Genomic DNA, 113,035 nt, shown 5'->3' with positions numbered 1-113,035 from the left:
GCCCGGGTCTACACAAGTCCCGGGACATCGCCGCCCGCACGACCATGGGCGAAGAAGAAGTCCGCCGACGACTCCTGCAGCGCTTCAAGGCCAAGGTGTGCTGGCGGCCGCGCTACAGGTACTGGGAAATCCGCCCCCTCACGGACGCCCCCGACCGACACCCCGGGACTCGTGCATCCGAGCACCACTCCCCTGCTGGACGCAGCCCTCCTCCTCGAAGGCCTCCACAACCGCACGCAGAAAGCCGCGTTGCTGCACACCTACTCCCCTGTCACGGAGAGCGCCTGTGCATTGCCGCGGCCGGGGTCCGCGATGAGAGCCTTCGCCGTGAACTCGCCTTCACTTCGGGAGCCGTTGACCGACTCCGCCGGGCCCCGCTCGACTCCGACGCCCCAGGCCTGGTTATGCCCGCCAACCTCGCCGGCCAGGACACCCCGCTACGCGAGGACCTGCGTCGGATCCGGTCCACCCAGGTCGCGCTCACCGAGTCTCCACTGCCCGGCTGGATCCTGATCTCCGTCCCGCTCCGCCGCCTGCCTGGCGCCCCGGCTACTCCCGGGGCCGAACCGCGCGTGGTCGCCGCCGCCAGCATCCTGACCCCCGACAACACGCAAGGCGACCCCCTGGTCGCCTACGGACGCCTGATGCGCAACGCCGTGCAGGCGGCCATCAAGACCAGCGTGGTCATCGCCCACCCGCGCTTCGCGGCCGCCCAAGCAGCGTGACCAGCCCCCGGGTCGCCTGCCCGCCAGCCAGGCAGCGGCTTCTCCAACGCCCGCACGGCGATCACCGCTGCCGGGCGCATACCCATGCTGGCCTCGGCACAGGCCACACCCAGCCAAGGAGGACAACGTGCCGGTCAGGAACAGCAGAGAACTGCGCAGGGAGCATCAGGTGACCTAGCTCCCCGCGGCCCCGGTGCTATCTGTCAATGCGCACGGGGCCCGGCCTCGCACTCGATGCGGTGTGCCACCACCCCATCAACCGCTGGCCCTTCGCCATCGCCCGACCTGCCAGTCGAGCGAGTCCCGGCTTCTCCTCACCGAAGGAGCCGGGCGAAATCACTCCCACTCCGGAGCTCGCGCCCCTGCCAGGGGGCCTCGACGTTCCACAACACCCGGAACGGATCGCGTTCATGATGCAGCAGACGGCTGCCACTTGCCACCTACCCCTGCCCCAATTATCCCGTTCCGCCCTCCACTCGAACCTCCTTTTCGACCCTTCACAGGAGCGCGCCCAGGCCCAAGCAGGGTCGCCGCCGACGCCTCCGCGGGTGCTCTCCACCGTCCTTTCGCGGATCTCTGCGGAGGCACTGTGACTAGGGTCAGTGCGATAGTCGCCCACCCAGCGAGCGGAGAACGGCTGGTCCCCCCGCCCCACCACTCCCTCGCCCGCTCCCCCGCTGCTCACACGCCGCAGGCTGCGCACCTAGCGCCCCGGCTTGCGCAGCCTGCCCCAGACCTCAGCGGTCGCTCCAAGGCACCGCAGAGAACGGGGCTCCTTGCCGCGCTGCCGCCCCTGTCCTCGCGCATGAACAAACTCCTTCTCCTCGGCGACCAGGACGCCGCGTACGCGACAGGCAATCTCCAACGCGGCGGAAAGAACACGGCCGCATCCGACCACGCCTGGGCGACGACCCGAGCAGTCGCCGCCGACGCAGTCCGCGCGGGTTGGGACCGCTCCTCCTTCGTCCACGTCATGCTCGCCGGCCCCTACAAGGCCGGACAGCACGCCCGCACCCTGCAGCACCGCCGCGGCTACGACAAAGCCGCAGCCTGGCTCCAACGGGCCTGGGACGGCGCACAACACTATGTCCGGTCAACCGACCCCATCACCACCCGTCAGGGCTTCCACGCCGCCCTGGCCGCGTTCCGCTCCCGCATCGAGTGCACCCCCTGGAATGGCATCGCCGGCAAGACCGACCTGCGGAACCTCATCGCCCGCATGGACATCTGTTCCCAGGCCGGAAGCTGGGACCACACCGTTTCCGAACGCGACCTCGCCGAGAGGATGGGAAGCAGCCGGACCACCGCCCACAACTCCAACCAGCGCCTCCTTGCCGCCAAATTGCTGCGCCAACTCGACAACGGCTCCCCCACCGAAGGCGCCCGCTGGATGCTCATTTCCCGCCTGCCTTCCACGACGTCTCACCACTGGTGCACCCCCAAAGGGCCGAAGGCTGGGGGGGCCATGAGTGGCCCAGACGTGAGACAGCCTGACACCGGCGCCGACATCGACACCCGGATAGCCGGACAGCTGATGCACCTCGACGCCTTCGCCCACCACGGCCTAGGAGGCAGCGGACTCACGGTCCTGGCCGCCCTGGCGGAGCGCGACGGTCAGAGCCTGACCGAACTTCAGCAGAGCGCCTCCGTCTCCCGCCCCACCGCCTACCGACAGCTCGGGAAACTCAAGACCCTCGGCCTCATCCGCCACGACGGGGAGCTCTACCACCTCTCCCTCACTGCCCTGCAAGGAATCGGGACGCAGACCCCGGACTGCGACACCCCTGTCACCGGATGGCCCGACACCGCAGAGAGGCTAGGCACCGCCGGCGCGGGAGAACGGCGACGCCGACACCACGAGGCCCAGCGGGTTCACTGGCATCACGAGCAAGTACGCCTCGCCGAGCGCCGCCGGGCCGCCCATCAGGCTCCCCTCCCCCACCCGGCCGTAGCCCAGCGGCAGTACGTCCGCGCCGACGGCTGCGCCATCGACCCGACCACAGGCGACGTCATCGAGGGACTGTACATGGCCTCGGACGGCTGTTGGGTTTGGGGTGCAGCGTGAGAGGCCGCGAGGGTGTCGTGCCGCTCAGGGGCTGGCACAGCGCTAACCTCGGTCTTTCATCAAGCCTCTGAGCATTGCGGTTGAGTCTGGGTTCTGAGTGGGCTGGGTCGTGACGGTGTATGCGGGCATGCGGCAGGCCCGGCGCGGTGGCCGGGTGCTCCAGGAGTCCTCGGGGTCGTGGTCGGGCGGCATCGCGAAGCGGCTGGTCAGCAGATGGCCGGATGGGGCAGCGCGGCCAGGCGGGCGAAGGCGGTGACGAGGTCCCGGGCCCAGGGCCAGTGTTCGGCGATCCCCAGCCAGGTCCGTCTGCCGCCGCGGGTGATGCGAGCGGCGGTGTGCAACAGTCGGTAGCGCAGTCGCTTGGGCTCGGCCTTGGCCAGTTCGCCGTCAAGGAGCAGGATCTGGGTCCAGGCGATGAGGTCGATGCCGGCCAGGGCGAGTTCCAGCCAGGCGGCGTTAATGTTCGCCTGGCGCGACGGGAAGCGGCCGAACCCGGTGTCCTTGCCGCACCGGGTGCGGTCCGCGACGCGGGCGTGGCGCGGTGGCGGGCGTCGATGAAGGCCAGAGGTCCGGTGACGGGAGGGCTGTCGGTGGCGATGAGCTGGTGTCGGAAGCCTTCGACGGTGTCGAACAGATCCAGGGCAGCGCCGGGGTGCGGGCGTTCTCGCCGCACGATGAACCGGGTGCCTTCGGGAAACCCGGCGGCGTCGAGCAGACCGGTCAGCTCGGCGACCTGCGCGCCGTCACGGGGTTCGTCGTCGGCGTCAATCGCGGCCGCCCACGCGGAGGCCGGCAGTGCGTTGATGGCGTCACGGACCTCGGCGTCGATGGGGGCGCCGACGGAGAACCGGGCGTCCACCCCGTCGGCGCGCAGTGCCCTGATGTGTGCCAGGAACGCTTTGGTGCAGCCGGCGGGGTCGGTGCGGACCAGGATCGGGACCCCACACCGCCGGTCGTCGGGGATCTGGGCAAGCGCGTGGTCCAGGACGGTCATGTGGTCGGCTGCGGTGTTGGACCCAGCCCGCCCGGGGCGCAGGATCCCGGCCAACCCCTCGCCGGTGTTGTCCAGGAAGGCCAGGATCGGGTGATAGCCGAAGGTCTTCTTCCAAGTCGGTGTCGCCTGCTCCTTCTCCGAGTGACAGATCACGATAGTGGCGTCGATGTCCACCACCAGCCCTGGTATCACCCGCCCAGCGGCTTTGGCCTGCGGGAACTTCTCACGGGTGTCGGCATGCTGCGCCCAGGCGATCTCGCGGGCCGCAGCTCTGGCCGCCCGCATCCGGCCCAGGGCCGCCTCGTCGATTCGGTTCAGCACCCGCCATGCCGTGGCCGGGGAGGCCACCGGCCCGAACAGCTCGGCCTGGTCCCGCAGCGCGGCGAGATCCGAGATGGTCGCGCCACCATCGGCGAGCATCACCGCCATGTCCGTGATCACCTGGCCCGGATCGTGGCCGCCGGTGCGCTGTCGTCCTCCGGCGAGCGCGTCACCGAAGGCACTGGTCAGCGCGGTCACCTCCGCCAGATCGGCCAGCAGCCGGGCCCCGGCATGCGAAACGACACCTCGCCCGTCGGACGTTACGGACAGCCTCGAACGAGACGTTGCAGAGCTCACGTGAAACTGCTCCCGGCTGCGGCGCTTTGATCCTCGACAAGTCGGATCATCGCAGCTCAGGGTGCACTTCTGCGTTCCGGTATCAAGATCCGGACTTACTCGGTGAGACTGGTCGAGATCGAGCAGGCCCACGCCTGACCCGCGCCGCTGATCCGCCCGGCCCTGCTGCGCGATCGGCAAGGTGTTGAAATCCGGATGATGCGAAAGGAACAGGGGCGCTAGCGTGTACGTATGGATCTTGAACCTGGAAAGACCGTGCCCGCCGTTCCCGTTCCTCTCGATGCCGAACTCCAGGTCGCTTATGACGCCTACCTGGCGGAGGAACCGGACTTGGCGCCGATGAGCCTCGAGAAGCTGTCGGTGATCCGCGCGGAGGTCGACGCCGCAGTGGCGGCGCTCGAGGACCTCAGCCATGGCGGGCGCTTCACCGTCTTCCAGCCTTCGGTGCCCGGCCTGGACGGCGCCCCCGAGATCCCGCTGCTGGTGTGCACACCCTCCGGCGCGCCCGCATCGCGGCCGGCGCTCTACTTCATACACGGCGGCGGCTTCTACTGTAGCGATCACCGCACCGGGCTCGACCAGATACTCGAGACGGCCGAGCGGTTCGGGGCCACGCTGATCTCGGTCGGCTACCGGCTCGCGCCCGAGCACCCCTACCCCGCCCAGATCAACGACGCTTACGCCGGTCTGCTGTGGGTCGCCGACCACGCGGACGAGCTCGGCATCGACTCGGAACGCATCGTCGTCACGGGCTTCAGCGCCGGCGGCGCCCTCAGCGCCGCGCTCGCTTTGACCGTGCGCGACAAGGGCGGTCCCCGCCTGCTCGGCCAGCTGCTGATTGCCCCGCTGCTCGACGACCGCAACGACAGCGCCTCGGCCCTGCAGATGGACGACGTCGAACTCTTCGACCGCAGCCGCAACGGGTTCGCCTGGAGCTCGCTGCTCGGCGACGCCCAGGGCGAAGCTGACGTGCCGCAGTACGCTGCGCCCGCCCGCGCCACCGACCTGGCCGGCCTGCCGCCCACATTCCTCGACGTCGGCTCCGCCGAGTGCCTGCGCAATGAGATCCTCGCCTACGCCGACCGGATCTGGCAGGCCGGCGGCGAAGCCGAGCTGCACGTGTGGCCCGGCGGAATCCACGGTTTCGACCGGAAAGCCCCCGAGGCGCGGATCAGCAAGGCCGCTGTCGCGGCACGCCGCAACTGGCTGGAGCACCTTCTCGCCACCAACTGACGGTCTCCCCTCCGGCGGTAGTCGGTCGCGGGATGGACAACGTGCCGGCCAGGCGTCCCGTAGCAAGGGGGGCGGGGGTCCGGCGGCGTCCGGACCCTGACGGGGCCGGGGACGGCGGCGGCACGCGGGTGGGCGCGGGGGCGCGGCAGGGCGGGACGGGACACGGTGTGTCCGGCGCGACGGGGCGGTGTCGGGACACGGTGTACGGGCCCGCGCCTCGGGGGCCGGGGAAAGAGGCAAAGGGGCCGGTGATGCCACGGGTCAGGTGATCCCCGGCCGGTGGCAGGCGGTTCGTCGAGTACCTCTGGCACTTTTGTGCGTGAGGGCGGTGTGCGCGGCGAGCCGGTGGTGAGTGCGGTGCCGGGACGCGGTGTACCAGGCCCGCGCGGGCTCGTCATCGACCGGGGAGCCATCTTCGTCTCCGCCGCGTTCCGAAACCCTCACCCTCGCCGCAGCCCTCGACCGCCTGCCCCCGCACCCCCTCAACCGCACCCAGCAGACCGCCTTCCTCCACCACCTGGCCAGCCGCCTCCAACTGCCCCGCCTCGCACCCGCCGACCACGACCTGCTCTGGCAACGCCTGCACACCCACTGAAACTCAAAGCTCCGACGCGGCCCTGACCCCAACGTCACCCGACAACTCCCGTGCGCACCGTACCTACAGGCGCGCCAACCACACCCCGCAAAAACCGGCCCCACACCCAACCCGCTGCGCAGCACAAATAGCCCAGCTCAACCCACCCGGCAACCACCGCCCGCCCTCACGGCCCACAGCAAGCCCCCGCAGCGGAACGAACGCACCACCCAGTACAACTGAGCAACAGCACGCCACCACCAAGATCAATAAGCACACGAGTCAGCTACGCCACAGTAGGCCGTCTGATAGGCCGCCGGGACGATGCCGGTGAGCACGGCGGTGAGTCATTGTCAAGATCTGTGGATCAGGCCAGGCTGAGGCGGCTTGGTGGTCATCCTGATCTTGATGTCGTTCTCGCCGTGACGAGTGACTGCGTGCAGGCCCAGTCGCCGGTAGAGGGCCCGGGCCCGTTGGTTGACGACGAGGACGTCCAAGGTGAGGTCCCGGCCCTGCAGACGGGCCTGGTGCAAGAGGCTGCGGATGAGCTGGCTGCCGATGCCGCGTTCCTGGTAGTCGGGGTGGAGCTCGATCCGCGCCAGGTAGATCGCCGTCGGTCGGTGCTCGACGTGGAGCATGCCGGCGTCTGCGCCGTCGGCGGTGATGATCTGCCATCGTTCCGGGGTGAACGCGCGGGCGTGGAAATCGCGTTGGATCTGTTCGTCCCAACCCCAGATGGCCGTGACGTAAGCGCCCATGGCGGCTTGGTGCAGCTGGAAGCAGTACTCGCTGTCAGCGGAGGTGGCCGGCCGCAGGTCGATGGCCGTCATGCCGCTCGCTCCGTGGGCCGCTCGATCAGCCGGCCGCCTTCGAAGCGTGCTCCGGCGCGGACGAGGGCGACGAGGTGGGGTGCGTTCACCGCTCGCCACCGCTGCTGGGCGGACTCGACGAGCTTGAAGACCATCACCAGGGCGGCAGTGCGGGAGCCGGCCCCGCGGGTGACCTTGGTCCGCAGCCGGACCGTGGAGAACGTGGACTCGATCGGGTTTGTGGTGCGCAGGTGGATCCAGTGCTCGGCCGGGAAGTTGTAGAACGCCAGAAGCTGGTCCTGGTCGTCGACGATCTTCTTGACGGCCTTGGGGAACTTCGCGCCGTAGAGCTTGGCGAACGTCTTGATCGCTGCCTCGGCGTGGTCGCGGTCCTCGGCGTTGTAGATGCCCTGGATGGCCTTCTTCGCGCCGGGCTGCGCGGACTTTGGCAGGGAGTCGAGGACATTGGCCGTTTTGTGGACCCAGCACCTTTGCTCGCGGGTGTCGGGGAACACCTCGGTCAGGGCTTTCCAGAAGCCCAGGGCGCCATCACCGACCGCCAGGATCGGAGCGCGCATGCCCCGGCGGGCGCAGTCGCGCATCAGGTCAGCCCACGACTCGGCGGACTCGCGGTAGCCGTCCTTGAGTGCGACCAGGTCCTTGGAGCCGTCGGCGCGGACCCCGATGAGCACCAGGACGCAGGCTTTGGCCTCCTCCAGGCGGACGTTGAGGTGGATGCCGTCGGCCCACACGTACACGTAGTCGACCTCTGCGAGGTCGCGGTCCATGAACGCTATGTGGTCGACCTGCCACTGCTGGGTGAGGCGGTTGACGGTGGCCGCCGACAGCCCGGCCGCGCTGCCGAGGAACTGCTCCAGTGCCGGGACGAAATCGCCCGAGGACAGGCCGTGCAGGTAGAGCAGCGGTAGCACCTCGCTGATCTTCGGGGACTTGCGGCACCACGGCGGCAGGATCGCGGAGGAGAACCGCTCACGCTCGCCCGTGGCCTCGTCAACGCGCTTGTCGTTCACCCGCGGGGCCTTCACCTCGATCACCCCGGCCGCGGTGGTGACCTTCCTGGGCTGGTGGTAGCCGTTACGGACCACGAGCCTCCGACCGTTCTCGTCGCGCTGGTCGGCCAACTCAGCTATATAGGCGTTGACTTCGGCCTCCAAGGCGGCGGCGAGCATCCGCCGCGCGCCGTCCCGGACGATCTCGTCGATCAAGGAGGAGCCGTCGGCGGTGGTGCCGTCGTCGTTGACTTGGCTGAGCACGGGCGCGTGCCTTCCCGACCGGTGCTGCGAACACCGGCCTACTCGATGACCATCAGTCGATCACTCGGGAAGGTACGCCCTTCGCGTGCTCCCCGAGTTCGATCCACAGGTCTTGAGCATGGCTCCACGGCGGTGCGACCGTGACTCTGTGAATCCCCGCCTCAGCGAATCCGGTAACCGCCAGAGTCCGTACTCAGATCCGTGTGTGCGCACACCCGGCCCGCACCCCCAGGTCTCCGCTAGCGATGCGTGGGCTTTCGAGGGAGAATAAGAGCAGGTCGGCCTCTTTGTGACGCAGCAGGATGGTTGAACGGGACAACGGGGAGTTGTCATGTTGCGGATCACTCCTAAGCGGAACACGACTCAGCCGCAGTACAACCCCCTCAAGACGTGCCCCATGGCGGAGTGAGCCCCGAGCAGTCGTTGAGAACGGCAACGGGCTGCGCCATCGGACGCTGTCGGTGAACTCCGCCCAGCCGGCGACCGTGGCGCACCAAGGTTCCTCCGCTAGTCCGCGAGTCCAAGACTCGGAGTCTGATCCGCTGCCGCTCAGGGAGACAGTTTCAGCTGGGGCGGTTAGATCCAACTCCGAGCGGGCGACGCCAGGCTCGCGGCACCACGAGTTTTTCGCCAAACCCCGCACCCTGCTCGGGAAGGAATAGCGTCATGCCCAACCAACAAGTCGCAGAAAACGGCCTGAGCGGCTTCTCGTTGCATGCCTTCGACGAGTCGTCGTCCCGCATTATCGCGCAACTGCAGGAGGAGCAAGCTGCACGTCCCGGCGTCAGGCCGGAGGGGCTTGAAAGTGAGCGCGACCTCGATCCCGAGTCGGCGGCGCGTCGCTACCTCGATCAGGCCCTGGAAAGCGCGAGGATGCCGTCCTTCAATGCTCCGATGGCGAACGGAGTCACCAGCCGGTTCAAGACGATCGGCACGGAAACAATCCCGCTCACCGACACCCGCACGGTGAAGTTCCGTCAGACACTGAACGACATCCCCGTCTACGGCTCACTGGTGACCGTAGAGCTCGACAAGGCCAACGATCTGATCGGCATCGACTCAGCCCTCGGCGAGCCCCAGGAGGTTGACCCGGTCGCCACCATCTCGGCGGGCGACGCCCTGGCAGCGGCCGCCACCGCGCCGCATGGTTATGTACCCGTCCTGGCCGGTGTGGTTCCTCGCCTGAACCACTACTTCGACGCTACCGCGTCTCGCTGGCGGCTCGTGTACATCCTCGAAGACGTGCCGGTGACCCTGGACCACACGGTTGAGCCTCAGTTGGGCCAGGAAAGCACATTCGAGCCACCCCGGTTCGTCGACTACGTGGTGGACGCTCACGACGGGCAAGTCGTATCCATCCTGCCGCGCACACCCAGCATCACCACTGGTGAAGAGCAAACGGCGACCGACAGCTTCGACGTCAAGCGCACCTTCCTCGCCTCACGGCAAGGCGCAAGCCTGGTGATGAACGACCCCATCCACAACGTGCAAACCTTCGGCTTCAACTTCGGTGACCCCTCCGTCGACAGTGATCGGCTGCCGGGTGACCTCATCACCAATCCGCCCACCTGGACACCAGACGCCGTCAGCGCCCACGCCAACGCCATCGCGGTATCCGAGTTTCTGCGCAATGTGCTGAGACGGGACAACATTGACGGACGAGGTGGTCCCATGTGGTCGACCATCAACTGTGTCGTCGCCGACAGCAGTCCCGGCCCCAAGCAATGGGTCAATGCTTTCTGGGATGGCCAGCAGATGCAGATGGTCTACGGCCAAGTCCTGCGTGGAGACCAACTACGCTCTCTGTCCGCCAATATTGACGTGGTGGCGCACGAGATGTTCCACGGTGTCACGGACCACACCTCACGTCTGGAGTACGTATTCCAGTCGGGGGCCCTTAACGAGTCCTACTCCGACATCTTCGGAACGATCGTCGCCAACTCGGAGAAGGAGGATCCCCGCACCTGGGACTGGCTGCTGGGTGAGAACCTCCTGCCCGGGGACAAGCCGCTCCGTGACCTGTCGGACCCGCCTCGATTCGGGCAGCCGGCACACATGGATCAGTTCCGCGTGCTGCCCAATACCCGGGCTGGTGATTGGGGCGGGGTGCACGTCAACAGCGGGATCCACAACAAGGCGGCCTTCCACTTGTTCACCGCACAGGCCGATGATGGCTCGCTCAAACTGAGCCCAGCTGAGGTGGCGGCCATTTTCTATCTGGCCCTCACGCAGCGGCTATCGCGGACCTCGCAGTTCACAGACAGCCGACGCGCGGTCGTGGCCAGCGCGCGGACTCTGTTCCGAGCACTGCCCGCAGACCAGCTGACCTTCAAGGTCACCGCAGTCGAAGCGGCCTTCACTGCGGTCGGGATCCTTTGAACTTCGCGGCACGTTCTGATCGGAAAAAGGGCGAATTCACGCCGCTCGGGGTGTTCCCGTCTGACGGTCGAACGCTGTTGACGGACAAGAGCTACCCGTGGAGATGCACCGGGCTCGTCACGACCAGCGATGGGCAAGGCGGCTCAGGCGTTCTCGTGGGCGACCGGCTAATGCTGACCGCGCATCACCTGCGGCCCTCAGTCAGTACCGGCAGTGGCTCCTGGTGGATGCTCTTCATCCCGGAGTACGACAGCGGCAATTGGTCGTTCGGAGCGAGCTACGTCAGCGGTCTGCGTCGCTGAGCCCTTTCCAACCTCACTTGCCAGGCGGGCGGTTGGGCTGACAGGCAGATGAAGCCCCTGGTAGATGGGTTTTCGACCAAGAGAACCGTCTCCACCAGAGGCTTCGCGTGCTTGTCTACCCGTCCGGCGTCGCCGTGTCCAACCCGGCCCTGCGCTTCCTCGCCGCCCGCCTGAGGGAACACCGCCGCGCTCGCGGAACCCGATGGCGGCGCCTGAACGCAGGCCGGCAGGCTCTGCTCACCCTCGCCCACCTGCGCAACGGCCAGCCCTACGCCCAGCTCGCGGCTGGATTCGGGATCGGCACCACCACCGCCTACCGATACATCACCGAGGCCGTCAACCTCCTCGCCGCCCTCGCCCCCACCCTCGCCGAAGCCGTACGAGCGGCGTCGACGAAGGCGTACGTGATCCTGGACGGGACGCTCCTGCCCATCGACCGAATCGCCGCCGATCGCCCGTTCTACTCGGGCAAAAACAAGAAGCACGGCATGAACGTGCAGGTCATAGCCGATCCGAAGGGGCGTCTGATGTGGGCTTCACCAGCCGGTGTCTTCGACCACCTCAACGGTCTCCTGTGACGCCTGGCCCGTCAGGCCGAAGGCCGCGACGGCGAGCCAACCGCCTGCGTGCTGGACGCGCAGAGGGTGAAGACCTCCAGCAATGTGCCGGCGGCCGACCAGGGCATCGACGCCGGCAAGAAAATCGTAGGTCGCAAGCGCCACATCGGGGTGGACACCCTCGGCCTACTCCTGGCCGTCTGGGTCACCGCGGCGAGCGTTTCCGACAACGTCGGCGGCATGCACCTGATGTCCCACATCGCCGCCACCCACCCTCGCGTGACCAAAGCCTGGGCCGACACCGGCTACCGCACCAAAGCCATCGAACACGGCGCCCGCCTCGGCATCTACGTGGAAGTCGTCCAACGCGAACCCGGCATCACAGGCTTCAAGGTGATCCCGCGACGCTGGGTGGTCGAGCGGACCTTCGGCTGGCTCATGCATCACCGCCGCCTCGCCCGCGACTACGAAACCCACCCCCATCGCTCCGAAGCCGTGATCCACATCGCCATGATCGACCTCATAAGCCACGCTCTTTCAGTGATGCGCCGCCTCCCCGCGGAAGCCACGTCCCGTCCAGGACGTCCGAAGGCGGTTCTCCGCGAGGCCATGGCCGACCTGCTCCCACCCGGCGTCAGGGCCCGAACGGACAAGGTCCCCTTCAACACGCTGTAGGCCCGCGGACTGCGCACGCACGGCGACGAACTCATGGACCTGTGTCGCTCGGCCCGGCCTCCTTGGTGGAGGAGATGTTCGACATCGACACACTGTGCCGGGCACTGAGGGAGGCTCAGCTGGGAATGGGGGACTCGTACGCCTGGGACCGGATGCGGCACGAGTACACCCCTGGCGAGCTGGCCGCGAACGCGCTGGACTTCCCCGGTCGCATTACCGGTGCCGCGGTAGTCGGCGCCGATGATCGCCAACTGCCTGCGCCCGTCACCACCTCCTCTTCTCTTCCCGACGACTTGAGTACCTGGCTGGCCGAGGCGGGACCGGACGCGTATGCCCTGATGCAGGTGACCGCGGGCGGACCGGATGAACAGCTCGCTGGCGTTGGTGATGTGGTTGGAGGTTGGTCAATGCCGGTTCTTGATGTCCCACAGGGTTTGTTCGATCGGGCCTGATCCGGCATCGACGATGCCGTACCGGCCCACGACTTTCCGTGGATTGACTTGGCGGTCTTCCTCTCCCAAGCGCGCGACGGTGTACGTCACGTCTGCGCCATGCGTGCCGAACCGCCAATAGACGTTCAAGTAGCGGGGGTCCCGCGTGTGTTCGTCGAGGGCGTTGTTTTCGTGCACTCTGCCTCGGTAGATGACGGAGTCGATGTCATTCTTCTTCGCCCATTGGGGAACCTTGCCGCCATGCCATGAGTAGGTGAGACTTTCGAAGTGATCCAGACCGAGACGGTCCTTACGGCCGAAGCTCGCGGTGGCGTAGAAGGCCAAATGGTCGTACGGCGTCTTGACGGGAAGTTGTACAACGGTCCGAGTGACAAGGCTGTCGCTTGCCTCGATCCAGTCTCCGGGATCCATCCACGGCTGTGCCATCACCATTTCGCCGGGCTCGTGGACCTCCCTGCGCGTCAGAGGACTTCTCTCCCGGAATTCACGCTGTTGCTGCGCGTCAGCGCGCCACTGCAGGCGGAGGCGGTCCTTCGTGGCCGGCGGCACCCGCACGCCCATGGCGTGGAATTCGGCGCCGACCACGTAGAAGCCCATCGCGCTGTGGTTCTCGAGTCTGATGGCGACCGGCACGGCGAACCACTTGCGGTCCTGACTCAGCATGGCCTGACCCACGCTCATCGTGATGAGCGGTCTGCCTCCGTGTTGGTACGGCTGGTAGAGGTGCTGATAGCCAAAATTGGTCACCGCGAGGACCGAGGAGACGACCACTGCCGCGGCCACGCGCTTGGGAGCGGGGATGTCGACCCGTGTCCGCCACACCAAGAAGGCGGCCAACGCGGAGGCCACGGTGAGCAGGCCCCACAAAGCCTGGTACGGCGTGGAATCGCCGTCCCTGAACACCTCCAGGGTGAGCATGGCGTTGGTCACAAATGCGGCGACCGTGCCGATCAGCGCAACCAGCCCGGCGTGCGGGAAGCAGCCCCGGAATGCGTAGTCCAGAACTGCGATGGCGCCCACGAAGGTGACGACCGAGGCCACGAACAGGACGGCACCGGTAATGCGACCGGGGAAGTCCAGCGCGTGCATCAGGTCTTGGATGCCGAACCAACCAAGGTATGCCGTCGTCACCATGAGGACCAGCACGATGAATGCCACGATCATCCACGGCCGCACAGTCGCCCAGAGACGCGAGACGGCCCATGGTCTGGGGGAAAGCTTCGCATGATCACCTCCTGAGGCGGTTCGAGCCCCATCGTTCGCGGTGATCCATCGCATGACCATTCGAACACCCCCGCCAGCGGCATATGCCACCCGAATGCCGAGCAATCTCCCACCCGGCATCCTGCACGCAGAGAGGCCGTACACGAGGCGATGCCGGCGCCGGCAAGCGAGGAAGTCACTCTCGCACTCGCCGACGCCTGCCGCGATCCGACCAGATGCTCCTCGCCGGTGAGGGATGCCGGCGCTGGCGGTCGCAACCGGCCACGTCCTGTGAATGCCCGTACGCGGGCGAATGGCACGGCCAGGCCCTCGACGAAGCGGCCGCCGAGCTGGGCGTCGACCTGCGCGCCGTCTGGGTCCGGGCCCGCACCGACACCCGCCTCGCCGTCGCGCTCGCCGGCCGCGACCCGGACGCCCTCGACGAACGCGGCCACGCCCTGCGCGCCGACTACCTCCGCCTCCTGGCCCTCGGCCTGCCCCCGTCCCGCGCCGAGCTGATCCTGGGCACCGGAGACCCGGGAGCATGGCGCGGTGACGACCCGGCGTTCGCGGCCGCCTGCGACGCCGTCAGCGCCGCCTCAGCCCTCATCGGGCAATACGACAGCCCCGTCACCGCGAGCGGCGACATCACCGGCTACGCTGCCGCGCGCAGAAGATGCGATCTCCCCCGTGCATCGTGACGGTAGCGGGATTCGGACAGGCCCAGACACGTAAGACGCCTACGGCTGGGCTCTCGCACACTCGCTTCCGGCGGCGAGGGCCAAGCTCGAGCGGGCGGAGCTTCTTGACTGAGCATCAGGACAAGGAAACCGAAGACGCCGCCCGCGCCACGCACGGTAGTTGAAACCGAACGAGAAGGCCGTGAAGGTCAAGGCCACACGACGCATCCTGCCAAGGCAGGCTCTAGCAGAGGACTACTGATAGACCATGGTGATCGGAGTTGAGACGCTGGCGCCGCTGTTGGGGGCGGAGTAGGAGATGGTCCACACCGCTCCTGTCTTGTTCGGGGAGCCGTACAGGTAGCCGCCGTTGTCGCAGCCGTAGTTCTGGCGTTGCCCCGCCAGCACGGACGTCCCGCCGCCCATGAACGAGCAGCGGGCGCCGTTGGCCAGGACGATGGTGATCGGTTCGATGTCGGGTCCGCCGGGCATGTGATCGTTGTTGCCGGGAAAGCCCTGCGGGACCGACAGTTTGACCATGCGGTTGGGGGCTCCGTCCAGGCACAGGGCACTGGTGTCCTCGGGATTTGAGTCCGGGGAGAAGCAGGGGTCGAGGATCCGGTCGCCGGCGGTGCAGCGCCAGGCGTCCGTGCGCATGGTGGATTCGGCGGTCCCGAAGCAGGAGCCGCTGGCCCGGTCGGTGATGGTGAGGCCGCTCGCAGGGGTGCCGTCCAGGGACCAAGGGCTGAGGGTGACCACCTGGGTCTGCGTCGTCTGCATGGATGAGGTCGCGGCGGCAGGGGTTTGTGGCGGGGCGGAGGTGGCGGGGCGGGCGATGGGTGAGCGGGAGGCCGCCGGTTCGGTGGCAGGGGTGGTGCGGACTGCGGTCGCGTGCGGCGGGTGGTTGCCGCGCGCTTGGGCATGGCCAGGCGTCAGCGCGAACCAGGTGCCCGTTGCTGTCGCGGCGAACACTGCGGCCGCGAGAACGGTGAGCCAGACGCGCCTGCCCCAACGGTATGTCGCGGGAGTGGGCCAGGCGGGGTCTTCGGCGGTTGGGGGGTGCCACTGCTCGGCGATGAGATTCGGGATCTCAGTGGGCTGCTCGTGGAGCGCGCCGAGGACCTGGGTCGCCTGTTCGCCGAGCAGTTCGGCGGTCTTCTCCGCGATGACGGCGGAGGAGGGCCGGTGGGCCGGGTCTTTGGCCAGGCAGGACTTCACCACGTCGGCCAACTCGTCGGGGATGCCCGCGAGGTCCGGCTCGCCGTTGAGTACGCGGAAAGCGACCGCCTCAGCGTTGCCGGTGCCGAAGGGGTGGCGCCCGGTGGCCGCGAAGGCGAGCAGCGCTCCCCATGCGAAAACGTCCGCGGGTGGCCCGGCGGTCCCGTCCCGGTAGTGCTCGGGACTGAGCCAGCCCGGGGTCCCGGTCAGCATGCCGGTACGGGTGACCGCGGTGCCGTCGGCGACATGGGCGATGCCGAAGTCCAGTACCCGCGGCCCGTCCGGAGCGAGAATCACGTTCCCGGGTTTCAGGTCGCGGTGGACCACCCCGGCGGCGTGCACGGCCGCCAGCGCGCCGGCGGTGCCAGTGGCGAACAGGTGCAGCTGGATGCCGGCCAGCGGCCCCTGCGTCGCAACATGCTGGGAGAGAGTTGTCCCGGGCACGTGGGCGGTGGCAAGCCACGGGGTCTCGGCCTCGGGATCGGCCTCCAGCAGCGGCACGAGGCACGGGCCTGAAACCCGCCGCAGCACCTGCACCTCTCGGCGGAACCGGGCCCGGAACTGTTCATCCGTCGCCTGCCCGGCGTGCACGACCTTCACTGCTACCCGTTCGCCCCGCTCCCCCACCGCGGCGTACACCGTGCCCATCCCGCCCACACCGAGCACCCCGACCACCTGGTAACGCCCGATCCGCACCGGATCCGATGCACGACGAGCAGCAATCAGCGACACGAACAACAACCCCCGCCGAGCGTGAATGTGCGCAGGATGTGAACCTTAGCGGCCCTCACGGGCGTTGGAGGCCAGTTGGTGCCGGCTCCGGCAGCTCACTCAGAGGTGTCAGCGTCCTCGGGAGTCGGCGCTCGCGACCCGGGCGGCTTCCGCGCCTCCTCTCGCGCATGCCGGGCCGCCGGCCACCGGATCGAGAGGATCGAGCTGGCTATCCTGAGGGGGTGTTGAGCCTGTTGGGCGCCGTGGCCCTGTAGCTGCTTGTCTCACGTCGCCGCCCCTATATCCGCCGTTCTGACGACCGTGCGTGGCGGGACTGATGGTCAGGGGGTGAGGTCGAGAACGCGGACCGGCTGGCCGTGCCACCGCTCGGGGGCTGTGGTGGCGATGATCGCCCCGTCGGGGCGGTCTGGGGTGGGCTGAGTGGCGTGCTGGGCGTGCGCGGTGGCCCAGGTGTCTTGCGCGGCGATGGCGAGGGCGGCAGGCAGGTCCAGGTCCAAGACGGTGACGCCAGGTAGCGCGGCGAGATGCTCTGCTGTGCCGGGTCGGGCGCGGTCGGCTTCGACCAGTGCGCAGGTCGGGGCGTAGAGGTACCAGCCGGTTTCCACGTGGGCGCGGTGGATCAATCGGGAGGCAAGGATGTTGCCGAGGCCGGCTGCGGCCATGGCGGTGTCGTCGAGGACGATGTGCATCGCGTCGCTCACTGCGCGCCCGCTTGCGCCAGTCGGCGGTCGAGTTCGCTGTCGAGGTCCCGCTCCTGTGTCGGGGTCGGCGCGTAGCCGGTCCATTCTTTCAGTGCGGCGCGGGCCTGCTCAGCTCGCTCGGCCCGCTCTGCGGGAGTGAGGAGGGTTTCAGCGAGCCGTGCCAGGTAGGCGCGCAGCGACATGCCCTCGGCTGCCGCTATGGCCGCCAGCCGGTCTCGGGCTTCCTCGGGGATGCGGACATTGGCGTCGGACATCATCGTGCTCCCTTCCACCCACGCAGGGTACGGGTACGTACCCATACCCGTAAAGGTCCAGACGCTGCTCCCGGACATCCGAACCACTGCTCCCGGGGTATGTCAGCGCTAGCTAGCTAGGGCCTGTCTGACAAATGATCACCGAGCGGGTGCGGCTCGGTCCAACTGCCTTGCCGTCCTGACGGCAGCCAGTGATTCTGGGCAGGTGCCAGGACAGGGGAAGAGAAGGCGGCGGCAAGAGGACACGCGGCAGCGGCTTGCTGCTCGCAATGCGCCGGATGCGGGACAGTGGGAAGTGGTCGTTGAGACTCAGCACCAGGCGGAGATGCGTACGCGGTTGCGCCGTCTTCGGGAGGCAGGAGTCGATGGGGAGATGATCCGGATCGACACGCTGTGCGGTCGCCTTGCGCTGCCGACCACCTACCGGCTGAGCCGTTTCGTGACGGATCCCGCGCGGGAGTCCGAGCACGAGCACTCTGATCATTGATCTTGTGGCAGGTCGAGGTGACTGACGGATGCGGCGTGGGAGCGAATAGAGCCCCTGTCGCCGCGGGTAGATGGGAGTGGTCGACCGTGGCGTGATCACCGGCAGGTGGTCAACGGAGTGCTGTGGCGGCTGCGGACCGGGGCTCCGTGGCGTGATCTGCCCGAGCGGTACGGGCCCTGGCAGACCGTCTACGAGCGGTTCGCCCGCTGGGAAGCGGACGGGACCTGGGCGAAGTTGCTGGAACACGTCCAGGTCCGCGACGACGCGGTGGACCGTCTCCGCGACGCACCGACCATCGCCAGCCGCCGGCACCGAGTGCCCTTCTCCGTGAGCGCTCCACATCTGGACTGCGTACGAGCCACGTCTCCCACCCCCCGGTCTCGACCGTCGTGCGGACCAGTGCAGGATTGCCGGGCACATGTCCTCTGCGGAAGGCGCACCGCTCCGCGCAGCGGGGCACGGCGGCCCAAGGAGGTTGCTCGGGGGTGCACGCTTTCCAAGTCTGTTGGCGGCCAGCCAGAGGCCGTGTCCGGGCATTCACCTGCGTTCATGCTCGTCCGGACGCTCATCACGAGCCTGGGGCCGGACTCGCCTGAACGGTGGTGTCCGTCGCTGAATGAGACGGACACTGAAACGGACTAGCCGCGACAGGTCCGCTGGCCATCGGCCCCAGTGAGCGTCAGTCCTGGTGCTTCGCGGCGTCGATCTCGGCGATCAGGGCCTCGATGCGGGTCTTGATCTCGTCGCGGATCGGGCGGACAGCTTCGACGCCCTTGCCGGAATAGGGAACTGTCCGGTCCTGGCCTCGGTCCGGCCCCTGCCTCGGCCCATGATCCGCCGGACGAGCCCAAGACCGGAATGCCGGCGACGGTCCACTGCCAGGCGGTCTGGGGGTGGCTGGATGCTAGGCCGTCCCACGCGCCGACCAACTCCAGTAGGTGGGCACGTGATTGATTGTGAGCCGCGCAGTGCTTATCCGTTGTGGTCTGCGTGCATCTTGGCAGGAGGTACTGACAGGCCGAGTGACGGTCTTTCTCACCTGAGCCGTGCCCCGGGCGAGGACCGGGGCACGGCTGGCTGCGTCAAGGTCGTACGTCCGTTGACGTACAGGGCAGGTGCGTGGGTACCGGGCCGCGGTTGCTGGTTTTGCTCAGTCCCACTGGATGTCTGCGAGGCTGTCGAGAGGTGCTCGATCGGCTGCTGCTTCGGGAACGCTCAGGGTGTCACCCTTGTGGAGGGCAGCGGGGAAGCGCAGGTGCGTGCGGTCTTCGAGTTCACCGAGGGTGACTTGAAAGACGCGGAACTCGTCGAGTTCGAGGGCCTCGAGTTGGTTGAGGTTCTGGGTGAGCAGGAACGCCTTGGTCCTCAGTTCGCCGCGCTCGGTGAAGGTGATGACTTTGTAGAACTCACGTGGAAGCTGCTGGTTGCGGAAGGCGCGGTCGTCGTCGTGGAAGACGGGGCCACCGAACACGCTGACCTTGAGGTCGTCGACATCGGCGTCGGCGAAGACGGCGTCCTCGAGCCGGCCCCACAGGCCGTTCTTGGCGCTCTGGTTGAAGTCGTCGATCTGCGGGGTGATGTTGCTGTAGAAGAAGGAGTCCGTGTTGGCCTTCTTGGCTTCCGGAAGGCTGCCCCACAGCAGGTCTGCACGGCGGGCGATGTGGCCGCGGTCCAGCCGGTTGTTCTCGTAAAGTTCGTTGCCCACCTGGGCGGTTGCAGGAAGGCGGGGGTCTTTGACGAAGGGGATGTTGTTGCGGCTGAGCTTCTTCAGGGAGCCGCCGTCGATGTTCCAGGCCACCCAGAACGGGAAGCGTCGCTTCTTGCTGAGCGTGAGCGAGAAGTGGGTGTAAGGGATGACTTCACTGCCGTCGAGAAGGACGGCCTCGCGGGCGAGGGCGGCGTCCAGCTGCGGGGCCTCGATGCGCTCGCCGAGGAAGTCGGAGTCGTATCCCTCGACGGTTTGGATGTCTTCCGGGCGCGGCGGCGTCAGAGTGATCTCGAGTTTTTCGAAGACCGAAGCGGGCAGGCAGGCCAGGGCGTGCTCGTCGGGGTCGCCTTGTGCCTCGCCACCGAAATGCAGTCCAGCCATGACCGTGCTCGGACGGCCACCTTGTTGTTTGAACAACCACAGGGCGCCGGAGTCTCCGCCCATGCTGATCTCGTTGTTGTCCGCCGGCCGGTCAGGGTCTGGGCCGATCTCGAAGCAGCCGATGGACTTGGTTCCGACGTGACCGCCGTAATCGATCTTGACCATGGTGTCGATGCGGCGAACGATGCCGTGAGTGACCCCGGTGGTCCGCCCGCTCTTGATGACCTTGTCGTCAAGCTCCGGCTCCCCCAGCTCCTTAGGCGCTACCTCGAGTTCGAAGATCTCCTGGAGGAAGGAGCGGTCCTCGATGGTGGCGATCGCGCAGTCGCCGGCCACCCCGAGGTGGGAGCGCTTGAGCACACCGAGGTGGTTGCGGTCGACGCGGTTGTCGTCGTGCGGACCGGGCTGGACGATCTCAGCCCCCAATTCTCCATCCGGACCGTGCAGGACGTGCCAGTTACTCAGTACATACGGAGTGCCGTCGGCCTTGTCGAAGACGATGCAGCCGATCGTGCCCGCCGTCACCGTGACCGCGCCGACGCTCACGCCGGGCTCGATCGGGTCCTGGCGAACCTTACGGGCCGGGGACTCCACCTCGGCCACCCGGCGGAAGTGCGCCTTGTAAGTGCGCTCGATGACATCGGTCGGCACCTGTGTTCCGTCCACCGTGATGGTCGGGGGAATCATGGTGGTGCCCAGCCTCTCCAGCTGCTCGGGCTCGGCCTTGCTCTCGACGGTGAACTGCAGCACGATCTGCTTGCCGCGCTTGCCGCCGGTGACCTTGCGGCCGATGCCGACGGAGGTGACGTTCGGATCTTTCAGCATCTCCGCTCCACGGGCACGGACGTACTGCCGGAGCGAGGCGATCAGCTTGTCCTCGGCGGCAGCGCCGTTCTTCTGTGATGCCGGAGGCTTCTTCTTGCTGTTGGTGGCCATGACAGGGATGTCCCTTCGCCCAGAGGAGACGGCACGCGGGCATGCCCAGGCGACCCCGAGAAGGGTGCGACGGGTGCCTGACAACCGCCCAGTGTCGTCACGTATAGTAGTTAATTGTGACGGAATGTAAACAGAGGTGGCGTAGCCCAAAAGGTGGGCGGTTGTGCACCGGCTTCCCCCGCTGAGGACGCTTCGCTGCTTCCACCGGCCTCGAGCGGTCCTGGTGCGGGGAGTTCAAATCTGACCTCGCTGGTGCCACGAGGCGGGTTGAGGGTGCATGGGGCGGCAGCGGACGGGCGTCAGGTCGCCACTGAATCCGCACCACGTGACCGTTGGTTCACATCAATGGCGAGGCGTCCGAACAGGCACCCGCGCAGTGGCGCCTTCGCGATCATGAGGCGTCGCAGTGCCGTGCGCGAGTGTGGTCGTTGCCCACCGAGAACGGGAACGACGCGCAGGTAGCTCTGTGGCTGCGGCTGTCCGACACCGAGGTGTCGTGTGACGATCCCGAGTGCGCGGCGCGCGAGATGTACCTGACGAGTGACGGCAGCGCCAGTGTGCCGGCGTCCGGTCGGCTGCCCGCGTTCGCCCGGCGCGACGGCTTCGGCTACTTCGAGTACTGGACGCATCCGCACCACGACTGGACGACCCGTTCACCTGCGGGGCCGTACCGGTCACAGGTCGAGCGGGAGAGCAGTGAGCTCGGCGCGTGAGCTGACGCCCAACTTGGAGTAGCAGTTCCGCAAGTGGAACTCGACGGTGCGTGAACTGACGAACAGCTGCGCGGCCACGTCCCTGTTTGACAGGCCCTGCCGGACCAGGGCGGCGACCTGGCACTCCTGCGGGGTCAGCTCGGTGGCGGTGGTGGCGTCGCGGCGACGGGCGGTCTCCCCGGAGGCGCGCAGTTGCTGCGCGGCCCGCTCGGCCCAGGGGGTGGCGCCGAGGTCCTCGAAGAGCGCCAGCGCGGTGCGCAGGTGCTCGCGGGCGTCGACCCGGCGGCGGGAGCGCCGCAGGTGCTCGCCGAAGGCCAGGTGGGTGCGGGCCCGGTCGGGCAGCCGACGCGAATCGGCGTGCGCGGCGAGTGCCCGCTGGAAGTGCGTCTCGGCGTCGCCGTCGTCGGCGAGCAGGGCGCGGCCGTGCTCGACGACCGCGGTCGCGGCCGGCAGACCGGTGCCCGCGGCGAACCGCTCCAGCTCGGTCAGCCAGGCGTAGGCGAGGTCGGGGCGGTCTCCGCGCACGGCGGCGCCGAACAGGTCGAGGGCGGCCAGGCGGCGCCACGCCGGCCCTTTGATCTGTTCGAGGTGGTGCAGCGCGGTCGTCGGCTGCGCGGCCGCGCGCAGCCCGCGGCCCCAGAGCGCCAGGTCGGCGACGAGGCTGTCGCTGATGCCGACCGGGTGGTTCTTGCGAATCTCGGTGACCCTCTCCAAGTGCCGGTCGGCGGCGTCGTCTCCGCGCAGCGCCGCGATCAGGGCGAGCTGCGCGGTGGGCAGCGCGGTCAACCCCGGGTGGCCGGTGCCGGCGGCCAGCGGCAGTGCCTCGGCGGCGGCACCGGCGGCCTTCGACCAGGCCCCGGTCGCGATCTGGAAGTGGAAGCCTCGGGTGAGGGCGTGCTCCACCATGTTCAGCGCCCCGGCACGGCGGGCGGTGGTCAACTGCTGCTCGTGCAGCCGCAGTCCGCGCTCGTCGTCGTCGATCAGCATCGCGGCTATGCCCAGGTTGGGTTGCAGCAGGTGGTCGCCGACCGGGTCGGCGTCCGTGAGGACGAACGCGCTCCGGAAGTCTTCCGCGGCAGCCGTCCAGTCGCTGCGTACGACAGCTTGGAACCCGTGCAGCAGGTACCAGGCGGCCCGCACGCGGGACGGCGCGTCCGGTGTGGGCCTGGCCACCAGCGCCGTCGGGTTCACCGCGCGCGGGGATCGGGCGCCGAACGCCGCCAGCGACGCGGCGAGCATCGCCAGTTGAGCCGTCAGTGCCGTGTCCACGCCGGAGGCGACCTCGGCGGCCTGCAGAATGAGGTCGTAGCCGTCGTTCAGCGAGTGGGTGTTCCACTCGATCTGCCCTTGCAGCGCGAGCAGTTGAGCCCGTGGCAATGGATCGGTCACGTCCGCCCTGGCGGCGTTGGCCAGTGCCGAGGCACGCGAGGGGTGCGCGCCCAGCCAGGCCGAGGACGCGGCCAGGTACAGCCGCCGACCTCGCGCGCCACCGTCGGCGGTGAGCTCGGCGGCGCGGGCCCACGCGGCGGCCGCCGCCTCGTGGCCACCGCGGGCCGCGGCTCGCTCGGCCACCCCGTCGAGGGCGGCGACGACGTTCTCGTCGGGCCGGTCGGTGGCGGCGGCCAGGTGCCAGGCCCGCCGCTCGGGGTCGCCGGTCAGCACCTCGGCGAGCACACGGTGCGCGGCGCGGCGCTGTGCGCTGGTGGCCGCCCGGTAGACCGTCGAGCGCACCAGCGGGTGGTAGAGGGCGACGGTAGCGCCGTCCACGCGCAGCAACCCGGACCGCTCCACCGCGTCCAGGGCGGTATCGGCGGCGTCGAGGCGCTCGGCGGCGTCGCGGACCACGGTCAGCCGGGCGGTGTCGTCGGCCGCGGCGACCAGCAGGAGCCGCTGCTCGGGTTCGTCCAGGCGGCGGTATCGGTCGAGGAAGGCGCGCTCCACGCCGTCGGTCAGCGGCAGCGGGGCGGCTAGCGGCGCCCGGCCGGTCAGTTGGTCGGTGGTGAGCACTCCGGCCAGCTCGACCAGCGCGAGCGGGTTGCCGCCGGTACCCGTGACCAGTTGGTCGCGCACCGCCGGGTCGATACCGGTCCCGGCATGGGCGGACAGCAGCGTGTCGGCATCGGCGCCGCTCACGCCGCCCAGCGTGACGGTGGGCAAGTCTCTGGCGTCGAAGCGGCGGGCGTCGCCGTCGCGTGCGGCGAACAGCAACGCCACGCGCTCGGCTTGCATCCGGCGTGCGGCGAACAGCAGCGCCGCGGCCGACGCGTCGTCGAGCCAGTGGGCGTCGTCGACGATGACCAGCAGCGGCGCCTGTTCGGCGGCGTCGGCGAGCAGGCTCAGCGTGCCGAGGAACGCGAGGAAGCGGTCGCCCTCGTTCTCGGCCTCGCCCATCGCCGCGCGCAGTGCCGCGGCCTGCGGCGCCGGCAGGTTGTCGATACAGGTGCGCAGCGGCCACAGCAGCCGTTGCAGCGCGGCGAAGGCCAGCGGCGATTCGGACTCCACGCCGGAGGTGCGTAGCACTCGCAGGTCCGAGGCGGTTACCAGGGCGTCGGCCAGCAGCGTCGACTTGCCGACCCCGGCGACGCCGCGCACCACCAGCGAGCCGCCGCTGCCGGCACGGGCGGCGTCGAGCAGGGCGGCGATGGCCGCGCGTTCGGGTTCCCGTCCGACCAGCACGGCTCCGATGCTATCGAACACCGCGTGTGTGCACGCACGCGGCGAGCGTGGCAGCCGACCACCGCCCCGACCACGGCCCCGGCCTCCAGCCAGGGGCCATGTCGGCCCACCCCGCCGCCGAACCGGCGGCTTCCACCGACGGGCATCGGTTTCCGCGCACAACCCCGTCGCCCCGGCGCCCGCACCCTGATCCAGGGGCGGCCCCGTCGTCGTGGTCGCGGCGTGCTGCTGCCCTGGCCGATCCCGGCGGAAAACCCGGCGATTTCCCCAGTGAGACGCACTGACCCCGGCGCCCACTCTTGCTTCTGACGGCGTCGGCACCGCCGCCGTCGACGACGCGGGCTGTGCCCTCGTCCCGTAACACCGTCCATTCCGCACGCCACCCGGAGGTCTGCCGTGTCCCGTACATCGCCCGCCCTCAGCACCACCCCCGCCTCCGAGCACACCGAACCCCTGGCCCTTCGTACGTCGCTGCGCCTGTCCGCCACTCTGCTGCTCTCGGGACAGCTCCTCTACATCGGCGTCACCCAGTTCCACGCCGGCGGGGACGCGAACAACCACCGCGCCGTGTTCGGCGAGTACGCCGGCAGCGGGAGCTGGACGGTCGTGCACCTCGGCCAGTTCGCAGGTATGGCGGTCTTCCTCGCGGGCCTGTTCGCCCTGTTCTCCGCCCTGGACCTTCGGGCGGCAACGGCGAGATGGGCGGGCCGATTCGGTGCCGCTTCGGCGGTGGCGGCGCTGGCGCTGTACGGCGTCCTCCAGGCGGTGGACGGGGTCGCCCTCAAGCAGGCCGTGAACGCGTGGGTGAGCGCCCCGAGTGCCGAGAAGACGGCACGCTTCGCGAGCGCCGAGGCAATCCGCTGGCTCGAGTGGGGAGTGAGGAGCTACCACGACTTCGCTCTCGGTCTCGCATTGCTCCTGTTCGCGGTCGCGGCCGCGCGGACGGCCTGGGTCCCGCGGCCGATACCCCACCTGATGGGGCTTTCCGGCCTCGCCTACCTTGTGCAGGGCTGGGTGGTCGGCACCGGGGGTTTCTCGCAAACGGAGACCATCGCCATCGTGCTGGCGTTCGTCCTGGACGTGGCATGGACGATCTGGCTCGTCGTGACCGCGTGGCGGATGCCGGATTCGGAGGCCCCGTCTCCCAGTTGATGAACGCAGGGGCCCCGCGGCGCCGCTCCCCTTCGACATCGCCGGCGACAGCGCCGAATCGTGAACGACGTGTCGAATCGCCGACGACCGCGCAGACGCGGAGGCGAAGACCGGCGGCCACCCATCCTCACCCCGTTCGCCGTACCTGGTGGCAGGCCCGGCAGTGACGCCACCCGGCGCGGTCCCGACGCACAGGACCACTGACCGGGCCAGACCCGGCGAAGAACCCGGCGATTTCCCCGGTAAGACGGACCCGCCCCCGGACCGACTCTGCTGTCCGACCGCACCACCACCGACTACACATCGAGGAGTTCCCCTTGCTCTCCGGTACACCCCGCACCTTCATCGGCTCGACCACCTTCGAAGTCACCGGCGTGACCTGCGCACATTGCGTCCGCTCTGTCACCGAGGAGGTCTCGAGGGTCGCCGGCGTCGAGTCCGTCACCGTCGACCACGCCACCGGCAGCGTCACCGTCACCGCCTCCCAGCCAGTCGACCGCGCCGACATCGCCGCCGCGGTCGACGAGGCCGGCTACGCCCTCGTCCCGTGACCCGCGCCCTGCCCCGGAGACATGCCATGCACAGCGAATCCGCCACCCCGAGCACAGCCCCCGCGCCCGCCGACACCATGGCGCAGGGCGGCTACCGCCCGAGCGCCAAGAAGTTCGCCCTGCACTATGCCGAGATGGTCGCGGCCATGGCCGTCGGCATGGTGGTCCTGCACCCGGTGTGGATGTTCGTCCTCGACGTTCTCGGCGCCGCCGGACTGATGCGCAACCCGTACTCCGGCGCGCTGATCATGGCGACAAACATGACGGTGGCCATGTCCGCGTGGATGAGGTTCCGTGGCCACCGTTGGCGGCCCATCGCCGAGATGGGCGCGGCCATGTACGTGCCCTTCCTGGTGCTGTTCGTGCCACTGGCGCTCGACCTCATCGACACCGGCGCCCTGATGCTCTGGGGCCACCTGCTCATGGTCCCGGCGATGGCCGTAGCCATGCTGCTGCGCCCGCGCGAGTACGCCCACTGCTGAGGCTCCCACCCCGGCGACGCAGTGGTACCCGCGGCCTCACCGAACCCGACACGGGCGGCGGGAGCCGCCCCCGGCTCCCGCCGCCACGTCCGTCCCGTCCGACCACCCCGCGACAGGACACCCGCGATGACCGAGATCACCATCCGCCGGGCCACGCCCGAGGACGCCGCTGACGTGGCCGCGATGGTCCGCGAGATCGCCGTCCACGAGGACAGGGCGGCGCACGTACACGTCGCCGACGAGCAGTGGTGCGCCCTGCTCGGACGCCCCGAGGTGATCGTCCTGCTGGGGCCGCGCACGGCCCCTCGCCTTCACTGTCACCGCAGGCCAGGCCGGTGATGCACCCGCCTTCGAGACGGTGATGTCCCGCATCCGCGTGCCCCGCACCGGCCCCGGCAGGCCAGGACCCGGCCACTGGCCATTTTGGCCGACCGCGCGTATTCCTCACGCGCCATCCGCAGCCACCTGCGGCGCCGGGGCATCCGAGAGGTCATCGGGTCTCCTTCGTGGATACCCCGGCCTTCAGGCCGGGGAGGAAACGAGGCTCTCGCGTAGCGGGGCAGGGAGAGGCGAATCGCCGCCAGGGCGATTCGGCGTCTATGGCCACCGGCCGAACCCGCCGCTCACACGGGAACTGATAGAATGTGAGGCGTGACGCAGCAGGTTAAGCGGGCGTTCAAGTACCGCTTTTACCCCACGAATGAGCAGGCAGCAGAGCTGTCCCGCACGTTCGGCTGCGTCCGCCTCGTGTACAACAAGGCGTTGGAGGAGCGCACTCGCGCGTGGTACGGCGAGCAGCGCCGCCTCTCCTACGTGCAGTCCTCCGCGGCGCTGACGCAGTGGAAGAAGACCGAGGAACTGGCCTTCCTGGCGGAGGTGTCCTCCGTCCCTCTTCAGCAGGCGCTGCGCCACCTTCAGACCGCGTTCGGGAACTTCTTCGCCAAGCGAGCGAAGTACCCGCGCTACAAGAGCCGGAAGAAGTCCCGAGCGTCGGCCGAGTACACCCGCAGCGCGTTCACGTGGCGTGACGGGAAGCTGACGCTGGCGAAGATGGCCCAGCCACTGGACATCCGCTGGTCGCGTCCCCTGCCCGAAGGCGTGGAGCCGACGACCGTGACAGTGTCCCGCGACGCGGCCGGGCGTTGGTTCGTGTCCCTGCTGTGCGAGGACACCATCACCCCGGCCCCCGCAACCACGCAGGCCGTCGGCATCGACGCCGGGATCACGTCCCTGGTGACGCTGTCCACCGGGGAGAAGATCGCCAACCCGAAGCACGAACGCCGCGACCGCGCCCGCCTCGCCCGCGCACAGCGCGAGCTGTCGCGGAAGACGAAGGGCTCGGCCAACCGCGAGAAGGCCCGGGTTAAGGTCGCTCGCATCCACGCCCGGATCGCCGACCGGCGCCGCGACTACCTGCACAAGCTGTCCACTCGGCTCGTCCGTGAGAACCAAACGGTCGTGATCGAGGACCTCACCGTCCGCAACCTGCTGAAGAACCACTCGCTCGCGCGAGCCATCTCCGACGCGTCGTGGACGGAAATTCGCTCCATGCTGGAGTACAAGTGCGCCTGGTACGGGCGCGAACTCGTCGCGATCGACCGCTTCTTCCCCAGCTCGAAGCTGTGCGGGGTCTGCGGCACGGTCCGCGAGAAGCTGCCGCTAAACGTCCGCGAGTGGACGTGCGACTGTGGCGCCGTGCATGACCGCGACGTGAACGCGGCACGCAACATCCTGGCCGCCGGGCTGGCGGCGTCTGCCTGTGGAGACGGTGTAAGACCTCAACGGGAGTCCTCCCGGACGGGGCGGTCGTCGATGAAGCAGGAACCCCAGCGGGCGACCGCTGGAATCCCCCGCCTTTAGGCGGGGGAGGAAGTCAACTGCGGCTTCTCCAGCCAGTGCGACAGCACCAGCGCCTGATCGCTCGTGAGTTTGATCGTGACCTGGCCATCACCCAGCACGCACACCCCTACGGCTCGACCCTCACTGTCGAGCACACGAATCTGCTCCGGCCTTGAGCCGACAGGTCGGGTCCCCTCCCCCGGCAGCCGGGCTGGTGCGGAGTGGGCGGCCGCCGACTGCCGTGCGGCGCTCCCGCGTTGAGGATCCGGGGCTGCACGGGGGCAGGCCGGCAGTGGGAGGCGTGGTCAGCCTGTTTCGTGGTGGTCGGGGTTCGCGGCGGCGGGGGTGAGGGGCCCGTTGGCCACCACGATGGAGGTGAGCGGGTAGGGCGGGCCGCTGGTTCCGCCCAGGGTGAGAAGGGGGGTGTCGTCCTCCTGGCGCAGGCCGTCGTAGAGCCAGGTCTGGCCGAGGCGGTCGGTGTGGCCGAGGGCGAGGTCGTAGACGCGGCCCCCCAGCAGGAAGGGTTCGGCGGCCTGCTGGGCCGCCTCCTGAAGGAGACGGGGCACGGCCTCCGCGGTGAGATGGACCTCCACACCGTCGAGGTGCCCGGTGGCGGTCTGGACCCATCCGCTGCGGTGGGTCGGCGCGTTCAGGGGCGCACCGATCGCGGTCAGCCAGTACTCCCAGTCGCTCAGCGACACAGCGTGGATGTGGACGTCGACGCGGTCATGGTCCGCGGTGATCCCTGTGACCTCGAGCCGGGCCGCGTTCTCGGCCCGCAGCCTGGCCGCCGTGACCGCGGCCGAGGGCTGCGCCTGACTCTCGCCGGCCGTGCGCGGCTCCTGGGCACCGGTGCTCCGGGTCGGGGCGGGTTCGAGTGCGGTCGGCTGCTGGACGAGGGCCGGTTCGAGCGTCGCGGCCTGCTGGGCAGGGGGCGGGGGCTGGGCCTGGCCCCCGCCGTCCGTGCGCTGCCCCTGGGCGCCGCTGTTCTGTCCGGTGACCGATCCGAGCGCGAACGGCTGCCGGGCGGCAGCCAGGGCGAGCGCGGCGGTCTGCTGGGCGCAGGCCGGGGCAGCCGCGGCGGCCTGCTGAGCCGGGGGCTGGGTCTGGCCCCCGTCGGCCGTGCGCGGCTCCTGGGCGCAGGCGCTCGGGGCGGGTGCCGGGGCGCGCACGGCGGCCTGCTGGGCGGGAACCGGTTCGAGCGCGGCCGGCTGCCGGCCGACAGCCGGGGCCGCCGTGATGGACGGGGCGTCGCAGGAATCGAGTACGTTCGCGCCCGCGGGGCACGGCTCGGACGCGCCCAGGATGCGCAGCGGGCGGGGCGTTGTGGGTGGGCCGGGGGTGTCCTCGCCAAAGCGGGGCGCTGTGACCGCCTCCCACAGGGTGGGCGCGCCCGGTGCGGGGTGCGCCTCGATCCCGGTGACCTCGCATCCGGCGTCGGCGGGTTCCGCCTCAAGGTCAGGGGGCGGCGTCCGGTGCTGTTGTCTGAGCCGTCTGAGGGTGTCGGCGCCGCCCGTTTCCACCAGGCGGCCCTGTGCGTTGAGATCGGCGATGAAGGCGTGGGCGAGTTCGCTGAGCCGGGCGGTGAGTTCCCGCTCGAGGTCGGTGTCCTTGTTGTAGGCGATGGTCATGCCACAGCTCCCGGGTAGGCCTTGCGGAGGGAGTCGAGCGCGCGCCACTGGAGGGTTTTGACGGCGCCGTCGGTGGTGCCCATGGTGCGGGCGGTCTCGCGGACGGACATCTCGCCCAGGAACCGCAGCCGGATGACGATTTGCTGACGGGGGGTGATCTCGGAGAGGGCGTGGTGCAGGTCGTCCATTGCGAGGGAGAACAGAACGGTTTCTTCTGGGTCGCTCACCAGCGGGGCCCAGGTATCTGTCACCTGGGTGATGTGGTCGACGAAGGTGAGGTTGCGGGTCGTGGCGGTCTTGAAGTGGTCGGCGACCGCATGACGTGCGATGGTGCACAGCCAGGCACGGATCGACGTCCCGTTCCAGGTAAAGGTGTTGATCTTGATCCATGCCTTCATGAAGACGTCCGCGGTGAGGTCCTCGGCCAGGGCGGTATGCGATCTGACGCGCTGGCCGATGAGTGTGGCGATGACACCGTGGTGCATCCGGTACAGCTCGGCGAACGCCTCGCGATCGCCTTGCTGGGCGCGGGTGATGAGGGCCAATTCCCCCGAGGCGCCGCCGTCGAGGGCAGCGTCATGAACCTGAGTGGTCAAGGATTGCTCCCGGTCGTTGGGAAGGAAAGTAGTGAGGTGGGCTGCCGGCAGAACGTGAGGCGGGGCTCGCGAGCACCGCCCTGCGGGCCGTAAGCCCCGGGGACGAAGGAACCGGGCCGACTCTCAGCCGGCCGCATACCGGCCGAGGCCCCCTGCCCGGTGAGGATCGGGTCGGTTCTCGTTCTCGGACGGCCGCATACCGGCCGAGGCCCCCTGCCCGGTGAGGATCGGGCCGGTTCTCGTTCTCGGACGGCCGCATGCCGGCCGAGGCCCCCGTGCCCGGTGAGGATCGGGCCGGTTCTCAGTCGGCCGCGTGCCGGCCGGCGTCCCCGTGCCGCAGGCGGTGCCGCTCCCGGGCGGGCACACGCCGGCGCTGCGGAAGGCTGCGCTGCATCGTCTGCGGGTCGTCGTAGACGAGCGCGTCGAGCCGGACGCTGTAGGCGTCGCGCAGCGTCCAGAGTGTGGCCAGGCTCGGCTGTTTCGTTCCCCTCGCGAGCCGGTGGAGCGTCGACCTGCTGATACCGGTGCGCTGCGCCATGTCGGCGACGCTTTCGTCACCCAGCTCCCTGGCCTTGAGCAGGAGCGTGGCCATATGGAGGCGAAGCATGGTCAATAGACCCCCTCAGCAACGTGCAGCCGTGCGGCTGACCCACACGCGCGCAACATATGCAAGTTGCCGGAAATGAGTGACGCAAGGGTATTTTGATTCGCACACCAATACGAGATTCGGGATGTGGCCTGCACAAATGCCGATCTAGGTTGTGACCTGCAAAGGTGCACGCGTGCAACCAGTATGTGACAACATGCCTGCGCGCTACCCTCCGACCATGCGGAGTGCGAAGGATTCCCCCCACGAGAGCCGGGCCAAACGGCAGGCTCAGGCGCAGCGGATCGGCGCGTATCTCACCCAGGCCGCGACGGCGGCCGGATACGACGTCCGCCGGCGCCACGGCGGCCGGGCGCAACTGGCGGCCGCGACCGGTCTGAGCCTGACCACGATCAGCCGGACGCTGGACGGCAAAACATTACCGCTGTCCTCGCAATTGACGACGTGGGCGACCGTCCTCAACCTCGATCACCGCAGAGTTCTGGTGGAGAGCGGTCTCATTCCCGAGCAGCGAGGACCTGAATCACCACGACGGGGACCGGACGCGGCAACGCTCTCGCCGGACGAGGCCATGACCGCGTGGAGAATCACCGATCCCATCATCCGCAGGACACTGAACGGGAGCATCGTCCACGCGATCGAACTCCAGGCGGAAATCGACGCGGCCGCGGGATCCCGGGCCATGCACGAAGACAACGGCACGTGGCGCACCCGCAGATGACACCACTCCCGCCCAGATCCCCCTCCCCCGGATCACCGCGTGCCGGCCGTCGCGGCATGAACCGACCGCCCGAGCAGGGAGCGTGACGCACACCGGCCGGCCCATCATCGCGGGACGAGCGGGCCGGTATCGCAAAGCGCGCGGGCCCGTATCGCCAGGCGAGCGCGGCCCGGTATCGCGCGACGAAGGGGCCCCTATCGCCAGGAGCGCGGGCCGGGGTGCGTCATCTGCCGCACCACTGGGCCGGTGGTCCGGCGCTGCAGGGGTCGGCGGCGCGGCCCGGCTGGACCGGGGCCGGGCCGCCGCGTACCGCGATCACCGGCAGCCCCGTGCCTGCGGCCGCGCCGAAATCGAGCACATGCGCGCCCGCCGGGTCCACCCCCCTCGGCAATGGCTCTCCCGCTAAGCTCGGCGGAATCTTCCCGGAATCCAGTGCCCGCACCACGGCTCACGATCACCGGAAGAGCGGGGAATATCCTCCTGCCGTGCCACATCCAGCGGGTCGAAAAGGGCCACGCCGAGAGGGGTATCAGGTGCTTGTCGTACACGGAGCCCCCATGACCGCTGTCGTGCGCAGCCACACCGGCGAGGCGGTGGTCCTGCTTTCCGGCGACGCGCTGCGGCAGGTACCGGAGACGACGTTCACCGACATGATCAAAGCTGCTGCCGCCGTCCTCAGCGCCGAAGAACTCAAGACCGTCCACAACGCCGTTCCCGCACTCGGCACAGGCCCGCCGGATTTCCATGTCCATGTCGACGGAAACGAGTTGACGGTCTACCGACTGATCGTCAGCTGAGTTGCGTCTGCGGCCGATGAACCCGATTCGTCTTTCCCTTTACGGTGGGGCAACCGGTCCTCCCGGCGAAGCCCGCCCTGGGCGACTTAAGGTTTTTCCCGGCGAAATGATCTCGCGAGACGACTCGGCCCCTGGGGGATGTCGCGAGCCGTGATGAGTTCTGCGGCGTCAGGCGGTCGTACTGTCGAACCCGTCACCCGAGGAGGACTTTGGATGCGCAGCGTGACCTATTCGATGAACGTCTCACTGGACGGCTACATCGTCGGGCCGGACGGCGGATTCGGCTGGACGGCGCCCGACGAGGAGGTCTTCCGCTTCTGGATCGAGGAGATCCGCCAGGTCGGCGTCCACCTGCTGGGACGACGGCTGTACGAGACGATGCTGTACTGGGAGAGCGCCGACCAGGACCCCACGCTCGACGCCTCCGAGCTCGAGTGGACCGCGCTGTGGAAGCCGCTTCCCAAGGTGGTGTTCTCCACCACGCTGCCGGCGGTGCAGGGCCATGCCCGCCTGGCCTCCGGCACCCTGGCGGAAGAGATCGAGCGGCTGCGAGCCGAGCCGGGCCAGGGCGACATCGCGATCGGCGGCGCGACACTCGCCGCCGAAGCCGCCGCATCGGGCCTGATCGACGAATACCGGACCGTGGTCTACCCGGTACTGGTCGGCGGCGGCACCCCGTTCTTCCCCCGACACGAGCGCCGGGTGGATCTCGAACTCGTCGAGACCCGCACCTTCCACTCCAACGTCGTCTACCTCCGCTACCGCGTGGCACGGTAGGACCTGCTGGGGGCATCACCGGCCGGCATCCCCGTGGCCGTACACCAACGGCCACGGCGCCACGGCCACAACCGCAGCCGCAGCCGCAGCCGCGGGGAGTCTCTCTGTCTCCTTACTGCGGTCGCATGAGGTCCAGGTCCTCGCCCCATGCATCCCGTACCTCGCCGTGTCCGGCCCCTCGGGCCGCCGCCTCGACACGGGTGAACAGGTACCGCTGCAGGGATACGTCGCCTGTCGCCGAGATGCGGTCCACGGCACGGAGCAACACGCCGCTGTGCCGGCCCGCAAGCGGGTGCCGGGCGAGCCCCCCTGACGGTACTTGGGGCAGGGGCGGGGACGCCGGTCGAGAGCGAAGAGCAGCTCCAGCAGGAACCGGACGCTGTCGGCGGCATCGAGGCGAGCGACGAGCACCTGGCCGTCCCGGTGGTTGTTCACGCAGCGGTGGAGCGAGTTGGCGCAGGTGTCGAGCCAACAGCAGAGGTTCACCACTTCGAAAGGCACCGCCGTCCGGCGCTGCCCGATTGCGACGGCGGCACTCGGGCTTCAACGTCCGTGGGCGCCGCGCCTGCCAAGGCCGCCCCTCCGGGCCATCGAACACGTCAGGCGGGAGCCAGGTGTGATCCTGCAGGGATGAACCTTCTCGGCGACGCGCACCTGCGTACCTGGACGCTGCGATTTATGGCTCTCCTCGCAGCCGACATCCAGGCTCAGCTTGCCTGGCTGGGTGAGCGGGAGACGGAGACGGAGTTGGTCGTTGAAGAGGTGGAACTCCTCTGCCGCATCAGCGAGGGACTCGCGGAACGCGGAGCCTTCGAACCCGGGAATCTGCGCGATCTTCAGGCCATCGGCCGTTGCCTCGCCGAGACCGATGCCGCCTGCCGCGCCCGCCTCTGGGCCAACGCCCTGGCCACAGATCCGGCATGGGACGCAGTACGTCCTCTCGCCCGCCGGTTTCTCCTCACGGCGCTGGGCGACTGGCGTCAGCCCCTGCCACGCCCTCCCCACCCGCACACGGGCGACCACTGAGCACATCCAGACCGGCTGAGTGACTCTGCCGCGGTGAGCCCCGCCGCGGCTTTCGGCGAAAATCTCACGCATCGTTCGAACCCTCGGTGCACCAGGGCGCCTCGGCGAAGTGATGCACATACGCGGTTCGTTCTCATGAACACAGCCAAGCACCCACAGCCCCGCGACCCAGGCCACCTCGGACTCCTCACCCGTCCGGTGCCGCCCCCGGGTCCGGGCGTATCCGGCCGGCAACCGCTCGCCCGGCCGGCGCATGCCCCGTGGCCGCACCCGGTACGCCCCCGCACACCCACCCACCGGTGGCACGACTGCGCGGTGCCGCCGCCCGGCCGTGCGGAGGCGCCGACTGCACGCCCCCGGCCCCCCGTCCGACCGGCACGGCGGCCGGCTGCGCGCCGCCGTGCCGCGCCGGCGCAGCCGGCCCCGGTCACGCTGCGCGAATGAACAGCCGTACGACTTTGAACGAATGTCGCATTTGGATTGTTTGCGCTTTTCCTTCGGCTTCAGCTACTGTCCAGGCCCTCCGGACGAACTGTTCGGAGACTTCGGACGGTTGGGCGGCTCTCCCCCAGTTCCGCCGTGCCCCGACTCGGCAGCCGGGTTTCCGCATGACCCGGCTGCAAGGAAGGGACTTGTTGCCGTCCACCGACCCTCCCGGCGCGGGCCGTGCAGACAACCTGCTGCTCGCTCACTGTCAGCCGGAACGCGCCGGCAGGTTCGGAAAACGAGGGCCGGACAGCGGCCCAGCGGCACACGTTGGGACGTGACCCACCGGAACTCGCATGGGTTCACACACCACTTGAAGGATGAAAGGAACCATTTTCATGAACACGGACCAGCTCGAGGCCGAGACCGCGGACCTGCTGCCGGGGCGTGAGGCGCTCGGCAAGTTCTCGTTCAACTTCGCCAAGATGACCACCGTCACGAAGAAGGTGGCCCACGTGGACGCGCACAACGAGTCGGCCGCGCTGAACCAGTGCTCGCCGTACGCGGTCGCCCAGTCCGAGGCCACCCAGGGCATCAGCGTGCAGCAGTAACACACGGAAGCCGGGCAGGGCCGGGTCGGTGGACGGACCCGGCCCTGCCCGGCTCACCCGGCGGACACGCACCGCAGCCGCGCCCGCTCCCCCCACAAATGCACCAACCACATCTCACGGCCAGCGCACCAAGCAACGTCACCGTCAACGCAGTCGGCGGCGGACGCCGCGAGTAAACGCCCGGCCGCACCGGCCCTCGAACGGTCGGACCCGCTGCGCCCGGACCGCTCTTCCCGCACCGCACCGCACCGCACTGCACCTTGTCCCACCGCGCACCCGCCGCCCGTGACCGCCCCCATGCCATGCGGCCGTTGCCCTCTTGGGGCGGCCGCCGGGATGCAACGACACTCCCACCGGCCTGCGCCGCACACCGCGCCCATGTGCCGAACCGTCAACCGCGCCCAGGAGAAGACCATGCCGGCGTCCGAAGACCACGCCAGCCGCACCACCCTGCAGGCCCACCCTCCACACCGCGGACACGTGCCCGGGCAGGCGGCCGCCCCCCTCACGCCCGACGGCCACGCGCCCCACGACCTCGCGCACCCGGCACCCTTCATGACGGCCCACACCCCCGCAGCCCCGCACGGCGTACCCGTCCCGCGACCGAGCCACGGCCTGCAGACCCTGGGTGAATACAAGGGGTCGGGCTTCACCGAACGCCGGTACATCGTCCGCCGCGGCGACGGACAAGTCATCCAGCTCTCCCGCCTGCTGTACCTCGTCGTCGCAAGCATCGACGGCATCCGCGACGCCGAGGCCATCTCCCACCGGGTCAGCGGCCGCTACGGGACCGAAGTCACCACCGACAACATCCTCCACCTGGTGGAACACAAGCTCACCCCGCTCGGCATCACCCTCCCCCCAGACGGCCACCCCGACGAGATCGTCGCGCCCCGCTCCGATCTGCTGCTGGCCCTGCGCGGCCACAAAACGATCTTCCACGAGGGGCACGTCGCCCGCATCGCCGCCGCCCTCGCCTGGCTGCACCGGCCCGTGGTGGTGGCGGCGACGCTGGCGGGCGCCGTCGTCATGGACGTCTGGCTCTTCGCCGTCCACGGAGCCATGACCTCCGTCCTGCAAGTCCTCGAACAGCCACTGTGGATGCTCATCATCCTCCTCCTGACCGTAGCCTCCCTCCTCTTCCACGAGTTCGGACACGCCTCCGCCTGCCACTACAGCGGAGCAGTACCCGGGAAGATCGGCTGCGGCATCTTCCTGATCTGGCCCTCCATGTACACCGACGTCACCGACGTCTACCGGATCGGGAAAGCCGGCCGCCTGCGCACCGGACTCGGCGGCGTCTACTTCAACGTCCTGTTCATGCTCGTCCTCACCGCCGGCTACCTCCTCACCGGCCAGTCCTTCCTCCTCGCCGCCGTCTACCTCGCACACTTCGAAGTCCTCGAGCAACTCATGCCCGCCGTACGCCTCGACGGCTACTACATCCTCGGCGACCTCGCCGGCGTCCCCGACCTCTACGGCAAGATCAAACCCATCCTGCTGAACCTGCTCCCCGGCACACACCACCGCAACGCCGCCACCCAGGTCACGGACCTCAAACGCTCCGCACGCACCATCGTCACCGTGTGGGTCCTCACCATGGTCCCGCTGCTCCTCGCCGAAGCCGCCTACGCCCTGTGGAACCTCCCCCGCCTGCTCACCACCGCCACCCGCGCCCTGCACGACCAAACCCTGGGAACCATCACCGCGTTCACCGACGGACACACCGCGGCCGGACTGGTCGCAGTCATCGGCACCCTCATGCTGCTGTGCCCCCTCGCCGGAGGCACCTACCTCACCACCCGCCTCACCACCCGCCTCTGGCGCGCCACCACCAAAGCAACCCACGGCAAACCCATGCTCCGTCTCGCACTGGCCACCGCCACCACCACCACCTGCGCCGTCCTCGCCACCGCCTGGGTCCAGGGCCTCACCCCCCAGCCGCTCCCCAAAGCAGCACCCGCCACCCCCATCCTGCAACCCGGCACACCCACCCACACAACCCCCAACCCCACCCCCACACACCCGGCCACCACACCCCCGGCCACCCGCCCCTCCCCCACCACCACAGCCAGTCAAAACCACCCCCCACCAGCCCCCCACCCCACCACCAGCGACCAACACACCCCCACCCTCACGCCCTCCGCCACACCCCCCGGCAACACCCGCACACCCAGCCCCACCACACCGCCCGGCACCACCCCCACCCACCCCGCACCCAGCACAACCCCGAGCCACACCCCCACCCCATCCCCCTCCCACACCCCCTCCCCCTCACAGCCCCCCACCCCGCCCCCACCCACAACAACCACCCCACCGTCAGACCCGAGCCAGTCCTGACACCACGTCACCAACCCCTTCGCAGGAGAAGACCATGCACCACCGCAAACCAAGCACCCCCAAAACCACCACCACAGCCATCCGCCTCAGCGCCGCCATCACCGCCGGCCTCGCCATGACCACCATCACCACCACAGCACGCGCCACCCCCACCCGACCCAACAACACCCCCCACATCGCCATCGCCGTCGACACCGCCTACAGCCACGCCGACAGGACCCACATGAACCAGACCGACACCACCTTCACCATCCACGAATACGGCCCCACCACCGCCGTCACCGCCAACAACCGCGCCACCGCCATCTCCGCAGGATGCACCCCCAACAACCCCTGCCGCTCAATCGCCCTCTCCTACCAAATCGTCACCACAGCCGGCCACAACGCACACCTCATCAACGCCACCAACCTCAGCCGATCCCTCAACAACCACTGCCCCACCTGCCAAACCCTCTCCGCCGCCTACCAATTCATCATCGCCACACCCCGACAACTCACCCTCAGCCACCAGACACGCACCCAACTCAGCACCATCAACCACCAAATCAACACCCTCAAAACATCCCCCCTACCCATCGACCAAATCACCCACCACGCCGACGAACTCGCCCACCAAATCAAAACCATCCTCGACCACGAAACCACACACGCACCCCACACCAGCAACACCAACGACCCCCAAACCAACTTCACACCCACCGTCACCATGCACCGCCACATCCACTACTGACCTTTGCGGCGTGATGTCGTTGGGGGCTGACGATGTGTGATCGTCGCGAGCCGGCTTCTCGATGACGCCGCCCACCGCACGGACCTGGGCCCGGCGCGGACACACACCCGTCATACGGGTCCGGGGACGCTCCCAGCGCCGCTTCTCCATCGCCGCTCTGGCCTGCTACAAGCACGGCGAACGCTCACGCCTGATCTACCGGCCCAAACGGCATGCCGATCACAAGCGCGGCGGCAGACGCAGCTTCACCTGGACCGGCTACCGCGACCTGCTCATCGCCGCCCACCAGCAGCTCGGCGCACCCATCGGGCTCGTGTGGGACAACCTCAACGTCCACAAGGACCGCCGACTGCGGGAGTTCATCGACACCCACGACTGGATCACCTGCTACTCCCTGCCGGCCCATGCACCCGACCTCAACCCCGTCGAGGGCATCTCGTCACTGCTACGACGCAGCAGCCAAGCCAACGCCGCATTCACCGACCCCGACCACCTCATCAGCACACTCCGACACGGTCTCCGCCACATCCAGTACCGCGACAACCTCATCAACGGATGTCTCGCCGAAACCGGCCTCACCTTGACGACATCACTGCAGCAACGTCAGTAGAGGGCATCCGATCTATGTAGTTGGTAGGTAGGGATGCTTTTGTGACCGCCGTCGTTGACGATCGTTGGACCATGCGTGAGTGTTCGTCGCCCGTACCGCAGTGACGTGTCCGATGCCCGCTGGGCCTTGATCGAACCGGTCTTCACCGCTTGGCGGGCGCGACGGACCGGCCCCGGCACAGCGGCCCGAGTGCACGACTTGCGAGAGATCGTCAACGCGATCCTCTATGTCAACCGCACCGGGCATCCCTTGCCCTGATCTGTGTCGGGATTGCAGTGCGAAGGGCGCTGCTGTTTGACCTGCCGTGGCTGCGCTGGCACCCCGGGCAGAACCAGCGGCTGTCTACCTGACCTTCCTGACATTCACCGGTGACAGTCAGCACCGCCCCGGCCCACGCCACCGGTGAAGCGGACTTGATCACGCTCTGCGCGTCCACTACGGCCGCGGTGGGCTCCGCACGGCGGCCCTGTAATCGGCGGGCCTTGTCGCGCAATAGGTCGTGGACCTGCTGGGTGGAGCCGTCGGCCTCCCACTTCGCGTAGTAGCCGTAGACGGTCTTGTACGGAGGGAAGTCGTGCGGCAGGCCGGCACTCGCCGTTCCGGCCGGGGTCGAGCGCTGTCCCCTGCGTTGGGCGGGCGGAGTACGAAAGGTCAGGCCGGGTTGATGTTCTCGGCCTGGGGGCCCTTCTGGCCCTGGGTGACGTCGAACGTCACGCTCTGGCCCTCCTGGAGCTCACGGAAGCCCGAGGAGTTGATCGCCGAGTAGTGGGCGAACACGTTCCCGTAGCCATGTCTCATGCCTTCCAGTCGAGTACGCCTCCCACAACGTGCGGCAGGCGGAGGTGATCGCCCAGGTTCCTGCGGCACAGCACAGCAAAACGCCCACGCCTACGGCGTGGGCAAAGGGAACTTCCGAACCACGACAGCTGACGCAGACGGTACACGCCCGCACACGCTGTCACCACAGGAAACAAGTACACATTGTGGACCGTGTGCGGGCAGGTCCGCCGTCTGGGGCGGCAGGCGCGCCCAGGTCAAGCCGCGACCGTCGGATTCGCTGATTCGGCGGCGCGGCGGTACTCGGCGTTGATGCGCTGGGCCTCTTCGAGCTGGTCCTCGAGGAGGGCGATCCGGCAGGCCGCCTCGATGGGCGTGCCCTGGTCGACGATTTCCCAGCGCAGCTGGTAGCGGGAGTAGCGGCGGTGTCCGCCGGTCGAGCGCAGCGGGGTGATGAGGCGGTGCTCTCCGAGGGCGCGGAGGAAGCCCTGGGTGGTGCCGAGCATTTCGGCGGCCCGGCCCATGGTGTAGGCGGGGTAGTCGTCGTCATGGAGACGGCCGAACGAGTCGTCTGCGGTCATTGCACCTCTCTATGGAACGCGTGGAGGGGCCCGGGAGCATGTGGCTCCCGGGCCCGAAGGAACTGCTACACCATCTGCCGGCCCTGATACTGCGCCGGCCTTCCCGACCGACTGCTGTCGGGAGCGGGGGGATCGCAGATGCGTGACCGGAGACCACCTCACTATCGATGTCCTGCGGTACCCGGGCTCCGTACTGCTGGCCGGCGATCCTGATGGCTCTTGGCTCCTCCGTTCCTCCCTCTGGATCAATCACTTACCAAACGGGAACTGCGTACTGCTGGTGTTGCGTACCCTGGCGCGGTTTCGTGGGTCGCCCTCGCCGCTCGTCACGGATCGGCCCTACTGGTTGCCAGGCGCTGGACTTCCATGTCGTCCCCATCAGGCCTGCTCTGCCCACTGCCCGGACGATCGGCCACCGATGCGAACGGCCCGGTCGGGTGTTCGGTATCCGCCGTCGACGACGGGGGAGTGCCTGTCCGAGGTCGTATCAGTGGACGGTGAAGCCACCATCGACGGGGAGAGCTGTTCCGATGACGAAGCTGGCGCCGATTAGTCAACGGGCCGAGATGGTGAGCCCACGCTCGTCAGGCCACACCTCTCAGGCTTCAGGAGCCGTCTCTCCCCGCCTGGTTCTCGTCGCTCAACAGCGGGGCACTGCGGATGAAGCGCAGCGCTGTCGTCAGCAAGAGGCCGCCGACGACGTTGCCGAGAACCGCCCAAGCCAACCACTTCAGCCAGTCGAGGTAACCGTAGGACGTCCTGCCGGTGTGCAGGCCGGCGAACGCGATGAGGGAGTCCAGCACCGAGTGCCACAGCCCGAGCCCGGCCAGGACGAACGCGGTGGTGATCGATGCGGTGATCTTCCCGGTCATGGACTCGCTGCCATGATGCATACGGGTCATGAGCGTGATGACGCCGCCACCTAGCACAGCGAGGCAAAAGGTACCCAACGTGTAGCCCCCGTCGACGAACTGCGCACCCAGAGCAGCCGCGGTGCCGTGCAGATCCGGGTAAGCCTGCATGACCAGCCACATGACCACCCAGCCGCCGATCAGATTCATCACCAGTACCGTCGCCCACATCCGCACCAGGTCGAGCCAGGTGGCCGCGCCCGCGATGACGGTGGCGACGGGCACCAGGAACCCTTCTGTGAAGAGCTCGCTGTGCCCGAGCAACAGAGCAATGAGCCCTACGGAGAAGGCCAGTCCGGCCAGGAGTTCACTGCCGGTCGCGTGCCGCACGAACAGCAGCGTCATTACGCCGACACCGACGTCGATACCGCCCAGCAGTGAGGTGGCCACCAATGACGTCCAGGTGCGGTGCAGCCGTGGCTGGCCCTCGGCCACGATCCGTTCCGCCGCTTCGGCGACTCTCCGCTCCCCGGGCCCCTGCATGATCTGGTCATCCGGCTCCATGACGGTTCCTCCAGTCTCGCGTCACCACGGGAGCGTTCCTCGGCATCGTCGCCGTAGCATTCCCGGACGATCTGATGGACGCCGTCGCTGCGGGTGATGGAGCAGGACGGAGCCGGGCCAGTGGAGGCACGGAGCCAGAGTCCAGCGCCTGGCCCAGTCCCCCACGTGCACCGATGCCACTTGTCGCTGGCGTGAGGTCGGGTCGGGTCGATCGAGCATCGGCGACCAGCATTCGGGTGACTGTCCATGACGGCTCCGCAGAGCGCGTTCCTTCAACCGTCAAGATGCGGGTAGGCGCACCTCAAGGTGCGCTGCTGGTTACGGTGAGGCGAAGCCGTGGTGCCAGCTGACAGCGGCACCGTGACCGCGTGCGCCTCTCGACCAGGCGGCGTGCGCCCCGCTGCTCAAGGCCTTCAACTTCCAGCCGCTGCCGCTGCAGGCCTCATGCAGGGGCGGGAACCGGTGCCCCTTCACGTCGGTGCTGTCCTCGTGGCCCTGGCCGCAGTCGCATTCGTAGATCCCGGACTGGGGGACGATTTCGCCGGGGTGGTGAACCTTCTCGCTGCTCTCGCTCATGACGTCAGTGTCTGTAGCCGGTCACCCGGTGAGTCCTTCCCGCGCGTCGGACCGCTGTGAAGGCACCCGAACGGCGGTGAGCTGCCGTGGAAGGCATCACGTGTGACGTGGCCCTTGCCCGAGCCGATGCTGACGGTGGCTGTAGACAGCCCTGCCGTTCCCGCGGGGTGGGCAGCAGAGCCGAAGTGGGACGGCTACCGCGCCCAGCTCGCCGCGTACGCGGGCGGACGGGTGCTGCTGCGCTCCCGGCAGGGGACGGACATGACCGGCTCATTTCCCGAGGTGCGCGCCGCCGCCCTGGCACAGCTGCCGGCGGACACCGGCCTGGACGACGAGCTGATCGTGTGGGAATCCGACCGGCTGGCATTCGAGCGGCTGCAGCAGCGCCTCGCCCGGCGCGGGGCAGCTGCTGTTCAGGGTGCGCGCGAGTGGCTGGCGCACTTCGTGGCCTTCGACCTGGTCCACCGAGGCGACGACCTGACTGCGTGGCCGTACACCCGGCGCCCGCTTCAGGGTTGACGACGCCGTGCGTCCGAAGTTCATGGTGCGCGCCTCCTGCACGGTCATTGTCCTTGCCGGGACCGCCGGCTCCGGGGGCGTTGCGGGGTGCGGCGTGAGTGCCGTAGGGGGGCCGGATCGTCTGCGGCGGGGGCTGAGGAGAAGCCGCCCGGGATGCTCGGCCGGGCGGGGGCCGGCACCTGTTCGCCAGTCGGGGCGGGCCGGCTTGTGGGGCTGGTGGGGCGGTTCGGTCGCGCGGCGCGCGTCAGGAGGGTGGCGTTCGGGATGAGCGGGGCGCACATCTCGCAGACCTCTTCCACGCTCCACACACGCCGCACGATCGGGTCGTGCCGCAGGATCATCACCATCCCGCCCGCGCAGGACGTCTTGGTGTCGGGGTGGGCGTCGCATCGCTGGGAGCCGCAGTGGCAGTAGGCGGTGGGGTTGACGGTGGCTGCTTTCGCGTGTGCGGCGGCGTGCGCGGCGGCGAAGGCGCGCAGCGCGGTGAGGTTCTGGGAGCGGGGCGGCATCCGGCAAGTGGGGGTGCTGCGCTGCCTATGCCCACGATGAAGCGCGCCTCACTGCCAGACTTTGGGACGGACGAAGCCCCGCGCGGACAGCCTGGAACGGCGTGGGGCCTTCAGTTGCCCGAAGGAAACCGCGTCCAGGGCGGATGAACGTCACTGGACGGGGTAGCTGGGCTGCGGCCGTGTAGACCCCGTACGAGGAGAAGTTGTGAGCGAACCAGCAGGTCTGGGTGTTGAGGTGGCCGTGATCAGCTCCGACGCCGCGGTCATCACCGTCTGCGGAGAGCTCGACACTGACACCGGCCTCGCCCTTCAGCACCAGTTGGCCGGTCAGGTGGTGCACGGACGACGTCACCTGGTGCTGGACCTGGCGGACGTGCCGTTCATGGACTCCTCCGGGCTGCGTGTGATCGTACGGACCGTTACCGACATGCGGAACATCGACGGATCCGTGTCCCTGGCCGCGCCCAGCCAAGTGGTGCGACGTGTGCTCGACCTGACCGGGGTCGGCATGACCTGCCAGATATTCGACAGCGCGGACGCAGCCTGTGAAGCCCTCCTGGGCCGGAAGGACGAGGTGCCGGATCGCACTGCCTACAACACGGTGGATCGATAGCGAATCCACCACGACAAGCCCTCCGAGCACTCGGGGCTTGTCTCACTGGAAACCGGGCCCGGTGCCCGTGACACAGTACGGCAGCCTTTCAGGGTGTGCCGGCACCTCGTCGACGGCTCGGCTCTCGACGGCCGACCCCGCCTCAGCTGCGCCGATGCTGCCCTCGTGTATCGCCGCGATGTCCGATAGCTGAGTGTGGACCATGCTCGAATGCAGGAACCGTTCGAGTTCCTCGGGCGCCGCCAGCCGGGCCACCGCTTCGTGATAGCGGACGGCGACGGCGATGTTGGGGTGAATGCGCGGTCAGTAGGGGGCTGCGCGTCAGGAGCGGCACAGGGATCTGGGTTGGCGTCCGCCCGCCGGCCGGGACTGACGCCACCGGACGTCAGGGAAGCGCGAGCACCGCGGCGATGGCGGAGCGGAGTTCCTGGTCGTCGAGGACGGCCCGGTAGTCCCGGTGGGCGGAAAGCCGCAGATCGCGGGCGCCGACGAGGCGCAGTGCCCGCCCTGCGGCCGGCGTGACCGCGCCGATGCGCAAAAACCCGCGGAGTGCCTCGGCCAGGTCGCCGTAGCGGTCGTCGTCCCCGGTGAAGCGCACGACGACCTGCTCCAACACCGCCAGGGTGGCACCCGGATCGCCGGTGATCGCCCACAGGGCTACCGCCGCCGTCACCCTCCCATGCTCGGCGTTCTCGATGACCTCACGCACCCGTCCGGCATGGGCCGCGGCGGCGGGGCCGAAGTCGGACAGGAGGAGAACCGGTCCGTACGGCGACGCCTGCTCGTCGTACATCGCGTCGCCTAGGAGCCGCAGGGCGGTGCCGTCGTCACCTCCCGCGATGCGCCACGCGGCCCACGCGGTCCTGTGGTGGTTGCCCGGGTGGTCGAGGACGACCGCGTCGCGCACGGCGGACGCCGTCGAGGCGGCACCGGGACCCATCGCGAGCAGCACGTCGACCACGCGCAACGAGTACCGCGTGTCATTCAGGAGCGGCAGGACGACCGGGAGCACGGGCAGCGCGTCCGGCCCCCACTCCTCGGCGACCTGCAGCAAGGTGCCCATGATCTCGCCGTGGTCGCCGTGCCGTTCGTGGTCCTGCCGCACCTCCTCCAGCAGCGCGGGCAGCAGGGCGTCCGCGTGCTCGCGCAGCGGCGTGAGGACTTCGTGCATCTCCGGCCTACGCGGATCGCCCGCCACCCAGCTGCGCCCGAACTGCTCCCGGTAGGGCGCCCAGAGCGACTCGACCAGGCCGGGGAGGCCGCGGGGGTCGCCCAGCCGGACCAGGGTCCAGCGTGCGAAGTCGCCGACGGTCCCCTCGATCCAGGAGATTTTGTCGGTCCGCTCGAACCGGGGCCGTACGGCCGGATCAGCGAGGACGTCCAGCAGTAGGCCGGCATGCCGGAGGGAGGCGTCGCGATCGAGGGACGACTACGACCGGGCCTGCGCGGTGGACGATCTGGCCGGTGTGATCGCCGTTGGCGAGAACGGTGCGCAGGCACTCGTGCTGGCGGACGAGCCGACCACCAGATGCCCTCGACTGCCTCGCCCGGGACGACCGCGTCATCTTTTCGGGCCACCGTATGTATCCGCGTTCGCCGACACCGCATCCAGCAGCACCAGGCTGTTCAGCCCAGCCCCAGCGTTCTACGGAGCCGGGCTGATGTCACCGTTGGTGTTCATGTCGAAGATGCCCTGGGTCTTGCCGTCGACCTTCAGCTGCTTGAGCCAGTGCTTCGAGAGGTTGTGCACGTTCTGGTGCTGCATCTCCCACACCACCGAATGCCCGGCGCAGTCCAGCTTGACCATCAGCTTGTGGTCGCCGGCGATGGCGTTGTAGAGCGCGGGGACCGAGAAGTTGAATTCCGGATCTTCGCTCGACGTGTTCGCCTGCCTGTCGTGCTCCCCATACGCGATGAGGACCGGCACGCTGCCGCCGAGGACGCCGCCCTGCGCCGCGGTGGTCTTGTTCCAGCCCCACCGGACGAAGTTCCTGATGCGATTGCGCCCTTCACCTTCCGGCCCCCACGTGCTGCCCACCGGATCGCTTTTCATGATCGCGTCCCACACCTTGTCGCGCATCGCTTGTTCGCGCTGGCCCTCACAGTGCACCTCGTTGGTCCACCCGTTCCAGGTTCCGTCTTTCGTACTCAGGAACGTCGGGAAGCCGGGCTGCGGCAGCGGGTCGGGGGCTTTCGACGTGCCCTCGGGCGGGAAGATCGGCGCCAGCAGGAACAGGCTCGACACCTTGCCCGGGTTTTTGACCGCGTACGGCCCCATCGTGAACGCGGCCGCGGACCAGCCGATGAAGGCGACCTTCTTCACCCCGCGCTCGCGGATGATCCACTCCACGACGGTGTTCAGCTCGTCCCGGTCGCTGTTCGAATTGGTCAGCTGGAACGGATAGTTCGGCGGGCCCGGCGTGAAACCTGGAGGTCTCGGCTTCAGGAGGTTCTGCTGGGCGGGGTTGACGTTGCGAGGGTCGTCCATCTTCGGCCGCGGCGACAGCCCCGAGCCCTGGAGGTCCATCATGAAGACGTCGTAACCGGCCTTCGCCAGCGCATCGGCCCAGCTGTACGACTTGAAATCGAGATCAAAGCCCGCGAGCACCGGAACGCTCCGGCCGTGGAGCATCAGGACGGCCGTGCGCTCGTCGAGGTGGCCGGGGAGCGTGCCGTCGCGCTCCCGCACGAAGAGTTCGACGTCCTTGTCCTTATTCGCGGGGACGGTGGACTTGTGGGGTACCCGGTGGTCTTTCACGGTGACGGGCATGAGGCTCCGTTCTATGAGCTCGGCCGGGGCGTCGTTTCCCCGCCCAGACCACGCTCGATGCGCGGGACGGTTCGCGCCACAGCAGGGGGCCAGTCGTGTGACGTGCACTTTCTCCGTGCTGGCGGCGGCCTGTTAGGCCGTGTATCGAAAGTAGATCTTGACCTGTGGATGATCACAGTGCATGGGGCGGGGAGATCTCACGGACGAGCAATGGGCGGTGCTGGAGCCGCTGTTACCGAAGGGTGCCAGGGCAGGGCGGCCGCCCGTCTGGCCTCGGCGGCAGCTGATCGACGGCATACGGTTCCGGATCCGTACCGGTGTTCCGTGGCGGGATGTACCTGTCGAGTACGGGCCCTGGGGCCGGGTCTACGACCTGTTCCGCCGATGGCAGCGGAACGGCACCTGGCACCGGATTTTCACCAGGCTCCAGTCTCTGGCCGATGCGAAGGGTGCGATCACATGGGACCTGAGCGTCGACTCCACGGTCTGCCGCGCCCACCAGCATGCGGCTGGAGCCCGCAAGCGGGGCGACCTGCAAAAGGAACCGCCAGGTGGCGTGTTCAACGAGCCCCGTGATCATGGGCTAGGAAGGTCGCGCGGCGGGTTCACCACCATGCTCCACCTGGCCGTCGAGCAAGGTCAAAAGCCTATGTCGATCGTGGTGACCGCAGGACAGCGTGGCGACTCGCCGCAGTTCGAACCCGTGTTGGCAAAGGTTCGCGTGCCCCGCCTCGGGCCGGGCCGACCACGCGTCCGCCCCGATCGCGTGCGGGCGGACAAGGCGTACGCCTCCCGCAGAAACCACACCTACCTGCGCCGTCGCGGGATCCGCTGCACCATCCCGAACAAGGTCGGCCAGGCCCGAAACCGCCAGAAGCTCGGCTCCCGCGGCGGCCGGCCCCCTTACTTTGACCCCGTCGACTACCGCAAGCGCCATGCGGTCGAGTGCGGAATCAACCGTCTCAAGAGACACCGCGCTGTCGCCACGCGATATGACAAGCTCGCCGTCCGCTACGAGACGACCGTCCTCGTCGCTGCCATCAACGAGTGGCTGTGACCCTCGGCCGTCACACAGTGGGATCCGCGTTCCACGCCGCGGGCAGATCGCTGCCGCAGAAGACGCAGACGAAGTCGTCCTCGCGCACGATGTTGTGCTGCTGGCAGTGGGGGCAACGCCGGAACACCACCTCGTGGGTGAAGCCGGAAGGCCGCCGAAGCTCTATGGCGTCCAGAGCACGGGCGACGTCCGCCCAGGAGCTGACTTCCGGGCAGTACCCGGTGGACTGGTTACTGACCTCGCTCACAGTCCACCGGTCTGCCTCGCGCATGAAGCTGATCTCGCCAGCACTCAGGACCATGTCTCCGCCGGCACAGGCCACGTGCTCGCTTCGCCGCGGCGCAAGCCGAAGCACCCCATCCACACCGACCACGAAGGTGAAGGGTTCGGCCAGCTCCGCCGATTGCTCCACGATCCAGCTGTCGAAGTCTGCCGCCGAGCCGATTCGACGCCCGCCGTCACCAGGCTGGACCACAGCCTTCAGCTCGGCTGGTCCGACATATCGATAACTCCGCCCCCGCGCACTCACGCTAGCCAACCTAGAGCACTTCCGACACACGCCCTAGCGCATCGGCTGTTTACGGGGTCCTCGCAGCGTCATCTCGCGTGTCTGGTCGAGGAGTTGGCTGTGTCGTCGCAGGCCGGCCTGGAGGGCCGCCGTCATGCTGCGCGGGGTGGGGCCAGGAAGCGGGCCGCGGGTGCCGGCGCCCGTCACCAGCTGGTTTTCGTCGACCGGCTGGTGGCCACGCTGATCCATCTGCGACACGACCTGCCGCACGCGGTGCTGGGACTGCTCTTCGGCGTCGACCGCTCCACCATCACCCGTGCGATCGCAGAAGTACGCACGCTCCTGGCCGAGCGGGGGTGCGCGGTTCCCGACCGTCCCGGTCTGCGGCTGCGGACGCTGACAGACGTGTTCGCCTACGCCCAGGCCGAGGGCATTGAGCTGCGCTTGGACGCCACCGAGATCCAGGTTCGTCGTCCGCCGGCCGGACGTGGCGGCCGACGCGCGTTCGTCTCCGGCAAGAAGAAACAGAACACGATGAAGGCCACCGTCATCGCCGACTGGCGGGGCCGCACGTTATGGACCGATGCCCTGCGGCCTGGTCGTATTCACGATGCCACGGCCGCCCGAACGAAGGCATAGCCATCTGCTTCCAGCACTTCCCCGACGTCGAGGTCCTCTTGGACGACGGCTATCTCGGCCTGAGCCGCGACCACCGCGGGCAAGCGATCAACCGCCCAGATCTTCGGCGTGATGCCGCGGGCCCGGAGAATGCGGCGGTACTTATCGTAGTCGTAGCCGCGGTCGGCGAACAGCCGCCGTGGTCGGTGACGTGGCCTGCCCACCAGGCCGCGGATGCGGGGGATCGCGTCCAGCAGGGGCACGAGCTGGGCGACGTCGTGACGGTTTCCGCTGGTCACCGACACCGCAAGGGGCGTGCCGTGCCGGTCGGTGATCACATGGTGCTTGCTGCCCCGGCGGCCGCGGTCGACCGGCGAAGGTCCGGTGTGAGCCCCCCTTCGAGGGCCCGGAGGTGCGAGCCGTCGACCGCGGCGTCCTCCATGTCTAACAGTCCGGCCTTGCGGTGTTCCAAGAGGAGAATCTCGTGCAGGCGGGCCAGACACCGGCCTCGGTCCAGTCACGCAGGCGCCGCCAGCACGTCACCCCACTGCAGCCGATCGTCTCGGTCGGCACGTGTGCCCAGGTCACGCCCGTGCGCAGCACGTAGACGATCCCGCGCAGAGCCGCACGGTCATCCGCCGGCAGCCGACCCGGGCACCGCCGACCCCGCGGCGGGCGCGGCGGAAGCAGCGGAGCGACACGATCCCACAGATCATCAGGCACAAGATCATCCGACACCCGCAGAACTCTGCCGCCCGCCAGCCCACTGCCAAGCCTGTGAGCCAAACTCATTCCGAAATGATCAGTAAGGTGGGAACGCCCTGCTACGACAGGACTGCGGGGCCCCCGGGCGGCCCTTCGCCGTGCGCCCTGGTCAAGGGCCGCCTCCCGCTCCGCCCACGATCCTGCAAAAGGTTGAGTTCGGCCTGCGTCCCGGGCGGGGCACGGCCGGATTAGCGGTAGGGGGCTGCGGCCGACGGACGCCGCAGTGCGTGGTGCCCGTCGGCGGGTCCCCGCGCAGTGGCCGGACGCGGCCGTCGGCGGGCGACGGCCGCCAGTGTACGAAGGAACAGCCACTGTCGGCTCCGGATACGCAGGATCCGTCGGCACTCTTCCGCCGTACACGCGTGGCGGACCGCACGGCGCCCGGCAGCGCTCCGTCACCGGGTGTCGCGCGGGCGAGGGGCCTACCGTGGGAGATGGTCCCGGCGTCGGCCCTGCCGACCGGCCGGTCGTTCACGCCGGGGGCGGAAGGAGGCACGAGATGTCCGATGCGATACGGGACACCACGGCCCGGCGCGTACGACATTTCGTCGACGCCGGATATCCCGACGCCGGGCCCGTCGAGGCGGCGGTGGAGGGAGCCGCCTACCGACTCGGGGACGGAACGGTGGCCAAGGTGTGGGAGCGCCGACGGGGATCCGAACTGCGGCGGATGCAGCGTTTCTACGCCGATGCCGCGGCGCACCTGCCGTTCGGCGCCCCGGAGATCCTCGCCGTCGAGGACATGGACGGTGTCCCGATGACCGTGGAGCGGGAGCTGACCGGCGAGCCCTTGGCGGGCAGGATCCGCACCGACGACCCGGACGAGGTGCTGCCCGAAGCGGTCGACTGCCTGGTCGGCGTGCTGCGCGCCCTCGCGGACGCCCATGACGTCGACGAGGTCAAGCACCTTCCTGTGCTGGACGAGGAACGCCCGCTGTGGGAAGGCCACACCACTTTCGGATCCGCCCTGGCGGACCTGGTGGACCGGCGGGTCAGCCGGTGCGCGGACCGGCTCTCCACGCATGTCCGCGACTTCGACGACACGCGCGCCCGGCTGCTTCGGAAGCTGCGCTCGCTGCCCCGTACCGACGAGGCGGTCGTCCACGGTGACGTCTTCCCGGAGACCGTGCTGGTGGACGACGACCTGCGGCCGCTCGCCCTCGTGGACTACGGCTTCCTGTCCACGGGCGGGGACCCCCGGTTCGACGCCGCCGTGGCCGCGGCCATCTTCCCGGCGGGCACCGAGCACGCCCCGGAGATCACCCGGCAGCTCACCACGCGGTTCGCCGACGAGTTCGGCTACGCGGTCGACGACCTCCTGCTGTACCGGGCCGCCTATGCGATGGCCACGAGCGACGCCTTCGCGCCGGGCGGCGGTGACGAGCACTTCGCCTGGTGCGTCACCGTGCTCGAGGACCCAGCCGTCGCCGAGTCCCTGCACCGGTGACGCACCGCGGGCAGCCGGGCGGCCGGGAAGTTCCGGTGACGGTGTGTGTGGTGCCCTACGATCCCGAGCGAATCCAGGGGCACATGGCCCTGGGGGTCGAGCGGCCGTTCTCTCTGCCGACGACGTCCGAGGAGGCCACGAAGACAGCGGGTGGATGGTCGAGCGGAAGGTCGGGGTTCCAAGCAGTCAGGCATTGCGCGCTTGGTACAAACAGCGGCTGGGGTAGCGCCGTCAAGGGCCAGAACCGCCAGGACCCAATGACCTTCTCGCGTTGGTGCGGGACGCCAGACCAGCGGGTGACGAGGACAGAAGTCGTCACCTGGACGACGTCGCCAACCCGGCCCAAGAGAGTGCCCAGCACCTGCACTTCATCAGGAACCGCCAGCAGGCCGGCTTCCTCGTGGAGCTCACGGACTGCGGCCTCCGCGAAGGTCTCACCCGGTTCGACGGTTCCGCCGACTAGGGACTTTCGTTTGGATCACCGGGCGGACCAGAGGAAGATGCCTGCGATGTGGAGTCCGGCCAGGTAGATGGTGGCGGTCTTCTCGTAGCGGGTGGCGATGCCGCGCCACTGTTTCAGGCGGTTGATGCACCGCTCGACGGTGTTGCGCTGCTTGTATGCCTCGCGGCCGAAGGCGGGCGGCCTGCGGCGCCGGCTGCCCCGTCGCAGCCGGTGGCCTCGCTGGTCCGCCGGGACCGGGATGACCGCCCGGATTCCGCGCCTGCGCAGGTGGTCGCGGATCGAGCGGGATGAGTAGGCCTTGTCCGCCAGGACCACGTCCGGCCTGGTGCGCGGACGACCACGCCGTCGGGGAACGCGCAGGCGGGCCATGACATCGGTGAAGGCGGGTGCGTCGCCGGCCTGTCCGGCGGTGAGAACGAACGCGAGGGGCCGGCAGCGAGCATCGGCTGCGAGGTGGATTTTCGTGGTCAGTCCGCCGCGGGACCGGTCGATGGCGTGGTCGCCTGGTTCGCCGGCCGGGGCCCCTTTTTGCGGGCCCCGGCGGCGTGCTGGTGAGCGCGCACGATCGTGGAATCCACCGAAACGGCCCAGGCCAGCTCCTCGTCGGCGTCAGCCTGGGCCATCAGGGCGGTGAACACCCGCTCCCACGTGCCGTCGACGGCCCACATCCGTAGCCGGTTGTAGACACCTCGCCAGTTGCCGTACTTCTCCGGCAGGTGGAGCGGCCCGGAAGCGAGCTGGTCATCTTGCCAGGTCGCACCTGCGGACATGGCTTCGCGGGCGTCGCATCCGCCACCGCATGCGACGGCCGCGGCCATGCCGGCGGCGTGCGCGGCCGGCGAGATGACCAGGACCTCGGCGTTGTCGAGGAGCTGGAAAACCTGCCGAATCTGCCACTGACCGACCAGACGAAGAAACCGGCAACAGCACCTCCGGCCGGGGTTGCCGCGCCCGGCGAAACACGCCTCGAAGGCCTTGACAGCGAACGACACCAGGAACCACCCGCTCGTCGATGCCGCCCCTCACCACCCGGCCGGCGTTGCCGCGCTCGGCGAGACGCGATGTGGTTCCACCGGCCGTTCCGGGCCGACGAGTGGCTGCTGTACGACCAGAAGTCCCCGTCGGCATACGGCGGCCGCGGCCTCGGTCAGGCCCGCATCTACACGCAGGACCGGCGCCTGGCCATCTCGGTCATCCAGGAGGGCGTGGTACGGGTTCCGCGGGAACACTGAGAGACATGGCGAAAGCTCTACACCCGGACCGGCGGGACACCGACGTCGGAAGTACCCTCACGGTCGTCGTCGCCGCCCTCGCCAACCTCGGCATCGCGATGGCCAAGGTGGCGGCCGGCCTCATCAGCGGCTCCAGCGCCATGCTCTCCGAGGCCGCGCACTCGGTCGCCGACACGGTCACCGAGGTGTTGCTGCTGACGGCGCTCAAGCGCAGCCGGAAACCCCCCGACGAGGACCATCCCCTCGGATACGGCCCCGAACGCTACGTCTGGGCCCTGCTCGCCGCAGTCGCCACCTTCGTCGGCGGCGCGGTCTTCTCCCTCTACGACGGCATCCACACCCTGACGAGGGGCGAGACGCTCGGTGACCCGCGGGTGTCGTACATCGTCCTCGCGGTCGCCTTCGTGCTGGAGGGCTTCTCGCTGCGGACCGGGGTGCGCCAGGCGCGCGGTGACGCGGACCGACGCGGGATGCCCTTCCGGCTCTATCTGCGGCACACTCCCGACACCGCCGTGAAGGCGGTGGTTCTGGAGGACTCGGCCGCGCTGATCGGCCTGGTGCTGGCGGCGGGCGGCCTGCTGGGCGGGCAGCTCACGGGATCCGGGGTCTGGGACGGCATCGCCTCCCTGTCCATCGGCGTGCTGCTGCTGTACGTCGCCTGGGTGCTCGGCCGGTCGAACGTGGAGCTTCTCATCGGGCGGCCGCTGCCCCGGCCGGTGCGGGAGCGGATCCGGGCGGAACTCCTGCAGGTGGAGCACATCGAGGCGGTACTGGAGCTGACGACGCTGGTGCAGGCGCCGGGGGAGGCCCTGGTGGCGGCCAAGGTCGACTTCCGTGACCTGTCGACCGCCGCCGAGGTCGAGTGGGCCTGCGAGCGGGCCGAGCAGCGACTGCACGAGGCGTTCCCGGCGGTGTGCCGGGTGTATCTGGACCCGACGCCCGGGCATGCGCAGCGGCGCTCCGAGGGCCTGAACCCCGGTTCGTGAAAACGGCTTGTAAGCGCGAGGCGCGCACGGTGGGATGAGGCCGTGACAGTCATCGCGGAGCCGTGGAACTGGCGAGGGGGGCGGATTCGGGACGCCTTCCTGGACGCCGTGCGGACGGTCGCCGACCTCGCGGCCGACCCCGCTGTCGCCGCCGCGTGGAACGAGCCCGGCGTGCTCAAGAACTTCAGCGTGCGAGGGCTGGTCGGGCACATGTTCTGGCAGGAGCTCGCGCTGCCCGGGATGCTTTCGGATCCGGTGCCCGCCGAGCCGGTGGTGTCCTTGCGGGAGTCCTACCTCCAGCGGGTGACCTGGCTCGACGCAGGCGCCCACGGCGCCGTGAGCGTCCGGATCCGGCAGGGCGGGGAGGCCACGGCCGCCGACGGCCACGAGGAGCTGCTCGCAGGGGTGCGGGAGGCGATCGGGCGACTGCGCACGCAGGTCCCGGACGCTTCCGCCGTACGTCCCGTCCGCGTCTCCACTCAGCGATCCCGCAGGACAAGCATCAGCAACTTGTCCTACTCCAGACGGCCCACAGCCACCGGGGGACGCGAGTACGGCCCACCTCTACGAGAAAGGCTTCGGTCATGCCTTTGAGGTGTGACGTCACGGCCTCAACTGTTCAGCCGTCGCCAGCCTGCCTCAGGCCACCCAGAGACAGCCTGACTCGACGGCGCGGCCGGCGGGAAGACGCCGGCGGCGGGTGGGTGTAGGCAGCGGCGCGGGTGGTCGGCCGGTGGTGGGGCCAGCCTGCTTCCGCCAGGCCGTGCGCCAGATCGTCAGTTCGTCCTCGGTGTAGCGGACGGTCTTCCCATCCAACTTGCCTTCGGGCACCGGGATGCCGCGTTCCGTGGAGCGCCTGCGCATCTAGGTGCGCGCCGTCGACGCCTTCCTCGGCAGGATCCTCGGGTGGCCGTGCTGCGCCGAACCGCGCTGCCGCGCCGCGCGACGATGTTTCCCCGGGCGGCTGCCCGACAGGCGCGGCCAAGGCCTGTTGAGACGCCCGGCGGAACCGATCAGCCCGGGCTGCCCCATCACCGTTAACCGCCGGGGCGTGCTTCGGGGCGCGGGGCTCGAGGCGGCGGGCCATCCCCCCTCACCTGCCTCCGGCGGTCGAGCTGAACCTCATCTGCCCGGCCGGCCAGCGAGAGGGATGCTGTCGGAGGCTTATGGCACTCTCCCTGCCATGGAGAGCCACACGTTCTGGCACCTCATCGATACTGCGCGGGCGGCCGACACGCCGCTCCATGAAGCCTTGATCCGTCTACTGGCCGCACGGGGAACGGACGAGGTTTTCGCCTTCCACATCCACTTCGACGGGAGGGACACTGCCATAGACCGGTGGGACATCTGGGCGGCCGCCTACCTGATCGGCGGGGGCTGCTCGGACGACCGGTTCATGGACTTCAAGGCAGGCCTGATCGCCCTGGGCCGCCCCTGGTACGAACGAGCCGCCGACTGCCCCGACACCCTCGCCGAACACCCCGCCGTCCGTCACGCTCTGGCCACTGGCGACGAAGAAGCCGTGTTCTACGAGGAGATGGGGCATGTGGCCGTGGCCGCCTACGCGCAGATCACTGGTGACGAAGACAGTTTCTACCCGGCTTTCGACCATTACCGCGCCCAGCGCGGCGAAAGCGACGGCCCGACCCATGACATGGGCGAGAATTTCGACTTCGACAACACCCAGGAGATGCACCAGCGGCTTCCCCGCCTGGCCGCCCTCTACCTCAAGGAGACACCGCGGTGAGCCGCCCGCTGCCCTTCTTCCGCTACCACCCCGACCCGGTCGCCACTGGATCCCTTCGCGAAAGCCGGGAGTCAGGCATCTGCTGCGGCCGCAGCACGGGGTGGATTTACACCGCGCCGTTCTACACAGCCAGACCCTGGACGGGCGCCTGTGCCCCTGGTGCATCGCCGACGGCAGCGCCGCCAGACGCTTCGCGGGCGAATTCATCGACACGTACGGACTCGACGGCGTCCATGAGGACATCCTTTACGAAGTCACCCAGCGCACCCCCGGCTTCCACGCCTGGCAAGACCCGCACTGGCTCGTCCACTGCCAGGACGCCGCCGCATTCATCGGCGAGGTCGGCTACACCGAGCTGACCGCTCACCCGGAAGCGCTCGACCAGCTCCGCACCGAGATGCGTTCGGCCGGTCGGCACGACGCACAACACCTCGACCAGTTCCTGCAAGGCCTCGGCCACGGCGCCACCGCCATGCTCTTCAAATGCACTGTGTGCGGCACCCACCTCGCCTACATCGACGCCTCCTGAAAAGGGCCGCACCCGGACCAACGGTCATGTCCCACGATGTAGTGCAGGCGATCAAGCGGCTGGCGTTCCGGATCGAGGCCCACGACGACCTACACGGGTGCGGCGACCCGCGAGGCGCCCTGCTAAGCCGTGCGACTCCCGGATCCGGGGACCATCCCCGCTGGCCCAGGGAGCACTGGGTGGGCGACCGCGGGCTCGAGTTGGTGAAGGGACCATCTCCACGGCATGGGGAGCACAGGTTCCACCCCAACCGACAGTGCCCGCACCCGCACCGCAGCCGCCCGCCGCACCGGAGCCGTGGCTGCCCGGGTCCCACTGCGACCACCTGCTGATCAGCCTCCCCTACCTCCAGGGCCCCGGTCTGGAGAAATGCCCGCTGGCCGACGGACACGCCCGCATTCCCTGGGTGCTGCCGGTGACGGCGGCCGAGACGGAGTACCGCCGCACGCACGGTCACGAAGCCCTTGAACGGCTCTTCGACGAGTACGCGATCGTCCCGACCGACCCGAGGCGGCCGTCCGTCGTCTGAACCTCGCGGGCACGGTCCCGGCACCGGCGACAGGCGGGGCCCCGCTGCGCGGTCGACGGCATGGAGGGGCCGTTGCCGCGCACTGCGGTCCGCCGTTCACCCACAGAGCGGCGTCGCGGCGTCGCCCGCCGGCTCCTCCGAGAGGCGGAGCAGGAAGAGGACGGGATGGGGATGTCCTCGTACGGGGTAGGCGAGCGGGACGACGCGGGGCGATCCTGTGCGCTGCTTGAGGGAGGGTCAACGTATGCAATTCGACGACGATGCTGCTCTGGACACGTCCGAGGTCGAGGACGGTCGGGGAGGTGCGCTGGGCGGGATCCCGGGCGGCGGGAAGACCATCGGCGGGGGGCTGGTCGGGCTCGTGGTGCTGGTCGCGTCCGTGCTCTTGGGTGTCGACCCCGGCATGTTCGGCTCGGGCAGCAGCGACACGTCCTCGTCCGGCAAGTCAGCCGCGGACCTCGCGGCGGACTGCCGGACCGGTGCCGACGCCAACCGCAAGGAGGAGTGCAGGATCGTCGCCGTGGTCGACAGCGTGCAGGCATTCTGGAAGCAGACGGAGACAGCCGCCGGCAAGCCCTACCAGCAGGCCCCGACGTTCCTGTTCACCGGCAGTGTGAACACCGGCTGCGGGAACGCGACTTCCGACGTCGGCCCCTTCTACTGCTCAGCCGATGACAAGGTCTATCTCGATCTCGGCTTCTTCAACGACCTGAGCAGCAAGTTCGGCGCCAAGGGCGGCCCGTTCGCCGAGGCCTACGTCATCGCGCACGAATACGGCCACCACTTCCAGGACCTCAGCGGAGCGATCTCCCGCGGCAGCGGAAAGGGCCAGAACAGCGGCTCGGTGAAACTCGAGTTGCAGGCGGACTGTTACGCCGGAGTGTGGGCCCACCACGCCACCACCCCCGACCCCAAGAGCGGTAAGCCACTGATAACCGACTTGACGAAGGACGACGTCAACCGCGGGCTGGACGCGGCCGCCGCCGTCGGAGACGACCGTATCCAGCAGCGCTACCAGGGCAAGGTCACACCTGACACCTGGACCCACGGCTCCGCGAGCCAGCGCCAGCAATGGTTCTCCACCGGCTACCGCTCCGGCCGCGTGGTCAGCTGCAACACGTTCAGCTGACCACGCTGACAACCACGGTACGGCGCCCGGCTGTTGGGCGTCGCTGATGGGCAGATCGCGTATTATGCCGCGCTGCGGTCGTTGGTTAGCGGCCGACACCAAGTGGGAGTGCTGCCTCGACAGGTGACTGCTTCCAGGACCGTGCCGTCGCCGCGCAGCTAGAGCAGGCCGTGACCGAGGGCGGCACGGTCGTGCTGGGCCAGGTGCTGGCCGGCATGGGCGGGGTCGGCAAGACACAGCTGGCGGCCAACCACGCCCGCGCGACATGGGACAGGGACGAAGTGGATCTGGCGTGGGTCACCGCAGCCCCCCGCACCGTCCTCGCCGCCTATGCCCAAGCGGCCACCGATCTCCTCGGCGCCGACCCGGCCGACCCGGAGCGGGCCGTGGTGCTCACGACGACGCTGTTGGCCGCCTTGTCGTGCAGACACTGCTGGAACGGCTTGTCCCAGAGGCACCACAGCACGTTGACCAGCCCCAGGAACGGCACGAATCCCATCACGAAGCTGGTGAACCAGCGCAACCACGCGCGTCCGAAGGAGAGGTTCTGACCGTTATCGAGCCGGACGACACGCAATCCGCAGATTCGCTTCCCGTAGGTGGCACCGGACTTCCAGTTCATGACCGGTTCGTAGCAGAGCAGGACCAGGCCGATCCCGACATACCCGATCACCCCTGCAACCATCCCGATGACGTCGTTGTCCACCGTCAGGTTTTGGATCAAGACGATTAGGCCGGCCACGAGTAGCAGCGCCAGCACCATGAACACCGCGTCCAGAAAACGGCCGGCGAGCCGTGCGCCTTGGTTGCCGAGGGCCCCGGGAGGCGGGCCCACCACAGGGGGCGCGGCGGGCGGAGGGTACATCGGCTGCCAGTATCCGTAGGGCTGCTGCTGCGGGGACTGGTACATACTCATGTGCGGTCCAGAGGTCGTCAGAGGATTGGTGAGGGTGCGGCTGTGACACGAACCGTCTGCGGTCCGAAGGGCAACCCGAACGAGTCACAGTGACTGGAGGGTTGCGGAGTCATGCCCCGTGCGTCAACGCCCCAGGCCATCTTCGCCGTTCCGCCGATCTCGTCAACGCGTTGGCCCCCGCTGACAATGAGTCCACTCACCGGATGACAATGCGCTGCCGTCACCAATTGCCCCGCCACTACAGCAGCGGCTGGCCTCGATGACACCGGCGGCCATCCAGCGTCCCCTACCTGTCTGCGGCTCGGCGGGACGTGAGGGCCACCGCCGCGGCAGCGGGCGCGCGGCACAATACCGCCGCGTCGAACGCGCCGGATCGCTAATGCCTCGCCGCGGCACACCCCCTCACGCTGCGCCGGCGGCCACATGACGAATCAGAGAGCACTTGATGTGGCCAGGTCAACCTGCAGTGATCCAGGCCAGAGAGCCGGCAGTCAGAGAACCCGCACCATCTGCTTCCACAGACGCGGTCCGCGCATTGCTCTGTGGCACTGAGACGGGGCCGCTTGCTGCACGGCCGTATGACCTCCGACACTCGGCGCTGGCGACCTGGCTCAACTCCGGGGTGGACCCTACCGAGGTCGCCGAGCGCGCAGGCAACAGCGTCGAGGTCCTGCTGAGCCGCTACGCCAAGTGCATCGACGGACGGCAGGAGATCGCCAACCGCAAGATCGAAGAGCTGTTGCGCGAGTACGAGTGATCGGCCGGTGCGCTGTCGGTGCCGTCCTTTACGCTGCGCCTCGATTGAAGAGCTCAGGTGGGGAGGGACAGAGGTGGGCGGCAATGCATGGCAGGACACTGGTCCGTATCAGCGTGATCTGGAGGCCGCATTCCGGCAGGCCCAGGAAGAGGAACTGGCGCGGGACAACCACGGTTTCGAGAGCCGGTCTGTCGAGGAGCTGTGGCGCGACCCGGAGTGGCAGGAATACATTCTCACCGGCGGCACGGGCACCGTGCTGGATTTTCCCTGCATGATCGACGCCACGGACACCGCAGACGGCCCGTTCATGCGGCTGCTGACCGATGATGAGGTGCGTGCGTGGGCTCCTCACGGCCGGCCCACTTACGCGGAGTGGGACGCCGCCCTCGACTCCGAGCGGTTGGGCTTCCCGGGCCGCGCCCAGGGGAACGGCACGGTGCTCTACCGCGACGGCCGGCCTGTGGAGATCGGCCACTGGGGGGTCACCGCTGACTAGCGAGCCGGCCCCCGTGATCAGGCTCAGTGGAGGAGGCACCTCGGTGGCGACCAGGGCAAACGCCTCAAGATTCTGTCCACGAATAGTCCACAGACGCCGACATACGGCCGCTCCGGGCGGCACACGCCTGCACAAACACTAAGACCCCGCACTCAGCGTTTCCGCTGGTGACGGGGTCTTTGGGCACCTCATGGGTGCCCCCGGCAGGATTCGAACCTGCACACACGGCTCCACTGGCCCATACGGTGCCGGCGGAGCATCGGTCGATCGAGCTCTCCGACGGTCGGGTCGCCGTCTACGGCGTGTGTCCGCCAGATCCCTTTCAACGGTGCCGTATCGAGCACCGGCTGGCCGGCTCGGCACAACGGCTACCGGACCTTTGGCCATGGTTGACGATGCTGCGAGGGGAGAACGGGCGGCACGCGGAGCGGCAGTTGCAGGCGGACCCGGAACCGCCAGAGTCTCCGGAGGAATGGCCAGTTGCGGGGTAACGGCGACTTGGGGCGGACGTGCAGCTGGCGGGCATCGACTTCCAGGTGCCCACCAGCCTCTCGTCGTGCGACCACCTCAGGTCAACCCTGTCCGCGCTTCCGTAAAACAGCTCACCGATCGGGGAAGGTGAGTCGCAGAACGATCTCGCCGTCGTCGATCTCCCCGGTGGGCTCGAACCCGAACTTCTGGTAGAAGGGCCACGGCTCGCCGTCGCCGGGCTCGTAGCTGGTCAGCAGCTCGGTGGCGCCGTCCGCGTGAACCAGGGTGGCGACCAGCGTGAGCGCCTCTCGGCCGATCCCTCGCCCCTGGTACCGCTTGTCGACGAGGAGGCGCCAGAGGAAGTGTCGCCCTTTGTAAGGACCGGCCGGCGGTTTCCACGACAGCATCACGAAGCCGACTGGCTCATCGCCGCGGTACACGGCGCGGTACCAGGGATTGGCCTCCGGTTTCTTCGCCGCCTCCTTGAGTGAATGGGACACGGAGGCGACGAATTGCTTCTGGTCACGTCGGACGCGGAGGGCACGGACGGCATCCCGGTCGTCGTCGGTGATCTCCCGTAGGTGCACGCTCGGGGATCTCATGCCACACCCCTTCCGTCCGGCAGCTGCGCCGTCCCGGCCGACGTGAAGAGCCGATACCGGGCGGCATTCCCGCGCATCCGCGTTGTCGAGGCCTCCAGGTCGGACGTCTTCGCAGCGTATTCGACACAGGCGATCTGGAGCGGGACTGGCACGCCGGGCTGTGACCGCGTCCAACGCAGCTCCTAGGAGAGCAACCCGGCCTGACGCGGCGATGCGCATGCGCAGCCCCCTTCGTCAGTTAGATGGGACTGACCTGGGTAATCGCTCGGCCGCGACCGGCTCCCCGTCGACCCGCGGACGAGCCGGATGCCGCAGTCGAAAGACCCACACACCGTGGAGCGGGCGTGGTTCATGGCGTCCAGGTGGAGCGCGCCACTGTACGAACGACCTGGACGCCATGGACCGCGTCTGCTCGGCTCTGCCTGGGTCGATGGTGTGCGGGATGGGAGCCCCCTCATCCGCCACGATGGACCTGCGGGCGGCGACGGCGCCCCCTCGGACTTCTACGCCCGCTGCATCGCCCACGTCGATCTCGCCAGAACCCTGGACGCGGCGATGGTGACGCTCGGCCCGATGGACAGCGAGGAACTTCACCGAGCCATCCCTGCCTACGGCCGACGGTGAAGGGCTGGGAGAAATACAAGGTCCGCGAGACGAGCGAGGCGATCGTCGGCGCGGTCACCGGCTCTCCGACCGCTCCCCGCACGCCGCTGCTCGGCAGGTACGACGACGAAGGGCGCCTTCAGTACGTCGGCCGCGCCACGGCCCTGGCGCGGGCGGCAGGCGCTGTGGTCGCCGCCAGCTGACGCACCGGACGGGATTACGTAGCCGGCGGACGTCCGGCCTGCGTCCGGCCTGCGGCGACGCCGTTGGTGCTGAGGAACGTCTCGGCGACCAGCCAGGCGAAGAACTCGTTCTTCGCCTCGAGCGGCTCATGCAGCGCGATCGTCTCCAGCATGGCTACCCGACACCGCCGTTGCCACGGAGGAGCTGGGTGTGTCGATCCGTCCGCCGTCCCGACCCCGCTCGTCTCCCCCGGCGCGCGGCGAACGCCGCAGCTCAGCCAGGCCGGACTGCGGGTCACCCCGCAAGAACTCCTGCAGATCGCGCAGACCCTCCCGGGCGACCCGGCCTGTCTCGACCTGGGCGTGATGGACGCCGTCTGCGCCCGGGTCCAGGCCCACTACATGGGCCGCGATGTGTACGCGAGCGATTGGCTCAAGGCCCCGGCCAGCGCATAACGGCGACGACGAGCCGTGATGGTGCCGGTACTGGTGATGCCGGGGGCGCGTGTCCCCTGCCCTACGGTCACCCCCCCCCGACGCGGCACGCCAGCCGTGCCACCTGCGGACGGCGATCACGAGCGCCGGACCGGTCGGCGGTCGCTGCCGGTACGGCGCGTACTTCTCCCGCAACAGGGCGACGGCCGCCGGGTACTCGCCCTGGGTACCGGGCGGCAGCACGCGGGCGTCACCGTCCGCGCGGACCCACCACAGCCGCTCCCAGTCCTCGTCGTACGCGTCGACGAGCAGGCAGACAGCCGGGTGGGCCGCGATGTTGTCCAACCGTTTCAGCTGCTGCGACCTCTTCGGCTTCCAGTCGACGGCGGTGACGATCTCCTCGCCGTGGGCCGCGAAGACGACCGGCACCAGATGCGGGCGCAAGCCCGCGTCCACCGTCGCCAGGCGCGCCACACGCGCGGTCATGAACCGGCGGCGCGCCTCGTCCCCGGCCATGTCCGGCACGGTCAGCTCCTGTTCAGCGGCAGCCGCGAGCTGTCACCGGTGGCCGGACGTGGCCTCGGCCAGTTCGTCCAGGGTGCGCAGCGTCTGGTTCTCCGGCAGGGTCGGCAGATACAACAGGACGCGTTCGACGCCGAGTTCGGCGTAGGTGTCGAGCGCCTTCCGGTCGTGCCGGCCCGCGTACACCACGACGGACGGGCGGTCACCGGCCGTCCGCCGCATACGCGCGATGCGTTCACCCAGCTTCTCGAGCGGCAGATCGCTCGGCATCCACGCCGCACCGTACGCGGCGACGCGTTCGAAAGCGCGCTCGCTGTCGCCCCCGACCCAGATGGGCGGATGCGGCTTCTGGACCGGCTTGGGCCAGGCGTAGACGGGATCGAAGTCGACGAAGTCGCCATGGAACTCGGCCTCCTCCTTGGTCCACAGCTCGATCATCGCGCGGATGCGTTCGTCCATGAGCCGCCCGCGGACAGCCGGATCCGTCCCGTGGTTGCGCATCTCCTCGCGGTTCCAGCCCGCGCCGACCCCGAACACGGCCCGGCCGCCGGAGATCAGATCGAGGGAGGCGACCTCCTTCGCGGTGTGGATCGGATCGCGCTGGATCACCAGAGCGATGCCGGTGCCCAGGAGCAGGTCACGGGTCACCGAGGCGGCCGCGGCGAGCGCCACGAACGGGTCGAGCGTCCGGTAGTAGATCCGCGGCAGCTCACCGCCCCCCGGGTACGGGGACTCCCGCTTGACCGGAATATGCGAGTGCTCGGCCAGCAGCAGGGAGTCGAACCCACGCTCCTCCATGGCGGGTCCCAACGCCTTGGGGCCAATGCCCTCATCGGTGACAAATGTCGATACTCCGAACTTCATCCGCGACCACCTCGTCTCGTCGGCACACCTGCTGTCAGTGTGACGCGGTCGGTCGCTCCTCGTCGGGCATGACCTCCCGCGGCGCGGCGTGGCGTGGCGTGGCGTGGCGTGGCGTGGCGTGGCGTGGCGTGGCGTCCGGACCCTATGCCCACTGTCACTGCCCGACCCACGCGTCCGCCGGCCGCTGCAGGGCCACCTCGCGCAGCGCCGCAGTGGTGAGGCGAGAACGCCGGCGATCACACGCGGGTCGTCACGGAGCACGTACACGATGTCGGGCATCCGCCGCCCGGCCCTCGCGACCGTGTGGCACCTGCCCCAGCACCAGCTGGATGGTGGCCCGGGCGCGGCCGGAGGCGGCCACCTGGTCCCCGACGTTGCGCAGCTCCTCATCGAGCCGGCCGCCGAACAGGCTGCGCTGCCCCTCGGCCGTCATCAGGACAGGCGTCCGCGTCCTCGAGGACCAGCCGGTCGATGTCCGGGACTCCTTACCCGTTACGCAGATGCTCCGGGCAGTCGTCGTACACGATGGCGGCCAGGAGGAACTGCGCGGTGTGGAGCGTGTGGAAGGGGGAGAACTGTGCGGCGTGCGCGGCCAGTACGGGCAGGCCCGCGAGCAGGGAGGCTCCGAACAGGCCGGTCTGGCGGCCGTTGCGATGCCCTGCGTCCGAGGCGTACGAAAGGCCGGCCATGACGGGGACGGCGGCCAGACAGGCGAGCGCGACGAGGGTGCGGATCCGCAGCAGTTGCGTGGTCAGCTCAACGCGCAGCACACTTGTCGGCTCCTTCAGTCATGGTCAAGAACGTCTCTTCCGGGGACTTGAACCTTTCCGGGTTCAGCCGGGATGGTGACGTGGACGGCGGATACCGGGGTGGTGCGGGGGCTGGCGAGTGCGAGGGAGACGTCGGCCGGGCCGGCAGCGGGTGTTTCGGTGGCGAGGCGCTCCCGGGTGGCGTCGGTCCCGGTGAAGCCGTTCGAGGCGAGCGGCTTGTCCCAGTCCTCACGTCGAATCGACGGCGTGCCGTTCGGGTCGGCCGACGGCTGTGGTGCCGCGACCGGTGTGGATACCGCCGGTATACCGCCGCTCTCCCCGTTGCGTGCAGTGTGTGGGCCGGACGCCGTGGTGGAGCCGCCGCCCGGTGAACAACGGTCGGGAGGGCCTCGATGTGTGGAAGCGCAGGGGCGAACGTCCTTCATCCCGGATGCCGGGGATCTACGGCGACGGGCCCTCAGGCCGGTGCTCGCCGCTTTTGCCCCGTACCGGGGCGTGAAAGCGTCGATCGCACAGTTGCGCGCGGTTCGCGGGCAACGGTGGGGAGTCGGACATCGGTGAGACACCCGCGCCGGGGCGTCCCGAGACGTCGGGTCGCCGACCGGCTCTGCGACACCGTCCAGGTACGGACCGGCCCTCAAGGGACCGCCGTTCGCCTGCGGGTCTGCAGGACATGAAACGAGCCGGCGGCATGCAGGCAGGGCCTGGGCCTGGGCCTTGAGCGTGTCACTGCGGACCGTGCGTCGACACCCTCGCCCACCTCGAGGAGGGGCGAGGATGCCGATCCACTCCCTTCGCAGGACCACAAAACGACTGAGGACACACGCTCCATCCCGATCTCGATGTTCTCCTTGCGTAGCTGCTGCTCTCCTCACACAGCCTGCACAGTCCATCGCGTTCCGACTCGCCGAGCCCGCCCGCGGCCCCCGCATCCGCGCGGGCCCGGGCCCGAAGGACCCACGTCTGCAGCGTGCCCTCATGCACCCCCACATCGCGCCACCTCCGCCGCGGACTTCCCTCTCCCCCACACGATCCGTACCGCACCCTCACGGAATGGCGCGACGTACGACCTTCGCCTTAGCAGGTCGTCGAGGAGATCGATGCCGACGCCCGGCTGCTGGTCCTTGACGTGTTCGATCCACAGGTCTTGAGCATGGCTCCCGAGCGCAGCACCACTGTCCAGAAAGGCGCAGAGTGCCGTGGCGCGGCTCGGGCCCCGTACCGCGAGGGGGTCGCTCGCATTCCTTCGGTCGTCAGCGGTTGGTCCGTGCGTCAGGGCACGAACCGCTCGCCGTCACCGTGCCGACGACGTACGGAAGCAGCGGACGCGTGTTGTGTCGTGTGTTCACGGTGTCGAGCATTTCGTCCGGGCGCTTCCGCCTGCAGGATCAAATGGCGACTTCGCCTCTTGTACTGGACGGACGAAGGGAGACACCGGCAGCGGAATGTCCACTGAGCTGCGCAAAATGCCATAAAATGGAAGACGCCGTCACCCCGTGCCCCGTTTGACCAGAGCTCGAGGTGAGGCCATGAATGCCGTTGCACAGGACAACGTCTCAAGGCGCCGGGGGTCTCCCATCGGGTGCCGAACCTGCTCTCCTGGCTCGTGCCAGCCGCACGGCACGCAACAGGCGCAAGGGGAAGAGCCCCACCAACGGTGCCCGTCGCCCGAGGTCCTCAGCGTCCTCGTGGTCGAACGCCCGCGCATAACGCTCCGCGTCCTCGGCGCTCGGATACCGCTTGCTGCCGTGCGCCCCGCAACCGCGCCCGCAGCGCCAGCGCATGGTGGCGCCCTCGCTCTGGAAGCGGAACCGGTGTCCGACAAGACGGCAGCGCAGCACAAGGAGGGACGTTACGCCGGACACGGGGCGCGAGCCCGATCCCTCGCCCGTACGGCGGATCGGCCGTGTCCCGAGGCGGAAGGGGCGGCATGACCACCACCTCCGAACTCCGTGTCATCACCACGAAGGTTCCCGCCCGCCTCGACCGGCTGCCGTGGTCCCGGTTCCACTGGCGGATCGTCATCGGCCTCGGCACCGTCTGGATTCTCGACGGGCTCGAAGTGACCATCGTCGGCGCGGTCGCCTCACGCATGACCGAACCGAACAGCGGCATCCACCTCACCAGCGCCGACATCGGCACGGCCGCCGCGATCTACGTGGCGGGCGCATGCGTCGGTGCCCTGCTCTTTGGCCGGCTCACCGACCGCTACGGGCGCAAGAAGCTGTTCATGCTGACGCTCGGCATCTACATCCTCGCCACGGTCGCGACGGCCTTCGCCCACGACGCCTGGTACCTCTATCTCGCCCGGTTCTTCACCGGCATGGGCATCGGCGGGGAGTACGCGGCGATCAACTCGGCCATCGACGAGCTGATCCCCGCCCGCAACCGGGGGCAGGTGGATCTGGCCATCAACGGCAGCTACTGGATCGGAGCCGCCCTCGGCAGCCTGGCCGCCCTGGTGCTCCTCGACGAGAACCTGCTCCCGGCCGGCCTCGGCTGGCGGCTGGCCTTCGGCCTCGGCGGCATCCTCGGTCTCGGCATCATGATGGTCCGCCGCCATGTACCGGAGAGCCCGCGCTGGCTGTTCATTCACGGTCATGAGGACGAGGCCGAACGCATTGTCGACCAGATCGAGGCCGAGGTAGGCCGGGAGACCGGTCAGGACCTGCCCGAGCCGGCCGAGGCCGTCACCGTCCGGCAACATTACGTGATCCCGTTCACCGAGATCGCCCGAGTGGCCCTGCAGCGGTACCCGCGACGCGCCCTCCTCGGCCTTGCCCTCTTCGTCGGCCAGGCCTTCCTGTACAACGCGCTCGTCTTCGACCTGGGCACGCTCCTGAGCGGGTTCTTCGGCGTGGGCTCCAGCTCGGTGCCGTACTTCCTCACCATCTTCGCGATCGCCAACTTCCTCGGCCCGCTGTTGCTCGGTCGGCTGTTCGACACCGTGGGCCGCAAGCCGATGATCGCGGGCACCTACTTCGGCTCGGCCGCCGTGGCGGTGGTCCTCGCCGTCCTGCTGGTCAACGGCTCGCTGACGGCCTGGTCGTTCTTCCTTCTGGTCTCGTTGACCTTCTTCGTCGCGTCCGCCGGGGCGAGCTCCGCCTACCTGACCGTCAGCGAGGTCTTCCCCATGGAGACCCGAGCCCTGTCCATCTCCCTGTTCTTCGCCGTGGGCACCGCCGTGGGCGGCATCACCGGGCCGCTGCTGTTCGGACACTTCATTCACAGCGGCCACACCACCCTCGTGGCCACCGGCTTCTTCATCGGAGCGGCGGCCATGGCCCTCGGCGGGCTGGCCGAGGTCGTCTTCGGAGTGAAGGCCGAACAGCAGTCCCTGGAGAACATCGCCAGGCCGCTGACCGCCGAGGAAGCCGACGCGGCCTGGCGGGGCGAGCGGGCGCCCCAGGACGAACGGGGCCGCCTCCGCCCCGCGGACGTACGGCAGGCCGCGCGCGAGCGGGACCAGCGGATCGCCGACCGCACGGCCGGCCGCCGGGCGCGAGAAGGCACCGGGGCGCGGCGGTACCGTCCGGGCGCCGGCGCGGGCAGTTCCTTCTACTCGCCGGGGATGGCCGGAACCACAGGCGCCGCGAGCCGCACCTCCGCCATGGCCGAGCAGCGCCTCGATGAGGAGATCGAAGAACTGGTGCGGGCCCTCGAAGAGAGCGGGCCCGCCACGCGCGAAGGGCTCGAGCAGGCCGTCCATGGCCGGTCGTGGGGACCTGGGCGCTTCGCAGGGGCCTTGCGGGAGGCCGTCGAGGAGTCCCGCGCCCGCCACCTGCCGGACGACCGTTACGCGCCGCCGGGCCGGCCCGGCAAGCCGGGCGGAGCATCCGGCGCCCACCGGAACCGCAGCGCGTGAGCTCTGGCCGGTACCGTGCTCGCTTCCCCGGCCCCGGTGGTGGACCTGGTCAGGCGGCGCAGGGAACCCGTCGTCGTCCGGACGCTGCGGTCGACCGGCGCCGCGGTCCTCGCCTACCTCGCCGGTCTGTGGCTGTCCGGCAATGCGCAGCCCCTGCTGGCTCCGCTGACGGCCTTACTCGTCGTGCAGGTCACGCTGTACGCGACCTTGACCCTCGGCATCCGGCGCATCGCCGGCGTGGTCGCCGAACTGGTGCACGGCGCCTCCGCCCGCCGTGTGACAGCCTGGCTGGAGGAGGCGCGGCGACTGGATCACCAGACCGCCGATGTGGACGCGGCCCTGGCCAGGGCCGGGGAGAGCTTGCGCCTGAATCCGCGGGGACGTCCGGCACCCGGCGCCAGGCTGGTCCTGCGCAGCGGTCTGGACGCCATGGAGCACTGCTCCGTCGACCTGCGCTCCCTGTGCCGGACCTTCGCCGACCTACGACTCATGAACGCACTGGACATCGACAAACGCCTGCACGCCTCGCACACCGAGGACTGCCCGGAAGCCCGGCGCCGACCGACCGGACCACGCTGGGAGGTCTGCTGCGTTCGCTGCGGTCCGGCGAACTGCAGGGGTGGTGGGGCGGTCGCATGGATCCGAGCAGGAGCTGGCCGTTCGACCGCTCCGGACGATGAAGAACACATCGCGAGCTGGGAGGAACAATGCGGAACCGGACACTGAGCAAGATCGGCACACAGCTGTTGCGTCTGCGCCACGACTCGTCGCAGAGCTCACAGGACCGGGCGGCGCCGGCCGACTACGGACTGGACCACAGGCAGGTCGCCGAATTCATCGCCGGCACGCTGGACGCGGAGGGTGAGGCGGCGCTCGCCCATCAGGTGGCGCGGCAGCTGCCCTTCCACTGGACCTGGCCCAACCGGGTCGCGGAGGCGATGTCGCAGATCATGGACCACTTCGGTGATCAGCGTGAGCTGATGGCCTGGCTGGATCGGCATCCCGGCCTGCCACGGCTGGTGGCCCGCCTGTACGTCTTGATGGGCCTCCTCGACTGGTACAGCGCGGTGCCGGCGGTCGTGACCGCGATGCGTGAGTACCGGGAGCGGACACCGTATCCGCCGGGCCTGGAGTCCTACCTGGTGCCTGCCACCGATGACGACACGCTCGCGAGCATTGCTTTCAAGGTCGAGAAACTGCTCGGCGAGGAGCGGACCCGGGAGGCCGTCGAACTGGCCCTGGCCACTGCGACATGGCTGCAGCAGATCGCGCCGCGCGCGCGGGAACTCGCTCGTGAGGTCGGCGACTTGGACGAGCTGATGGGGCAGGCGCGGCAGGACATCCGGTCTGCAGCAGCCGACATCTGAACACGACAGTCGATGCGGCGGTAAACGGCATGACGGTGAAACTGAACGCGATGGCGTTCGGCCACGCAAAGAAACTGACCGAAGAGGGCCGGATCGTCCTGGACGACCGGGACGAGTGGAGCGAGCACCGGCCTTCGGCAGCGGACGAGAATGCCTACCTCGAGGAGCACGGATTCGCCGAGTACGCCAGGTGGTACCTGGGCATCGACGACGAGATGGGAAACGAGACCAAGGGCCGGTACAAGTTCCCCTACGGCGATTTCGAGCGCGTCCACCGCTGCGGTGTGCTCTCCGCCGAGATACGCGCCGGACAGCAGAAATACGCGGACATCGAGAACGCCGCTGCGCACCTGCACGGGTTGCTGGATGGCAGGCGGGCCGGGAACCGGTGACAGCGCCGAAAAAGTGCACCCTCACCCGGCCCCCGGCGACGGATCGTCCAGTGGCGCTAGGTTCTGTCTCCTTGGTCAGCGTCGTGTCCAGATGACGATGGCGGCGAGGTGGAGTGCGGCCGGGTAGGCGATCGCGAGTTTGTCGGTTCGTGTGGCCAGGCCGCGCCACTGTTTGAGGCGGTTGATGCACCGCTCGACGGTGTTGCGGTGCTTATGGCGTCCGCGTCGAAGCCAGGCGGGCGTCCGCCTTGGCGGCCCCGCCGCAGACGGCGGCGGATCTGGTCCGACGGCTGCGGGATGACCGCACGGATCTGCCGGCGGCGCAGGTGGCTGCGGATCGCGCGGGATGAGTAGGCGCGGTCGGCCAGGACCATGGTGGGGCGGGTCCGGGGCCGGCCACTGCCGATTTTCGGCACCCGGATGCGCGCCATGACCGTCTCGAAGGCGGGCGCGTCACCGGCCTGGCCCGCTGTGACGGTCAGAGCCAGGGGCCGTGCGTGGCCGTCCGCGGCCAGGTGGATTTTCGTGCTCACCGCCGCGGGAGCGTCCGAGCGCGTGATCGGCGGGCTCGTTGGGGCCGGCTGCCCCGTTACGTTCTTCGTGGCCTCGCAAGGAGGCTCCCGGCCTTCGGCCCCGGTATGACTTGTGCCCCCAGTCGAGATGATCGAAAAGCACGAGCGCCAAACCCTCAACCGGATACGGCAGTCTGTTCGTAACGTGGATGCCGGCACGCTGATGCCGCAGGTGAGGCCGGGAAACAGGCGAGGGCGGGAGCGGCGGTCGTGACGGACGAAACCAACATCGGCGAGACCGATCACCGGGCGCGGGGAGAAGCTACGGGGACGGGACGACTCGCTAGCCGTGGGCATGAGGCCTGACTGGGAAGCGGGCGGCGGTACAAGGCGGTGCGCGCCGGGCGCCGGCTGGGAACAGGGGCGGACGGCGCCCCTTGGTGGTGACGTCAGGGACGGGCCGTCGGTGGTGCAAGCGCGGGGTCACAGCCGCAGGGACCGGGTCGGTTCGCGGGCCTGGCCCCTGGCGCCGCACAATGCACGGCTCGAGGAGATTTCGACGGCGCTTCTGGACGGAGCGGGCTATGACGCGGGGCGGCGTCCGCCACGGGTACCGACGTATTCGGACTCCCTGCTCCGGATCACCGGGAGCAATTACTCTCCGGCGCCTGCCGAAGACTGGAACGCGCAGTGCCCGGTGGGGGGAAGCGGACGGCGAGCAGGGCTCGGTCGTCGGGGAACGCCGCCTCGGGCTGGTGGTGAAGGAACCGGTCGCACAGCTCGGCGATGCCCAGGGCCCTGGTGGTGCGCGCGCACGTGGTCAGCCGTTGCATTCCTATGGCGAGGTCTTCGCGACGGCGCTCGATCAGCCCGTCTGTGTACAGCAGCAGGGTGTCGTTCTCGGTCACGGTGGTGTCGGCCTGTCGGTAGCAGATGTTCCGGACGGGTCCGAGCGGTGGTGAGGTGGCGTCGTTGAGGTAGGCGCTGGTGCCGTCGGCGTGGATGAGCAGCGGTGGAGGATGGCCGGCTCTGGCGTAGGTCAGGGCGCCGGTGCGGCGGTCGTAGACCAGGTAGCAGGCGGTGGCCATGCTGTTCGGATGGTAGCGGCCGATGAAGGTGTTGAGCTCGTCCAGGACGGCGGCGGGGTCGGTGCCGCAGCGCGGCACGATGTTGCGCAGGGCGGCGGTGATCTGGGCCATGACGGTCGCTTCGTGCAGTCCGTGGCCGGCGACGTCGCCGATGCTCAGGCCGATGTGATCGGCGTCCACGTCGTAGACGTCGTACCAGTCGCCGCCGACCGAGAGCAGGTCACTTCCCGGGGCGTAGCAGGTGGCCGTCTCCAGACCGGGCAAGTGTGGCAGCTGCGGCAGCAGGCTGAGCTGCAGGCGTTCAGCGACCCGGTGCTCGTGCTCGTGCAACCCGGCCCGGCGCAGGGCCTGGGCGATCTGCTGGGCCACAGCCGTCACGTGCGCGGGAGCGGTAGAGCTGTGTGAGCCGTAGACGATGAGCATGCCCAGCTGGACACCGTCCGCCTCCAGCGACAGCGCGAGCGGAACCGCATCCGCGGCTCCACCGGGAAGCGAGCCGTCCGAGGAAGAAGGCCGGTCCAGGTCGGTCCAGCCCCCCGCGTCAGCCGGAAGACCGTTGTCCCCCGGCTGCAGGGGCGGCACCAGCCGCGCCGAGTGCAGATAGAGCTCCGCCGCGGTGGCCCCCAGGGCGGCGGGCGCCACTTCACTGACGACGCGGGAAATCTGCGCGAGGGTGATCGCACCGGCAAGGGCGGCGGTCAGCTCGTACAGGTGCTGCAACTGGGCACGGGCGGCCTGTTCAGCGGCCAGCAACCGCGCCCGGTCCACTTCGCTGGCCCGACGGAAGGCAACCTCTCGGTTCAGCGCCTCCACCTGCTGGCTGAGCACCACGAACTGGTCGGACGCCCCGGCCTCGACAAGATGCAGCTGCAGCGCCGGCTGCGGGCCGTCCCACCACGAGGCCCGCGCCCCGTGACAGCGAAAACGCCGCGTGCGACCGTCAGCGTCCTTGATGACCAGCGCGCCGGGCACCGGGCTGCCGCTGCGCAGCCATATAGCCAGCTGCTGACGCAACCATGGTGTGTCGTCGGGCCGTAGCTCGAACAGGCTGGCGCCCGGGCGCAGTCGGTCGTCACAGCGGCCGGCCGCAGGGTTGGCGGCCAGCACGCGGCCGTCGGCCCCGCACAGCAGCACCGGGTGAGGCAGCTGTTTGGTGATGGCCCGGAAGAGGCCAAGGGTCATTGAGCCACAGCCTGATCGCCGAAGTATTCACGGCCACTCACCGTCTCGACATCCACGTCGGGGACCAGGTGGACCACCACGCGGCAGCCCGCGTCGCCGCGCGCGATGGTCTCCTCCAGCTCCACCCGCGCATAGCCCAGGTTGCGGGCGGCGATGGTACCGAAGACGTTCGATGTCATCATGCACATCGACTCCCGGCCCACCACCTTCTCTGCGAACGGACACACCCGGTTGCCCAGCACGATCTTCTTCTCGTCGTGCTCGATGACGCAGAAGTCACCGTTGATGCGGCGCTTGAGATCCACGAGGGCCTCGGCGACCTGCTCACCTGTGAGCCGGTCGGCTCCCAGCGCCTTGAGGTACATCTCGTCGATCTGCGTGCCGACGGCCTGCCCCACCAGACTGACGTAGCCGGACGCCTCCTCCAGACCGATCACCGACTCCAGCGACGTCGCCAACTCACGCACCAAAGTCCGCAGGAACACATCACGATCCAGTGGAATCTCCACATCCGAAACCTGTCCCATGCCGACTCCCTCGCCCTCAGGCCACGACGGCAGCGCGACCGGCGTGGCCTCATTTCCCATGACGGGACCTGATTCTGCCAGCGCCCTCCCGCCCGCCACCACCAACCCTGTCCCTAGGTCGACGGATGCCTTCACTTGCATCTGACGGCCCCCGGCCGACACAGATGGTTGACCAGGCAGCCATGGGTAACCCGACAGATGACTGCCGCCGGCTGAGCACCGCCCCTGTCGGCGGCGGCGTTGGGCCACCCACGCTGGAGGAAGCTCGTGAGAGGCGAACCGACCATCCCATCCTGCGAGTCGCGTTTCCCTGCGGTCACGGCGAGCATCGCAGCCGCCCGGCACTGGGTCCGCGATTGTGTGGAAGGCTTCGGCGGGCCGCTGCGTCGGCACCCGGTGATCCAGACCGCCGAACTGCTCGTTTCGGAACTGATCACCAACGCCATCCGCCACGGCGCCGGCCCACCCCTTATCCGACTCACCTGGACCGGTCGGCTGCTGCGCATCGCGGTCAGCGATTACGGCGACCGCCAGCCCCGCATACGCGCCACTCCGAACACCGAGCCCGGCGGCTTCGGCATGCAGCTCCTCGAACGGCTCGCCCTACGCTGGGGCGTCACTCCACGCCACCCCGGCAAAACGGTCTGGGCGGAACTCAGCCTCGGCTCCTGAGGTTGCCTTTCCCGGCGCGGAACGCCACTACGGGAAGACGCCCGCCGAAGGAGCCGGTCCCGTGACCCGCCATAGCTCGCCTCATCGGGACCCATGCCGACCCTGCCGGGCCCTGCGGCCTGCCTTTCCAGGTCGAAGGTCAAGATGCGATCCGCGACCCTCGCGCGGATGAGAGGCGCGGATCACAGTTCGCGCCAGCCGTGTGCATTCCATCTCTTGGCCAGGCTGGGCGTCCTCGGTGCCCGGCCGGGTATCGTCCTAGCTGATCGATAGGGGGCCGCCGTGCGGCCGGACCCAGGGAACTGGGGGAAGAGCGTGGGTGTCCCACCTGGCGTGGGCGGGTCAGCTGTCGCGCCGCCACGTGGCGCGGTGCTGCAGATCGATCCGTTGCCTGACAATGCTGGGCTGGGGGTGATCGGGGAGATCAGCGTGAACACACGGACCGTTTGGCAGCAGACTCTGAAGCAACTGGCCGAGCGTCGCACGGCCGTGCTGCATGTGGATCTGTCCCGGGTGAGGTTCGTCGACGTGGCCGGTGTGACGGACCTGGCGGTCACCGCCCAGCGTCTCCCCGAAGGACAGCGGATCGTGCTTCACCGACCTCCGGCGCAGGTGCCACGCATTCTTGAGCTTTTCTGGCCCGGGCTTGCCGCGATCGAGGTGGCTGCGTGATGAGCACAGCCACCTCGCACGAGCCGTTCGTTCACCCGGCGCTCTTCTACCGAGGCAGCGACCAGTACATCGCGGGAACGGTTCCCTTCCTGCGAGAAGGGCTGGACGCCGGTGAGCCCGCAGCCGTCGCCGCCCCGCCTGATCGCCTGGAGCTGATCCGCGAGGGGCTCGGGGAGCGAGCAGCAGAGGTCCGCTTCATCGACATGACCGAGGCCGGCCGCAACCCCGGCCGCATCATCCCCAGTGTGCTGCGCAAGTTCGCCGACGCCCACACGGGAGCCCGCCGGGTCCGCATCATCGGTGAGCCAATCTGGCAAAGCCGTTCCGCCGTCGAGTACCCGGCGTGCGTCCAGCACGAGGCGCTGATCAACGCCGCTTTCGCCGGGCGCGGGGCAACCATCTTGTGCCCCTACGACGCCGACCGGCTGGAGAAGCAGGCCCTCAGTGACGCCCTGGCGACCCACCCGGTCGTCATCGACGCGGATGGCGAGACGCAGTCTGCCGCCTACAGCCCCGAGCAGATCATCGCCCGCTACAACGAGCCCCTGCTCGCCCCACCTGTTGCCGCGGCCTGTCCTTTCGTCGCCCAGACACTGCCCGACGCCCGCGACTTCGCCGTGTCCCAGGCGCGGTCCCTGGGCGTGTCCGGCGTGAGCCTGGGGGATCTGGAACTCGCGGTGGCGGAGCTGACCACCAACAGCGTCGTTCACGGCGCCGGCTCGGGGACACTGCGGATCTGGGCCGAGAGTGACCGGATCGTCTGCGAGATCCACGACGGCGGACAGTTGACCGATCCGCTGGCCGGCCGCCGCCCGCCGCATCCGACGCAGCCTGGTGGCCGGGGACTCCTACTCGTCCACCAACTCGCCGACCTCGTCCGTGTGCACACCGGCCCCGACGGCACCACCATTCGCTGCTACCTCCCCGCCTCAGGTCAACGTGGCGGCCCCACTCGCACTTACCCGGTGTGATCAGCAGCGCCAGTGGACGCAGGCCACCCTCCCCAGCCAGGTGGATCTTGCAAGTAAGGCCGCCCCGAGAGCGCCCGAGTCCCTCGTCGGGACGGTGCTGCCGGGGTATCGCTTCTCGGAATCCGGGGAGTTCTGCACGGTGCTCCGGCCGGGCCGCTGGAGGGCCCGGCAAGAGGTGGAGTCCACGCTGACCGGGCTGCACCCACCTAGGGGCCGCGCATCCGCGCGCTAAGCCACCCTCCCGGCTTCAGGAGCACCCAGGGCTACCTCGACCCAGACTCTGAATCAACGGTGGGGCGCAGCACTCCACACCTCCTACGGCGCCCTGGCTGCTATCGCCTGCGTGGGGTGGCTGCCATATCTCTGCTGGGACGGTGCCGGTCGCCGGGGTCCCTGTGCACAGGGACGTACCGGCCACAGTCGGCGTCCCCGGCCGTGAGCCAACCTCCGGCCCACGGGGCGGCGGTGGCCTCCAGCACACGACCGGCGAGCGGGCCACCCACGAGTCGAACGATCACGGTGGTACCTCATCCGGCGGGACTCTCCCGCCTCACCCCTTGGTAGGGCTGGCACAGGAGGACAGCACTGGGGCGCCGGCGACTTCCGTCCCGGCTCCGCCGCCGGGCTGACGGCGGTGAAGCGCGGCGGCCACTGCTGTTACAGGGGGCGGCGGCCGGCGATCGCGCCGCCCGGGTCGTCCTGGACCTGCACCAGGTGACCTTCATGGACTCCACTGGCATCAACATCCTCATCGCCGCACACCGCGCCCTCACCCAGGCCGTCGGCTGGCTCCGCCTGGCACGTCCGACAGGTGCGGTGCTGCGCACCCTGCTACTCGTCGGCCTCGACACCGTCATCGACTGCCACGAAACCCTCCACCAAGCCCTAACCAACTGACCTCGCAGGCCGGCCTCAATCACGGAACCGACGACCTGTTCGCAGCTGGCATCGCAGACGCAGCCGGCCTTGATGAGGCTCTGCCCGTCTGACGTGAGCGCCTTGGCCTACCGCTCAGGCGGCGGCCGGGATGTGGCTGCCCACGCGGCACACGTCCGACGAGCGAACGCAGCTGCCACCCGCTGCCGCCAGCGAGCTCGGCGAGCGCGGGAGCCGGACCCTTCGTAGATTGAGGAGCGAGCCACTGGCAGGGAATGCGTGTGACACCGAAGATCGACTACCCCGGGGTGTTCGCCGCCCTTCCAAGCCCGTGCCTGGTGCTCGGCACGGACCTGGTGATCGCCGACGCCAACCCGGCCTTCTGCGCGGTGACCGGGCGGACCCGCGGCGAGCTCGTCGGGCAGTACCTCTTCGACACCTTCCCGAACAACCCCGCCGACCCCGAAGCCGACGGGGTAGCGACGCTGAAGGACTCACTGCACCGGGTGCTGTCCTCCCGCCAGACGGATCACATGGCGTTGCAGAAGTACGACATCCCGATCGCCGGCAACCGTGAGGCGTTCAAGGAGCGGTGGTGGACCGCGATCAACGTGCCGGTCCTCGGCCCGGACGGAGAGGTCGCCTGGATCATCCACCGGTCCGAGGACATGACCGAGGTCGTCCGCGCCCGCCGCACGGCGAACCTGCCGTCGGTCAGCCCCGGCCGGGAAGCGGCCATGGAAGCCGAGCTGTACTCCCGGGCACGGCAGCTGCAGCGGCTGAACGAGGAACTGCGGCAAGCCCACGCGCGTGAACGGCGCATCGCCGTCGCCCTCCAAGAAGCCATGCTCCACTCCCCCGATCTCGCCCGACACCCGGACATCGCCGTGCGCTACCTACCCGCGACCGGATCACTGAACGTGTGCGGCGACTGGTACGACGCGGTCGACCTGCCCATGGACCGCTTCACTGTCACGGTGGGCGACGTGGTCGGCCACGGGCTGATGGCCGCCACCGTCATGGGCAGGCTTCGCAGCGCGCTGAGTGCCGCCACCCGCGCCGTCTACGGCCCCGCCCAAGCATTGGAGGTGCTGGGGCTGTATGCGCGTTCGGTCGAGGGCGCACTGGCCGCCACCGCGGTCGAGGTCCTCGTGGACTGCCACAGCCACCTGCTCATCTACAGCAGCGCCGGCCACCCCCCGCCCGTGCTGCTGCACGCGGACGGCAGCTGCGACCTGCTCGACCGGGCCACCGACCCACCGCTGGGCGCCCGCCCCGAACACGTCCCCCGCCCCCAGGCCACCGCGCCCTACACTCCCGGCGACACCCTCATCCTCTACACCGACGGGCTGATCGAACGCCGCGGCGAGGACATCGACGCCGGCCTAAACCGCCTGACCGACGCACTCGCCACCTGCACCGAGTTCAGCGCGGAACACCTCGCTGACGCGCTCCTCGCCCGCCTCGACGTCGCCAGCGGTGCCAACGACGACATCGCCATGGTCGTCGTCCGCCTGGACCGACCGGCCCTGAAGCGGGCGGTAGGCACGGTGCGGTCATAGCGCAGGACATCCCAGAGCAGTGCGCAGCGTCTTCGCAGTCGTCAAAGGCGTGAAAGCTTGATCAATGCGCCTCGCATTCTCGTGTATTGCTGGATGGCCAACCGGACGCCTTGCGAGCGAGCGGGCGCTGCTGCCGCACCCCGGTGGTGCGGTTGGTGCGTTGGCTGGGCATGGGCGGGGTGATCTCAGCAGATGATCCGAAGTGGATCGAGCCGTTTGCGGGTCTGACCGAGGTGCAGTTCGCCAGGCTGGTGGCACTGGTGCGGCGTCGCGGTGGCGATGTTCAGCGTGGCCGGCCGTGGCGGCTGTCGCTCGAAGATCGGGTGTTGCTGGTGGCAACGTACTGGCGCACGAACCTCATGTTGCGGCAGGCGGCGTCGTTGTTCGGAGTCTCGAAGTCCGCGGCTGACAGGATCCTCGAACACCTCGCAGCGCTGCTGGCGATCCTCCCGGCCTGTCGGCCGCGCAAGGACACCGTCTACATCGTCGACGGCACCCTGGTTGCCGGCGGACCACATCCGGTCCGCACGCTCTTCGACAGTTTCCTCACGCCCCCGCCGCAGGAGGGGAGGACCAGAGGCGTTATCCGAGGGCCCTTCCGCTGTCCTCACCATGCCAAACTCTCTCGCAGGGTTCCCGTTAAGCGCCTTCCCACAGGTGGCAACGTAGCGCGCTTACGCCGGCACAACCCCATGCTGTCGTGAGACACCGCATACGCTGGGAGTACGCGCCACCCTCAGGAACCAGGGAGGTGTGTCGTGGTCCACGCCCATCGCTTCCACCTAGAGGTGGAAGGTCACTCCGTCACGGTGCAGACACGCCATGCCGCACGCGAGACCGAGCTACTCGTGGACGGCAAGGTGGTTGGTTACCAGCACGCTCACGCCGGGCACCGCGAACCCATGACCGCACTCACTGCCGAGCTGCCCGGTGATCCGCCCCAGCCTATCCAGATCACTCTGCAGTTCGGCGAGGCCCCCGAGCATGCCGCCAACTGTGTGATGGAGATCGCCGGACGCAGGCACCCTATGCCTGCAATGCCGCTGCTGCAGCCCGACACCGCCGTGTCCGGCAGGGCGCGGCCCTCCTTGCGTTCGATGCGCAGGCTTCTACGTAGACACCTGCGACGCACACACCGCCGATGACCGACCTGGGAGGAGCACGGAGGCCGAATCCTTACCGCCGGAAGCTGGGAGTTCTCCGTCCCCGCAAGCGGCACGGAGATCGATCAGGGGGGTGTGACAGCGAGCGGCCGGCGCTCAGCCGTGTCAGCTGCCCGTCGCCTCCGACCGCCCGGGCGACTTCTATGCGTTCAGTGTTCGGACCCAATGACGCGGGCGATAACCCGGGCTCCTGCGACATCGACTTGGATCCACGATCTCGGCGTCCGCAGAGCTCCGCAATCGGGGAGGGCCGAGGCATTCGTCGCCACCACGGACGGTCGCCGTCGTTCACTGCCCAACTCAATGACTGGCAAGTGGAAGGACTGCGCACCGAGGTGGCTGCACCCGGGGGGATCGGGTCCCGGTATGGCGCCCGCACGTCGGAGCCATACCCGCAGGCGAGCAGCCCTTCCAGCGACGCCGTAACGCCGGGGGACCCAGAGCAGTAGCGGGAAGAAGCAGACGTTGAAGGACCGTCGAGCAGCTCGCCTCTGATCGTCGAGTCGGCAGCCGCGCCTGTGAGCAACCGGGTGCCGATGCGGGGCTCCGCGCCGCGCGGCTGATGGTATGGCGGTGGGTTGCCTTGAGTCACGAGGACGGTGGGGAGGTAGGGCGAAGAGTGAGCCAGAGCGATGGCGGCGAGCACGGCAGGCCGGCGGGAGGGCCGGCTGCGGCGTGGTGGGTGATGCTCGAGCGGGCGGTCGAGACGATCGGCACCTCCTTGGCCGAGCGGACAACATGCGAGGAACTGGCCGTGTTCCTGTGCCGGCATCTGTGTGACGCGGCGACCGTGGAGCTGATCGGTGAGGCCGTCGACACTGGCCCACCGGACGTCGTCGTCCGTGTGACGGCCGACCCTGGTGGCCTCCTCGAACGCTTCCGCCCTGAAACCGCCCTTCACGTCGAAGCAAGGGACGAGGGACAACCGATCCTCCGTTCGGGCAAGCCTCCGTACGGTCTGTCAGTCCCCCTGATCAGCCACCAGCGCCTGTACGGCACCGCTCTAGCACTGCGCACAGGGCTGCCTTTCACGCGGGACGACACGGCCGCGGTGCACTTCGCGGCCCGGCTGGCCGCCGTCCATGTCCGGCACGCTCGCGCCTATGGCCAGGTGCGCGATACGGCGACGCACCTACAGCGCGCGCTGCTCGACGAGCCCGGTCAGCCACACCCGAACCTGGACCTGGCCACGCGCTACCTCCCGTGGGGAGGCGGTGCTCTGGTCGGCGGCGACTGGTTCGAGACTGTCCGGCTCCACTACGGGCGCACCTTGCTCGTCGTGGGGGACGTCATGGGGCATGGGCTCGACGCGGCCGTCGACATGAACGCGTACCGCTCGATGCTCCGGTACATCGCCTCGACCGACCTGCCGCCGCACAGGGTGCTGCGCCAGCTGGATGCCATGGTCACAGCCGAAAGCGGCAGACGGCCCGCCACGTGCTTGCTGGCGCGGATCGATCCCGCCAGAGGGGTTGTGGCCCTCGCCAGCGCCGGCCATCTGCCCCCGGTGGTGTTCTCCGCGGACGGCACTGGGGAACTGGTGCCCGTCCCCGTCGGACCTCCCCTGGGAACGGGACTCGCCGGATACGACATGTCCGTCCGCCGCCTTGCACCCGATGAGACGCTCCTGATGTTCACCGACGGCCTGGTGGAGCGCCGCGGCGAGGACATCGACGACTCGCTCACCCGGCTGACCGCTCTGCATCCGTCGCCGGGCGGCACGGTCCAGGGGCTGCTCGGCGAGGTGTTGGAGCACCTTGACGCCGAGCATGCCGAAGACGACGTCGCCGCCCTGGCCGTCCGCGCCCGCTACCACCCCGGCCCTCATCTGGCGGGCCCGCCCTGGTAAGGACTCAGGCGGGCACATGCCCACCGAAACGGCACGAACCCACGCCGGTGACGACGACAGCTACGGCGCACGGTCCGCCGCCGGGAATGTACCCGGCCGGCGTAGCGTGAAGCGCCGCAGCGCTGCGTTGCGCTGCGGGGAGCGCCTCGCTTCCAGAGCAGGCGACGGTGTTCGTCGTAGTCGTAGCCGCGATAGGCGAACAGCCGTTTCGGTCTGCTCCGAGGACGCCCCGCCGTCCCTTTACCAGCGGGATCGCGTCCAGCAGCGGCGTGAGCCGGGTGACGTCGGCCGGTTGCCTCCGGTCACCGAGACGGCGAGCGGGGTGCCGTGCCGATCGACCAACGCGCGGTGGCCGCTGCGGTCCTGACGGGACCCGGGCCCCCGTGGCCGGTGCCTGGCAGGAATACCTCGTCCTGGATACGCGAACGCTACTGCCGGTCCCGGACCATCTGAGCGACTCCATAGGCCCGCCAACTCCCCGTCAACCCGTTGAACGCCCGGGCAAGTGGAAAGCTTGAGGCATGGCCTTGCGACCATGGCAGGACTTCCGGCGTTCCTGGCAGCCGGGTCACGCGCCCGCACTGATGGTGCTCCCACTGGGACTGATCGTTGCGGTCTGCGTGGTGGATGTGCTGGCTCCGCCGCACATCCACCTCGGGCCACTGCTGGTGGCGGCACCTGCGATCACGGTGGCGTTCGCCGGCGCCCGCGTGACAGCGCTGATGGGAGCGCTCGCCGTGGCGGCCCAGGTACTGATCGGCGTGCTCAGAGGGGTCCTGCCCACCGCCAACATCCAGGCGCAGATCATCGCCCTGATCGTCGTCTCCGCCGTCTGTGTCAGCGTCTGCGCCGTGCGGGACCGACGCGAGCGCCAATTGCACCAGGTGCGGTCCGTAGCCGAGGCAGCGCAGAGCGTGCTGCTGCAGCCACTGCCCGCCCGCACCGGCCCGCTTAGGATCGCCGGCCTGTACATCCCCGCGGAGGAGGAAGCCGATCTGGGCGGAGACCTGTACGCGGCCGCACGGACCGACCACCACAGCACCCGGCTCCTCATCGGCGACGTGCGCGGCAACGGGCTGGCCGCGATCAACAACGCCGCCCTACTGCTCGGCGCCTTCCGCGCAGCCGCCCACCGGCAGGCCACCCTGCCCCGCCTCGCAATCCACCTGGACGCCGCGTTCCGCTGGGACACCAGCCAGTGGCGACCACAGACGGAGCAGGACACTGACGAGGACTTCGCCACCGCCATCCTGCTCGACATCCCCGACCACGAACCGGTCGTCCACCTCATCAACTGCGGCCACCCCCCGCCGCTGCTCCTGCGCGGAACTCACATCACCCCACTCGTGCCCGAGGCGAGCCACCTTCCGATCGGACTCGGCGGTTCCTTCGGCATCGCTGCCTACGACGTCCAGACGTTCCCGTTCGAGGTCGGCGACCTGCTGCTCCTCCACACAGACGGCGTGATTGAAGCACGTGATGCCGACGGACTCTTCTACGCGTTCACCGACCGGGCGCCCGAGTGGACCAAGGACGACCCCGACGAACTCCTGCGCGCACTCCACGACGACCTCCTGGCTCACGTCCACGGACACCTCAACGACGACGCGGCCGTAGTCGCGATCCGCCGCCTGGCCGTCTGATCCCCGCACCTGGGAAACTCCTGGCCGAATGACTCAGCGGTCAGCCACCGGGAATCTTCCTTGGGCCGGGCGTAGCGTGGAGGAATCAGGATGGTGCGCCGGCGAGCGGTCCTGATCACGTGTCTTCCGAGGCCGCACGATCCCACGCACGCACGATCACTCCGAATGAGCCGGTGAAGGCCTGGAGCGGGCTTGCACGACGTCGGTCACAGCCTGGGCGCTGGCGGCATCGGCTTTGGTCCGGAGCCACCGCCGAGCTGTCTCAGGCGCTGAGAGACGGGAGGCCACTATGCCTCAATCGATGCGCGCGCTCGTGGCCGTGAAGGCCGGCGAGCCCACCGACGTCCTGCGGCTGGAATCCCGGCCTGTTCCCACGCCGAAAACCGGTCAGGCGCTGATCCGTGTGAAGGCGACTCCGATTCACGCCAGTGATCTGCACGTGCTGCGCGGCCGCTATGGTTTTTCTCCCACGTTCCCCGCTGTGGGGGGCGGCTTGGAGTGCGTAGGCCGTGTCGCGGCTCTGGGCCCGGACACCGAGGCACCGACGGTCGGCGAGCGCGTGGTGGTCGCTGCGGTCCCGGCGGTACCCGGGCCCCCGGTGGCCGGCACCTGGCAGGAGTACCTCGTCGCCGACACACTAAGACTCCTGCCGGTCCCCGACCATCTGAGCGACTCCAGCGCCTGCCAGCTCGCCGTCAACCCGTTGACCGCTCTGCTCCTCGTCACGCGCGAACTCGACGTACAGCCGGGCGAGTGGCTGCTGCAGACGGCTGCGGGCTCCACCGTGGGCCGGCTCGTCATCCAACTGTCCCGGCATCTGGGCATCCGCACGATCAATGTCGTGCGGCGACGCGCCGCCGTGGAGGAGATCAAAGCGCTCGGTGGTGACGAGGTCATCTGCACGGAGGACGAGGACCTGGTGCAGCGCGTCGCCGAGACAGCGGGACCGGACGGCGTACTCAAGGCTGCCGACTGTGTCGCAGGCCCCGTGGGCGCCCAGGTGTCCCAGGCACTTGCTCCCAGCGGGGAGCTGGTGGTCTACGGCGCACTCTCCACTCACCGGAAGACCGACCCTGCGGCACTGACGATCCCGCTGCAGGCACGTTCAGTCATCTACGAGACCAAAAGAATCCGTGGTTTCTGGTTGAACCGCTGGTTCGCCACCGCCTCACCCGAGATAGCGTTGCACGCGCTGGCCAGGGTTCGCGGTCTCGTCGCCGACGAGGTCCTCAGCATTCCCCGGGGTCGGCCGTTCCCGCTCGAGCATTTCATTGAAGCCGTCGCGCTCGCTGAGGCACCCGCACATGGCACCAAGCCACTGTTCGTCATCGAAGACGGCCGGGACGAAGACGGCAAGTAGGAAGCGGCCCTGCTGGTGACGGCCACGGCGTGCCAGAGCCGCCAGATGAAGCCTCCGCCGTTCCACCAGGGCAGCGCCTGTGCCGTGTGGGTCTGGTGCACGATCGGGTGACATCTGAACTGGCTTGCCCGGTGCATCGACGGTTCGTCATCTGGTCGCGGGCCGGCCTGTGGGGGCGGCTGCACCAGAAGGTCCTGCAGCTCCTGGACGAGCAGGGCCTAATCGACCTGTCGAGGGCCGTACTCGACTCCGCTCACGTGAGGGCCAAAAAAGGGGCGAACTTGCAGGTCCGACCCCCGTGGACCGGGGTAAGCCCGGTTCCAGGATGCACATCCTGTCCGACGCGGACGGACTGCCCTCACGGGTCGGACTCTCCGCGGCCAACACCCACGACAGTCTCGCTCTGAAGCCGATGCTGTCCCATTTCCACATCGGACACGAATCCCACGCAGCCGATTCCAAGCCTGGGCGTCTTCATGCGGATAAGGCGTACGACGTTCCTCACCCGCGGCGTTGGCTGTGGGGCAAGCACATCGGCGTCCGCATCGCGCGTAAGGGCATCGACTCCAGTGAGCGACTCGGCCGCCGCAGGTGGGTCATCGAGCGGACCATGTCCTGGCTGACCGGGTACCGCCGACTCAACCACCGCTACGAACGCCAACCCTCCAACTACCTGGCCTTTCTCGGGCTCGCCGCCGCACTCTGCTGCTACAAACGGGTTCCTCAATCTGACCACGTAGGACACGTTCTTAATCTGATGGTCGCAGGTCAACCACTGCAACAGCAGCGGGTTTTGACCGGACCTGCGCTGCTCGTTGGCGGTGCTGCGGCTGGTGTCGGCGGTGCGGGTGGAGGTGGCCGACGGGCCATCCCGGCTGCCCTGCCCGCAGGACGTCTCCCCAGCGGAGGCCGAATGCGGGCGGGGTCTTCTTCTGCTGGACGCCATGGTCGACAAGTGGGCGTGGTGCCCGGTCCGGGAATCGGGAAAACCGTCTGGTTCGAGTGCGCGCCGCGCTAGGGTCCCTGTCCGGATTCAGGATGGTTCAGGACGTTAAGGCTGGACTGGGGGTTGGCGATGCTTGACGAGGTGATGACGGCGGCCGCCGCGGCGGGGGGCACCGCGGTGGTGGAGGCCGCCGGTTCGGACCTGTGGGCGTGGTTCCGGACACGGTGCGCCCGGCTGGTCGGCCGCGGTGACCCGGACCGGGAAGGTGAGGCGCTGGAGCGGCTGGACCGCACCGCCGCCGCGCTGGCGGCGGGCGAGGACGAGGGGGAACGGGAGTGGCAGCGCGAGGTGCAGGCACGCGTATGGCGCGGGGAGTTCGCCGCGCTGCTGGAGAGTGTGGCGGCGGCGGAGCGGGACGAGCTGGTGGCCGGGCTCGACGCGCTGCGGGCGCGGACCGGGGGCGAGGAAACCGGCGGGGCGGTGTCCGGGAACACCTTTCGCGGGCCGGTCGCCTTCCAGACGGGTGCGCACAGCACCCAGGACATCCGCTTCGGGACGGCGGGATGAGCGGGTCAGGTGCCGGGCCGGACGGGGTGAGCGGCAACGCCTTCCACGGGCCGGTCGTGCTGCAGACCGGCGCCGGCAGCACGCAGAACGTCCATCACCACCACGGCTCCGAGCCCCCGACCCCGCTGGACGCCTCGGCCGACGAGCTGGCCCGCGCTGTGTGGACGCAGTGGCAGGAGGAGGCCGGCCTACGGCGGCTGCTGGAGCCGCCCCCGCTGCCGCCGCGCTGGCGGGTGACCGGCCGGGACCTGTCGGGTCCCGTCGGCGCGGCGACCGCCAAGGGCCGGTGGGCCCGGTTCGAACCGCTGCCCGGCCTGGCGGCGGTGACCCAGGAGCGGCTGCGGGCCGGTGGTGGACTGGACGATCTGCACGCCGTTTACGGCGGGTTGGCCTCGGGCCGGCTGCTTCTGCTGGGTGCGCCGGCGGTGGGCAAGACGGCCACCGCGGTGCTGCTGCTGCTGGCCGCGCTGCGCCACCGCGCCCGGCCGGACCTCAGTGCGAAGGAGCGGGCGCGTGTCCCGGTGCCAGTGCTGCTGACGCTCGACGGCTGGGACCCGGCCCGGGAGAAGCCGACGGAGTGGGCGGCGCAACGGCTGTCCCGGGAGTACACGCTGTTCGCCGGGCGGGGCGGGCGCGGGCGGGCCCGGCAGCTCCTGGAGTCGGGACGGGTGGCACTGTTCCTGGACGGGCTCGACGAGGTCGACGGCAACAAGCTGCGGGGCGCGATGGTGACCGCGCTGGCGCAGGCTCCGTGCCGGCTGGTGTTGGTCTCCCGGGCGCTGGAGGCCGTACTGACCGCGAAGAGGTGCGCCCGGCTGGGCAGCGCCGTGGCGCTGGAGATCCAGCCCGTCGAGCCGGCCGAGGCCGCCACGTACCTGCTCGACCAGCTGCCCGACCCGGCGCCCGCCGCGTGGCGGGCGCTCACCGACCGGCTGCTGCATGCCCCGGACAGCGCGGTGGCCCGCGCCCTCGCCAAGCCGCTGACGATCACCCTGGTACGGGACATCTACGCCGACGACGGTCCGGTGGACGAACTCCTCGACAGCGCCCGCTTCGACACGTCCAGCGAGGTCGAGAACCATCTGCTGGACCACGCCGTCACCGCCGCCTACACCCCGCGGGCCGGCACCCCGGCCCCCCGATGGTCCGCGGAGACGGCGGAGCGGACCCTGCGGTTCGTCGCGCGGCGCCTCGCCGGCGAGGGGGACCGGGACCTGCGGTGGTGGCACATCACGGGGTGGGCGGAGGTCCGGCCCAGACGGCTCGCCATGTGGGCGCTGGTCAGCGTGGTGTGCGGGGTGCCCACCTCCGTCGTGATGTGGCTGGCCTCCCCCACCCTGTCCACCGTGCTGCTCGCGGTCCCGGGTGCGGTCCTGGGCGGCTGGGCGGCCGGCGACCGCTTCGCGGAACTCAGTGATCCGCAGCCGTTGCAGAGTGCCGGCTGGCGGGACATCTTCACTCCGGGAGCGATCGTCTCGGGCGTGGTGGAGTGGCTGGTCCTCGGCACAGCGGCGACACTGAGCGTCCCCCTGCTGCCGGGCGACAACCCGCCGCCCGCGTGGCTTTGCTTCCTCACCACCCTGCCGCTCGGGTACACCGGGGTACTAGTGACGGGCCGCGGCCACCAGATCGTGGCGGGCGTGCCGTTCCTGTCCGCCGGAGCGGGCTCCTGGTACGACGACGTACGGGAGCACTACAACCGCCCACCGTTGCAGGACACCCGTTCGGTCGGGCCCAGGGATGTGTGGCGGCACCACCTCGGACTGCGCCTCGTCCTCGGCCTGTTGACCGGGGTCGCGGTGGGGCTGCTGGCCGGGCCCCTGGTGGCCTGGTTCTTGGGCTCGCCCCTGGGCGCACTGGCCGCGTTCTCGGGTGCGCTGCTGACGGCTGTCATGGCCGGCCCGGTCTGCAACACGGCCGTCGCCACCGCCGCCACCGCCCTTCAGCTCTCCGCCCGCGAGGGCACCCCGGTGCGCCTGATGGCGTTCCTGGAGGACGCCCGCCGCCGCAACCTGCTCCGGGCGACCGGCCCGGTGTACCAGTTCCGGCACGCCCGCCTCCAGGAACGCCTGGCGCGGCCCCGCTGATCAGCTGGGTGCGCCGACCACCTCCCAGGCGGCGGCGGGGACTTCGGCCAGCTCCGTCCGCCGCAGCGTGCGCACCGCGTCCTCGGCGCCCGCCCCGCCCGGGGCGCTGCCGCTGAGCACGTCGTATCCGTGGCGCACGGCGACGTGCAGCCCGCGCTGTCCGCCGCCGTCACGGCGCAGGGCCGTGGCGACGGTGAGCGGCGGCGCCCCGCCCGCCTCGGCCGGTAGCTTGCGGTAGGCAATGGCGACGGGCGCGCGCCAGTGGAGGGCCAGCAGGAGCGGACGCTTGGCCGTCAACTCCGCCAGGTCTGTCTCCCGAATGCCCTCGGGCCCCAGTATCGTCGCACGCGCGTCCAGGACGACCGCGGCCGGCAGCAGGCAACAGGCAACGCAGCGTGCTGCCCACGAGGTTGCCGCCGACCGTCGCCGTCCGGCGTACGGCCCCGGTCCCCACCCCGGCGGCGGCCGTCTCGCGCCCGACGGCGTTGGCCTCCGGGACACCGCGCAGCGACATCGCCTGTTCGGGGAACCCGTCCCGCTGCCACTCGGCCCACAGCAGGGTGGCCCCGCCGATCGGCACGGCTCCCTCGGCCAGACAATCCTGCGCCTCGGACACGGAGATGGGCAGTCGCAACAGCATCCCGGCCGACCTGCCTTCCTGATCGTCGAGCGACATGGGCCAGGAACCGGTCACCCGTTGCCTGGCATGGCGCATTGTGGCCTCGGGGCCGGTGCCCCGGGTTCGCTCCGCACGCCGTGCGCCCGCGAGGACGGGGTCCATCCGCGTGCTATCGGCGGCGGCAACTAAGCTTCCCGCCCATGAGCGAAGCGGGTGGCGACGACAGCCACAGACGGGTTGTCGACGGGCGGTTCGAGCTGGAGGCACGGCTCGGCGGTGGCGGCATGGGCATGGTCTGGCGCGCGAGGGACCTCGTGCTGCACCGGAGCGTGGCCGTCAAGGAGGTCAGGCCGCCCGATCCCGATCTGGCCGAATACGATCCGCAGGCGGCCGGGACGCTGCGGGAACGGGTCCTGCGGGAGGCACGCGCGCTGGCCCGTGTCGATCACCCCAACGTGGTGACCATCCATCACGTGGTCGACGGCGGTCCTGGAAGCTACCCCTGGATCGTCATGGAACTCGTCACCGGCGGCTCCCTGGCCGACCGTCTCGCGCGTGGCCCGATGAGCCCGGTGGAGGCGGCGCGGATCGGACGCGAGGTGCTGGCCGCGCTCAACGCCGCGCACCAGGCCGGGATCCAGCACCGCGACGTGAAGCCGGCGAACGTCCTGCTGCGTCCCGATGGCCGTCCGGTGCTCACCGACTTCGGTATCGCCGCGATCCGCGAGTCGACCTCTCTCACGGCCACGGGGGCGGTCATCGGCACCCCCGACTTCATGGCCCCGGAACGCGTCTCCGGCAAGGACGGCGGTCCCGCGTCGGACCTGTGGTCGCTGGCGATGATGATCTACACGGCGGTGGAGGGCCACCACCCGCTGCGTCGGGCCACCACGCTGGCGACGCTCGCCGCCGTGCTGAGTGAGGACATCCCGCCGCCGGTCAACGCCGGTCCGCTGCGGGAGGTCCTGACGCGGGTCCTCGTCCGGGATCCCGCGGCACGGCCCGGCGCCCAGGAACTGGAGCGGATGCTGGACGCCGCCGCCCGCGAGGCCGAGATGCCCACCTCGTTCCCGCTGCGGCCACCGTCCCCGCAGCCGCCGTCCGCCCCGCAGGTGCCCGGACCCGCGTCCCCGACCACGGGCTTCGGGCCCGCGCCCGCGATGACCACGGGCCCCTACGGCGCACCGCCGGCCTCGGCGCCAACGTTCGCCCCGGGGCCGCAGGACGCGCGTCCCGGGTCCCACACCGTCGCGGTGCGGCCGGGGCGCGGCCGCCGCTGGACAGTGGTGGCCCTGCCCGTCGCCGGTGTGGCCCTCGCTGGAGCGCTGGTCTGGACCCTGCTGCCCGACGGGAACGCCCACACCTCCGGCACATCGGGCTCGTCGACCGCCTCCGGCCGGCCGGCCGCCAAGTCACCGGCGGCCGGTGACACGGCCTCCTCGGCAGCCACGCCCTCGGCCGAGGGACGGACCGGCACGACGGACCTCCTGACGCCGGCCGGCATCCGCACCGCGATCAGCGCCTTCAAGAAGGAGACCGGCCGCAACCGGTTCGGATCGCTCACGGTGTATCCGCAATACGTCTCCGCCGACCTCATGGTGAAGGGCAGCGACACCAAGTACGACTCGTACACCTACCGCCCCAGCCAGGGCGTGCAGAAGGGCATCATCAGCAGCACGCTCAGGAGCGGGACCTCCCCCCTCGGCCTGGACGACTTCGACTGGAACAAGGTCCCGGGCCTGCTGGCCGAGGGCCGGCGCAAGCTGAAGGTCGACGACGCGAACACCCGCTACCTGCTGGTGAACCTGCCGGACTCCGTCTTCGACAGCCCCGCCGGGATGTCCGTCTACCTCGGCAACTCCTACGGCCAGAGCGGCTACATCGAGTCGAGTCCGCAGGGCAAGGTCCTCAAGGTCGTGCCCTACGACGGGTGAGAACAGCCTTGGGCGTGCTCCGCGCCCGGGACGGTACGGAGGCCCGGCTCAGTCGAGCAGCAGGGGGTCGGGCAGGGCGGCCGAGCGGTGCATCCGCAGCAGCGTGTGGACGACTCCGACAGGCCCGGCGTCCACCCGGGCCAGCCCGGCCAGCCGGCGGCCGATGGGCGCGGCGGCCGCGAGCCAGCGGTCCCGCCCGGTCGCCGCGGCCAGGCCGAGCAGCGGTACGACACCACCGGCCGCCCCGTTCAGAAGATCCACCTCGACGTCGTCCTCGACCAGCCGGCCCTCCAGCAGCACCGCCCGCGCGGCGGCCCGTTCCAGCAGCCGCTCCTCGCCACATTCCGCCGCACGTGCGGCGCCCTGCCGGACGCCGGAAGGACAAGACGTCAAGACGGGGTGAACCGCGCGCCCGACGCCGGCACCCCGGCACCGGATGTGCGGTGCGGACGTGCCGTCGTACGGCGCGCGGTTCACCGCGCGGGACCCGGGAGCACCGCGGACGATCAGCGCTCCTGCGTACGGGCGAAGGTCAGCGGCACCACGGGCGACCGGTCAGCAGCACCAACTGCCGTGCGACCCGCTCGGGCTGGAACAGAAGCCGTACAGGGAGTCGCTCGGATCGGTCAGTGCGGCCTCCGCGGCGGCACCGCCGACGTACAGCGGACCGGCGGGGTTGGACTGGCCGTAGGCGCTCTCGGTGCCCGACAGCCAGGCTTCGAGCACGGCGGCGGTGTGGACACTGGTCTGAGACATCAGTGGCCTCTCGACGGTGGAAAAGGGCGGATTGCCCAGCCCCGAGTAGGCCAGGTTCGAACATTCGTCAGATGCCTGATCCGGCCACAGTCCAGTGGTGATACTGATGCCTCCTGTAGGAAACTGAGGCGGTGCGACCTGCCCGCCACCCCCTCACAACATGACGTGCTTGACCTGTGTGTAGTCGAGCAGGCCGGTGAGGGACAGGTCGCTGCCGTAGCCGGAGTGACGCACTCCGCCGTGTGGCATCTCCGAGACTGTCGTGCCATGGGTGTTGACCCAGACGATGCCTGTGTGCAGGGCGCGGCTCGCGCGCATGGCGCGGTCGTGGTCGCGGGTCCAGACGCTCGCGGCCAGCCCCTGCGGCACGGTGTTCGCCATCCGCAGGGCCTCAGCCTCCTCGGCGAACGGCTGGACGGTGACGACCGGTCCGAACACCTCGCTCCGCACGATCTCGTCCTCCTGGCGGGCGCCGGCGACCACCGTGGCCTGATGGAAGTAGCCCGGGCGGGCGAGGGCCGCACCGCCGGTGACGATCTCGGCGTGGTCCGGGAGACGATCCAGCAGGCCGCGTACGGAGTCGAGCTGGGCGGCGTTCGCGAGCGGGCCGAAATCGGCGCGCCCGTCGTCCGGGCCGCCCGGTACTAGCCGTGCCGCCCCGCGGGCGAACGCGTCCAGGAAGGCGTCGTGGATCCGCCGGTGGACCAGGATCCTGGTGGCGGCCGTGCAGTCCTGGCCCGCGTTGTAGTAGGCCAGCGACGACAACTGCTCGACCGCGTCGTCGAGATCGGCGTCCTCGTGGACCAGGACCGGTGCGTTGCCGCCGAGTTCGAGGTGGAGCCGTTTGAGGTCGGTGGCCGCCGCCGCCGCGATCTCCTGTCCGGCGCGGACACTCCCGGTGACGGCCACCAGCCGGACACAGGGGTGGGCGACGAGGGAGCGCCCCGTGTCACGGTCGCCGCACACCACGTTGAGCACACCCGGCGGCAGGTGCTCGGCGGCCAGCCGGGCGAGCAGCGCGGCCGACGACGGCGTGCTGTCCGACGGTTTCAGCACGACGGTGTTGCCGGCGGCCAGCGCCGGGGCGACCTTCCACACCGCCATCATCAGTGGGTAGTTCCACGGTGTGATCTGGGCGCAGACCCCGACCGGCTCCCGGCGCAGCACGGAGGTCCGGCCTGGTGTGTACTCGGCCGCCGCCGCGCCCGGCAGGTTCCGGGCCGCTCCGGCGAAGTACCGCAGCACGTCGACGATCGCGGGCAGTTCGTCCGCCAGGAACAGGGCGCTCGGCTTGCCCGTGTCGGTCACCTCGGCACTCGCCAGCGCGTCGGCCTCCCTTTCCAGGGCGTCGGCTACGCGCAGCAGCGCGGACTGCCGCTGCGCCGGAGTCGTGGCCGACCAGCCGGTGAAGGCTTCCTGTGCCGCCCGGCAGGCCGCGTCCACGTCCTCGGGTCCGGACAGCGGGGCGGTGCCGTGCTCGCGTCCGGTCGCCGGGTCGATCAGCCGCAGCGTGGCGAGGGACGCGGCCGGCACCTCCTTGCCGCCGATGTGGTTGAGGACGGTGGTGGGGCGGTCGAGGTCAGCCACGGCGCAGCGCCTCCCCGGCGGCGGCGCGGCCGGTGCGGACGGCGCCCTCCATGTACCCGGCGACCCACTGGTCGGAGCCGCAGACGTAGAACGGCGGCTCGTGGGTGCCGTGCAGCGGGCCGACCGCCATGACCTCGCCCGGCGGCCACTGGGTGACATAGCCCTGGGTCCACCGGTCGGTGCCCCACAGCCGCAGATGGCAGGCGCTCGGCCGCAGCGCCTCGTCACCGAACATGGCGGCCATCTCGCCGAGCAGCTCGGGGGCGCGCAGCTGGGGCGGGGTGCCGAGCAGCACGCCGTAGCGCTCGGGCGGTATCAGGGCCGACAGGACGCCCTCGTTCTGCGGCCAGGTGCTGCCCAGCACCCCCTCGGACTCGGACAGCCCGTTCAGATCGCCGGCCCGCCAGAAGGGACGGTCGTAGACGGCGGCGAACTTCGCGGCCGTCGCGTGGCGCTGCCGGTGCAGGGAGGCGAGCCGGGCCCCGCTCACCCCGCTGACGGCGACGGACCGCAGGGGACCCACGGGCAGGGCGCTGACCACGGCCCCGGCGGTGAGGACCTCGCCCGTGGCCAGGCGAACGGCACAGCGGCCGGAGCGCACCGTGACGGCGGCGACGGGTGAGCCGAGCCGGACGCGGGGGCCCAGCTCCCGGCCGAGGACCTCGGCGAGGGTCGCCGATCCTTCGGCCAGCCGCAGTCCCTCCCAGTCGTCGTAGTCGTAGTCTCCGGCACCCGAACCGGGGACGGCCGCCCTCTTGCGCAGTGCGGCCAGTAGCGAGATCCGCTCGTACGAGCCGCCCGCCAGGGCGAGTTGGCCGATGTCCCACAGGCGTACGACCGCGGGCGTGGCGTGCCGCGAGCGCAGCCAGTCGGCCACGGACAGCCGGTCCAGGGCGGCCGCGTCCGGATGCGACCAGGGGGCGTCCGGATCGACGGTGGCGGCGAGCGCGGCGAACTCCGCGCCCAGCCGCTCGTGCAGCCCCGCGTCTCCCGGCCCGAACCAGTGCGGCGGATCACCGGCCGAGCGGCCCTCCGGGGTGGCACGGGTGATACGGCCGGGCTCGGCGACATAGCTGGGGACCAGTTCGAGGCCGAGTTCCTTGGCGAGTTCCAGGTAGGCGGTGTGTCCGTGGCCGACCACCTCGCCGCCCAGCTGGACGGTGCGGCCGTCGGGTGTCCGGGTCTGCTCGACCCGGCCGCCGACGCGGTCCCGGGCCTCCAGGACGAGCACGTCGGTGCCGGCGGCGGCCAGGTCCCGGGCGGCGGCGAGCCCGGCCAGACCGGCACCGAGCACGATCACGTCGTGATGCATCAGTTTCGCTTTCGTCGGTACGGCGGAATCGGGGGCGGGTGGCGCTCAGGCCAGGACCAGGCAGTGCTCGGGCCGCCACCCGAACTCCACCGTCTCGCCGCCGCTCCAGCGGTCCTCCATGCGCGCACGGGCCGTGTTCTGCTCCAGCACCGACAGCGTGACGCCCGGGGCGAGTTCGATCAGATAGGTCGTGGTCGGGCCGCTGTAGACGGTGTCGCGGACGACCCCGCTCAGCATCGACATGCCCGGTTCGAAGTCCGACAGCCAGATCTTCTCGGGGCGCACGGACACGCTGACGGCGGTGCCGTCCGCGATGCCGGTGCGGGGGCCGACCGACAGCGCGGGGCCCCGGTCCAGGGAGACCTCACCCGCGCGGTACGTGCCGCTCATCAGGTTGGAGGTGCCCATGAAGGACGCGACGAAGCGGGTGGCCGGGTGTTCGTAGATGTCCTCGGGGGTGCCGCACTGTTCGATGTGCCCCTCGTTCATCACGGCGATCCGGTCGGACATGGTCAGCGCCTCGTCCTGGTCGTGGGTGACGAAGACGAAGGTGATGCCGACCTCGCGCTGGATCTGCTTGAGCTCCACCTGCATCTGGCGGCGCAGCTTGAGGTCGAGGGCGGCCAGCGGCTCGTCGAGGAGGACCACGGCCGGACGGTTGACCAGCGCGCGGGCCAGCGCGACGCGCTGGCGCTGGCCGCCGGAGAGGGTACGGGGCCTGCGTTCGGCGAGGCCGCCGAGCTGGACCAGGTCCAGCATCTCGCCGACGCGCTGCCGTGTCTCGGCCTTGGCGACGCCCTTGCGCTTGAGCCCGAAGGTGACGTTGTCGGCGATGCTCAGATGGTCGAACAGCGCGTAGCTCTGGAAGACCGTGTTGACGTTGCGCCGGTTCGGCGGCAGCGCGGTTACGTCCTCGCCCGCGAGCAGCACCGAGCCCTCGGTGGGATCGCTGAATCCGCCGATCATGCGCAGCGTGGTGGTCTTGCCGCAGCCGGACGGGCCCAGCAGGGAGAAGAAGTGGCCGGCCTCGATGTCGAGGTCGAGACGGTGCACGGCGTAGGAGTCGGCGAACTGCTTGGAGACGCCGTCGAGCCGGACGGCGGGAGTCGCGTCCATGGAGTCACTCTCCGGAGAGGATGTCGAGGCCGGCGCGGCGGCCGAAGAGGCGCGGGATGAACAGCGCCAGGGCGATCAGGCAGATGGATCCCGCGAGCATCAGCGTGCCGACGGCGTTGATGGTGGGCTGCACCCCGAAGCGGATCGCCGAGTAGATCCGCACCGACAGCGGCTGGGGGTCGACGCCGGTGGTGAAGTAGGCGAGGACGAAGTCGTCGAAGACGAGGGCGAAGATCAGCACGGCGGAGGCGAGCACCGCGGGCAGCAGGGCCGGCAGGGTCACCAGGCGGACCGCCTGCCAGCGGGTGGCGCCGAGGTCCATGGCGGCCTCCTCCACCTCCGGGTTCAGCGCCGCGACCCGGGAGCGCAGGATGACCGTGACGTAGGAGATGGAGAAGGTGATCTCGGCGAGCATCACCGTGCTCGTGGACAGGGTCACGCCCAGGCCCTTGAACAGCAGCATCGACGCGACGCCGGTGACGATCTCCGGGGTGATCAGCGGTACCAGCATGATCAGGCCGGCCAGTGAGCCGAGCCGGGTGCGGCAGCGGACCAGGCCGAGCGCGAGCGCCACCCCGAGCACCACCGATCCGGCCATCGCCACCAGGGAGATCCGCAGGCTGGTGCCCAGCGACGCGATGAGCACGTCGTCGTGGGCGAACGCCCGGTACCAGCGCAGGCTGAACCCGCCGAACACGGTCAGGGACTTCTTGGAGTTGAAGGAGAACAGGGCCACGACGGCGATGGGCAGGTAGAGCAGGGCGAAGAAGAGCCCTGTGACCGCGATGAGGACACGGGGCCTGCGGTCGGCACGGCCGTGCCGCGCGCGGCGCCGGGCGGCCGGGCGGGCCGGGGCGGTCGCGGAGGGCAGTTTGATCAGGGTCATCGGGGTGCCTCCGCCTCGTCCTTGCGGGTGCGCCGCAGGTAGCCGAACATCCCGATCAGCAGGACCAGCATCAGCAGCATGGTGAGCGCGGAGCCCAGCGGCCAGTTCTGGCCCTGGAAGAACTTGTCCTGGATGAGGTTGCCGATCATGATCTGGTCCGGGCCTCCCATGAGCTGTGCGCTGACGAAGTCGCCCATGGCGGGCAGGAAGACCAGGACGAGTCCGGCCGCCGCGCCCTGCCGGGTGGCGGGCATGGTGACGAAGACGAACGTGCGGACCGGGCCGCCGTACAGGTCGCGGCCGGCCTCGATGAGGGAGACGTCGAGGCGTTCCAGGGCCGCGTACAACGGGATGATCATGAAGACGACGAAGCCGTAGACGAGTCCCGCGACCACGCCGACGCCGGTGTTGAGGATCTTCGTGTCCCCGTCGGCGACTCCGACGGCACGCAGGGCGCGCAGCACTGGTCCGTCGTCGGAGAGGACCACCGACCAGCCGTACATGCGGACCAGGTAGTTGGCGAAGAACGGCACCACGATCGCGGCGATCAGGGCGTGCTTGTACCGGCCGCCGTGCAGGGCGATGGTGTACGCCACCGGGTAGGCGATCAGCAGGCAGATCGCGCAGGTCAGCAGGGCGTAGCCGACGGAGCGCGCGAGCACCTCGGTGTAGGCGGGGTCGGCGAGGGCGCGGACACCGGCGAGGTCGAAGCCGAATCGCGGGTTGCCGAGGTCGTCGGTGGTGCCGACCGCGAGCACGGCCACGAGCACGAGCGAGGCGATCAGGAAGCCGGTCATCCAGAGGGTGCCGGGCAGCATGAACCAGGTCCACATGCGGGTGCCGGTGGCGTCCGGACGGCGCCGGCGGGTGCGCGAGGAGTGGCGGAGCGGTGCCATGGATCAGCCCGCCTTCACATGGGTCCAGGCGGTGTCGCGGGCGTCCTCCGCCGCGCGGCCGCCGTTGCGGAAGAACAGGTCCGCCTTGAGGTCGTCCTCGGTGACGAGGCACTCGGGGAACGGCTTGACCAGCTCCGCGTAGATCTTCTCGGAACCGGCCACGGGCATCGGGTAGCCGATGTACTCGATGTTCTTCTTCACGTTCTCCGGCCGCAGCATGTAGTCGATGAAGAGCATCGCGGTGCCCGGGTGGGGGGCGTTCCAGGGGATGGCGTAGCAGTCGGAATTGATCGGCGTGCCCTCCCGCGGGGCCTCGAAGCCGAACACGGAGGGGTCCTTGGCCTGGTTGAGCATGGCGGCCATGTCGCCGCTCCACGCCTGTGTCATGACGGCGTTGCCGTTGAGGAGGTTGTTGTAGCTGTCGCTGGAGAAGCCGCGCAGTCGCGGCCGCAGGGTGCCCAGCAGGGACGTGATGCGGTCGAGGTCACGGGTGTTCCCGGTGCTCACGTCCAGGCCGAGGGCGAGGGCGCCCATGCCGAGGACCTCGTCCCGGTCGTCCAGCAGGAAGACCTTGCCCCTGGCCTTGTCGCTCCACAGGTCCTTCCAGGATCCGGTCAGCTCGCCGACGCGGTCGCGGCGCCAGCCGATGCCGGTCTTGTAGGCGGTGAAGGGCACGGTGTGCGCGGAGCCGGGGTCGTACCACGGGTCGGCGAAGTACGCGTACCTGCCGAACACGGCGTGCGCGTTGGTGAGCTGGGAGTGGTCGATACGGCGCAGCCGCCCGCCGCGGACCAGGCGCTGGGCCCACTTGGCGGTGGGGAAGACGATGTCGTAGCGGTTGCCGGCGTTGAGCTTGGCGACCATTCCCTCCATCGAGTCGAAGTTCGACTGGACGACCTTGACGCCGTACTCCTTCTCGAAGCCCTTGAACACGGACGGGTCGACGAAGTCGGCCCAGTTGAAGTAGACGAGATCGCCGTCGACGCGCGCCCGCACCGGGGCGAGCTGCTGGGCGTCGGGCGTTCTGGCGGGCATGAACCCGCAGCCACCGGCCGCGGCGCCGAGCAAGCCGCAGGCGCCGGCCCGCAGGAGGGCGCGACGGGTCGGTGGGGGTACCTCGGGGGACATGGAACGTCCTCTCCGTCGAGGAACGGCACAACTCCAGGGCGGGACCGGCTGGTCGGCTCACGGAGGCCCTGACTCCGTAGTGAAGACCGGTCTGGGGAGGGTGCGTGCGTCAGCGGGTGCCGGATAAGCCCGACGCGAGGCGGACGGCTCCGGGCGGGTGCGGCGCGGCGGCCGGGTGGCGGGCGGCCGTCACCGCGTGTCCCCGTCCAGGTCGCCGCGGACCCGGCCGGCGAACCAGCCGACGGCGGCCTCGCGCTGCGACAGCGGGCCCGGCTCGAAGCCGGGGGTCTGCAGGCCGGCCTGCACGCGTTCCACCAGCTCGGCGTCCTCGTCGTTGGTGACCCAGCCGATGTGGATGTTCAGCCGCCGGGCCAGCCGGGTGCGCACGCTCTCCCCGTGCCGGGTGTAGAAGGCGCCCGGGATCGCCGCCCGGTCCTGGGCGGTGGGCAAGGCGGTCCACGCGAGCACGTGGTCAGGGTAGAAGTCGATGAGCGTGTTCGGATAGATCACGGCGTACCGCCACACGCGCCGGTCGGCCTCGGTCAGCCCCGGCATCGGGGTGGCCAGCCGCTGGTAGAGCCGCTCGGTCCAGTTCGAGGAGGGCTTGTCGCGCAGCGGGGACTCGAACAGGACGTAGTTCTCCCGCACGTCCACCGTGTACGCCTGGTAGTCGAGCAGTCGCATGAGCGCGGGGTGGGCGACCGGGACGTGATAGCCCTCCAGATAGTTGTCGACGATCACCTTCCAGTTGGCGTTCTGCTCCTCGCCGCCCGCAGGGTCGTGGATGCGGTATTTGCCGATGGGGACGAGGCCCGGCCCGGTGTAGTGGCCGACGGCCTCGGCGAGCCCGGCGCAGCTCTCGGCGAGCGGGGTCGCCTCCAGGTCGAGGTTGACGAAGACGAAACCGAGGAAGGACTCGATGTTGACCGGGTGCAGGCCGAGCCGGGGCTTGTCCAGACAGGGGATCCGGCGCGCCTCCGGGGCGCCGACCAGCCGTCCGTCCAGTTTGTAGGTCCAGCCGTGGTACGGGCAGCGGATCGCCTTGCCCGCCGGCTCGGGTGCGCTGACCAGGCGGGTGCCGCGGTGCCGGCACACGTTGAGATGGGCCGCGAGTCCGCCGTCCTCGGTACGGACGACCAGCACCTCCCGGCCGGCGACGGTGGCGGTGAGCCGTGCGCCGGGGCCGGGAAGGTCGGATTCATGGCAGGCGAGCTGCCAGGACTTGGCGAAGATGCGTTCGGTCTCGGCCTCGGTGATGGCCGGATCCGTGTAGTAGCGCGCGGGCAGCGCTTCCCCGGGGTGCTCCGGGGGCGGCCCCGGCGGAGCTGGGGAGACGGCGGCGGCTGCCCGGGTGGTCGGGGGGTGCATGTGGTCCTCCTCCGCGCCGCGACGGCGGCGATGGGCGGTGAGGCTGTGCCCGGAACGGACGGCAGGTGCGACTGCCGAACCTGCCGTGATCAGGCTGACTAATTGGTTAGTCAGAGTGGGACCGGGGCGAAGGCAAGTCAAGACTTGTGGGCTGACTAATTAGTTAGTTAGTGTCGTGGCAGGTGGACGGCCCAAGGCCTGCAGACGGATGCCGGGCGCGTTCCGCAAGCCCGCGGACCACGGTCCGCGCCACACACCCCGCACAGCTCCCCGCCCCGCACGTCACGGCGCCGGAGCAACCCCGTCCATGTCATCGCCGCCCCACCCCCGTCTCCGGACCCACCGGAAGCGGTGCGATCCCGGAGGCACGCATGAGCGCTCACCGCAGTCTGGTATGGCTCGGCCTCACCCCGGAGCCCGAACAGGAACTGCCCGCCGCGGTGGCCGCCCTGCGGGCCCCCGCCGACGGCCGCCCGCGCACGGCCCTCGTCGTCGCCGAGCGGCACCGCGTCGAGCGGCTGGTGCTGCGCGGCACGCAGCGCGGCTGGCTGCGCTATCTCCGCGAAGTCACCGATCTGGTCGTGGCGGCCGCGGCGGGCCCCACGGCCACCGACCCGCGGCCGGCACTGGTGGCCGGCGAAGTCGTCCTCGACCACCACCGCATGCTGATCGGCCTGCCCGGGGCCGGCTACGCCCGCACCGCCGCACAGCGGCGCGAGCTGGAGCGAGCCCTGGCCCGCCTGCGATCCCGCGACGCGACCGGCCCCTTAGGCCCCGCCCACCCGTCCGGCCCCCTTGAGCCCAGGAGTACCGCATGACCGGCGTCTTCTCCCTCCTGCCCGAAGGACGGCCCGGCCTCCTCGACCCCCTGCTGTCCGGCGCCGTCCTGCCCGGCGGCAGCGAGGACCTCTCCCGGTACCTCGCCGCGGGCGGCTACACACCCCTGCCCGACCCCGGCCGGCTGCTCGACCGGATCGCCGCCGCGGGGCTGCGCGGGCGCGGCGGGGCCGGTTTCCCCGCCGCCGTCAAACTGGCCGCCGTCCGCGACACACCCGGCACACCCGTCGTCGTCGCCAACGGCGAGGAGGGCGAACCCGGCTCCGTGAAGGACCGCTGGCTGCTGCGCCACCGGCCGCACACGGTCCTGGACGGCATCCGGCTCGCTGCGGCCATGACCGGCGCCGCCCGCGCCTGCGTGTACCTCGCCGACGCCCCCGCCGAGCGGGCCGTGCGCCGGGCGCTCGCCGAGCGACCCGCCGAGCCGCGCGTCGACGTCGTACGCACGGAGCACACCTACGTCGCGGGGGAGGAGAGCGCGGTCGTACGACGCATCGACGGCGGCCCTGCACTGCCCACGGCGAAACCCCCGCGCCCCTTCGAGAGCGGTGTCGGCGGCGCACCCACCCTCGTCGCCAACGTGGAGACGCTGGCCCGCATCGCGCTCGTGCACGCATGTCCCGAGGCCGCCGACGCCGTCGCCGGGTCCCATCTGGTCACCCTGGCGGGCACCGGCCGGGCCGAACCGGGTAAGGACGCCGCCGGCGCGACGGCACTCGCGGAGGTGCCCGCCGGCACCCACCTCAAGGTCCTCGCCGACCTGTGCGGGCACGGCGGCGCGGACTCGGTGCTGATGGGCGGACTGTTCGGCGGCCTGCACGGAGCGGGCTGGACGGACCTTCCCCTGGACCACGACCGCCTGAGCGCGGCCGGCGGAGCCCTCGGCTGCGGAGCGCTGTACTTCCTGCATCCCGAGGACTGCCCGGTCGCCGTGGCCACCGAGGCCGCCGCCTACCTCGCGGCGCAGAGCGCCCGGCAGTGCGGGGTGTGCGTCTCCGGCACCGGGGCGCTGGCCACGGCCCTCACGGCCGTCGCGCGCGGCGAGGCGGCCGACGACACGACCGGCAAACTGCACCGCTGGTCCCGGGAGCTGCCGGGACGCGGCGCCTGCGGACTGCTCGACGCCGCCGCCCGCATCGTCGCCACCCTGCTCGCCCACTTCCCTGACCGCGTCGCCGCCCACCGCGGCTCCGCCTGCCCCGCCTGCGCGAACCCGGCACCCGAGGACGGGCACCGGTTCACGGTGCCGGTGCCCTGACCCGCGCCCCGCCTCCGTCGCACCCCGCCGTACCGAGCCGCACCGAAAGGACCGTCATGAAACTCCTGCTGGACTCCACCCGATGCCAGGGCTACGGCCTCTGCCAGGAACCCGCGCCCGGGCTGATCGACCTCGACGAGTGGGGCTACGCGCAGGTGCGCGAGACCGAGGTCCCGCGGGGCGGCGAGGAAGCCGCCACCGCCGCGGTCGACGCCTGCCCCAACGCGGCGCTGCGGCTGGTGAAGTGACATGGGACGTGACCTGTCGGCCCTGTTCGACCCCGTATCCGTCGCCGTCGTCGGAGCCAGCGACGACCCGGCCAAGTACGGCCACGCCATCGCAGCGCAGGCCGTTCGCGCGAACGGCCGCCGCCCCGTCCACCTGGTCAACCGGCGCGGCGGCACGGTACTCGGCCGCACCGCCGCGACCAGCCTGAGCGCGATCGGCGAGCCCGTCGACCTGGCGGTGGTCTCCGTGCCCGCCGCCGGCTTCGAGGACGCCGTCGACGAGGCCCTGCGCTGCGGGGCCCGGGCGATCGTCGCCATCACCGCGGGCTTCGCCGAGACCGGCGACGCGGGCCGGGCCCGCCAGCACGCCGTCGCCGAACGGGTGCGCGCCGCCGGTGCCGTGATGGTCGGACCCAACTGCCTGGGCATCGCCGACAACACCACCGACCTCTTCCTGGCCTCCGACACCTTCACCCCGGGGGGCGTCGCGCTGCTCAGCCAGAGCGGCAACCTCGCCCTCGAACTGCAGCTCCGCTTCGGCCCGCACGGCCTCGGCTTCTCCCGCTTCGTCTCGCTCGGCAACCAGGCCGACGTCACCCTCGTCGACCTGCTCGCCGACTGCGCCCGGCACGAGGGGACGAGCGCCGTCGCGGTCTACGCGGAGGACTTCGGCGACGGACGCGCCTTCGCCGAGGCGGCCGCGGCCGCCGGGAAGCCCGTGGTGCTGCTCACCGCCGGACGCGGCGACGCCTCGGCGCGCAGCGCCCAGTCGCACACCGGGGCGCTCACCACCTCGGCCGACGTGGTGGGCGCCGCCTGCCGCGATGCCGGTGTGGAACTGGTCGCCACGCCCCGCGAACTCACCGTCGTCCTGGCCGCGTTGCACGGCGCACGACGGGCGGCGGGCCGACGCGTCGCCGTGCTCACGGACGGCGGCGGTCACGGTGTCATCGCCGCCGACTGCGTCGAGGCGGCCGGGCTGACCGTGCCCGAACTCCGCGAGCCGGCCCGGCGGCAGCTGCGCGAGATCCTGTGGGAACAGTCGGCCGTCGCCAACCCGGTGGACCTCGCCGGGATGGGCGAACAGGACCCGGGCTCGTACGCGCGGAGCGTCGCCGCGCTGCTGGCGGCCGAGGAGGCCGACGCCGTGCTGATGACCGGCTACTTCGGCGGCTACGCGGCCGCCGAGGGCGGCCTCGGCGGTGGAGGCACGGCGCTCGCGGACGGTGAACAGGCGGCCGCCCGCCTCATCGCCGCCCGCCACCGCGCCACCGCCAAGCCCCTGGTGGTGCAGTCGATGTATCCCGGCTCGCCCAGCTGCCGCACGCTCGCCGCGGCCGGCATCCCGGTCTTCGCCGCCACCGAGGACGCCGCCCGCGCCCTCGCCGCCACGGCGCCCGGCACGCCGCACACCGGCGTCGCCCCCCTCCCCGCGCCCGCCGCCCCGATTCGCGAGTGCGGCTACCTGGAGACCCGCCGGGCGCTGGATGCGGCCGGACTCGCCTTCCCCGCCGCCCGGGAGATCCACGACGAGAGCGAACTGCTCGCCGCGACGGAGGAGTTCACCGGACCGTACGTCCTCAAGGCCCTCCATCTGCTGCACAAGTCCGACGCCGGCGGGGTGGCACTGGGCCTCGCCGGACCCGGTGAACTGCTGGCGGCGTTCCGCGAGATGCACGCCCGGCTGGGCGCCTCCTCCTACTCCGTGGAGGCCATGGCGGACCTGTCCGACGGCATCGAGCTCATCGTCGGCGTCAACCGGGACCCGCGCTTCGGCCCGGTCGCGATGGTGGGGCTCGGCGGTGTCCTGGCCGAGGCACTGCACGACGTCGCCTTCACCCTGGCACCCGTGCCCGCCGACCGCGCCCTGGGCCTGCTGCGCGGACTGCGCACCGCCGCCGTGCTCGACGGAGTGCGCGGCCGGCCGCCCGTCGACGTCGAGGCTGCCGCGAGGGCTGTCGAGACCATCACCGCGTTCGCCGCCGCCCATCCGGAGATCGCCGAGATCGAGGTCAACCCCCTGCTGGTCAGCCCCCGCGGCGTCCTCGCCCTGGACTCCCGGGCCGTACTCGGCTGACCGTCACCGCCCCACCCGGCATCCGCGCGCCCGCCCCGGCCGGCGCGATGCCGCACCCGTCCGACCGCCGTCCCCCGACCGAAGAGGCCCCCATGGACATGCGCTACACCCCCGAGCAGGCCGACCTCAAGCGTCGTGCCGCCGACTACGCCCGCCTGCTCATGCGTTACGAGGACCAGTCCGAGCAGGCCGGCGGACCCCTGCCGCAGGAGCTCGTCACCGAACTGACCCGCGCCGCCATGGACGCCGGTGTCTACGCCATCAACATGCCCGCCGAGTGGGGCGGTGCCGGCCTCAGCCTCCTCGACCAGGTCATCGTGGAGGAGGAGTTCGGCAAGGTCACCAACTGCCTGTGGGACATCCCCTGGCGGCCCGCCAACGTCCTCGCCCACGGCGACGAGCGGCAACGCGAGAAGTACCTGCTGCCGGTGATCCGCGGGGAGCGGTTCGACGCGTTCGCCGTCACCGAGCCGGGCGCGGGCTCGGACCCCTCGTCCGGGACGTCGACGGCCGCACGTACCGAAGGCGGCTGGCTGCTCAACGGTGAGAAGTGGTTCGTCACCTGCGGTGACATCGCCGACTTCCTGCTGGTGCAGGCCGACGCGGGACCCGACCTGCTGCCCACGCTGTTCTTCGTGCACAAGGCCGCGCCCGGGGTCGAGCTGACGCGGCTGCCGCACTTCATGCACTCCGCGGTCAACGGGCACCCCGAGTTCACGTTCACCAACGTCTTCGTGGCCGACGAGGACGTCCTCGGCGGCGTCGGCAACGGCTACGAGCTGACGAAGGAATGGTTCACCGACGAACGCCTGATGATCGCGGCGCGTACCGTCGGGGCGGCCGAGCGCGCTCTGCAACTCGCCCGGGACTGGGCCGTGGAGCGGGAGCAGTTCGGCGCGCCGATCGCCTCGTTCCAACTGATCCAGGGCATGCTCGCGGACTGCGCCGTCGACATCGCGGTCAACCGGGCCTACACCCACCAGGTCGCCTGGGAGGCCGACCAGCCGCACACCGACCGCAAGACGCTGCACGCCAAGGCCTCCACCGCCAAGCTCGCCGCGAGCGAGGCGGCCGGCCGGGTCGCCGACCGCTGTCTGCAGATCTTCGGCGGCCGCGGCTACGACCGCACCTACCCCGTCGAGCGCATGTACCGCGAACTGCGCGTCGACCGGATCTGGGAGGGCACCTCCGAGATCCAGCGGCTGATCATCGCCAACGAGCTGATCAAGCGCGGCACCCGCGCCCTGGCACTGCCCACGCACTGACACCCCCCGCCCGCGCACCGTCCACCCATCACCCCACAGCGAGGACATCCATGGACTTCCGCCTCACCCCGCGCCAGGAGCAGCTCAAGGCCGACGCGCGTGCCCTCACCGACCTCATCACCGCCTACGAGATCCAGTGCGAGGAGGAGAACGGCCTGCCCGCGAGCGCTCACGCCAAGATCCGCGACGCCGTCCTGGACGCGGGACTCCAGGCCGTCAACATGCCGGCCGAATGGGGCGGCGCCGGACTCACCATCGCCGAGCAGGTCACCGTCCAGGAGGAGCTCGGCCGGCTCACCGGCGCCCTGTGGGACATGGTGTGGCGGCCCGCCAACGCCCTCCGGTTCTGCACCCCCGAGCAGCGGGAGCGGTTCCTCGTCCCGGTCATCAAGGGGGAGCGCCGGGACTGCTACGCCGTCACCGAGCCCGGCGCGGGCTCCGACCCGCAGAACCTGGCCACCACCGCCACCAGGAACGACCGGGGCTGGGTCATCAACGGCGAGAAGTGGTTCGTGACCGTCGGCGACCACGCCGACTTCATGATCGTGCTCGCCGCGGCCGGCCCGGACCGCGCGCCCACCCTGTTCCTCGTCGACAAGGACACCTCGGGCATCGAGATGACGCGGGTCCCGCGCTTCATGCACACCTTCGTCTACGAGCACCCGGAGTTCACCTTCACCGACGTCCAGGTCGGCGACGACGCCGTGCTCGGCGGCATCGGCGAGGGATACGACATCACCCGCTCGTGGTTCACCGAGGAGCGCCTGATGATCGCCGCCCGCACCACCGGCGCCGCCGAACGGGCCCTGGAACTGTCCCGGGACTGGGCCGTGGAGCGCGAGCAGTTCGGCGCGCCGATCGCCTCGTTCCAACTGATCCAGGGCATGCTCGCGGACTGCGCCGTCGACATCGCGGTCAACCGGGCCTACACCCACCAGGTCGCCTGGGAGATCGACCGGGCGTCGGCCGAGGACCGCAAGACGCTGCACGCCAAGGCGGCCATCGCCAAGCTCTCGGCGAGCGAGGCCTCGGGCCGGGTCATCGACCGCTGTCTGCAGATCCACGGCGGCCGCGGCTACGACCGCTCGTACGCCGTCGAGCGGCTCTACCGCGAGCTGCGCGTCGACCGGATCTGGGAGGGCACCTCCGAGATCCAGCGGCTGATCATCGCCAACGAGCTCGTCCGGCGCGGCACGGGGGTCCTGGACCTGCCCGTCGCATAAGAACCCCCGGCCGGGGCGGCCACCCGCCCCGGCCGGCATCGCCGCACATCGAAGGGGAACGAAGGGGAAGGGGACGAGGGATGACCGACATCGAGCGCGTGGGGGTCGTCGGCTGCGGACTGATGGGCGCGGGCATCGCCGAGGTCTGCGCGCGCGCCGACGTGCCGGTCACGGTCGTGGAGCGTGACGCGCAGGCGGCCCGTGCGGGCCTCGGGCGCATCACCCGCTCGCTCGACCGGGCCACCGCACACGGCAGGCTCAGCGAGGAACGGCGGGCGGCGGCCTCGGCCCTGATCACCGTGGTCGACCAGATCGAGGCCCTGCACGACCACGACCTGGTGATCGAGGCAGTGGCGGAGGACGAGGACCTCAAGGTCGACGTGTTCACCCGCCTCGACTCGCTGATCACCGCGGAGAGCACCATCCTCGCGACCAACACCTCCTCGATCCCGGTCATCCGGCTCGCCGCCGCGACCGGCCGCCCCGACCGCGTCGTCGGCGTGCACTTCTTCAACCCCGTACCGGTTCTGCGGCTGGTCGAACTCGTCCCGTCGCTCCTCACCTCGCCCACCACCGCGCGACGCGCCGAGGACTTCGTGACCGGCACCCTCGGCAAGGAGGTCGTCCGCACCCGGGACAAGGCCGGATTCATCGTCAACGCGCTGCTCGTCCCCTACCTCCTCGCCGCCGTCCGCATGGTCGAGTCGGGCAGCGCGACCGTCGAGGACGTCGACCGCGGCATGGTCCTCGGCTGCGCGCACCCGCTCGGCCCGCTGGCCCTCACGGACCTGATCGGCCTGGACACCACCCGGGCCATCGCCGAATCGCTGTACGCCGAGTTCCGCGAGCCCCAGTACTCGCCCCCGCCGCTGCTGTCCCGGATGGTGGAGGCCGGTCTGCTGGGGCGCAAGTCCGGGCGAGGCTTCCACGTGTACGACGAAGGGCCCGGGCGTGAGGCGACGACACCGGCGGGGGCGCGGTGAGGGAAGATGGTCACGGCGTACGACCACCGAGCGAGGGGAGCCGCAACGTGTCCACGAAGGTGCGCACGGCAGACACACGCGAGCGCATCCTGACCGCGGCGTGCGAGGTCATCGCCGAGATCGGCTTCGAGAAGATCCGCATGCGCATGGTCGCCGAGCGGGCCGGTGTGTCGACGGCGCTGCTGCACTACCACTTCGACACGCGCGAGAAGCTGTTCACCGAGGCGATGACCCACTCCTTCGCCAGCACCGCCCTCGACGCGGAGCGCGACGTGGAGACGGTGCCCGCGGCGGTCGTCCTGGCCCGCATCGTGCGCAGTCTGCTGCCCACAGATCCCGAACTGCGCCAGGACTGGCGGCTGTGGCAGGAACTGTGGGCCCGGGCCCTGCGCGACGAGGTCACCCGCGTCTTCGCGGTGGACCTGTACGCGCAGCTGCACGCCTGGGTGGCCGGCGCGGTGCGCCGCGGCATCGAGTCCGGTGAGTTCACACCGGCCGACGTGGACGACCTGAGCACGCTCGTCCTGTCCCTCAGCGACGGCTATGGCATTCGTCTCATGCTGCGCGATCCGGCGGTCACCCTGGACAGCGCCCTCTCGTCCATCTGGCGCCAGGTGGCCCCCGCGCTCGGCCTGCCGGACTTGGTGCCGGCGGACTGAGACTCCCGCCGCCGCCCGCCTCGCAGGAGTGGACAGGCGGAAGGAGGAGAACACAGGCAAGGTCCTTTTCATGACCTCTCCTCCCCGATGCGTTCGCCCACGACACCAGCCAGGAGGGTGGCCAGCGCGGACACCGAACACCAACGTGGCGCGAGGTACTCATCGCGGCGGCGCACCAGGCCAGGCACACGAAACGGAGCCCTCTCGGACGTCACGGGCCGAGTGGCCTTGGAGTCCTAGCCCAGTCTTGAGCGCCGTCGTTGGTCTGATCGAGTGATCGCAGGAGGCGCAGGAAAGGCGGCCGCGGCACGGCGAGACATCGAGGACGCAGGCCAAACCGGTCTCTTCTGGCCCATCCAAGAATGCCAGGGGCCCGGCCGTTTCAGACGGCCGGGCCCTTGGCATTGTTCAGGCGCGAACGATCAGTAGCTCCACCACAGCCGGGAGCGGCCCCCGTCGCACGTGTTCAGGTGCACGTGATGGATCGTCCCTGATCCCGCGACAAGACAGGTTTTGGTTGCGTTGTTGATCACCTGGTACCCCGTGTCAATACCGATGCTGTGCACTGTCCACAAGGCTGCCGGATCGTCGGCCAAGCACTGCCTCATCGTCGGCTGACCGTTGCGGGCGACCAAACACAGCTTGTCACCAACCTTCTGCCGAAGTTCGGTCAGCGTTTCAAGTTCAGTGGTCATCAGCCAGGTCTGATAGGCGCCATCGTTGCAGCCTGTCGTGTAGGGCCCGTAGTCGGCCCTGTAATCGAGACACTCGCCCGCATCAGCCACGCTATACACGTGCTGGTACGCCATCCCCGCCTGTGCGGGTGCGGTACCCAGGCCCCAACACAGCGCAGCGGCCGCACCTATGGCGGCAACCTTCGTCAGCACGTGTCCTCCCCGTTTTTGTGACACGACGTCTAGCCAGGGAAATTAAAGAGGAGTCCAGCGGGCGTGGCAACGGCTCAACGAGCCCAATCCGCCGCCTGTCCGCGTTCGAAGTGACCACGCTCATCGGATGGTTGCCAGGCCGCGCACGGCCCGAGCAGGGCCCGACCGTTGTTGGCGGTCAGGTCTACTTTGCGGCTGGTGTCTGGGCTAGGACTCCAAGGCCGTGATCGCCGTGATCCGTCAGAACAGGGCGTCCTGGTCCGGCTCCTCACGGGGCAACGGACCGACGTCCTCACCGCTCCACTTCGCCTCTAGGTGCTTGCGCCAGCCCGTCGGCGGAGGCCAGGGGACACCCCATTCCGCAAGCTGCTTCTTCGACCAGCCGCCGTTGGGGGTCCGCGCGGCGGCCACCTCGTCAGGGGAGGGCACGTAGTTGACCATGCAGGGATGCTGCCCCAGCACGCGGCCCTGGTGCCACAGATAACAGCCCATATCTGCGGTGCCGGTGGCGTCGAACCGCGGTTCGGTCTCGTCACCGCTGCGCGAGGAAACCCTGTTATCTGCGGCAAGGCCCTTGCTGGGGCGCTACCGCACGATCTGACGTCAGTGTTCCCCAACCCCCCTGCGGCCGACTGCCGATGAACGCAGGTGAACGGCCCCGTCCGAGGCTCCGTAGGGGATCGGAGAGGCCTCCGCCCCCCCGTTCCGGGCGCCATTGCCGGCGAGAGCGGGGTTGGGGAGCTGACGCTTCGTTGTCAGGGGCGTACATCGACGTAGTCGCCGGTGGCTTTGGCGGGGCCGGTGGTGCGGGTGCCGGTGAAGTTCCAGCGCCAGTAGCCGTCTTTCACTGCCTTGACGGTGGTGCGAAGTGTTCCGGTGCCGCTGGTGTTCACCGTGGCCACTGTGGTGTAGGTGCTGCTGTTCTTCGGGCGGAATTGCAGTTTGACGGCTTGGCCCGCGTATCCAGCACACCGATAAGTGTCCCAGTTGGCCCTGACAAGCTTGCCGGTGATGGTGATACGAGCGCCCTTGGCCACCGGTTCCGGTGAGGCGTTGACTGTGAGCTGCGCGGCGCGCTTGAGGCTGAACGAGCCCACGCCGGGGGCGAATACGGAATCGCCGTTGTTGGCGTCGACCAAGGCGTCGACTGTCCATGTTCCCGCGTTGGCGTTGGCCAGGTCCACCGGGTCGTCGCTGCTCGGAGCCGGGTGGGCGTTGACTGTGAACATCGTCGTGCATGCCGTCGCGGTCTCGCAGAAGGCGTCGGTGGTGTAGAAGCCGCCGTGCGGTCCCTTCAGATCCACGTCGGCGAAAGACAGGCCGGGGTCATTCGGGCCGGTGATCGTGACTGGGAACTGCACGTTGTGCGTTGTACCTACGATGACGTCATGTCCGGAGTTGACGGTGGCGCCGCTGACCACCGGGTCGCTGGGCGTGGCATCGGCCGAGGCTCCCGCTCCGGTCAGCGCGATGGCGACGGCCCCCACCAGGACACCGCGGCTTGTAATGCGGCCGACGGGTTTGCGTTGTGTGGCATGTGAGGCGGCGATGAGCGGGGCGATGTCACGCCCGCCGTTTTGTCCGTGGTTAGGCGGTGCGGCGAAACGGCTCATGAGTCCTCCCGGGGATGACAGGCCTTGTTGCCGGCCACCGGGCACGCGGGCAGTTGGTGGCGAGCGCAGGAGACCGATGTGTGTCACTGCCTACGACTGTCGAGCCGGTCCGATCGTTGCCCTGGCAGGGGCGGGAAACAAACCGCCGCCTGCTGCGACCGGCGTCCGGGCTGCGGAGCGGGCTGGTGGTGTGGCCCCGCAGGATGAGGGCGGCTGGCGGTGCCGGCCGGGCGGATGTGGGCCGGCTGCGCCGTCTCAGCCTTGGCGCTGGCCTCCCGTCGGCGCATCGCCCTGATCGGCCGAAGTCGGATAATGCGGTGCGGTCGGCCGGCTGGCAGGAGAGGCTGGTGCAGTGGATCAGGTTCAGGAGATCGTGCGGCTGGCCGACGGGGTGCTGGGCCGGGACGTCATCGGCACCTATCTGCACGGCTCCTCGGTGCTCGGTGGGCTCAGGCCGGCCAGTGACGTGGACGTGCTGGTCGTTGCCCGGCGGCGCATGGACGAGCAGGATCGGCGGGCACTCCTCGGTGGACTGCTTCAGATCTCCGGCTCCCGGAACGAGGCCCGCCCGGTCGAGCTCACCGTGGTCGTGCAGTCCGAGGTGCGGCCCTGGCGGTACCCGCCGACCTGCGACTTCCTCTACGGCGAGTGGCTGCGCGCCGAGTACGAGGCCGGACAGGTCCCTCAGCCGGAGCCGATGCCCGATCTGGCCCTGCTGGTCAGCATGGCGCTCTCCGGCGACCATTCCCTCACCGGCCCGCCCCTCTCGGAGGTCCTCGACCCGGTGCCGCGGGCCGACCTGGTCGGGGCGAGCGTGGCGGGTGTCCCCGGCCTGCTCGACGCCCTGGACAGCGACACCCGCAACGTCCTGCTGACCGTCGCCCGTATCTGGACCACGCTCGCCACTGGCCGGATCAGGTCGAAGGACGCCGCTGCCGACTGGGCCCTCGCCCGGCTCCCGCCCGAGCACCGCCCCGCCCTCGAGCACGCCAGGCAGCTCTATCTCGACTGCACCTACTCCGAGGAGAGCTGGAGCGATGCATTGCTGACGCGGGTGCGTCCGGTCGTGGATCGCGTGCTCGTTGAGATCGACCGGCTGTGCACCCGGATCCCGCGGGCGTGAGGGCCACGGTCTGACGCTCCTAGGAGTCGAACGTGACGTTGCCCGTCTGTTCTCCGGTCGAGCCTTCCAGCACGTTGTGAGCAGCTCGGGCGGCGTGGCCCACTCTCCGCGGCGACAGCACTCCGGGCACCGGTCCCCGATCGTTGGGGGGGCGCTGTGCTGGGGTGATGCGCTCCTGGGTGCGCGGGTGATTGGGCGCTGGGCCGGGGCGGGTGCTGCGGCCGGCCGGGCGGGGCCCGCGGCATCATTCCTGCCCGCCCTCACGACGACCACGCCGGCGGACGGGAGAGGCGCGCTTTCCGGCCAGTACTCGCAGGTAGGGGTACGTGAGGGGGCTGCGGGGAGGGAGGATCGCGGTCGTGTACCGCGAAGACATGCCCGGCTGCGTGCGGTGGGAGATCCTGATGCACGAACGGTTCAGCGACGTGTGGATCTGCAAAGACTTCGGCCGTGCCACCATCGGCGCGGATCCCGCCGAGCTGGGTCGGGCCGTTCTCGCCGCGTATCTCGCCGGCCGGGACAGCCGGGGTGAAACGTTCCGCGTCGTCGTCCGCGCCGGCGACGGCAGCCAGTGCGTCATCACTCCCGGCCACCTCACCGACCGCGGATGGAAAGCGGAGTCGGCCATCTGTCAGGCACTGCCCGCCTATCTGCGCGACGCCCTCGCCTGACCCTGGCAGGGCCACCCGGCGGACCCGGCCGGCTGTATCTCCTGGGCGGCGAGCCTTACCGTGCGCGGCGGGGCAAGGCGGCAGTGTCTCCTGTAGAAGTCGATGGGGTTCAGCGGTCTCCGGTCAGACCGCTACTCCGGACGCCGGCGGACGCACCGGGCACGGCCGAGCGGGCGCGCATGAACTCGCTGTACGGCCTGTGCTCGATGCTCGCGGGCGCGTGGTGGCGGCGAGATGTGCTTACCACCCACGTGTTCCGGGGGCGCCCTTGAAGGGCCCGCGCACCTCTTTCGTGATCCAGCCGCCGTAGAAGTCGCCCTCTTGGGCCTGTACCTCTTCGCCTCCGACAAGGCAGCGGTCGACCCGGCTCACGTAGAAGGCGAAGTAGTCCCTGAGGACCGTGTACGCGGGCTCGGGGCGTGCGTAGCTCCAGGCGGCCCGGCTTCGCACTTCGTCACCGACGATCACGTCCCAGTAACGAGCGCTGCCTTTCCACTCGCACCAGGTGCGGCCTTCGGTGAGGAACAGCAGAACCGACCGGACGTCCTCGGACGGAATGTAGAACGTCGGAGGTTGACTTCCTCCCCCTCGTAAACGAGGGGGATTCCTACGGCTCGCGCCGTGGGGTTTCCTGCTTCGTCGCCGACCGCCCGCCCGGAGTACTCCGTTGAGGTCTTAC

The 113,035-nt window shown here is 69.7% G+C and carries 97 protein-coding genes and 24 pseudogenes; 71 read left to right on the top strand and 50 right to left on the bottom strand.

The features are described from left to right. Positions 1-404 precede the first annotated feature (404 nt). Both ACFVVO_RS32600 and ACFVVO_RS32595 read left to right on the top strand, forming a co-directional pair. Positions 405-725, top strand: a complete 321-nt coding sequence (locus ACFVVO_RS32600) for a hypothetical protein (protein ID WP_390059784.1) — start codon at positions 405-407, stop codon at positions 723-725. An 805-nt stretch (positions 726-1,530) separates the two neighbouring features. After that, a complete protein-coding gene (locus tag ACFVVO_RS32595) occupies positions 1,531-2,790 on the top strand; it encodes a helix-turn-helix domain-containing protein (RefSeq protein WP_390059783.1) in 1,260 nt (419 codons plus the stop codon). A gap of 206 nt (positions 2,791-2,996) precedes the next feature. Here ACFVVO_RS32595 and ACFVVO_RS32590 read toward each other — a convergent pair. Next, a pseudogene (locus ACFVVO_RS32590) lies at positions 2,997-4,402 on the bottom strand (IS1380 family transposase). A gap of 255 nt (positions 4,403-4,657) precedes the next feature. Between ACFVVO_RS32590 and ACFVVO_RS32585 the strand changes: the two are divergent. Together ACFVVO_RS32585 and ACFVVO_RS32580 are read left to right on the top strand one after the other, a co-directional pair. Continuing rightward, the gene (locus ACFVVO_RS32585) at positions 4,658-5,635 is read left to right on the top strand and encodes an alpha/beta hydrolase (protein ID WP_390059781.1); all 978 of its coding nucleotides are present in this window, start codon (positions 4,658-4,660) and stop codon (positions 5,633-5,635) included. Between the two features lie 370 nt (positions 5,636-6,005). Further along, a complete protein-coding gene (locus ACFVVO_RS32580; RefSeq protein ID WP_390059780.1) occupies positions 6,006-6,230 on the top strand; it encodes a hypothetical protein in 225 nt (74 codons plus the stop codon). Between the two features lie 332 nt (positions 6,231-6,562). Here the strand turns inward: ACFVVO_RS32580 and ACFVVO_RS32575 are convergent, their stop codons facing one another. Both ACFVVO_RS32575 and ACFVVO_RS32570 read right to left on the bottom strand, forming a co-directional pair. Continuing rightward, positions 6,563-7,039 (bottom strand): GNAT family N-acetyltransferase, encoded by a 477-nt coding sequence (locus ACFVVO_RS32575; RefSeq protein ID WP_390059778.1) that lies wholly within the window; start codon positions 7,037-7,039, stop codon positions 6,563-6,565. After that, on the bottom strand, positions 7,036-8,292 hold the full coding sequence (locus ACFVVO_RS32570) for an IS256 family transposase (RefSeq protein WP_390059776.1): 1,257 nt from the start codon (positions 8,290-8,292) through the stop codon (positions 7,036-7,038). Before ACFVVO_RS32570 ends, ACFVVO_RS32575 begins: the two co-directional genes overlap by 4 nt. 666 nt (positions 8,293-8,958) lie before the next feature. Between ACFVVO_RS32570 and ACFVVO_RS32565 the strand changes: the two genes are divergently transcribed. The 4 genes and pseudogenes from ACFVVO_RS32565 (at position 8,959) to ACFVVO_RS32550 (ending at position 12,657) form a co-directional block, all read left to right on the top strand. Continuing rightward, entirely contained in the window at positions 8,959-10,671 is a 1,713-nt protein-coding gene (locus ACFVVO_RS32565) for a M4 family metallopeptidase (RefSeq protein WP_390059774.1), read from the top strand. A gap of 409 nt (positions 10,672-11,080) precedes the next feature. Then, positions 11,081-11,518, top strand: a pseudogene (locus ACFVVO_RS32560) (transposase family protein); the annotation flags it as partial. Positions 11,519-11,521: 3 nt separating this feature from the next. Continuing rightward, positions 11,522-12,205: pseudogene (locus ACFVVO_RS32555) on the top strand (transposase); the annotation flags it as partial. 74 nt (positions 12,206-12,279) lie between these two features. Continuing rightward, a complete protein-coding gene (locus ACFVVO_RS32550; RefSeq protein WP_390059772.1) occupies positions 12,280-12,657 on the top strand; it encodes a hypothetical protein in 378 nt (125 codons plus the stop codon). Here ACFVVO_RS32550 and ACFVVO_RS32545 read toward each other — a convergent pair. After that, positions 12,610-13,821 carry a hypothetical protein gene (locus tag ACFVVO_RS32545; protein WP_390059770.1) on the bottom strand — a complete coding sequence of 404 codons (1,212 nt, stop codon included), beginning with the start codon at positions 13,819-13,821 and terminating at the stop codon, positions 12,610-12,612. The genes ACFVVO_RS32550 and ACFVVO_RS32545 overlap by 48 nt on opposite strands. 275 nt (positions 13,822-14,096) lie before the next feature. On the opposite strand from ACFVVO_RS32545, the gene ACFVVO_RS32540 reads away from it, so the two are divergent. Then, a complete protein-coding gene (locus ACFVVO_RS32540) occupies positions 14,097-14,561 on the top strand; it encodes a hypothetical protein (RefSeq protein ID WP_390059769.1) in 465 nt (154 codons plus the stop codon). 234 nt (positions 14,562-14,795) lie between these two features. Here the strand turns inward: ACFVVO_RS32540 and ACFVVO_RS32535 are convergent, their stop codons facing one another. The 3 genes from ACFVVO_RS32535 to ACFVVO_RS32525 all read right to left on the bottom strand — a co-directional run bounded on the left by ACFVVO_RS32535 (position 14,796) and on the right by ACFVVO_RS32525 (position 17,445). Further along, positions 14,796-16,454, bottom strand: coding sequence for a serine/threonine protein kinase (locus tag ACFVVO_RS32535; protein WP_390059768.1), 1,659 nt, complete (start codon positions 16,452-16,454; stop codon positions 14,796-14,798). 356 nt (positions 16,455-16,810) lie between these two features. After that, complete coding sequence (locus ACFVVO_RS32530) at positions 16,811-17,179, bottom strand: hypothetical protein (RefSeq protein ID WP_390059766.1); 369 nt, start codon at positions 17,177-17,179, stop codon at positions 16,811-16,813. A gap of 8 nt (positions 17,180-17,187) precedes the next feature. Beyond that, the gene (locus tag ACFVVO_RS32525; protein ID WP_390059871.1) at positions 17,188-17,445 is read right to left on the bottom strand and encodes a hypothetical protein; all 258 of its coding nucleotides are present in this window, start codon (positions 17,443-17,445) and stop codon (positions 17,188-17,190) included. A gap of 508 nt (positions 17,446-17,953) precedes the next feature. On the opposite strand from ACFVVO_RS32525, the pseudogene ACFVVO_RS32520 reads away from it, so the two are divergent. Next, positions 17,954-18,247 (top strand): annotated as a pseudogene (locus ACFVVO_RS32520) (transposase); the annotation flags it as partial. A 364-nt stretch (positions 18,248-18,611) separates the two neighbouring features. Here ACFVVO_RS32520 and ACFVVO_RS32515 read toward each other — a convergent pair. Together ACFVVO_RS32515 and ACFVVO_RS32510 are read right to left on the bottom strand one after the other, a co-directional pair. Then, positions 18,612-18,713 (bottom strand): annotated as a pseudogene (locus tag ACFVVO_RS32515) (phosphotyrosine protein phosphatase); the annotation flags it as partial. A gap of 369 nt (positions 18,714-19,082) precedes the next feature. Then, positions 19,083-21,107, bottom strand: a complete 2,025-nt coding sequence (locus ACFVVO_RS32510) for a DNA/RNA non-specific endonuclease (RefSeq protein ID WP_390059765.1) — start codon at positions 21,105-21,107, stop codon at positions 19,083-19,085. A gap of 278 nt (positions 21,108-21,385) precedes the next feature. Between ACFVVO_RS32510 and ACFVVO_RS32505 the strand changes: the two genes are divergently transcribed. Beyond that, positions 21,386-21,670 (top strand): hypothetical protein, encoded by a 285-nt coding sequence (locus ACFVVO_RS32505; RefSeq protein ID WP_390059763.1) that lies wholly within the window; start codon positions 21,386-21,388, stop codon positions 21,668-21,670. Here ACFVVO_RS32505 and ACFVVO_RS32500 read toward each other — a convergent pair. Further along, positions 21,632-24,346 (bottom strand): AAA family ATPase, encoded by a 2,715-nt coding sequence (locus ACFVVO_RS32500; RefSeq protein WP_390059761.1) that lies wholly within the window; start codon positions 24,344-24,346, stop codon positions 21,632-21,634. The two genes, ACFVVO_RS32505 and ACFVVO_RS32500, sit on opposite strands and share 39 nt — an antisense overlap. A 396-nt stretch (positions 24,347-24,742) precedes the next feature. Between ACFVVO_RS32500 and ACFVVO_RS32495 the strand changes: the two genes are divergently transcribed. The 6 genes and pseudogenes from ACFVVO_RS32495 to ACFVVO_RS32470 all read left to right on the top strand — a co-directional run bounded on the left by ACFVVO_RS32495 (position 24,743) and on the right by ACFVVO_RS32470 (position 28,391). Further along, complete coding sequence (locus tag ACFVVO_RS32495; protein ID WP_390059759.1) at positions 24,743-25,498, top strand: DUF4386 family protein; 756 nt, start codon at positions 24,743-24,745, stop codon at positions 25,496-25,498. A gap of 317 nt (positions 25,499-25,815) precedes the next feature. Beyond that, a complete protein-coding gene (locus ACFVVO_RS32490; RefSeq protein ID WP_390059758.1) occupies positions 25,816-26,049 on the top strand; it encodes a heavy-metal-associated domain-containing protein in 234 nt (77 codons plus the stop codon). Between the two features lie 26 nt (positions 26,050-26,075). After that, entirely contained in the window at positions 26,076-26,531 is a 456-nt protein-coding gene (locus ACFVVO_RS32485) for a hypothetical protein (protein ID WP_390059756.1), read from the top strand. A 126-nt stretch (positions 26,532-26,657) separates the two neighbouring features. After that, the gene (locus ACFVVO_RS32480; RefSeq protein ID WP_390059755.1) at positions 26,658-26,870 is read left to right on the top strand and encodes a hypothetical protein; all 213 of its coding nucleotides are present in this window, start codon (positions 26,658-26,660) and stop codon (positions 26,868-26,870) included. Next, positions 26,821-27,038: pseudogene (locus ACFVVO_RS32475) on the top strand (transposase); the annotation flags it as partial. The gene ACFVVO_RS32480 and the pseudogene ACFVVO_RS32475, both read left to right, overlap by 50 nt. Before the next feature lie 144 nt (positions 27,039-27,182). Next, positions 27,183-28,391, top strand: coding sequence for an RNA-guided endonuclease InsQ/TnpB family protein (locus ACFVVO_RS32470; protein ID WP_390059753.1), 1,209 nt, complete (start codon positions 27,183-27,185; stop codon positions 28,389-28,391). A 284-nt stretch (positions 28,392-28,675) separates the two neighbouring features. Here the strand turns inward: ACFVVO_RS32470 and ACFVVO_RS32465 are convergent, their stop codons facing one another. The 3 genes from ACFVVO_RS32465 to ACFVVO_RS32455 all read right to left on the bottom strand — a co-directional run bounded on the left by ACFVVO_RS32465 (position 28,676) and on the right by ACFVVO_RS32455 (position 31,204). Next, on the bottom strand, positions 28,676-30,001 hold the full coding sequence (locus ACFVVO_RS32465; RefSeq protein ID WP_390059751.1) for a BN159_2729 family protein: 1,326 nt from the start codon (positions 29,999-30,001) through the stop codon (positions 28,676-28,678). After that, on the bottom strand, positions 29,998-30,597 hold the full coding sequence (locus ACFVVO_RS32460) for an RNA polymerase sigma factor (RefSeq protein WP_390059749.1): 600 nt from the start codon (positions 30,595-30,597) through the stop codon (positions 29,998-30,000). The genes ACFVVO_RS32465 and ACFVVO_RS32460 overlap by 4 nt, the downstream gene beginning before the upstream one ends. A gap of 301 nt (positions 30,598-30,898) precedes the next feature. Beyond that, positions 30,899-31,204, bottom strand: a complete 306-nt coding sequence (locus ACFVVO_RS32455) for a helix-turn-helix domain-containing protein (RefSeq protein WP_390059747.1) — start codon at positions 31,202-31,204, stop codon at positions 30,899-30,901. A 220-nt stretch (positions 31,205-31,424) separates the two neighbouring features. Between ACFVVO_RS32455 and ACFVVO_RS32450 the strand changes: the two genes are divergently transcribed. The 3 genes from ACFVVO_RS32450 to ACFVVO_RS32440 all read left to right on the top strand — a co-directional run bounded on the left by ACFVVO_RS32450 (position 31,425) and on the right by ACFVVO_RS32440 (position 33,499). Continuing rightward, positions 31,425-31,925, top strand: coding sequence for a transcriptional regulator (locus tag ACFVVO_RS32450; protein WP_390059746.1), 501 nt, complete (start codon positions 31,425-31,427; stop codon positions 31,923-31,925). Between the two features lie 557 nt (positions 31,926-32,482). Further along, a complete protein-coding gene (locus tag ACFVVO_RS32445) occupies positions 32,483-32,722 on the top strand; it encodes a hypothetical protein (RefSeq protein WP_390059744.1) in 240 nt (79 codons plus the stop codon). A 213-nt stretch (positions 32,723-32,935) separates the two neighbouring features. Beyond that, complete coding sequence (locus ACFVVO_RS32440; protein WP_390059742.1) at positions 32,936-33,499, top strand: dihydrofolate reductase family protein; 564 nt, start codon at positions 32,936-32,938, stop codon at positions 33,497-33,499. Positions 33,500-33,611: 112 nt separating this feature from the next. On the opposite strand, the pseudogene ACFVVO_RS32435 reads toward ACFVVO_RS32440, so the two are convergent. Continuing rightward, positions 33,612-33,970: pseudogene (locus tag ACFVVO_RS32435) on the bottom strand (hypothetical protein); the annotation flags it as partial. A 159-nt stretch (positions 33,971-34,129) separates the two neighbouring features. Between ACFVVO_RS32435 and ACFVVO_RS32430 the strand changes: the two are divergent. The 6 genes and pseudogenes from ACFVVO_RS32430 to ACFVVO_RS32405 all read left to right on the top strand — a co-directional run. Next, a complete protein-coding gene (locus ACFVVO_RS32430) occupies positions 34,130-34,525 on the top strand; it encodes a hypothetical protein (protein ID WP_390059740.1) in 396 nt (131 codons plus the stop codon). An 824-nt stretch (positions 34,526-35,349) separates the two neighbouring features. Next, the gene (locus ACFVVO_RS32425; RefSeq protein WP_390059739.1) at positions 35,350-35,562 is read left to right on the top strand and encodes a hypothetical protein; all 213 of its coding nucleotides are present in this window, start codon (positions 35,350-35,352) and stop codon (positions 35,560-35,562) included. 414 nt (positions 35,563-35,976) lie between these two features. Continuing rightward, positions 35,977-37,902, top strand: coding sequence for a hypothetical protein (locus ACFVVO_RS32420; RefSeq protein WP_390059738.1), 1,926 nt, complete (start codon positions 35,977-35,979; stop codon positions 37,900-37,902). 34 nt (positions 37,903-37,936) lie between these two features. Further along, positions 37,937-38,632: a hypothetical protein gene (locus ACFVVO_RS32415; protein WP_390059736.1), complete on the top strand. Its 696-nt coding sequence runs from the start codon at positions 37,937-37,939 to the stop codon at positions 38,630-38,632. Between the two features lie 61 nt (positions 38,633-38,693). Continuing rightward, positions 38,694-39,242: a transposase gene (locus ACFVVO_RS32410; RefSeq protein WP_390059734.1), complete on the top strand. Its 549-nt coding sequence runs from the start codon at positions 38,694-38,696 to the stop codon at positions 39,240-39,242. Between the two features lie 75 nt (positions 39,243-39,317). Further along, positions 39,318-39,491: pseudogene (locus tag ACFVVO_RS32405) on the top strand (transposase); the annotation flags it as partial. A 402-nt stretch (positions 39,492-39,893) separates the two neighbouring features. Here the strand turns inward: ACFVVO_RS32405 and ACFVVO_RS32400 are convergent. The 4 genes and pseudogenes from ACFVVO_RS32400 to ACFVVO_RS32385 form a co-directional block, all read right to left on the bottom strand. Continuing rightward, positions 39,894-40,031 (bottom strand): annotated as a pseudogene (locus ACFVVO_RS32400) (cold shock domain-containing protein); the annotation flags it as partial. Between the two features lie 245 nt (positions 40,032-40,276). Further along, entirely contained in the window at positions 40,277-40,600 is a 324-nt protein-coding gene (locus ACFVVO_RS32395) for a MerR family transcriptional regulator (RefSeq protein ID WP_390059733.1), read from the bottom strand. A 605-nt stretch (positions 40,601-41,205) separates the two neighbouring features. After that, the gene (locus tag ACFVVO_RS32390) at positions 41,206-42,015 is read right to left on the bottom strand and encodes a formate/nitrite transporter family protein (protein ID WP_390059731.1); all 810 of its coding nucleotides are present in this window, start codon (positions 42,013-42,015) and stop codon (positions 41,206-41,208) included. 318 nt (positions 42,016-42,333) lie between these two features. Then, a complete protein-coding gene (locus tag ACFVVO_RS32385; protein WP_390059730.1) occupies positions 42,334-42,591 on the bottom strand; it encodes a hypothetical protein in 258 nt (85 codons plus the stop codon). A 102-nt stretch (positions 42,592-42,693) separates the two neighbouring features. On the opposite strand from ACFVVO_RS32385, the gene ACFVVO_RS32380 reads away from it, so the two are divergent. Next, the gene (locus ACFVVO_RS32380) at positions 42,694-43,110 is read left to right on the top strand and encodes a hypothetical protein (protein ID WP_390059728.1); all 417 of its coding nucleotides are present in this window, start codon (positions 42,694-42,696) and stop codon (positions 43,108-43,110) included. Positions 43,111-43,154: 44 nt separating this feature from the next. Here the strand turns inward: ACFVVO_RS32380 and ACFVVO_RS32375 are convergent, their stop codons facing one another. Continuing rightward, positions 43,155-43,619: a hypothetical protein gene (locus tag ACFVVO_RS32375; protein ID WP_390059726.1), complete on the bottom strand. Its 465-nt coding sequence runs from the start codon at positions 43,617-43,619 to the stop codon at positions 43,155-43,157. Positions 43,620-43,824: 205 nt separating this feature from the next. Between ACFVVO_RS32375 and ACFVVO_RS32370 the strand changes: the two genes are divergently transcribed. Further along, positions 43,825-44,232 carry an STAS domain-containing protein gene (locus ACFVVO_RS32370; RefSeq protein ID WP_390059724.1) on the top strand — a complete coding sequence of 136 codons (408 nt, stop codon included), beginning with the start codon at positions 43,825-43,827 and terminating at the stop codon, positions 44,230-44,232. A 385-nt stretch (positions 44,233-44,617) separates the two neighbouring features. Here the strand turns inward: ACFVVO_RS32370 and ACFVVO_RS32365 are convergent, their stop codons facing one another. Continuing rightward, entirely contained in the window at positions 44,618-45,403 is a 786-nt protein-coding gene (locus ACFVVO_RS32365) for a hypothetical protein (RefSeq protein WP_390059723.1), read from the bottom strand. A 160-nt stretch (positions 45,404-45,563) separates the two neighbouring features. Between ACFVVO_RS32365 and ACFVVO_RS32360 the strand changes: the two are divergent. Next, positions 45,564-45,752 (top strand): annotated as a pseudogene (locus ACFVVO_RS32360) (Imm21 family immunity protein); the annotation flags it as partial. Between the two features lie 125 nt (positions 45,753-45,877). Here ACFVVO_RS32360 and ACFVVO_RS32355 read toward each other — a convergent pair. After that, on the bottom strand, positions 45,878-46,921 hold the full coding sequence (locus ACFVVO_RS32355) for an alpha/beta fold hydrolase (RefSeq protein WP_390059870.1): 1,044 nt from the start codon (positions 46,919-46,921) through the stop codon (positions 45,878-45,880). A gap of 262 nt (positions 46,922-47,183) precedes the next feature. Between ACFVVO_RS32355 and ACFVVO_RS32350 the strand changes: the two genes are divergently transcribed. Next, a complete protein-coding gene (locus tag ACFVVO_RS32350) occupies positions 47,184-48,059 on the top strand; it encodes an IS5 family transposase (RefSeq protein WP_390059722.1) in 876 nt (291 codons plus the stop codon). A 10-nt stretch (positions 48,060-48,069) separates the two neighbouring features. Here the strand turns inward: ACFVVO_RS32350 and ACFVVO_RS32345 are convergent, their stop codons facing one another. Further along, a complete protein-coding gene (locus ACFVVO_RS32345) occupies positions 48,070-48,588 on the bottom strand; it encodes a hypothetical protein (RefSeq protein ID WP_390059720.1) in 519 nt (172 codons plus the stop codon). Between ACFVVO_RS32345 and ACFVVO_RS32340 the strand changes: the two are divergent. Then, positions 48,565-49,334, top strand: a pseudogene (locus ACFVVO_RS32340) (transposase family protein); the annotation flags it as partial. The gene ACFVVO_RS32345 and the pseudogene ACFVVO_RS32340 sit on opposite strands and share 24 nt — an antisense overlap. Here the strand turns inward: ACFVVO_RS32340 and ACFVVO_RS32335 are convergent. Continuing rightward, positions 49,305-49,923, bottom strand: a pseudogene (locus tag ACFVVO_RS32335) (IS5 family transposase); the annotation flags it as partial. The pseudogenes ACFVVO_RS32340 and ACFVVO_RS32335 overlap by 30 nt on opposite strands. Positions 49,924-50,449: 526 nt before the next feature. Here ACFVVO_RS32335 and ACFVVO_RS32330 point away from each other — a divergent pair. Further along, a complete protein-coding gene (locus ACFVVO_RS32330; protein WP_390059718.1) occupies positions 50,450-51,397 on the top strand; it encodes a phosphotransferase family protein in 948 nt (315 codons plus the stop codon). 55 nt (positions 51,398-51,452) lie between these two features. On the opposite strand, the pseudogene ACFVVO_RS32325 reads toward ACFVVO_RS32330, so the two are convergent. After that, positions 51,453-51,803, bottom strand: a pseudogene (locus ACFVVO_RS32325) (hypothetical protein); the annotation flags it as partial. A 72-nt stretch (positions 51,804-51,875) separates the two neighbouring features. After that, positions 51,876-52,576 (bottom strand): annotated as a pseudogene (locus ACFVVO_RS32320) (IS5 family transposase); the annotation flags it as partial. Positions 52,577-52,918: 342 nt separating this feature from the next. On the opposite strand from ACFVVO_RS32320, the pseudogene ACFVVO_RS32315 reads away from it, so the two are divergent. From ACFVVO_RS32315 to ACFVVO_RS32280, 8 genes and pseudogenes are all read left to right on the top strand, one after another. Next, positions 52,919-53,092, top strand: a pseudogene (locus tag ACFVVO_RS32315) (acyl-CoA thioesterase); the annotation flags it as partial. A gap of 5 nt (positions 53,093-53,097) precedes the next feature. Further along, the gene (locus tag ACFVVO_RS32310) at positions 53,098-54,078 is read left to right on the top strand and encodes a cation diffusion facilitator family transporter (protein ID WP_390059716.1); all 981 of its coding nucleotides are present in this window, start codon (positions 53,098-53,100) and stop codon (positions 54,076-54,078) included. A gap of 42 nt (positions 54,079-54,120) precedes the next feature. Beyond that, positions 54,121-54,672 carry a maleylpyruvate isomerase N-terminal domain-containing protein gene (locus ACFVVO_RS32305; RefSeq protein WP_390059715.1) on the top strand — a complete coding sequence of 184 codons (552 nt, stop codon included), beginning with the start codon at positions 54,121-54,123 and terminating at the stop codon, positions 54,670-54,672. Positions 54,673-55,261: 589 nt separating this feature from the next. Next, a complete protein-coding gene (locus tag ACFVVO_RS32300; RefSeq protein WP_390059713.1) occupies positions 55,262-55,825 on the top strand; it encodes a DUF4240 domain-containing protein in 564 nt (187 codons plus the stop codon). Further along, positions 55,822-55,917: pseudogene (locus tag ACFVVO_RS32295) on the top strand (CbrC family protein); the annotation flags it as partial. The gene ACFVVO_RS32300 and the pseudogene ACFVVO_RS32295, both read left to right, overlap by 4 nt. An 8-nt stretch (positions 55,918-55,925) precedes the next feature. Next, the gene (locus tag ACFVVO_RS32290) at positions 55,926-56,354 is read left to right on the top strand and encodes a CbrC family protein (RefSeq protein ID WP_390059711.1); all 429 of its coding nucleotides are present in this window, start codon (positions 55,926-55,928) and stop codon (positions 56,352-56,354) included. A 256-nt stretch (positions 56,355-56,610) separates the two neighbouring features. Next, positions 56,611-56,883 carry a suppressor of fused domain protein gene (locus tag ACFVVO_RS32285; RefSeq protein WP_390059709.1) on the top strand — a complete coding sequence of 91 codons (273 nt, stop codon included), beginning with the start codon at positions 56,611-56,613 and terminating at the stop codon, positions 56,881-56,883. A 244-nt stretch (positions 56,884-57,127) separates the two neighbouring features. Next, positions 57,128-58,012 (top strand): neutral zinc metallopeptidase, encoded by an 885-nt coding sequence (locus ACFVVO_RS32280; protein WP_390059708.1) that lies wholly within the window; start codon positions 57,128-57,130, stop codon positions 58,010-58,012. 328 nt (positions 58,013-58,340) lie between these two features. Here the strand turns inward: ACFVVO_RS32280 and ACFVVO_RS32275 are convergent, their stop codons facing one another. Continuing rightward, a complete protein-coding gene (locus ACFVVO_RS32275; protein WP_390059706.1) occupies positions 58,341-58,928 on the bottom strand; it encodes an RDD family protein in 588 nt (195 codons plus the stop codon). A 559-nt stretch (positions 58,929-59,487) separates the two neighbouring features. Here ACFVVO_RS32275 and ACFVVO_RS32270 point away from each other — a divergent pair. From ACFVVO_RS32270 to ACFVVO_RS32260, 3 genes and pseudogenes are all read left to right on the top strand, one after another. Beyond that, positions 59,488-59,685, top strand: a pseudogene (locus ACFVVO_RS32270) (site-specific integrase); the annotation flags it as partial. Between the two features lie 73 nt (positions 59,686-59,758). Continuing rightward, a complete protein-coding gene (locus ACFVVO_RS32265) occupies positions 59,759-60,181 on the top strand; it encodes a hypothetical protein (RefSeq protein WP_390059704.1) in 423 nt (140 codons plus the stop codon). 167 nt (positions 60,182-60,348) lie between these two features. Next, on the top strand, positions 60,349-60,672 hold the full coding sequence (locus tag ACFVVO_RS32260; RefSeq protein WP_390059702.1) for a DUF6083 domain-containing protein: 324 nt from the start codon (positions 60,349-60,351) through the stop codon (positions 60,670-60,672). Positions 60,673-60,783: 111 nt separating this feature from the next. Here the strand turns inward: ACFVVO_RS32260 and ACFVVO_RS32255 are convergent, their stop codons facing one another. Beyond that, a complete protein-coding gene (locus ACFVVO_RS32255) occupies positions 60,784-61,254 on the bottom strand; it encodes a GNAT family N-acetyltransferase (protein WP_390059701.1) in 471 nt (156 codons plus the stop codon). 620 nt (positions 61,255-61,874) lie between these two features. Between ACFVVO_RS32255 and ACFVVO_RS32250 the strand changes: the two genes are divergently transcribed. Continuing rightward, positions 61,875-62,060 (top strand): hypothetical protein, encoded by a 186-nt coding sequence (locus ACFVVO_RS32250; protein ID WP_390059699.1) that lies wholly within the window; start codon positions 61,875-61,877, stop codon positions 62,058-62,060. Between the two features lie 14 nt (positions 62,061-62,074). Here the strand turns inward: ACFVVO_RS32250 and ACFVVO_RS32245 are convergent, their stop codons facing one another. The 5 genes and pseudogenes from ACFVVO_RS32245 to ACFVVO_RS32225 form a co-directional block, all read right to left on the bottom strand. Then, complete coding sequence (locus tag ACFVVO_RS32245) at positions 62,075-62,212, bottom strand: hypothetical protein (RefSeq protein ID WP_390059697.1); 138 nt, start codon at positions 62,210-62,212, stop codon at positions 62,075-62,077. Between the two features lie 367 nt (positions 62,213-62,579). Next, a pseudogene (locus ACFVVO_RS32240) lies at positions 62,580-62,999 on the bottom strand (TIGR03668 family PPOX class F420-dependent oxidoreductase); the annotation flags it as partial. Between the two features lie 33 nt (positions 63,000-63,032). Next, positions 63,033-63,860, bottom strand: a complete 828-nt coding sequence (locus ACFVVO_RS32235) for an LLM class F420-dependent oxidoreductase (RefSeq protein ID WP_390059695.1) — start codon at positions 63,858-63,860, stop codon at positions 63,033-63,035. A 250-nt stretch (positions 63,861-64,110) separates the two neighbouring features. Then, the gene (locus ACFVVO_RS32230) at positions 64,111-64,293 is read right to left on the bottom strand and encodes a hypothetical protein (protein ID WP_390059693.1); all 183 of its coding nucleotides are present in this window, start codon (positions 64,291-64,293) and stop codon (positions 64,111-64,113) included. A gap of 52 nt (positions 64,294-64,345) precedes the next feature. Then, positions 64,346-64,630 (bottom strand): hypothetical protein, encoded by a 285-nt coding sequence (locus tag ACFVVO_RS32225; protein WP_390059692.1) that lies wholly within the window; start codon positions 64,628-64,630, stop codon positions 64,346-64,348. 1,930 nt (positions 64,631-66,560) lie between these two features. On the opposite strand from ACFVVO_RS32225, the gene ACFVVO_RS32220 reads away from it, so the two are divergent. Genes ACFVVO_RS32220 through ACFVVO_RS32205 form a run of 4 tightly spaced genes read left to right on the top strand, consistent with a single transcriptional unit; the run spans position 66,561 to position 70,254 of the window. Further along, on the top strand, positions 66,561-68,495 hold the full coding sequence (locus tag ACFVVO_RS32220) for an MFS transporter (RefSeq protein WP_390059690.1): 1,935 nt from the start codon (positions 66,561-66,563) through the stop codon (positions 68,493-68,495). A gap of 15 nt (positions 68,496-68,510) precedes the next feature. Beyond that, positions 68,511-69,221 carry a hypothetical protein gene (locus ACFVVO_RS32215; protein WP_390059688.1) on the top strand — a complete coding sequence of 237 codons (711 nt, stop codon included), beginning with the start codon at positions 68,511-68,513 and terminating at the stop codon, positions 69,219-69,221. Next, complete coding sequence (locus tag ACFVVO_RS32210; RefSeq protein ID WP_390059686.1) at positions 69,203-69,862, top strand: hypothetical protein; 660 nt, start codon at positions 69,203-69,205, stop codon at positions 69,860-69,862. Before ACFVVO_RS32215 ends, ACFVVO_RS32210 begins: the two co-directional genes overlap by 19 nt. 29 nt (positions 69,863-69,891) lie before the next feature. Beyond that, entirely contained in the window at positions 69,892-70,254 is a 363-nt protein-coding gene (locus tag ACFVVO_RS32205) for a hypothetical protein (RefSeq protein ID WP_390059684.1), read from the top strand. Positions 70,255-70,329: 75 nt separating this feature from the next. On the opposite strand, the pseudogene ACFVVO_RS32200 reads toward ACFVVO_RS32205, so the two are convergent. From ACFVVO_RS32200 to ACFVVO_RS32190, 3 genes and pseudogenes are all read right to left on the bottom strand, one after another. Beyond that, positions 70,330-70,806: pseudogene (locus tag ACFVVO_RS32200) on the bottom strand (IS5 family transposase); the annotation flags it as partial. Positions 70,807-71,407: 601 nt separating this feature from the next. Beyond that, positions 71,408-73,036 carry a SpoIIE family protein phosphatase gene (locus ACFVVO_RS32195; protein WP_390059682.1) on the bottom strand — a complete coding sequence of 543 codons (1,629 nt, stop codon included), beginning with the start codon at positions 73,034-73,036 and terminating at the stop codon, positions 71,408-71,410. Next, positions 73,033-73,623: a methanogen output domain 1-containing protein gene (locus ACFVVO_RS32190; RefSeq protein WP_390059681.1), complete on the bottom strand. Its 591-nt coding sequence runs from the start codon at positions 73,621-73,623 to the stop codon at positions 73,033-73,035. Before ACFVVO_RS32190 ends, ACFVVO_RS32195 begins: the two co-directional genes overlap by 4 nt. A 207-nt stretch (positions 73,624-73,830) precedes the next feature. On the opposite strand from ACFVVO_RS32190, the gene ACFVVO_RS32185 reads away from it, so the two are divergent. From ACFVVO_RS32185 to ACFVVO_RS32155, 7 genes and pseudogenes are all read left to right on the top strand, one after another. After that, positions 73,831-74,235, top strand: coding sequence for an ATP-binding protein (locus ACFVVO_RS32185; RefSeq protein WP_390059679.1), 405 nt, complete (start codon positions 73,831-73,833; stop codon positions 74,233-74,235). 369 nt (positions 74,236-74,604) lie between these two features. After that, complete coding sequence (locus tag ACFVVO_RS32180) at positions 74,605-74,907, top strand: STAS domain-containing protein (RefSeq protein WP_390059677.1); 303 nt, start codon at positions 74,605-74,607, stop codon at positions 74,905-74,907. Further along, on the top strand, positions 74,907-75,878 hold the full coding sequence (locus ACFVVO_RS32175) for an anti-sigma factor RsbA family regulatory protein (RefSeq protein WP_390059675.1): 972 nt from the start codon (positions 74,907-74,909) through the stop codon (positions 75,876-75,878). The genes ACFVVO_RS32180 and ACFVVO_RS32175 overlap by 1 nt, the downstream gene beginning before the upstream one ends. 714 nt (positions 75,879-76,592) lie before the next feature. Continuing rightward, positions 76,593-76,775 carry an STAS domain-containing protein gene (locus tag ACFVVO_RS32170; protein ID WP_390059673.1) on the top strand — a complete coding sequence of 61 codons (183 nt, stop codon included), beginning with the start codon at positions 76,593-76,595 and terminating at the stop codon, positions 76,773-76,775. Between the two features lie 260 nt (positions 76,776-77,035). Next, a complete protein-coding gene (locus tag ACFVVO_RS32165; protein WP_390059671.1) occupies positions 77,036-78,316 on the top strand; it encodes a SpoIIE family protein phosphatase in 1,281 nt (426 codons plus the stop codon). 170 nt (positions 78,317-78,486) lie between these two features. Then, positions 78,487-78,840, top strand: a pseudogene (locus tag ACFVVO_RS32160) (transposase family protein); the annotation flags it as partial. A 1,258-nt stretch (positions 78,841-80,098) separates the two neighbouring features. Continuing rightward, complete coding sequence (locus ACFVVO_RS32155) at positions 80,099-81,328, top strand: PP2C family protein-serine/threonine phosphatase (protein ID WP_390059669.1); 1,230 nt, start codon at positions 80,099-80,101, stop codon at positions 81,326-81,328. Positions 81,329-81,471: 143 nt separating this feature from the next. Here ACFVVO_RS32155 and ACFVVO_RS32150 read toward each other — a convergent pair. After that, positions 81,472-81,729: pseudogene (locus ACFVVO_RS32150) on the bottom strand (transposase); the annotation flags it as partial. A 120-nt stretch (positions 81,730-81,849) separates the two neighbouring features. On the opposite strand from ACFVVO_RS32150, the gene ACFVVO_RS32145 reads away from it, so the two are divergent. From ACFVVO_RS32145 to ACFVVO_RS32125, 5 genes and pseudogenes are all read left to right on the top strand, one after another. Beyond that, positions 81,850-82,971, top strand: coding sequence for a PP2C family protein-serine/threonine phosphatase (locus ACFVVO_RS32145; RefSeq protein ID WP_390059667.1), 1,122 nt, complete (start codon positions 81,850-81,852; stop codon positions 82,969-82,971). A gap of 301 nt (positions 82,972-83,272) precedes the next feature. Next, positions 83,273-84,331, top strand: coding sequence for a zinc-dependent alcohol dehydrogenase family protein (locus tag ACFVVO_RS32140; RefSeq protein ID WP_390059666.1), 1,059 nt, complete (start codon positions 83,273-83,275; stop codon positions 84,329-84,331). A 134-nt stretch (positions 84,332-84,465) separates the two neighbouring features. After that, positions 84,466-85,052, top strand: a pseudogene (locus ACFVVO_RS32135) (IS5 family transposase); the annotation flags it as partial. Between the two features lie 354 nt (positions 85,053-85,406). Next, positions 85,407-85,844: a hypothetical protein gene (locus ACFVVO_RS32130; RefSeq protein ID WP_390059664.1), complete on the top strand. Its 438-nt coding sequence runs from the start codon at positions 85,407-85,409 to the stop codon at positions 85,842-85,844. Beyond that, positions 85,841-87,931: a hypothetical protein gene (locus ACFVVO_RS32125; protein WP_390059662.1), complete on the top strand. Its 2,091-nt coding sequence runs from the start codon at positions 85,841-85,843 to the stop codon at positions 87,929-87,931. Before ACFVVO_RS32130 ends, ACFVVO_RS32125 begins: the two co-directional genes overlap by 4 nt. Here the strand turns inward: ACFVVO_RS32125 and ACFVVO_RS32120 are convergent. Next, positions 87,932-88,571: pseudogene (locus tag ACFVVO_RS32120) on the bottom strand (FAD dependent dehydrogenase). A 179-nt stretch (positions 88,572-88,750) separates the two neighbouring features. Between ACFVVO_RS32120 and ACFVVO_RS32115 the strand changes: the two are divergent. Continuing rightward, complete coding sequence (locus tag ACFVVO_RS32115; RefSeq protein ID WP_390059661.1) at positions 88,751-90,484, top strand: protein kinase; 1,734 nt, start codon at positions 88,751-88,753, stop codon at positions 90,482-90,484. 48 nt (positions 90,485-90,532) lie between these two features. On the opposite strand, the gene ACFVVO_RS32110 is transcribed toward ACFVVO_RS32115, so the two are convergent. From ACFVVO_RS32110 to ACFVVO_RS32070, 9 genes are all read right to left on the bottom strand, one after another. Then, positions 90,533-90,877, bottom strand: coding sequence for a hypothetical protein (locus ACFVVO_RS32110; protein ID WP_390059660.1), 345 nt, complete (start codon positions 90,875-90,877; stop codon positions 90,533-90,535). 162 nt (positions 90,878-91,039) lie between these two features. Next, a complete protein-coding gene (locus ACFVVO_RS32105) occupies positions 91,040-91,240 on the bottom strand; it encodes a DUF6229 family protein (RefSeq protein WP_390059659.1) in 201 nt (66 codons plus the stop codon). A gap of 153 nt (positions 91,241-91,393) precedes the next feature. After that, positions 91,394-92,827 (bottom strand): aminobutyraldehyde dehydrogenase, encoded by a 1,434-nt coding sequence (locus ACFVVO_RS32100; RefSeq protein WP_390059658.1) that lies wholly within the window; start codon positions 92,825-92,827, stop codon positions 91,394-91,396. Beyond that, complete coding sequence (locus ACFVVO_RS32095) at positions 92,820-94,139, bottom strand: flavin monoamine oxidase family protein (RefSeq protein WP_390059656.1); 1,320 nt, start codon at positions 94,137-94,139, stop codon at positions 92,820-92,822. The genes ACFVVO_RS32100 and ACFVVO_RS32095 overlap by 8 nt, the downstream gene beginning before the upstream one ends. 45 nt (positions 94,140-94,184) lie before the next feature. Next, positions 94,185-95,255, bottom strand: coding sequence for an ABC transporter ATP-binding protein (locus ACFVVO_RS32090; protein WP_390059654.1), 1,071 nt, complete (start codon positions 95,253-95,255; stop codon positions 94,185-94,187). Positions 95,256-95,259: 4 nt separating this feature from the next. Continuing rightward, positions 95,260-96,141 carry an ABC transporter permease gene (locus ACFVVO_RS32085; RefSeq protein WP_390059652.1) on the bottom strand — a complete coding sequence of 294 codons (882 nt, stop codon included), beginning with the start codon at positions 96,139-96,141 and terminating at the stop codon, positions 95,260-95,262. Further along, positions 96,138-97,037, bottom strand: a complete 900-nt coding sequence (locus tag ACFVVO_RS32080; RefSeq protein WP_390059651.1) for an ABC transporter permease — start codon at positions 97,035-97,037, stop codon at positions 96,138-96,140. Before ACFVVO_RS32080 ends, ACFVVO_RS32085 begins: the two co-directional genes overlap by 4 nt. Before the next feature lie 3 nt (positions 97,038-97,040). After that, entirely contained in the window at positions 97,041-98,165 is a 1,125-nt protein-coding gene (locus ACFVVO_RS32075) for a spermidine/putrescine ABC transporter substrate-binding protein (RefSeq protein WP_390059649.1), read from the bottom strand. A gap of 189 nt (positions 98,166-98,354) precedes the next feature. Continuing rightward, positions 98,355-99,533, bottom strand: a complete 1,179-nt coding sequence (locus tag ACFVVO_RS32070) for an aromatic ring-hydroxylating dioxygenase subunit alpha (RefSeq protein WP_390059647.1) — start codon at positions 99,531-99,533, stop codon at positions 98,355-98,357. 371 nt (positions 99,534-99,904) lie between these two features. Between ACFVVO_RS32070 and ACFVVO_RS32065 the strand changes: the two genes are divergently transcribed. From ACFVVO_RS32065 to ACFVVO_RS32030, 8 genes are all read left to right on the top strand, one after another. After that, positions 99,905-100,351 carry a hypothetical protein gene (locus ACFVVO_RS32065; protein ID WP_390059645.1) on the top strand — a complete coding sequence of 149 codons (447 nt, stop codon included), beginning with the start codon at positions 99,905-99,907 and terminating at the stop codon, positions 100,349-100,351. Further along, on the top strand, positions 100,348-101,628 hold the full coding sequence (locus ACFVVO_RS32060) for an NADH-ubiquinone oxidoreductase-F iron-sulfur binding region domain-containing protein (protein WP_390059643.1): 1,281 nt from the start codon (positions 100,348-100,350) through the stop codon (positions 101,626-101,628). Before ACFVVO_RS32065 ends, ACFVVO_RS32060 begins: the two co-directional genes overlap by 4 nt. Positions 101,629-101,684: 56 nt before the next feature. Continuing rightward, a complete protein-coding gene (locus ACFVVO_RS32055; RefSeq protein WP_390059642.1) occupies positions 101,685-101,876 on the top strand; it encodes a ferredoxin in 192 nt (63 codons plus the stop codon). A 1-nt stretch (position 101,877) separates the two neighbouring features. After that, a complete protein-coding gene (locus ACFVVO_RS32050; protein ID WP_390059640.1) occupies positions 101,878-103,932 on the top strand; it encodes an acetate--CoA ligase family protein in 2,055 nt (684 codons plus the stop codon). A gap of 92 nt (positions 103,933-104,024) precedes the next feature. Beyond that, on the top strand, positions 104,025-105,197 hold the full coding sequence (locus ACFVVO_RS32045) for an acyl-CoA dehydrogenase family protein (RefSeq protein ID WP_390059638.1): 1,173 nt from the start codon (positions 104,025-104,027) through the stop codon (positions 105,195-105,197). Between the two features lie 50 nt (positions 105,198-105,247). Then, entirely contained in the window at positions 105,248-106,420 is a 1,173-nt protein-coding gene (locus tag ACFVVO_RS32040; protein WP_390059636.1) for an acyl-CoA dehydrogenase family protein, read from the top strand. Positions 106,421-106,500: 80 nt separating this feature from the next. After that, the gene (locus ACFVVO_RS32035; protein WP_390059634.1) at positions 106,501-107,403 is read left to right on the top strand and encodes a 3-hydroxybutyryl-CoA dehydrogenase; all 903 of its coding nucleotides are present in this window, start codon (positions 106,501-106,503) and stop codon (positions 107,401-107,403) included. Positions 107,404-107,450: 47 nt separating this feature from the next. After that, entirely contained in the window at positions 107,451-108,062 is a 612-nt protein-coding gene (locus ACFVVO_RS32030) for a TetR/AcrR family transcriptional regulator (RefSeq protein WP_390059632.1), read from the top strand. A 422-nt stretch (positions 108,063-108,484) separates the two neighbouring features. On the opposite strand, the gene ACFVVO_RS32025 is transcribed toward ACFVVO_RS32030, so the two are convergent. From ACFVVO_RS32025 to ACFVVO_RS32015, 3 genes are all read right to left on the bottom strand, one after another. After that, a complete protein-coding gene (locus ACFVVO_RS32025; protein ID WP_390059630.1) occupies positions 108,485-108,949 on the bottom strand; it encodes a ricin-type beta-trefoil lectin domain protein in 465 nt (154 codons plus the stop codon). Positions 108,950-109,189: 240 nt separating this feature from the next. Next, positions 109,190-109,390 carry a hypothetical protein gene (locus tag ACFVVO_RS32020; protein ID WP_390059629.1) on the bottom strand — a complete coding sequence of 67 codons (201 nt, stop codon included), beginning with the start codon at positions 109,388-109,390 and terminating at the stop codon, positions 109,190-109,192. Positions 109,391-109,704: 314 nt separating this feature from the next. Continuing rightward, positions 109,705-110,562: a calcium-binding protein gene (locus ACFVVO_RS32015; protein WP_390059627.1), complete on the bottom strand. Its 858-nt coding sequence runs from the start codon at positions 110,560-110,562 to the stop codon at positions 109,705-109,707. Positions 110,563-110,914: 352 nt separating this feature from the next. Here ACFVVO_RS32015 and ACFVVO_RS32010 point away from each other — a divergent pair, with 352 nt between their 5' ends. Together ACFVVO_RS32010 and ACFVVO_RS32005 are read left to right on the top strand one after the other, a co-directional pair. After that, the gene (locus ACFVVO_RS32010; RefSeq protein WP_390059625.1) at positions 110,915-111,685 is read left to right on the top strand and encodes an aminoglycoside adenylyltransferase family protein; all 771 of its coding nucleotides are present in this window, start codon (positions 110,915-110,917) and stop codon (positions 111,683-111,685) included. Between the two features lie 359 nt (positions 111,686-112,044). After that, entirely contained in the window at positions 112,045-112,356 is a 312-nt protein-coding gene (locus ACFVVO_RS32005; protein WP_390059623.1) for a hypothetical protein, read from the top strand. 240 nt (positions 112,357-112,596) lie between these two features. Here the strand turns inward: ACFVVO_RS32005 and ACFVVO_RS32000 are convergent. Further along, positions 112,597-112,923: pseudogene (locus ACFVVO_RS32000) on the bottom strand (DUF427 domain-containing protein); the annotation flags it as partial. Between the last annotated feature and the right edge of the window lie 112 nt (positions 112,924-113,035).

Origin of the sequence: Streptomyces sp. NPDC058145 (assembly GCF_042884245.1) — a bacterium.
Classification (GTDB): domain Bacteria; phylum Actinomycetota; class Actinomycetes; order Streptomycetales; family Streptomycetaceae; genus Streptomyces.
Note: the sequence above shows the minus strand (reverse complement) of the source record. Positions and strands in the feature narration are given on the sequence as shown.

Excerpts from the sequence above, each read along its gene's own strand:
- ACFVVO_RS32600 (WP_390059784.1), top strand. The coding sequence starts at position 405 with ATGCCCGCCAACCTCGCCGGCCAGGACACCCCGCTACGCGAGGACCTG.
- ACFVVO_RS32595 (WP_390059783.1), top strand. The coding sequence starts at position 1,531 with ATGAACAAACTCCTTCTCCTCGGCGACCAGGACGCCGCGTACGCGACA.
- ACFVVO_RS32575 (WP_390059778.1), bottom strand. The coding sequence starts at position 7,039 with ATGACGGCCATCGACCTGCGGCCGGCCACCTCCGCTGACAGCGAGTAC.
- ACFVVO_RS32565 (WP_390059774.1), top strand. The coding sequence starts at position 8,959 with ATGCCCAACCAACAAGTCGCAGAAAACGGCCTGAGCGGCTTCTCGTTG.
- ACFVVO_RS32550 (WP_390059772.1), top strand. The coding sequence starts at position 12,280 with ATGTTCGACATCGACACACTGTGCCGGGCACTGAGGGAGGCTCAGCTG.
- ACFVVO_RS32545 (WP_390059770.1), bottom strand. The coding sequence starts at position 13,821 with ATGATCGTGGCATTCATCGTGCTGGTCCTCATGGTGACGACGGCATAC.
- ACFVVO_RS32540 (WP_390059769.1), top strand. The coding sequence starts at position 14,097 with ATGCTCCTCGCCGGTGAGGGATGCCGGCGCTGGCGGTCGCAACCGGCC.
- ACFVVO_RS32530 (WP_390059766.1), bottom strand. The coding sequence starts at position 17,179 with ATGCACATCGTCCTCGACGACACCGCCATGGCCGCAGCCGGCCTCGGC.
- ACFVVO_RS32525 (WP_390059871.1), bottom strand. The coding sequence starts at position 17,445 with ATGTCCGACGCCAATGTCCGCATCCCCGAGGAAGCCCGAGACCGGCTG.
- ACFVVO_RS32485 (WP_390059756.1), top strand. The coding sequence starts at position 26,076 with ATGCACAGCGAATCCGCCACCCCGAGCACAGCCCCCGCGCCCGCCGAC.
- ACFVVO_RS32480 (WP_390059755.1), top strand. The coding sequence starts at position 26,658 with ATGACCGAGATCACCATCCGCCGGGCCACGCCCGAGGACGCCGCTGAC.
- ACFVVO_RS32465 (WP_390059751.1), bottom strand. The coding sequence starts at position 30,001 with ATGACCATCGCCTACAACAAGGACACCGACCTCGAGCGGGAACTCACC.
- ACFVVO_RS32455 (WP_390059747.1), bottom strand. The coding sequence starts at position 31,204 with ATGCTTCGCCTCCATATGGCCACGCTCCTGCTCAAGGCCAGGGAGCTG.
- ACFVVO_RS32450 (WP_390059746.1), top strand. The coding sequence starts at position 31,425 with ATGCGGAGTGCGAAGGATTCCCCCCACGAGAGCCGGGCCAAACGGCAG.
- ACFVVO_RS32445 (WP_390059744.1), top strand. The coding sequence starts at position 32,483 with ATGACCGCTGTCGTGCGCAGCCACACCGGCGAGGCGGTGGTCCTGCTT.
- ACFVVO_RS32440 (WP_390059742.1), top strand. The coding sequence starts at position 32,936 with ATGCGCAGCGTGACCTATTCGATGAACGTCTCACTGGACGGCTACATC.
- ACFVVO_RS32430 (WP_390059740.1), top strand. The coding sequence starts at position 34,130 with ATGAACCTTCTCGGCGACGCGCACCTGCGTACCTGGACGCTGCGATTT.
- ACFVVO_RS32425 (WP_390059739.1), top strand. The coding sequence starts at position 35,350 with ATGAACACGGACCAGCTCGAGGCCGAGACCGCGGACCTGCTGCCGGGG.
- ACFVVO_RS32420 (WP_390059738.1), top strand. The coding sequence starts at position 35,977 with ATGCCGGCGTCCGAAGACCACGCCAGCCGCACCACCCTGCAGGCCCAC.
- ACFVVO_RS32415 (WP_390059736.1), top strand. The coding sequence starts at position 37,937 with ATGCACCACCGCAAACCAAGCACCCCCAAAACCACCACCACAGCCATC.
- ACFVVO_RS32410 (WP_390059734.1), top strand. The coding sequence starts at position 38,694 with ATGACGCCGCCCACCGCACGGACCTGGGCCCGGCGCGGACACACACCC.
- ACFVVO_RS32395 (WP_390059733.1), bottom strand. The coding sequence starts at position 40,600 with ATGACCGCAGACGACTCGTTCGGCCGTCTCCATGACGACGACTACCCC.
- ACFVVO_RS32390 (WP_390059731.1), bottom strand. The coding sequence starts at position 42,015 with ATGGAGCCGGATGACCAGATCATGCAGGGGCCCGGGGAGCGGAGAGTC.
- ACFVVO_RS32385 (WP_390059730.1), bottom strand. The coding sequence starts at position 42,591 with ATGAGCGAGAGCAGCGAGAAGGTTCACCACCCCGGCGAAATCGTCCCC.
- ACFVVO_RS32375 (WP_390059726.1), bottom strand. The coding sequence starts at position 43,619 with ATGCCGCCCCGCTCCCAGAACCTCACCGCGCTGCGCGCCTTCGCCGCC.
- ACFVVO_RS32365 (WP_390059723.1), bottom strand. The coding sequence starts at position 45,403 with ATGCACGAAGTCCTCACGCCGCTGCGCGAGCACGCGGACGCCCTGCTG.
- ACFVVO_RS32350 (WP_390059722.1), top strand. The coding sequence starts at position 47,184 with ATGGGGCGGGGAGATCTCACGGACGAGCAATGGGCGGTGCTGGAGCCG.
- ACFVVO_RS32330 (WP_390059718.1), top strand. The coding sequence starts at position 50,450 with ATGTCCGATGCGATACGGGACACCACGGCCCGGCGCGTACGACATTTC.
- ACFVVO_RS32310 (WP_390059716.1), top strand. The coding sequence starts at position 53,098 with ATGGCGAAAGCTCTACACCCGGACCGGCGGGACACCGACGTCGGAAGT.
- ACFVVO_RS32300 (WP_390059713.1), top strand. The coding sequence starts at position 55,262 with ATGGAGAGCCACACGTTCTGGCACCTCATCGATACTGCGCGGGCGGCC.
- ACFVVO_RS32280 (WP_390059708.1), top strand. The coding sequence starts at position 57,128 with ATGCAATTCGACGACGATGCTGCTCTGGACACGTCCGAGGTCGAGGAC.
- ACFVVO_RS32275 (WP_390059706.1), bottom strand. The coding sequence starts at position 58,928 with ATGAGTATGTACCAGTCCCCGCAGCAGCAGCCCTACGGATACTGGCAG.
- ACFVVO_RS32255 (WP_390059701.1), bottom strand. The coding sequence starts at position 61,254 with ATGAGATCCCCGAGCGTGCACCTACGGGAGATCACCGACGACGACCGG.
- ACFVVO_RS32245 (WP_390059697.1), bottom strand. The coding sequence starts at position 62,212 with ATGCTGGAGACGATCGCGCTGCATGAGCCGCTCGAGGCGAAGAACGAG.
- ACFVVO_RS32235 (WP_390059695.1), bottom strand. The coding sequence starts at position 63,860 with ATGAAGTTCGGAGTATCGACATTTGTCACCGATGAGGGCATTGGCCCC.
- ACFVVO_RS32230 (WP_390059693.1), bottom strand. The coding sequence starts at position 64,293 with ATGACGGCCGAGGGGCAGCGCAGCCTGTTCGGCGGCCGGCTCGATGAG.
- ACFVVO_RS32220 (WP_390059690.1), top strand. The coding sequence starts at position 66,561 with ATGACCACCACCTCCGAACTCCGTGTCATCACCACGAAGGTTCCCGCC.
- ACFVVO_RS32210 (WP_390059686.1), top strand. The coding sequence starts at position 69,203 with ATGCGGAACCGGACACTGAGCAAGATCGGCACACAGCTGTTGCGTCTG.
- ACFVVO_RS32205 (WP_390059684.1), top strand. The coding sequence starts at position 69,892 with ATGACGGTGAAACTGAACGCGATGGCGTTCGGCCACGCAAAGAAACTG.
- ACFVVO_RS32195 (WP_390059682.1), bottom strand. The coding sequence starts at position 73,036 with ATGACCCTTGGCCTCTTCCGGGCCATCACCAAACAGCTGCCTCACCCG.
- ACFVVO_RS32190 (WP_390059681.1), bottom strand. The coding sequence starts at position 73,623 with ATGGGAAATGAGGCCACGCCGGTCGCGCTGCCGTCGTGGCCTGAGGGC.
- ACFVVO_RS32175 (WP_390059675.1), top strand. The coding sequence starts at position 74,907 with ATGAGCACAGCCACCTCGCACGAGCCGTTCGTTCACCCGGCGCTCTTC.
- ACFVVO_RS32145 (WP_390059667.1), top strand. The coding sequence starts at position 81,850 with ATGGCCTTGCGACCATGGCAGGACTTCCGGCGTTCCTGGCAGCCGGGT.
- ACFVVO_RS32140 (WP_390059666.1), top strand. The coding sequence starts at position 83,273 with ATGCGCGCGCTCGTGGCCGTGAAGGCCGGCGAGCCCACCGACGTCCTG.
- ACFVVO_RS32130 (WP_390059664.1), top strand. The coding sequence starts at position 85,407 with ATGCTTGACGAGGTGATGACGGCGGCCGCCGCGGCGGGGGGCACCGCG.
- ACFVVO_RS32125 (WP_390059662.1), top strand. The coding sequence starts at position 85,841 with ATGAGCGGGTCAGGTGCCGGGCCGGACGGGGTGAGCGGCAACGCCTTC.
- ACFVVO_RS32115 (WP_390059661.1), top strand. The coding sequence starts at position 88,751 with ATGAGCGAAGCGGGTGGCGACGACAGCCACAGACGGGTTGTCGACGGG.
- ACFVVO_RS32105 (WP_390059659.1), bottom strand. The coding sequence starts at position 91,240 with ATGTCTCAGACCAGTGTCCACACCGCCGCCGTGCTCGAAGCCTGGCTG.
- ACFVVO_RS32095 (WP_390059656.1), bottom strand. The coding sequence starts at position 94,139 with ATGCATCACGACGTGATCGTGCTCGGTGCCGGTCTGGCCGGGCTCGCC.
- ACFVVO_RS32090 (WP_390059654.1), bottom strand. The coding sequence starts at position 95,255 with ATGGACGCGACTCCCGCCGTCCGGCTCGACGGCGTCTCCAAGCAGTTC.
- ACFVVO_RS32085 (WP_390059652.1), bottom strand. The coding sequence starts at position 96,141 with ATGACCCTGATCAAACTGCCCTCCGCGACCGCCCCGGCCCGCCCGGCC.
- ACFVVO_RS32080 (WP_390059651.1), bottom strand. The coding sequence starts at position 97,037 with ATGGCACCGCTCCGCCACTCCTCGCGCACCCGCCGGCGCCGTCCGGAC.
- ACFVVO_RS32075 (WP_390059649.1), bottom strand. The coding sequence starts at position 98,165 with ATGTCCCCCGAGGTACCCCCACCGACCCGTCGCGCCCTCCTGCGGGCC.
- ACFVVO_RS32070 (WP_390059647.1), bottom strand. The coding sequence starts at position 99,533 with ATGCACCCCCCGACCACCCGGGCAGCCGCCGCCGTCTCCCCAGCTCCG.
- ACFVVO_RS32065 (WP_390059645.1), top strand. The coding sequence starts at position 99,905 with ATGAGCGCTCACCGCAGTCTGGTATGGCTCGGCCTCACCCCGGAGCCC.
- ACFVVO_RS32060 (WP_390059643.1), top strand. The coding sequence starts at position 100,348 with ATGACCGGCGTCTTCTCCCTCCTGCCCGAAGGACGGCCCGGCCTCCTC.
- ACFVVO_RS32055 (WP_390059642.1), top strand. The coding sequence starts at position 101,685 with ATGAAACTCCTGCTGGACTCCACCCGATGCCAGGGCTACGGCCTCTGC.
- ACFVVO_RS32050 (WP_390059640.1), top strand. The coding sequence starts at position 101,878 with ATGGGACGTGACCTGTCGGCCCTGTTCGACCCCGTATCCGTCGCCGTC.
- ACFVVO_RS32045 (WP_390059638.1), top strand. The coding sequence starts at position 104,025 with ATGGACATGCGCTACACCCCCGAGCAGGCCGACCTCAAGCGTCGTGCC.
- ACFVVO_RS32040 (WP_390059636.1), top strand. The coding sequence starts at position 105,248 with ATGGACTTCCGCCTCACCCCGCGCCAGGAGCAGCTCAAGGCCGACGCG.
- ACFVVO_RS32035 (WP_390059634.1), top strand. The coding sequence starts at position 106,501 with ATGACCGACATCGAGCGCGTGGGGGTCGTCGGCTGCGGACTGATGGGC.
- ACFVVO_RS32020 (WP_390059629.1), bottom strand. The coding sequence starts at position 109,390 with ATGGTCAACTACGTGCCCTCCCCTGACGAGGTGGCCGCCGCGCGGACC.
- ACFVVO_RS32015 (WP_390059627.1), bottom strand. The coding sequence starts at position 110,562 with ATGAGCCGTTTCGCCGCACCGCCTAACCACGGACAAAACGGCGGGCGT.